This window comes from Desulfonauticus submarinus (assembly GCF_900104045.1).
Lineage (GTDB): Bacteria > Desulfobacterota > Desulfovibrionia > Desulfovibrionales > Desulfonatronovibrionaceae > Desulfonauticus > Desulfonauticus submarinus.
Window position 1 is genome coordinate 1 of sequence record NZ_FNIN01000002.1, and the last position, 113022, is coordinate 113022.

Annotated in this window: 133 protein-coding genes and 1 other RNA gene (1 of these 134 only partly in view); 70 read left to right on the forward strand and 64 right to left on the reverse strand. The window is 32.9% G+C overall.

The features are described from left to right. The 21 genes from BLP60_RS10680 to BLP60_RS02495 form a co-directional block, all read left to right on the forward strand. On the forward strand, positions 1-190 hold a 190-nt coding region (locus BLP60_RS10680), incomplete at its 5' end, for a hypothetical protein (RefSeq protein WP_234970932.1). A 96-nt stretch (positions 191-286) separates the two neighbouring features. Continuing rightward, complete coding sequence (locus BLP60_RS02405; protein WP_092062880.1) at positions 287-622, forward strand: cupin domain-containing protein; 336 nt, start codon at positions 287-289, stop codon at positions 620-622. Positions 623-734: 112 nt separating this feature from the next. Then, entirely contained in the window at positions 735-941 is a 207-nt protein-coding gene (locus BLP60_RS02410; protein WP_092062883.1) for a hypothetical protein, read from the forward strand. Next, complete coding sequence (locus BLP60_RS02415) at positions 923-1189, forward strand: type II toxin-antitoxin system RelE family toxin (protein WP_092062886.1); 267 nt, start codon at positions 923-925, stop codon at positions 1187-1189. The genes BLP60_RS02410 and BLP60_RS02415 overlap by 19 nt, the downstream gene beginning before the upstream one ends. Before the next feature lie 95 nt (positions 1190-1284). Beyond that, positions 1285-1485 carry a hypothetical protein gene (locus BLP60_RS02420; protein WP_092062889.1) on the forward strand — a complete coding sequence of 67 codons (201 nt, stop codon included), beginning with the start codon at positions 1285-1287 and terminating at the stop codon, positions 1483-1485. After that, entirely contained in the window at positions 1482-1751 is a 270-nt protein-coding gene (locus BLP60_RS02425) for a type II toxin-antitoxin system RelE family toxin (protein WP_092062892.1), read from the forward strand. The genes BLP60_RS02420 and BLP60_RS02425 overlap by 4 nt, the downstream gene beginning before the upstream one ends. Before the next feature lie 113 nt (positions 1752-1864). Then, entirely contained in the window at positions 1865-2092 is a 228-nt protein-coding gene (locus tag BLP60_RS02430) for a hypothetical protein (protein ID WP_092062895.1), read from the forward strand. After that, the gene (locus BLP60_RS02435; RefSeq protein ID WP_092062898.1) at positions 2089-2322 is read left to right on the forward strand and encodes a DUF2283 domain-containing protein; all 234 of its coding nucleotides are present in this window, start codon (positions 2089-2091) and stop codon (positions 2320-2322) included. Before BLP60_RS02430 ends, BLP60_RS02435 begins: the two co-directional genes overlap by 4 nt. A 97-nt stretch (positions 2323-2419) precedes the next feature. Further along, positions 2420-2794, forward strand: a complete 375-nt coding sequence (locus BLP60_RS02440) for a hypothetical protein (RefSeq protein ID WP_092062901.1) — start codon at positions 2420-2422, stop codon at positions 2792-2794. A 93-nt stretch (positions 2795-2887) separates the two neighbouring features. Next, positions 2888-3667, forward strand: coding sequence for a hypothetical protein (locus BLP60_RS02445; protein WP_092062904.1), 780 nt, complete (start codon positions 2888-2890; stop codon positions 3665-3667). Positions 3668-3813: 146 nt separating this feature from the next. Beyond that, positions 3814-4371, forward strand: a complete 558-nt coding sequence (locus BLP60_RS02450; RefSeq protein ID WP_092062907.1) for a DUF4760 domain-containing protein — start codon at positions 3814-3816, stop codon at positions 4369-4371. A gap of 58 nt (positions 4372-4429) precedes the next feature. Continuing rightward, entirely contained in the window at positions 4430-5263 is an 834-nt protein-coding gene (locus BLP60_RS02455; RefSeq protein ID WP_092062910.1) for a hypothetical protein, read from the forward strand. A gap of 35 nt (positions 5264-5298) precedes the next feature. Further along, complete coding sequence (locus BLP60_RS02460; RefSeq protein WP_092062912.1) at positions 5299-5508, forward strand: hypothetical protein; 210 nt, start codon at positions 5299-5301, stop codon at positions 5506-5508. Further along, positions 5490-5792, forward strand: coding sequence for a type II toxin-antitoxin system PemK/MazF family toxin (locus tag BLP60_RS02465; protein ID WP_092062915.1), 303 nt, complete (start codon positions 5490-5492; stop codon positions 5790-5792). The genes BLP60_RS02460 and BLP60_RS02465 overlap by 19 nt, the downstream gene beginning before the upstream one ends. A 106-nt stretch (positions 5793-5898) precedes the next feature. Beyond that, positions 5899-6045, forward strand: coding sequence for a hypothetical protein (locus tag BLP60_RS10750; RefSeq protein ID WP_353640738.1), 147 nt, complete (start codon positions 5899-5901; stop codon positions 6043-6045). A gap of 291 nt (positions 6046-6336) precedes the next feature. Further along, on the forward strand, positions 6337-7191 hold the full coding sequence (locus BLP60_RS02470; RefSeq protein WP_200779097.1) for a DUF6920 family protein: 855 nt from the start codon (positions 6337-6339) through the stop codon (positions 7189-7191). A 143-nt stretch (positions 7192-7334) separates the two neighbouring features. Continuing rightward, positions 7335-7835: a GNAT family N-acetyltransferase gene (locus tag BLP60_RS02475; RefSeq protein WP_092062920.1), complete on the forward strand. Its 501-nt coding sequence runs from the start codon at positions 7335-7337 to the stop codon at positions 7833-7835. Positions 7836-7901: 66 nt separating this feature from the next. Continuing rightward, positions 7902-8852 (forward strand): DMT family transporter, encoded by a 951-nt coding sequence (locus tag BLP60_RS02480; protein WP_092062923.1) that lies wholly within the window; start codon positions 7902-7904, stop codon positions 8850-8852. 141 nt (positions 8853-8993) lie between these two features. Beyond that, positions 8994-9824: a helix-turn-helix domain-containing protein gene (locus BLP60_RS02485; protein WP_092062926.1), complete on the forward strand. Its 831-nt coding sequence runs from the start codon at positions 8994-8996 to the stop codon at positions 9822-9824. 118 nt (positions 9825-9942) lie between these two features. Next, the gene (locus BLP60_RS02490; RefSeq protein WP_092062929.1) at positions 9943-11010 is read left to right on the forward strand and encodes a C45 family autoproteolytic acyltransferase/hydrolase; all 1068 of its coding nucleotides are present in this window, start codon (positions 9943-9945) and stop codon (positions 11008-11010) included. A 60-nt stretch (positions 11011-11070) separates the two neighbouring features. Then, positions 11071-11448, forward strand: a complete 378-nt coding sequence (locus BLP60_RS02495) for a cupin domain-containing protein (protein ID WP_092062931.1) — start codon at positions 11071-11073, stop codon at positions 11446-11448. 551 nt (positions 11449-11999) lie between these two features. On the opposite strand, the gene leuB is transcribed toward BLP60_RS02495, so the two are convergent. From leuB to cysK, 13 genes are all read right to left on the reverse strand, one after another. Then, entirely contained in the window at positions 12000-13073 is a 1074-nt protein-coding gene (gene leuB / locus BLP60_RS02500; RefSeq protein WP_092062934.1) for a 3-isopropylmalate dehydrogenase, read from the reverse strand. 3 nt (positions 13074-13076) lie between these two features. After that, complete coding sequence (locus tag BLP60_RS02505) at positions 13077-13574, reverse strand: 3-isopropylmalate dehydratase small subunit (protein ID WP_092062937.1); 498 nt, start codon at positions 13572-13574, stop codon at positions 13077-13079. Beyond that, positions 13564-14841 carry a 3-isopropylmalate dehydratase large subunit gene (gene leuC / locus BLP60_RS02510; protein ID WP_092062940.1) on the reverse strand — a complete coding sequence of 426 codons (1278 nt, stop codon included), beginning with the start codon at positions 14839-14841 and terminating at the stop codon, positions 13564-13566. Before leuC ends, BLP60_RS02505 begins: the two co-directional genes overlap by 11 nt. After that, positions 14834-16357 (reverse strand): 2-isopropylmalate synthase, encoded by a 1524-nt coding sequence (locus BLP60_RS02515; protein WP_092062943.1) that lies wholly within the window; start codon positions 16355-16357, stop codon positions 14834-14836. Before BLP60_RS02515 ends, leuC begins: the two co-directional genes overlap by 8 nt. A 65-nt stretch (positions 16358-16422) precedes the next feature. After that, entirely contained in the window at positions 16423-17181 is a 759-nt protein-coding gene (gene pssA, locus BLP60_RS02520) for a CDP-diacylglycerol--serine O-phosphatidyltransferase (RefSeq protein WP_092062946.1), read from the reverse strand. Beyond that, positions 17174-17821, reverse strand: a complete 648-nt coding sequence (locus BLP60_RS02525) for a phosphatidylserine decarboxylase family protein (RefSeq protein WP_092062949.1) — start codon at positions 17819-17821, stop codon at positions 17174-17176. The genes pssA and BLP60_RS02525 overlap by 8 nt, the downstream gene beginning before the upstream one ends. A gap of 52 nt (positions 17822-17873) precedes the next feature. Next, the gene (locus tag BLP60_RS02530; protein ID WP_092062952.1) at positions 17874-18080 is read right to left on the reverse strand and encodes a hypothetical protein; all 207 of its coding nucleotides are present in this window, start codon (positions 18078-18080) and stop codon (positions 17874-17876) included. Further along, entirely contained in the window at positions 18077-18523 is a 447-nt protein-coding gene (locus tag BLP60_RS02535) for a PIN domain protein (protein ID WP_234970933.1), read from the reverse strand. Before BLP60_RS02535 ends, BLP60_RS02530 begins: the two co-directional genes overlap by 4 nt. Before the next feature lie 44 nt (positions 18524-18567). Beyond that, entirely contained in the window at positions 18568-19845 is a 1278-nt protein-coding gene (locus BLP60_RS02540; protein ID WP_092062954.1) for a CgeB family protein, read from the reverse strand. A gap of 20 nt (positions 19846-19865) precedes the next feature. Further along, positions 19866-20315, reverse strand: coding sequence for an rRNA maturation RNase YbeY (gene ybeY, locus BLP60_RS02545; RefSeq protein ID WP_092062957.1), 450 nt, complete (start codon positions 20313-20315; stop codon positions 19866-19868). After that, entirely contained in the window at positions 20296-21270 is a 975-nt protein-coding gene (locus tag BLP60_RS02550; RefSeq protein WP_092062960.1) for a PhoH family protein, read from the reverse strand. Before BLP60_RS02550 ends, ybeY begins: the two co-directional genes overlap by 20 nt. A 35-nt stretch (positions 21271-21305) precedes the next feature. Then, a complete protein-coding gene (gene epsC / locus BLP60_RS02555) occupies positions 21306-22217 on the reverse strand; it encodes a serine O-acetyltransferase EpsC (RefSeq protein WP_092062962.1) in 912 nt (303 codons plus the stop codon). After that, on the reverse strand, positions 22210-23142 hold the full coding sequence (cysK, locus tag BLP60_RS02560) for a cysteine synthase A (RefSeq protein WP_092062965.1): 933 nt from the start codon (positions 23140-23142) through the stop codon (positions 22210-22212). Before cysK ends, epsC begins: the two co-directional genes overlap by 8 nt. A 189-nt stretch (positions 23143-23331) precedes the next feature. Here cysK and BLP60_RS02565 point away from each other — a divergent pair, with 189 nt between their 5' ends. From BLP60_RS02565 to BLP60_RS02585, 5 genes are all read left to right on the forward strand, one after another. After that, the gene (locus tag BLP60_RS02565; RefSeq protein WP_092062968.1) at positions 23332-25851 is read left to right on the forward strand and encodes a CHASE4 domain-containing protein; all 2520 of its coding nucleotides are present in this window, start codon (positions 23332-23334) and stop codon (positions 25849-25851) included. A 557-nt stretch (positions 25852-26408) separates the two neighbouring features. Beyond that, positions 26409-27152 (forward strand): HD-GYP domain-containing protein, encoded by a 744-nt coding sequence (locus tag BLP60_RS10570; protein ID WP_159427674.1) that lies wholly within the window; start codon positions 26409-26411, stop codon positions 27150-27152. Between the two features lie 17 nt (positions 27153-27169). After that, a complete protein-coding gene (hisH, locus tag BLP60_RS02575) occupies positions 27170-27808 on the forward strand; it encodes an imidazole glycerol phosphate synthase subunit HisH (protein ID WP_092062974.1) in 639 nt (212 codons plus the stop codon). Next, entirely contained in the window at positions 27801-28580 is a 780-nt protein-coding gene (gene hisF, locus BLP60_RS02580; RefSeq protein ID WP_092062977.1) for an imidazole glycerol phosphate synthase subunit HisF, read from the forward strand. Before hisH ends, hisF begins: the two co-directional genes overlap by 8 nt. Beyond that, positions 28570-28824, forward strand: coding sequence for a hypothetical protein (locus BLP60_RS02585; protein ID WP_092062981.1), 255 nt, complete (start codon positions 28570-28572; stop codon positions 28822-28824). Before hisF ends, BLP60_RS02585 begins: the two co-directional genes overlap by 11 nt. 45 nt (positions 28825-28869) lie before the next feature. Here the strand turns inward: BLP60_RS02585 and moaC are convergent, their stop codons facing one another. From moaC to BLP60_RS02620, 7 genes are read right to left on the reverse strand one after another with little or no spacing between them, the layout of a single operon-like run. Further along, entirely contained in the window at positions 28870-29346 is a 477-nt protein-coding gene (gene moaC, locus BLP60_RS02590; RefSeq protein ID WP_092062984.1) for a cyclic pyranopterin monophosphate synthase MoaC, read from the reverse strand. Position 29347: 1 nt separating this feature from the next. Further along, on the reverse strand, positions 29348-30448 hold the full coding sequence (gene dnaJ, locus BLP60_RS02595) for a molecular chaperone DnaJ (protein WP_092062987.1): 1101 nt from the start codon (positions 30446-30448) through the stop codon (positions 29348-29350). After that, the gene (gene rpoZ / locus BLP60_RS02600; protein WP_092062990.1) at positions 30449-30664 is read right to left on the reverse strand and encodes a DNA-directed RNA polymerase subunit omega; all 216 of its coding nucleotides are present in this window, start codon (positions 30662-30664) and stop codon (positions 30449-30451) included. 53 nt (positions 30665-30717) lie between these two features. Next, on the reverse strand, positions 30718-31983 hold the full coding sequence (locus BLP60_RS02605) for a DUF4340 domain-containing protein (protein WP_092062993.1): 1266 nt from the start codon (positions 31981-31983) through the stop codon (positions 30718-30720). Positions 31984-31997: 14 nt separating this feature from the next. Further along, on the reverse strand, positions 31998-33347 hold the full coding sequence (locus BLP60_RS02610; RefSeq protein WP_092062996.1) for a GldG family protein: 1350 nt from the start codon (positions 33345-33347) through the stop codon (positions 31998-32000). A gap of 1 nt (position 33348) precedes the next feature. Then, positions 33349-34113, reverse strand: a complete 765-nt coding sequence (locus tag BLP60_RS02615; RefSeq protein ID WP_092062999.1) for an ABC transporter permease subunit — start codon at positions 34111-34113, stop codon at positions 33349-33351. A 2-nt stretch (positions 34114-34115) separates the two neighbouring features. Continuing rightward, positions 34116-35045, reverse strand: a complete 930-nt coding sequence (locus BLP60_RS02620) for an ABC transporter ATP-binding protein (RefSeq protein WP_092063002.1) — start codon at positions 35043-35045, stop codon at positions 34116-34118. A gap of 116 nt (positions 35046-35161) precedes the next feature. Between BLP60_RS02620 and BLP60_RS02625 the strand changes: the two genes are divergently transcribed. The 17 genes from BLP60_RS02625 (at position 35162) to ispH (ending at position 48517) form a co-directional block, all read left to right on the forward strand. Beyond that, positions 35162-35893, forward strand: coding sequence for a tRNA lysidine(34) synthetase (locus BLP60_RS02625; protein WP_092063005.1), 732 nt, complete (start codon positions 35162-35164; stop codon positions 35891-35893). Positions 35894-36045: 152 nt separating this feature from the next. Next, on the forward strand, positions 36046-36870 hold the full coding sequence (locus BLP60_RS02630) for a M23 family metallopeptidase (RefSeq protein ID WP_234970934.1): 825 nt from the start codon (positions 36046-36048) through the stop codon (positions 36868-36870). 173 nt (positions 36871-37043) lie between these two features. Further along, complete coding sequence (fliR, locus tag BLP60_RS02635) at positions 37044-37823, forward strand: flagellar biosynthetic protein FliR (protein ID WP_092063010.1); 780 nt, start codon at positions 37044-37046, stop codon at positions 37821-37823. A 9-nt stretch (positions 37824-37832) separates the two neighbouring features. After that, positions 37833-38900 carry a flagellar biosynthesis protein FlhB gene (flhB, locus tag BLP60_RS02640; protein ID WP_092063013.1) on the forward strand — a complete coding sequence of 356 codons (1068 nt, stop codon included), beginning with the start codon at positions 37833-37835 and terminating at the stop codon, positions 38898-38900. Between the two features lie 15 nt (positions 38901-38915). Next, positions 38916-41018 (forward strand): flagellar biosynthesis protein FlhA, encoded by a 2103-nt coding sequence (flhA, locus tag BLP60_RS02645; protein ID WP_092063016.1) that lies wholly within the window; start codon positions 38916-38918, stop codon positions 41016-41018. Continuing rightward, a complete protein-coding gene (locus BLP60_RS02650) occupies positions 41008-42045 on the forward strand; it encodes a flagellar biosynthesis protein FlhF (RefSeq protein WP_092063019.1) in 1038 nt (345 codons plus the stop codon). The genes flhA and BLP60_RS02650 overlap by 11 nt, the downstream gene beginning before the upstream one ends. 11 nt (positions 42046-42056) lie before the next feature. Beyond that, positions 42057-42869, forward strand: coding sequence for a MinD/ParA family protein (locus BLP60_RS02655; protein WP_092063022.1), 813 nt, complete (start codon positions 42057-42059; stop codon positions 42867-42869). Then, on the forward strand, positions 42820-43608 hold the full coding sequence (locus BLP60_RS02660; RefSeq protein WP_092063025.1) for a FliA/WhiG family RNA polymerase sigma factor: 789 nt from the start codon (positions 42820-42822) through the stop codon (positions 43606-43608). Before BLP60_RS02655 ends, BLP60_RS02660 begins: the two co-directional genes overlap by 50 nt. A 9-nt stretch (positions 43609-43617) precedes the next feature. Then, positions 43618-44004, forward strand: coding sequence for a chemotaxis response regulator CheY (locus BLP60_RS02665; RefSeq protein WP_092063028.1), 387 nt, complete (start codon positions 43618-43620; stop codon positions 44002-44004). A gap of 8 nt (positions 44005-44012) precedes the next feature. After that, on the forward strand, positions 44013-44714 hold the full coding sequence (locus tag BLP60_RS02670) for a flagellar basal body-associated FliL family protein (RefSeq protein ID WP_092063031.1): 702 nt from the start codon (positions 44013-44015) through the stop codon (positions 44712-44714). Between the two features lie 4 nt (positions 44715-44718). Further along, the gene (locus tag BLP60_RS02675; RefSeq protein WP_092063033.1) at positions 44719-45030 is read left to right on the forward strand and encodes a hypothetical protein; all 312 of its coding nucleotides are present in this window, start codon (positions 44719-44721) and stop codon (positions 45028-45030) included. A 15-nt stretch (positions 45031-45045) separates the two neighbouring features. Then, positions 45046-45462, forward strand: a complete 417-nt coding sequence (locus BLP60_RS02680; RefSeq protein ID WP_092063036.1) for a hypothetical protein — start codon at positions 45046-45048, stop codon at positions 45460-45462. Then, positions 45446-46180 (forward strand): glycosyltransferase family 2 protein, encoded by a 735-nt coding sequence (locus BLP60_RS02685; protein WP_092063038.1) that lies wholly within the window; start codon positions 45446-45448, stop codon positions 46178-46180. Before BLP60_RS02680 ends, BLP60_RS02685 begins: the two co-directional genes overlap by 17 nt. After that, positions 46180-46470, forward strand: a complete 291-nt coding sequence (locus BLP60_RS02690; protein ID WP_092063041.1) for a lipid-A-disaccharide synthase N-terminal domain-containing protein — start codon at positions 46180-46182, stop codon at positions 46468-46470. The genes BLP60_RS02685 and BLP60_RS02690 overlap by 1 nt, the downstream gene beginning before the upstream one ends. After that, positions 46454-46693 carry a hypothetical protein gene (locus tag BLP60_RS02695; RefSeq protein ID WP_092063044.1) on the forward strand — a complete coding sequence of 80 codons (240 nt, stop codon included), beginning with the start codon at positions 46454-46456 and terminating at the stop codon, positions 46691-46693. The genes BLP60_RS02690 and BLP60_RS02695 overlap by 17 nt, the downstream gene beginning before the upstream one ends. Positions 46694-46717: 24 nt before the next feature. Further along, positions 46718-47671, forward strand: a complete 954-nt coding sequence (locus BLP60_RS02700; protein ID WP_092063046.1) for a tRNA dihydrouridine synthase — start codon at positions 46718-46720, stop codon at positions 47669-47671. A 3-nt stretch (positions 47672-47674) separates the two neighbouring features. Further along, entirely contained in the window at positions 47675-48517 is an 843-nt protein-coding gene (gene ispH, locus BLP60_RS02705; RefSeq protein ID WP_092063048.1) for a 4-hydroxy-3-methylbut-2-enyl diphosphate reductase, read from the forward strand. 2 nt (positions 48518-48519) lie between these two features. Here ispH and BLP60_RS02710 read toward each other — a convergent pair whose 3' ends face one another. Next, positions 48520-49764 carry an HD domain-containing protein gene (locus tag BLP60_RS02710; RefSeq protein WP_092063051.1) on the reverse strand — a complete coding sequence of 415 codons (1245 nt, stop codon included), beginning with the start codon at positions 49762-49764 and terminating at the stop codon, positions 48520-48522. A gap of 246 nt (positions 49765-50010) precedes the next feature. Between BLP60_RS02710 and rplM the strand changes: the two genes are divergently transcribed. The 3 genes from rplM to BLP60_RS02725 all read left to right on the forward strand — a co-directional run bounded on the left by rplM (position 50011) and on the right by BLP60_RS02725 (position 52179). Then, entirely contained in the window at positions 50011-50439 is a 429-nt protein-coding gene (gene rplM / locus BLP60_RS02715; RefSeq protein WP_092063054.1) for a 50S ribosomal protein L13, read from the forward strand. Between the two features lie 15 nt (positions 50440-50454). Further along, positions 50455-50847 (forward strand): 30S ribosomal protein S9, encoded by a 393-nt coding sequence (gene rpsI, locus BLP60_RS02720; RefSeq protein ID WP_092063057.1) that lies wholly within the window; start codon positions 50455-50457, stop codon positions 50845-50847. A gap of 81 nt (positions 50848-50928) precedes the next feature. Then, entirely contained in the window at positions 50929-52179 is a 1251-nt protein-coding gene (locus tag BLP60_RS02725; protein WP_092063060.1) for a radical SAM family protein, read from the forward strand. 39 nt (positions 52180-52218) lie between these two features. On the opposite strand, the gene purM is transcribed toward BLP60_RS02725, so the two are convergent. The 5 genes from purM to BLP60_RS02750 all read right to left on the reverse strand — a co-directional run bounded on the left by purM (position 52219) and on the right by BLP60_RS02750 (position 57943). Further along, the gene (gene purM, locus BLP60_RS02730) at positions 52219-53271 is read right to left on the reverse strand and encodes a phosphoribosylformylglycinamidine cyclo-ligase (protein WP_092063063.1); all 1053 of its coding nucleotides are present in this window, start codon (positions 53269-53271) and stop codon (positions 52219-52221) included. 304 nt (positions 53272-53575) lie between these two features. Beyond that, positions 53576-54883 (reverse strand): TRAP transporter large permease, encoded by a 1308-nt coding sequence (locus tag BLP60_RS02735; protein WP_092063066.1) that lies wholly within the window; start codon positions 54881-54883, stop codon positions 53576-53578. A 46-nt stretch (positions 54884-54929) separates the two neighbouring features. Beyond that, entirely contained in the window at positions 54930-55406 is a 477-nt protein-coding gene (locus BLP60_RS02740) for a TRAP transporter small permease (RefSeq protein WP_092063069.1), read from the reverse strand. A 39-nt stretch (positions 55407-55445) separates the two neighbouring features. Further along, positions 55446-56462, reverse strand: coding sequence for a TRAP transporter substrate-binding protein (locus BLP60_RS02745; protein WP_092063072.1), 1017 nt, complete (start codon positions 56460-56462; stop codon positions 55446-55448). A gap of 233 nt (positions 56463-56695) precedes the next feature. Continuing rightward, positions 56696-57943 (reverse strand): OmpP1/FadL family transporter, encoded by a 1248-nt coding sequence (locus BLP60_RS02750; RefSeq protein ID WP_092063075.1) that lies wholly within the window; start codon positions 57941-57943, stop codon positions 56696-56698. 156 nt (positions 57944-58099) lie between these two features. Here BLP60_RS02750 and BLP60_RS02755 point away from each other — a divergent pair, with 156 nt between their 5' ends. Then, a complete protein-coding gene (locus BLP60_RS02755; protein ID WP_159427675.1) occupies positions 58100-58870 on the forward strand; it encodes an ABC transporter ATP-binding protein in 771 nt (256 codons plus the stop codon). Continuing rightward, a complete protein-coding gene (locus tag BLP60_RS02760; protein ID WP_092063081.1) occupies positions 58806-59723 on the forward strand; it encodes an ABC transporter substrate-binding protein in 918 nt (305 codons plus the stop codon). Before BLP60_RS02755 ends, BLP60_RS02760 begins: the two co-directional genes overlap by 65 nt. Before the next feature lie 144 nt (positions 59724-59867). Here BLP60_RS02760 and BLP60_RS10575 read toward each other — a convergent pair whose 3' ends face one another. Genes BLP60_RS10575 through BLP60_RS02785 form a run of 6 tightly spaced genes read right to left on the reverse strand, consistent with a single transcriptional unit; the run spans position 59868 to position 64428 of the window. Beyond that, positions 59868-60041: a hypothetical protein gene (locus BLP60_RS10575; RefSeq protein ID WP_159427676.1), complete on the reverse strand. Its 174-nt coding sequence runs from the start codon at positions 60039-60041 to the stop codon at positions 59868-59870. Positions 60042-60091: 50 nt separating this feature from the next. Beyond that, a complete protein-coding gene (locus BLP60_RS02765; RefSeq protein ID WP_092063084.1) occupies positions 60092-60319 on the reverse strand; it encodes a DUF2905 domain-containing protein in 228 nt (75 codons plus the stop codon). Next, positions 60295-61449: a radical SAM family heme chaperone HemW gene (hemW, locus tag BLP60_RS02770; protein ID WP_092063087.1), complete on the reverse strand. Its 1155-nt coding sequence runs from the start codon at positions 61447-61449 to the stop codon at positions 60295-60297. Before hemW ends, BLP60_RS02765 begins: the two co-directional genes overlap by 25 nt. 2 nt (positions 61450-61451) lie before the next feature. Then, complete coding sequence (locus BLP60_RS02775; RefSeq protein WP_092063090.1) at positions 61452-62000, reverse strand: epoxyqueuosine reductase QueH; 549 nt, start codon at positions 61998-62000, stop codon at positions 61452-61454. Beyond that, the gene (locus tag BLP60_RS02780) at positions 61997-63469 is read right to left on the reverse strand and encodes an Rne/Rng family ribonuclease (protein ID WP_092063093.1); all 1473 of its coding nucleotides are present in this window, start codon (positions 63467-63469) and stop codon (positions 61997-61999) included. Before BLP60_RS02780 ends, BLP60_RS02775 begins: the two co-directional genes overlap by 4 nt. An 11-nt stretch (positions 63470-63480) precedes the next feature. Then, on the reverse strand, positions 63481-64428 hold the full coding sequence (locus BLP60_RS02785) for a radical SAM protein (RefSeq protein WP_092063096.1): 948 nt from the start codon (positions 64426-64428) through the stop codon (positions 63481-63483). 109 nt (positions 64429-64537) lie between these two features. Here BLP60_RS02785 and BLP60_RS02790 point away from each other — a divergent pair, with 109 nt between their 5' ends. From BLP60_RS02790 to BLP60_RS02810, 5 genes are all read left to right on the forward strand, one after another. Beyond that, a complete protein-coding gene (locus BLP60_RS02790; RefSeq protein WP_092063101.1) occupies positions 64538-65305 on the forward strand; it encodes a tRNA (adenine-N1)-methyltransferase in 768 nt (255 codons plus the stop codon). Between the two features lie 328 nt (positions 65306-65633). Next, a complete protein-coding gene (locus BLP60_RS02795) occupies positions 65634-66899 on the forward strand; it encodes a phenylacetate--CoA ligase family protein (protein ID WP_092063104.1) in 1266 nt (421 codons plus the stop codon). After that, positions 66890-67939: a ChaN family lipoprotein gene (locus tag BLP60_RS02800; protein ID WP_092063107.1), complete on the forward strand. Its 1050-nt coding sequence runs from the start codon at positions 66890-66892 to the stop codon at positions 67937-67939. Before BLP60_RS02795 ends, BLP60_RS02800 begins: the two co-directional genes overlap by 10 nt. Continuing rightward, positions 67939-68754, forward strand: a complete 816-nt coding sequence (gene mutM / locus BLP60_RS02805) for a bifunctional DNA-formamidopyrimidine glycosylase/DNA-(apurinic or apyrimidinic site) lyase (protein ID WP_092063110.1) — start codon at positions 67939-67941, stop codon at positions 68752-68754. Before BLP60_RS02800 ends, mutM begins: the two co-directional genes overlap by 1 nt. Continuing rightward, on the forward strand, positions 68747-69832 hold the full coding sequence (locus BLP60_RS02810) for a GGDEF domain-containing protein (protein WP_092063113.1): 1086 nt from the start codon (positions 68747-68749) through the stop codon (positions 69830-69832). Before mutM ends, BLP60_RS02810 begins: the two co-directional genes overlap by 8 nt. 7 nt (positions 69833-69839) lie before the next feature. On the opposite strand, the gene BLP60_RS02815 is transcribed toward BLP60_RS02810, so the two are convergent. The 23 genes from BLP60_RS02815 to BLP60_RS02925 all read right to left on the reverse strand — a co-directional run bounded on the left by BLP60_RS02815 (position 69840) and on the right by BLP60_RS02925 (position 89800). Beyond that, positions 69840-70112: a hypothetical protein gene (locus tag BLP60_RS02815; protein WP_234970935.1), complete on the reverse strand. Its 273-nt coding sequence runs from the start codon at positions 70110-70112 to the stop codon at positions 69840-69842. A 3-nt stretch (positions 70113-70115) separates the two neighbouring features. Then, a complete protein-coding gene (thrC, locus tag BLP60_RS02820; RefSeq protein ID WP_092063116.1) occupies positions 70116-71558 on the reverse strand; it encodes a threonine synthase in 1443 nt (480 codons plus the stop codon). A gap of 9 nt (positions 71559-71567) precedes the next feature. Next, positions 71568-72425 carry a UbiA-like polyprenyltransferase gene (locus BLP60_RS02825; protein WP_092063119.1) on the reverse strand — a complete coding sequence of 286 codons (858 nt, stop codon included), beginning with the start codon at positions 72423-72425 and terminating at the stop codon, positions 71568-71570. Positions 72426-72482: 57 nt separating this feature from the next. Beyond that, positions 72483-73676, reverse strand: a complete 1194-nt coding sequence (gene tyrS, locus BLP60_RS02830) for a tyrosine--tRNA ligase (RefSeq protein ID WP_092063122.1) — start codon at positions 73674-73676, stop codon at positions 72483-72485. Between the two features lie 28 nt (positions 73677-73704). Then, positions 73705-74481 (reverse strand): TIGR00282 family metallophosphoesterase, encoded by a 777-nt coding sequence (locus tag BLP60_RS02835; protein WP_092063125.1) that lies wholly within the window; start codon positions 74479-74481, stop codon positions 73705-73707. Positions 74482-74519: 38 nt separating this feature from the next. Beyond that, positions 74520-76079 (reverse strand): ribonuclease Y, encoded by a 1560-nt coding sequence (rny, locus tag BLP60_RS02840; RefSeq protein ID WP_092063128.1) that lies wholly within the window; start codon positions 76077-76079, stop codon positions 74520-74522. Positions 76080-76176: 97 nt separating this feature from the next. Next, positions 76177-76359: non-coding RNA, 6S RNA (gene ssrS, locus BLP60_RS02845), on the reverse strand. Beyond that, positions 76359-76631 carry a cell division protein ZapA gene (locus BLP60_RS02850; protein ID WP_353640736.1) on the reverse strand — a complete coding sequence of 91 codons (273 nt, stop codon included), beginning with the start codon at positions 76629-76631 and terminating at the stop codon, positions 76359-76361. Before BLP60_RS02850 ends, ssrS begins: the two co-directional genes overlap by 1 nt. Next, on the reverse strand, positions 76628-76816 hold the full coding sequence (locus tag BLP60_RS02855; protein ID WP_092063131.1) for a hypothetical protein: 189 nt from the start codon (positions 76814-76816) through the stop codon (positions 76628-76630). Before BLP60_RS02855 ends, BLP60_RS02850 begins: the two co-directional genes overlap by 4 nt. 1 nt (position 76817) lies before the next feature. Further along, positions 76818-78170 (reverse strand): bifunctional UDP-N-acetylglucosamine diphosphorylase/glucosamine-1-phosphate N-acetyltransferase GlmU, encoded by a 1353-nt coding sequence (gene glmU, locus BLP60_RS02860; protein WP_092063134.1) that lies wholly within the window; start codon positions 78168-78170, stop codon positions 76818-76820. An 80-nt stretch (positions 78171-78250) separates the two neighbouring features. Further along, the gene (locus tag BLP60_RS02865; protein ID WP_092063137.1) at positions 78251-78679 is read right to left on the reverse strand and encodes a F0F1 ATP synthase subunit epsilon; all 429 of its coding nucleotides are present in this window, start codon (positions 78677-78679) and stop codon (positions 78251-78253) included. 14 nt (positions 78680-78693) lie between these two features. After that, the gene (gene atpD / locus BLP60_RS02870; RefSeq protein WP_092063140.1) at positions 78694-80100 is read right to left on the reverse strand and encodes a F0F1 ATP synthase subunit beta; all 1407 of its coding nucleotides are present in this window, start codon (positions 80098-80100) and stop codon (positions 78694-78696) included. Between the two features lie 18 nt (positions 80101-80118). Next, entirely contained in the window at positions 80119-80997 is an 879-nt protein-coding gene (locus tag BLP60_RS02875) for a F0F1 ATP synthase subunit gamma (RefSeq protein ID WP_092063144.1), read from the reverse strand. A 14-nt stretch (positions 80998-81011) separates the two neighbouring features. Then, positions 81012-82520, reverse strand: coding sequence for a F0F1 ATP synthase subunit alpha (gene atpA, locus BLP60_RS02880; protein ID WP_092063932.1), 1509 nt, complete (start codon positions 82518-82520; stop codon positions 81012-81014). Positions 82521-82525: 5 nt separating this feature from the next. Then, the gene (gene atpH / locus BLP60_RS02885) at positions 82526-83077 is read right to left on the reverse strand and encodes an ATP synthase F1 subunit delta (RefSeq protein ID WP_092063147.1); all 552 of its coding nucleotides are present in this window, start codon (positions 83075-83077) and stop codon (positions 82526-82528) included. Beyond that, a complete protein-coding gene (locus tag BLP60_RS02890) occupies positions 83074-83649 on the reverse strand; it encodes a F0F1 ATP synthase subunit B (RefSeq protein WP_234970936.1) in 576 nt (191 codons plus the stop codon). Before BLP60_RS02890 ends, atpH begins: the two co-directional genes overlap by 4 nt. 25 nt (positions 83650-83674) lie before the next feature. Then, positions 83675-84097, reverse strand: coding sequence for a F0F1 ATP synthase subunit B (locus BLP60_RS02895; RefSeq protein WP_092063150.1), 423 nt, complete (start codon positions 84095-84097; stop codon positions 83675-83677). 143 nt (positions 84098-84240) lie between these two features. Beyond that, entirely contained in the window at positions 84241-84609 is a 369-nt protein-coding gene (locus BLP60_RS02900; RefSeq protein WP_092063153.1) for a bactofilin family protein, read from the reverse strand. Between the two features lie 10 nt (positions 84610-84619). Then, entirely contained in the window at positions 84620-85729 is a 1110-nt protein-coding gene (rodA, locus tag BLP60_RS02905) for a rod shape-determining protein RodA (protein WP_434963925.1), read from the reverse strand. A 2-nt stretch (positions 85730-85731) separates the two neighbouring features. Further along, positions 85732-87525: a penicillin-binding protein 2 gene (gene mrdA / locus BLP60_RS02910; RefSeq protein ID WP_092063159.1), complete on the reverse strand. Its 1794-nt coding sequence runs from the start codon at positions 87523-87525 to the stop codon at positions 85732-85734. Beyond that, on the reverse strand, positions 87500-87952 hold the full coding sequence (locus BLP60_RS02915; protein ID WP_092063162.1) for a hypothetical protein: 453 nt from the start codon (positions 87950-87952) through the stop codon (positions 87500-87502). Before BLP60_RS02915 ends, mrdA begins: the two co-directional genes overlap by 26 nt. Further along, positions 87949-88659: a rod shape-determining protein MreC gene (gene mreC, locus BLP60_RS02920; RefSeq protein ID WP_159427677.1), complete on the reverse strand. Its 711-nt coding sequence runs from the start codon at positions 88657-88659 to the stop codon at positions 87949-87951. Before mreC ends, BLP60_RS02915 begins: the two co-directional genes overlap by 4 nt. A 100-nt stretch (positions 88660-88759) precedes the next feature. Further along, positions 88760-89800 carry a rod shape-determining protein gene (locus BLP60_RS02925; protein WP_092063167.1) on the reverse strand — a complete coding sequence of 347 codons (1041 nt, stop codon included), beginning with the start codon at positions 89798-89800 and terminating at the stop codon, positions 88760-88762. A gap of 41 nt (positions 89801-89841) precedes the next feature. On the opposite strand from BLP60_RS02925, the gene mnmL reads away from it, so the two are divergent. The 6 genes from mnmL to BLP60_RS02955 are packed head-to-tail and all read left to right on the forward strand — an operon-like array spanning position 89842 to position 95944. After that, positions 89842-90753: a tRNA modification radical SAM protein MnmL/YtqA gene (gene mnmL / locus BLP60_RS02930; protein WP_092063170.1), complete on the forward strand. Its 912-nt coding sequence runs from the start codon at positions 89842-89844 to the stop codon at positions 90751-90753. Next, on the forward strand, positions 90753-91235 hold the full coding sequence (locus BLP60_RS02935) for a methylated-DNA--[protein]-cysteine S-methyltransferase (RefSeq protein WP_092063172.1): 483 nt from the start codon (positions 90753-90755) through the stop codon (positions 91233-91235). The genes mnmL and BLP60_RS02935 overlap by 1 nt, the downstream gene beginning before the upstream one ends. A 41-nt stretch (positions 91236-91276) precedes the next feature. Continuing rightward, positions 91277-91873 (forward strand): TetR/AcrR family transcriptional regulator, encoded by a 597-nt coding sequence (locus tag BLP60_RS02940; RefSeq protein WP_092063175.1) that lies wholly within the window; start codon positions 91277-91279, stop codon positions 91871-91873. Further along, on the forward strand, positions 91860-93071 hold the full coding sequence (locus tag BLP60_RS02945; RefSeq protein ID WP_092063178.1) for an HlyD family secretion protein: 1212 nt from the start codon (positions 91860-91862) through the stop codon (positions 93069-93071). Before BLP60_RS02940 ends, BLP60_RS02945 begins: the two co-directional genes overlap by 14 nt. Positions 93072-93093: 22 nt before the next feature. Next, complete coding sequence (locus tag BLP60_RS02950; RefSeq protein WP_200779099.1) at positions 93094-94644, forward strand: DHA2 family efflux MFS transporter permease subunit; 1551 nt, start codon at positions 93094-93096, stop codon at positions 94642-94644. Positions 94645-94648: 4 nt separating this feature from the next. Then, positions 94649-95944: a TolC family protein gene (locus BLP60_RS02955; RefSeq protein ID WP_092063184.1), complete on the forward strand. Its 1296-nt coding sequence runs from the start codon at positions 94649-94651 to the stop codon at positions 95942-95944. Between the two features lie 29 nt (positions 95945-95973). On the opposite strand, the gene BLP60_RS02960 is transcribed toward BLP60_RS02955, so the two are convergent. Then, complete coding sequence (locus tag BLP60_RS02960; protein WP_234970937.1) at positions 95974-98403, reverse strand: Lon protease family protein; 2430 nt, start codon at positions 98401-98403, stop codon at positions 95974-95976. 392 nt (positions 98404-98795) lie between these two features. Here BLP60_RS02960 and BLP60_RS02965 point away from each other — a divergent pair, with 392 nt between their 5' ends. The 10 genes from BLP60_RS02965 (at position 98796) to lpxC (ending at position 105517) form a co-directional block, all read left to right on the forward strand. Beyond that, positions 98796-99044 carry an AtpZ/AtpI family protein gene (locus BLP60_RS02965; RefSeq protein WP_092063187.1) on the forward strand — a complete coding sequence of 83 codons (249 nt, stop codon included), beginning with the start codon at positions 98796-98798 and terminating at the stop codon, positions 99042-99044. Next, on the forward strand, positions 99028-99447 hold the full coding sequence (locus BLP60_RS02970; RefSeq protein WP_092063190.1) for an ATP synthase subunit I: 420 nt from the start codon (positions 99028-99030) through the stop codon (positions 99445-99447). The genes BLP60_RS02965 and BLP60_RS02970 overlap by 17 nt, the downstream gene beginning before the upstream one ends. Positions 99448-99450: 3 nt before the next feature. Further along, positions 99451-100155, forward strand: a complete 705-nt coding sequence (gene atpB, locus BLP60_RS02975; protein ID WP_092063193.1) for a F0F1 ATP synthase subunit A — start codon at positions 99451-99453, stop codon at positions 100153-100155. Between the two features lie 56 nt (positions 100156-100211). Further along, positions 100212-100535 (forward strand): ATP synthase F0 subunit C, encoded by a 324-nt coding sequence (atpE, locus tag BLP60_RS02980; protein WP_092063196.1) that lies wholly within the window; start codon positions 100212-100214, stop codon positions 100533-100535. 82 nt (positions 100536-100617) lie between these two features. After that, a complete protein-coding gene (locus BLP60_RS02985) occupies positions 100618-101274 on the forward strand; it encodes a redox-sensing transcriptional repressor Rex (protein WP_092063199.1) in 657 nt (218 codons plus the stop codon). A 132-nt stretch (positions 101275-101406) separates the two neighbouring features. Further along, on the forward strand, positions 101407-101628 hold the full coding sequence (gene rpmE, locus BLP60_RS02990) for a 50S ribosomal protein L31 (protein WP_092063202.1): 222 nt from the start codon (positions 101407-101409) through the stop codon (positions 101626-101628). A gap of 10 nt (positions 101629-101638) precedes the next feature. Then, positions 101639-102559, forward strand: coding sequence for a DUF1385 domain-containing protein (locus tag BLP60_RS02995; protein WP_234970938.1), 921 nt, complete (start codon positions 101639-101641; stop codon positions 102557-102559). Further along, positions 102549-103619 carry a peptide chain release factor 1 gene (gene prfA / locus BLP60_RS03000; RefSeq protein WP_092063205.1) on the forward strand — a complete coding sequence of 357 codons (1071 nt, stop codon included), beginning with the start codon at positions 102549-102551 and terminating at the stop codon, positions 103617-103619. Before BLP60_RS02995 ends, prfA begins: the two co-directional genes overlap by 11 nt. A 9-nt stretch (positions 103620-103628) precedes the next feature. Beyond that, positions 103629-104459, forward strand: a complete 831-nt coding sequence (gene prmC, locus BLP60_RS03005) for a peptide chain release factor N(5)-glutamine methyltransferase (protein WP_092063208.1) — start codon at positions 103629-103631, stop codon at positions 104457-104459. A gap of 137 nt (positions 104460-104596) precedes the next feature. Next, positions 104597-105517 (forward strand): UDP-3-O-acyl-N-acetylglucosamine deacetylase, encoded by a 921-nt coding sequence (gene lpxC, locus BLP60_RS03010; RefSeq protein ID WP_092063211.1) that lies wholly within the window; start codon positions 104597-104599, stop codon positions 105515-105517. On the opposite strand, the gene BLP60_RS03015 is transcribed toward lpxC, so the two are convergent. From BLP60_RS03015 to BLP60_RS03050, 8 genes are all read right to left on the reverse strand, one after another. Then, positions 105514-105723, reverse strand: coding sequence for a hypothetical protein (locus BLP60_RS03015; RefSeq protein ID WP_092063214.1), 210 nt, complete (start codon positions 105721-105723; stop codon positions 105514-105516). The genes lpxC and BLP60_RS03015 overlap by 4 nt on opposite strands. Continuing rightward, positions 105701-106573: an NAD(P)H-hydrate dehydratase gene (locus BLP60_RS03020; RefSeq protein WP_092063217.1), complete on the reverse strand. Its 873-nt coding sequence runs from the start codon at positions 106571-106573 to the stop codon at positions 105701-105703. The genes BLP60_RS03015 and BLP60_RS03020 overlap by 23 nt, the downstream gene beginning before the upstream one ends. Next, positions 106561-107121 carry a putative Se/S carrier protein gene (locus BLP60_RS03025; protein ID WP_092063220.1) on the reverse strand — a complete coding sequence of 187 codons (561 nt, stop codon included), beginning with the start codon at positions 107119-107121 and terminating at the stop codon, positions 106561-106563. Before BLP60_RS03025 ends, BLP60_RS03020 begins: the two co-directional genes overlap by 13 nt. Before the next feature lie 4 nt (positions 107122-107125). Beyond that, positions 107126-107341 (reverse strand): sulfurtransferase TusA family protein, encoded by a 216-nt coding sequence (locus tag BLP60_RS03030; RefSeq protein WP_092063223.1) that lies wholly within the window; start codon positions 107339-107341, stop codon positions 107126-107128. Between the two features lie 12 nt (positions 107342-107353). Beyond that, positions 107354-108442 (reverse strand): YedE family putative selenium transporter, encoded by a 1089-nt coding sequence (gene yedE / locus BLP60_RS03035; RefSeq protein WP_092063226.1) that lies wholly within the window; start codon positions 108440-108442, stop codon positions 107354-107356. Positions 108443-108736: 294 nt separating this feature from the next. After that, a complete protein-coding gene (locus BLP60_RS03040) occupies positions 108737-109558 on the reverse strand; it encodes an ABC transporter permease (RefSeq protein ID WP_092063228.1) in 822 nt (273 codons plus the stop codon). Beyond that, a complete protein-coding gene (locus tag BLP60_RS03045) occupies positions 109551-110483 on the reverse strand; it encodes an ABC transporter permease (protein ID WP_092063231.1) in 933 nt (310 codons plus the stop codon). Before BLP60_RS03045 ends, BLP60_RS03040 begins: the two co-directional genes overlap by 8 nt. Positions 110484-110489: 6 nt before the next feature. After that, the gene (locus tag BLP60_RS03050) at positions 110490-112031 is read right to left on the reverse strand and encodes an ABC transporter substrate-binding protein (protein ID WP_092063234.1); all 1542 of its coding nucleotides are present in this window, start codon (positions 112029-112031) and stop codon (positions 110490-110492) included. Between the two features lie 116 nt (positions 112032-112147). On the opposite strand from BLP60_RS03050, the gene BLP60_RS03055 reads away from it, so the two are divergent. Next, positions 112148-113022 carry the 5' portion of an ABC transporter ATP-binding protein gene (locus BLP60_RS03055; RefSeq protein WP_200779100.1) on the forward strand. The gene runs 76 nt beyond the window's last position, so 875 of the gene's 951 nt are visible here — the first part of the coding sequence; the start codon lies at positions 112148-112150; its stop codon lies off the right edge, out of view.

The following is a 113022-nucleotide window of genomic DNA, read 5'->3' on the forward strand; positions in this document are numbered from 1 at the left end:
GCAGATCGGATTCCAAGAAAACTTGGGAATAAATCGGGTTAGACCTAAAAAAATAGCCAACAATCTAATGGCAAATTTTGATTTAACGAGCATTGGAAACAGGCCAAATTGTAATTCAAGACTTGAAGATGCGGAGCCTATGGAACAAGCAGATCGGAATCCAAGAAAGCTTGTGAATGAACTTGGTTAGACCTAAAAAATAACACAACGTTTCAGCGGACGGCTATCGCCGCCGCTGAACTCAGCGTTATCTGAGAAAGAAATTAAAGAATAGAGGAAATTCATCATGGAAAATAAATTGAAAAAGTTAAATGCATTTGATTTGACCAAGGATATTACTGATGATTGGAAGAATTTTGTTGTTAGCGAAATCAATGACCATGTTGTGCGATTGAGTGTTTTGCAAAGAGATTTTCATTGGCATTACCATGCTGAGAGTGATGAAATGTTTTACGTTATAGAAGGAAAATTGTTTGTAGACCTCGAAGATAGGACCGAGGAACTTAATCCTGGGGAAATGATTACAATACCCAAAAATGTTAAACACAGGACCCGCTCAAGTGAAAGAACTTTAATTCTCTGTTTTGAATCAAAAAATAATGATGTTAAAGGTGATAGGTAAAATGACAACAGATAACAAGCCAGTTCACCAGACCGCCAACCCGCTGCGCTTCGCTTGCGGATGGCGGCTGGTGACTTTTGACGTTAGATTAATAAAAAGGAGAAAATAAAAAATGGAAGTAAAAAATGTTTCCATACCAATAGATATAATAATTGAATTGTTGAAAAAATTAAGTGAAGAAGCAAAACAAGAAGTTTTTGAAAAGGTATTTTTAGAAGAAGATACATCACCTTTAATAATGGAAGAAAAATATGAAATAGAAAAAGCTGAAAAAGAATTAAAAAATGGAGAAACCATTTCATGGCCTTTTGGCAAATAGAATTTTCAAAACAAGCGTATAAATACTATAAAACTTTACAAAAAGGATATCAAAAAAAAATAAATAAAATTTTAAATCTTTTAATGGATAAAGAAAAAATAGACATAAAGCCTGTAGAAGGGGAAACAGATATTTATAGACTAAGAATTGGGAAATATAGAATGTTAATTAGAGTTTATAAAGAAAAGCAAATTCTTTTAATAGTAAAAATAGGGCCAAGAGGAGATATTTACAAAAAAATAATCTAACTAATCGCTTCACTGGACTGGCATTTCGCTGCGCTCCATGCCAGCCAGTGAGCTTAGTCGTTAGATGAAAAAAATGAAATTACATAGGAGATGAAATGGAAATAATTATAAAAGAAGATGAGATAAAATCTATGTTAGAAGACATTATTTTTAAATTATTTCAAGAAAAAAAAGAAATTTTTAGAGATATTGTTGAAGAAATAATGGAAGATATAGCCTTATGTAAAGCCATAGAAGATGGAAGAAAAAATGAATTTGTGTCGCAAGAAAAAATAATGGAAATACTAAACAGATGAAGCTAATATTTGAAAAAAGATTTGAGAAAGATTTAAAGAAAATAAAAGATAAACGTATTTTAGAAAAAGTAAAATCTATAATAGAAAAAATTTCATTGACAGGTTCTCTATTAGAGTTAGACGAAAATGTTAAACGAATGAGGAGTAATCCAAATTTTTGGCGTATAAAAATAGGAGATTATAGAATAGGATTGGAGAAAGAAAAAGATAAAATAATATTTGTAAGGATTTTGCATAGGAAGGATATTTATAAATATTTTCCATAAATTAAAATCATCTAACCAATCGCTTCACTGGACTGGCATTTCGCTGCGCTCCATGCCAGCCAGTGAGCTTAGTCGTTAGGCAAAATTAGTAAATAATAAAAAGATTATATCAGATGAAGATAACATTTTCTCGTCATGCAAAAAGAAGAGGAAAATTATATAAAATTTCAGAAGAGGCGGTTAAAAATATTTTAGAGAGGAAGAATTTATCCCAAGGTAATCATGAAATCATAGAAGATATTGAAGGTTTTAAATATCCCTTAAAGATTGTTATTTCTGTAGAAAAGGATATAATAACAGTGATTACAAATTATCCTTTAAAGAAAGGAAGGAAAAAATGAAGGTTTATTATGACGATGAAGTAGATGCATTATATTTAAAACTTAGTGATGATTCTCCAGATGGAGTTATAGAAATCTCTGAGGGTGTTAATATAGATACGACCTCTGAGGATAAAATAATAGGAATTGAAATTCTGAATGCTTCTAAAAAGCTAGATTTAACTTCATTGTTATCCTACTCCTTTGAATTTGAGAAAGAAATATTAAATCGACAACAAAAAATTGCCTAACAACGGGGTGCACTTGACCGCCATTCCGCTGCGGCCTTCGGCCTTGCTACATGTCGGCAAGTGACCCACGACGTTATGCAATAAAAAGGAGGAACAAATGCCGAATTATTGGGTAGTTGGTGCGGCATGGGGAGGTGTTGACCATCAAGATAAGAAATTTGTGAAAGAAGGATATTGGATGTTGGGTTGGAAAGAAGATTCTCAGCCCGCTCAGTATGCCTTAGCTGAACAAATGAAGCCTGGCGATAGAATAGCTATTAAAAGAATGAAAGGAAAAGGAAAAACTGGAATCAAAATATTTCATATTGGAATAATCAAGGGTGTAATCTTGGGGGTTAATAGAATTATCTGTACTGTTGATTGGGTGGCGACAGACTTGGAGAGGGACATTGAGGAAAGTCGAGGGTGCTTCAAATCTATTCATGGCCCATTTGAAAAAGACGAATGGGTAGAGAAAGTATTTTGTCTGTAAAAAATTTTGCATAACAAGCGCATCGTGTCGGGCTGGCAACCGCTACGCTTCGCTTCGCGGTTGCCAGCCGCACATGCATAACGTTATGGAGAAATGAAGAAAGATCCAACCAGACAAATTTTTAATCTAGTTCCAGCTAGTCTTAAGAGATTTAAAAAACTGTTAATTTGTCCTGATATTCCTACGTATGATATTGAAAAAACAGATTTATATTTTGTATATCATGATTTCATTTTTGCACTAAGCCTCATCAGTATAATAATAAAAGGAATAAAAGGACTATTGCCAAATTATTTTATCGTCAATCCTGCGTCTTTAATTAACTATCCAGTTTTTATTTTATTATTGTCTTTAAATGCTTTGATACCAAGTATCTTAATATTTAGTTTGCTGTTAATTCCGCTTTACTATAAGACAAAAAGGGTGCATGTGTGTATATTTTATCATTCGCTAAGGGCTTATTCGTTGGAAATTATTCTAGTATCAATATTATTTGTGATTGCTATTAACAGGATATTTATTAATAATACCCCATTTAAAGCTATAAACAACATTGAATTAATATTTTCAGTAATTATTTCGGCATTTACTTTATTTTTTCTATACTGGTTAATTGGTTATCCTGTGTCAAAATATCTTACAAATTTTTTTAGCAAAAAAATTGCTTATTCGTTAGGTATTGGATCGATATTGTTTTGTCTGTATATAAATCCTACGCTTTCTTTTAAGTATTTCAATAACATAATAGACTATAAGGAGTTTTGTATTCAATATGTTGATTACAAATTTCAGAAAGAAGTGACAGGCAATATTTATAATAAAGATTGCCTGATCGGGAAGTGTTTTGAATTGAAAGAAAAATTTTTACCATAACAAACGGGTGCACTTGACCGCCATTCCGCTGCGCTCCATGTCGGCAAGTGACTCTAGACGTTAGAAATAAAAAATAAAATTTCTGGTTATGTTAGCTTTTTGTTTTTTGATAGCGGAGTAAAAAATAAGTGGTTAGAAATTAAATTATGGTTATTAATTCAATAATAAATAACATTGAAGTTTACCTTCAGGTATTAACGGTATTGATATTGTTAGGTGGTTTTATTGTTGGAATTCAACAATTAAAAGTGTTGATAACGCAAATAAGAAATCAATATGAATGGAATATGAGAGAATTTGCCTTATCTTATTCTTTAACTAAAAATGAACGTCTAAGAGAAGCTAGAATAAATTTAGACAATGCTTTTGGGATATTAGCTAAAAGAAAAGAATCACTTACTTTGAAAGAGATCGAAGATGTAATACAAAAAAAACCTGCTATATATACAGATATAATTTATTTGCTTGCTCATTGGGAAAATATGGCTTTAGCTATTCATGCAAAAATAGCGGATGAAAATGTTGCTTTTGAAATGGTGGCTGGCATGGTGATCTCTTATGTTAGAGTTTTTAGAAACTTTATTGATTCTAGACGAGAAATAAATCCAAGAGCTTATGATTATTTGCTTAATTTAGCAAACAGATGGGAAAATAGATTGCATAGATTAAAGAAGCCAGCTTTTTTAGATCTAAGAAATGTCTAACAAACCTCTCCAGCGGACGGCGTTACACGCCGCCGTTGAGTTTAGGCGTTAGAAGACAATGGGAAACGACACTCACAAATTTTCAATAGGAATGGTTGCTGAGGGTATAACAATTGTCGTTGCTATAGGATTCGTTATTTCAGTTATATATGACTGGGGTTTCGTTTATGCGATAGATATTGATTTAATGAGTCTCCCGACAACAATATCAGATCATTTTCGTACAGGTGTGATTTGGTTTCCATACTTACTTGCTTTTGTTCTTATGTATTTTGCCGTAGAGTATCAATTTCAACGTGTGGAAAAGGGGTTAACAGAACAAGAAATTATTGAAAGCTCAAAGAACCCCGAAAAACTGAAAAAATTCAGGGAAGGTCCATGGAAACTTATAAAGTGGACTGCTCCTCTTGCGGTCTTTAATTACATATTAATTGGTGACATCATGTCATCTGCATTACCCTTAATGCTGTCAATATTGTGGATGGGTTTTGCCGAATGGTGCTATTCCGCCCCACTCATAAAACTTCGGCGAAGCTGGGAATCACAGGCTGCTTTTACCTTTCTTCCCATAATTTTCATTCTTGCATTTTTTTCAGGATACAATGCGGCAGTCGATGCTTCGATGCGTAAACCGAAACAGGTAATTATCACCTTTAGCCAAAAATCACCACACCTAAAAGGGAAGCTTCTTCGGGAGTTTGAACGAGGGGTATTTATCCTAAACCATAATGACCATGTGACTTTTATTCCTTGGGGACAAATTAAAAGCATTAAAACTGTAGAAAAATACAAGCCGTTTCGTGGAATACTTTGTGAGTGGTTTCAAATTTGTACCGAAACCGCTTCTAACAAGGCTAATTCAGCCGACGCAAAAAGCCGCGCGGGTGATTAGCAATGTTAGAAATAAAAATATAAAAGGAGAATTTTATGGTAGAAGATATTGCATATATTCCAATTTCTCAGGAATTGATAATAACAATTGAAAAATTAAAAGAAAAACACGAAAGTGTCCAAGATTTTATAAAAAGACTAATAGAAGAATTCGCTTTTCAACAAGATATAGAATTAGCACAATTAGAAAAGATGACAGAATTGTGGAAGAATGAGGAAGATAATATATGGGACAATATGAGTTAGCTTTTGGAGATATTATTTTAGTAGAAGTTCCTTTTACAGATAAACTAGAAATGAAATTAAGACCAGCATTAGTGTTATTTGAAGAAAAGAGTAATGTAATAATAGCAGGTATTACAAGTAATTTAAAGATGGGAGGTATCTTGCTTTCTAAAAGTGAGGGATTAATAGTAGATAGTGTGTTAAAGTTAAATTATATTTTTACAGTTTCTAAAAATAGAATAAAAAAGAAAGAAGTCTGTGAAAATTTATTGGAAAAATTTAAGATATGTATTGAAAATTTCTAACAAAACGCTTCACTGGACTAGCATTTCGCTGCGCTCCATGCCAGCCAGTGAGCTTCGCCGTTAGCCTGACTAAAAAGGAATAAAAATAATAAATAGAAAAGCAATAATTATATTTGGTTCTGTAGTAAGAAATGAATATAATCAAGAAAGTGATATAGCTGTAGTTGGAGAACAAAAATATCCAGATTTGTTTTTATTAGATAAAATAAAAATAGAACTTGAAGAAAAGTTTAACAAACTAGAAATGATATAAATCCATTGGAATCACTGAATAATAAAAACCAACACACAATATAAAAGATCTAGTTCCTCACTATACAAGATAAATAAAACATAGTGATTCTAATGATATTGGTACCAACAATTGAAAAAATAGGAAGCTATATAAAAAACTAATAAAAAATTTACTTCTCACCACAATATCTCTAATATCTCTAATAACAATAACAAAATTGTTAAACAATTTTAAAAAAATATTTTACTTCTTAAAAATATTTGATAGTAGATACTACTTTAAATCATTAAAAATTAAAATAGTATTATGTTGCGAAAGATAATTCTATTTACAATCTCTGGACTGGTTGCGCTAATTACCCTAGCCCTGGTATATGGTTCTCTTCGCTGGGCATTTGTTACAGAAAAGATGTATGCCTCTTTAGAGGCTAAACGTTTTAGCCCTAAAAACTTACGATATAACTCCAAAGAATTAATAGGCTTACCTCCACCAGTGCAACGTTATTTCCGTGCTGTACTTACAGAGGGACAGCCAATAATCTCAGCCGTCACTATTAAACATACTGGCACATTTAATATAAGTCCAACAGATGAACAGTGGAAACCATTTACTTCCATCCAAAAAGTAATAACAAGCCGAAAAGGTTTTGTCTGGGACGGCAGGATTAAAATAATGCCAGGTCTAACAGCATATGTACATGATGCTTACATTGCTGGAGAAGGAATCCTTTATGCCTCACTTTTCGGACTAATCCCGCTGGCTAAGTCGCAAGGAACCACTAAAATGGCTAAAGGAGAGTTAATGCGTTTCCTTGCAGAAGCAGCGTGGTATCCCACTGCTCTGTTACCAACACAGGGCGTTTGCTGGCACGCAGTAGATAATTATTCTGCTAAGGCAACATTAACAGACGGCCAAATTACAGTAAGTTTACTGTTCTACTTTAATCAAAAGGGGTTAATCAAATCAGTTCGTGCTGAGATACGAGGCCGCAATGTTGCTGGAGAGATGGTGCCAACACCATGGGAAGGACAATGGTGGAATTATAAGCTATGCAACGGAATACGCATCCCAACACAAGGAGAAGCAAAATGGATACTTTCCAAAAATTCAAAACCTTACTGGCGAGGCCACATAACAAAAATCAAATATGAATTTGCCCAATAACCAAATCCTAACTTCTAACAAGACCTCACCTAACTACAATTCTGCTGCTATTTGTTCTAATTCACTTGGCCGAGGTATTTGTATTAAGTAAACTAATTTTAAAACAAATTTAAATCCTAACAAACAGTAATGGGTATTTTTTTATGATAATAAGAAAAATTCGAGAACATGATGCAGAAAATTTTCTTTCTCTGTGTAAACAATTAGATGAAGAAACACAATTTATGATGCTCGAACCTGGAGAACGCTCAATAACAATAAAACAACAACGAGAAGATATTAAAAATATCCTCTCTACCTATAATCAGACCATTATTGTTATAGAAAGCAACAAACAACTAGGTGGATACATTGCTGGTATTGGCGGGAACTATCAGAGAAACAAGCATACTTGTCATATCGTGATAGGTATTCTTAAATCACTATGCGGAAAAGGTTTGGGAAGAAAGTTATTTATTGAATTAGAGAAATGGGCATATAGTAAAAACATCTACAGACTAGAGTTAACAGTAATGATGCATAATAAAAAAGCTATTGCCTTATATAAAAAAATGGGGTTTAAGATAGAAGGAATAAGAAGAAAGTCTTTATTGGTCAATAATGTTTATATTGATGAATATTATATGGCCAAATTATTATATTGATACTTGAGATATGGTTTTGAATAAAAATAAAAAATAAATTTTATCTAAAAATTAAAGGATAAAAGTATGTATAACAAAAACATAACAAAAGGAATTATTCTCTCATTTATATCATTAATACTACTTGGGATAATGCCTATTATCTCTAATAGCAGGCCAATGAAAATTGATGCGTTACATTTTGCTTTATACTTATCAATTTGGCAATTGATCTTTTCTGTACCTGTTCTTTTTTTTGAATTAAGGAATTATAATCAAGGGATATTTAGTGCCAATCTGCCTAATACATTAAAGAAAAAAACTATTTCTATTATTTTAGTTACTGGCATCATGTTTGGTATCTCAACTTTTGCTTATGTATTTTCCATGGAAAAAGCTGGTGCCACAAGTGCTGCTATTGCCATTCAAGCATATCCTTTATTCGCCATTTTATGGGAAACAATTTTTTTAAACAAAAGAAAAAGTATTGGAGAATTATTTTTTACAATATTACTAATTAGTGGTCTTTATTATTTAGGAACAGGAGGAACGTGGAAAATTAAAGGATTATCTTACTGGTTTCTCTCTGCTCTAAGTGTTCCATTTATCTGGAGTGTAGCTCATGTAATTGTAAAAGAAGTGCTTGATAAAACACCAATCACCCCTGCCCAAGTAACATTTTTTCGAGTATCAATTTCAGCAGTGTTTCTTTTTGTTATTGCAGTTTATATAAATGATCTGAGTTATATTTTAAATCTATTAAGTAGTTCAACTTTTCAAATATATGCTGCTATTATGGGATTTATATATTATCTTGAACTAATAAACTGGTTCTACGCAGTCAAACATGTAGATGTTTCTGTTGCAAGCTCAATAACTGCTCCATGGCCAGTAATAACAATAATATTAGCTATCTTATTTCTTCAAGAAACTGTAAAATATTATCAAATAATTACTATGATAACTACTTTAATCAGCGTATATGGACTAATTGTTACAGGAAGATTAAAGAATTCTAAATCAAAAATTACAGTTTAATTGTACAAAATAAGATCACTGTCAACTTTTGAATTATTCTCTTTTTAAAAAATATATGTAATATTTAAGTCATCCCCAAAAAATACTTTTTTGAAAATATTATTTGCCAATCTAGGCATGACGCTTTATTATTAATATAATATGGTTTATATAAAATATCCAAATAAAAAATTTTGTAGACATATAGAAAAATATTGGTTTGCAAAAAGTAAAACAAATAATAATTATTCTACTTTTGAATATTTTCCAGACGGCAATACAGAAATACTCTTTAAAATCTCTAAGTTTGATTGTAAGTTATATTTATTTGGTCCATCTAAAAAACGAGCTATTATTAAAATAAACAGTAATTATAGCTATATAGGAATTAGGTTTCGCCCTGGGAAAAGCCCACGCATTGAGGGCATAAGCCCATCAGAATTAGTTGACACTTATATAGAACTACCTAAAAAAATACAAAAAATTAACACTGCAATAATTGGTCAACAGCTTCTTAAAGCACCTACCTATTCTTCAAAACAAAACATTATTGAAAATTTTTTACAAACGTTGGGGATAAACAACACAAACATTACTCTAAACCAGAAGGTGATTGAATGTATAGAAGCTTCATATGGACTACAACCAGTAAAAAAAATTGCAGCCAACTTACATCTCAGTGTTCGCCAGATGGAACGAATAGTTTTAAAGGAAACTGGTCTAACTCCAAAAATGCTAGCCCGTAGAATAAGACTCCAAAAAGTATTGGGAAGCCTATTCAAAGGCTATTCAGATACTTTTGCAGATCTTGCCTATTTTACAGGTTATTCAGATCAATCTCACTTTATTAAGGACTTTAAAGAATTAACAGGAAAACTGCCAAGCTGGTTTAAATATATTCAAAAAAATATTCAAAAAAAAGAAAACCTAAGCCATTTTATCCCCTATTGTCTTAAATCAATAGAAGATAACTGTGTATTCCATCAACTTTAGTAACATATAATTTTTTTTTAATAATCTACTTCTTTATTTTTACATTTGTCGCATTTTTCCAATACAAAAGCTCAAGATAAGGCTTAAAAGCTTATCAAATAATCTAGAGGTACAATAAATGAAAAATAACAAATTAAATTTTATTGAATGTAAGGGAAGCCACTATGCAATTGGACGACAATATGGTGAAGCATGTGCAGATAATATACAAAACTCGGTCCAACTCTTTTACAATATCTTTCAAAACAAGCCCTGGCAAAGTAGCAAAAAAAATATCATAGATGCTGCCTTAACCTTTTTAGAAGATGTAAAAAAATTTGCTCCTAACGAAATCAAAATGATTAAGGGGCAAGCAGATGGGGCTAAGGTTGCGTTTGAGGAGGCTTTTGCACTGCGCTGTATGATTGAAATTATGTTTACCTATCAACTAATTATTCCTATGTGTACTTCCTTTGCTGTTACAGGAAATGCAACAAAAAATAATAAAACTATTTTAGGACAAAATATAGACTGGCATCCAAACGCTCCAGTTGATCTTCTCAAAATAAAATATACCAACGCTCCAGAAACTCTTTCTGTCTTCCTTTGTGGCGTTCCTTACTATCATCTAACAAAAGATGGCCTTGCTAATTGCACAAACATGACAATCAATAAACCACAAAATATTAGCCCTATTATACCCATTGGCTTTTATCTTCCAAAAATTATGCGTAACAAAACTATTAAAGATGCCGTACAAACTTTAAAAAAAACAGCCAAAGGGTATGCTTACTTTCATATAGCTGATACAAATGGTAATATAATCGGTTTGGAGAGTATTTCCAATCACTATACAGAAATCAGGCCTCAACAAAATATACTTATACACGCTAATCATTATGAAACAGAAATATATAAAAAAAATGATTGGAGTAAACAAATAATGCCTTGTTCCTATGCTCGGGCTAACCGTATGAAAAAATTAATCCTTAGCAACTATGGAACAATTACAGCAGGAGTGATGATGGATATATTAAGAGATCATAAAAACTATCCAGAATCTATTTGTAGACATGTTAACAAAACAAAACCAGACAGTATGATATCAAGTTCTAAAGCTTCAATTATTATGATTCCCAAAGAAAAAAAGATGTATATTGCGTTTGGCCCACCTTGCGAAAATGAATATAATGAATATGTGTTATAAAATTAATACATAAAATAGCAAGTGCACCCTAAAAAGTTTATTGTTTTCCAGGAGGAATCTATGAAATATGTACTTAATCTTCAAGATGGGCGAAATGAACCAATTAAAGACCTTAATAATGCTAAAAGAATTGTACTCGTAGATAAAGATACAGTAGGTGCTGAAGATATAACCTTTGCATATTGCAAATTTGCACCTAAAACTTCATCTCATAAAAAACATATTCATCCAAATGCTGAGGAAATAATTTACATACTTTCAGGAAAAGGAATAAGCGGGGTTAATGACACTGAAGTAGAAATGAAAGAAGGTGATACTATGTTTATTCCTAGAGGAGCTGTACACTGGTTTTACAATCCATTTTCAGAACCAGTTGAAATGTTATTTATCTATACAAAGCCCTCTCTAAAATCAGCAGGTTATAAAATAGTTGAATAAAAAACTAAAATATAAAAACAACTTTAAAAATTATAATGGGTGCACTTGTCTTTTCTATTTCACTAAATCAAATATTTTGAAGTTATTTACAAAAAACACTTAAAAATATAATAAGCATGAAGTATACATATCTTGACAAATAACCTTCAATATTATTAATTCTCATTCTATTATGTTCAATCCATTTATTATAATACTTGATATATTATCTTCTTTAATATTATGTTTTGGAGCATTTTGTTTAATATTGCCCTTAATAATATATTGTCTGGTACATGGGAATTATCAACGTTATCTTTGGATTATTAACGGACCTTATCCCTGCAACTTATTAGGAAGTAGTACCTTTCAACTTTGGCTAACTATAAGTCTATTTATCTTGGGGTTAAGTGCTATTGGTTTAGGACTTATATTACGAAAAAAATTCTATTCTCTATTCAAACTTCATTTAAAATCGCTAATTAACAACATTAATAAAGAAAACAAAAAGGCTCTTTAAGCAATTAAAATATTATTTTGCTCAAAGAGCCTTTTTAATAATTTTCTCTATCTTATACTTGCATAGCAATAAAATCACCCATTTGAGAACAAGTGACTTTTTTTTGCCCTTCTCTAAAAATATCTAAAGTACGATAACCAAATCCCAATGTTTTTTCCACAGCTTGTTCTATTGCGTTTGCTTCTTCTTTTAAACCAAAAGAGTATTCTAACAACATTGCTACAGATAAAATAGTCGCTATAGGGTTTGCAATATCTTTACCTGCAATATCAGGGGCTGAACCGTGAATAGGTTCATACAATCCTAATTTTTGCTCATTTAAGGATGCAGAAGGTAAAGTACCCAAAGATCCAGTAATAACTCCTGCCTCATCAGATAAAATATCTCCAAATAAATTTGAAGTCACGATAACATCAAAACTATAAGGTCTAGCTACAAGTTGCATAGCTGCATTGTCCACATACAAATGCTCTAATTCCACTTCTGGATATTCTTTTGCCACTTCACAAACCACATCTCTCCATAGCTGAGATACTTCTAACACATTAGCCTTATCCACAGAGGTAACCTTTTTTTTTCGTCTTAGTGCTGTCTCAAAGGCGAGTCTCGCTACTCTCTGAACTTCTTTCTCTGTATAACGCATGGTATTAAGACCAATTTTTTCTCCTTTTTCTTCAAAAATACCCTTTGGTTCTCCAAAATAAATCCCACTAGTTAATTCTCTTATAACAACTAAATCTATACCTTTTGCTACAATATCTTGACGCAACACACTTGCCTGCTGAAGAGCTGGCAAAAGTTTAACTGGTCTAATATTAGCAAATAAATCTAATTTTTTTCTAATACCCAAAAGTCCACTTTCAGGGCGAAGATTTCGGGGTAAATTATCCCATTTAGGCCCTCCAACAGCCCCAAGTAAAACTGCTTGCGAATCTTTGCATTTAAACACTGTATCTTCTGGCAAAGGATCAGCTTCTTTATCAAGGGCTGCCCCTCCGATAAGAGCTTCTTCCAGGATTAACTTATGGCCATATTTTTTACTAATAGCTTGTAAAACTTTTATCCCTTCTCTAACCACCTCTGGCCCAATTCCATCTCCTGGCAAAACACATATCTTTAACTCCATAGTTTACTCTCCCTGTAATCTTTTTTGGGCAAAAGGAATAAGTCCTCCAGCCTCCAATATTTTTTGCATAAATGGTGGTACAGGATTAATTTGAATATTTAAATTTTTAGTTAAATTCTTTATTATTCCTGTAGATGGAATAATTTCTAGTTCATCTTTTGATTGAATCTCACTTATTTTCTCTCCTATCTCTAGCAATAATAACCCCATATTAAAGCCATTGCGATAAAAAATTCTTGCAAAACTATGAGCAATAACTAATTTTATTCCTGCTCCTAAAATTGCTAAGGGAGCATGTTCGCGTGAAGACCCACAACCAAAATTTTTACCTGCAACTAAAATAGTATTGGACCCAATTTTTTCTCTAAAATTTTCTTCTAAACCACACAAACAATGCTTTCCCAATTCTTTAGGATCAGTAGTAACTAAAAAGCGGGCAGGAATAATAGCATCTGTATCTATATGATCTCCTATCTTTAAGGCAAAACCTTTATATTGCATCTGTTTCTCCTTTTATCTCTTGAGGGTTAGTTATACAACCAGTAACAGCTGAAGCTGCAGCAACATAAGGACTTGCAAGATAGACTTCACTCTCTAGACTTCCCATTCTGCCTTTAAAATTACGATTAGTTGTAGCCAAACAACGTTCTCCTCCAGCTAAAATACCCATATGTCCTCCAAGACAGGGGCCACAAGTAGGTGGGCCAATTACTGCACCAGCTTCTAAAAATATTTCCAAAAGACCTTCTTTTAAGGCTTGTTTATAAATAAGAGGTGTGGCAGGAAGTACAATAAATCTAACTCCCTTCGCCACTTTATGTCCTTTTATAATTTCAGCTGCTTGTCTTAAATCTGTAATTCTTCCATTAGTACAAGAACCTAAAACAACTTGATCTATTTTTACATTTTTCAATTCGTCCACATTACGGACATTTTCTGGCAAATGAGGACAAGCCACAACAGGTTGCAAATCTTCGGCTCTAAATTCAATTCGTTGAACATATTCAGCATCTTCATCCAAAGAAAGAACTCTATCTTTTCTTCCTGCTTTTTGGGTATAAGCCAAAGTTTTATCATCTGCAGCAAAAATCCCTGCTTTTCCGCCTGCTTCAATTGCCATATTAGCGATAGTCATTCTTTGTTCTATATCTAAATTTGCTATAGCATTGCCCGTAAACTCCAAAGCCTTATATAAAGCCCCATCAACTCCAATTTTACCAATTAAAAATAAAACTATATCCTTTCCCGTAACAAATAAAGGCAATTTACCTTCTACCTTTACTAAAATACTCTCAGGCACTTTAAACCATGTTTCCCCAAAAGCCATAGCATAAGCAATGTCTGTAGAACCAAGACCAGTGGCAAATGCACCTAAGGCTCCATAAGTACAGGTATGACTATCTGCTCCCACAATAATTTCCCAAGGTCCAACCAAGCCTAATTCTGGGAGCAAGGCATGTTCTACGCCAACATTTCCTCCTTCATAATAGTGAACAATACCCTGTCTCTTAGCAAATTCGCGCACCTTTTTTACTTGTTCTGCAGATTTAATATCCTTATTAGGCGTAAAATGATCACACACTAAAATTATTTTTTCTGTATCAAAAACTTCTTTGGCTCCCATCTTATTAAAAGACTCAATAGCTAAAGGCGCGGTAATATCATTGGCCAAAACTTTATCTACCTGAACTTGAACTATCTGGCCAAAAGATTTTATTTCCTCTTCTGTATGAGCCTGCAATATTTTTTGTGCAAGGGTTTTACCCATTATTTTTTTCCTCCTCTTTTTTAACCAGTCTATTCAAGGCATTAATATAAGCTTTTGCACTAGCAACAATAATATCAGGATCAGAAGCCCGTCCCACAGCAGTAATGCCTCTTTCTTCTAAACGAACTGTTACCTCCCCTTGAGCATCTGTACCACCTGTAATAGCGTTTACAGAATAACGCAACAATTTAGGTTTTCTCTTCACAATTCGACAGATGGTATTAAATACCGCATCAATAGGTCCTACACCAAACTCTGCAAGTTTTTTTTCTTCCCCATCTATTTCCATTTCTAATACTGCAGTGGGTATGGCCATATTTCCAGAAATAGCGCTAAGATATTTTAATTTATATTTATCAGGCAAACGAAATATTTCTTCTAAAACTACGGCTTCTACATCTTCTTCAAAAATTTGTTTTTTCTTATCTGCAAGCTGTTTTATTACTTGAAAAACTTTTTCTAACTGTTCCTCTGTAAGAGAATAACCCAATTCTTCTAATTTATTTTTTACTGCATGTCTTCCAGAATGCTTACCAAGAATAATATCAGAAGAAGTTTTGCCAACGCTTTGAGGTGTCATTATTTCATAGGTGGCTCTATGCTTTAAAACTCCATCTTGATGAATACCAGACTCATGAGCAAAAGCATTGGCTCCTACAATGGGCTTGTAAGGGTATATAGGCTGTCCAATAATTCTAGAAAGTAATCTACAAGAAGGATAAATTTGTTCTGTATTAATATTGGTCTCAAGCTGATAATAATCCTTACGTACTGTCAAATTCATTGCCACTTCTTCTAAAGCTGCATTGCCTGCTCTTTCTCCAATCCCACTAATAGTTACTTCTGCTTGTCTTGCACCTGCTCTTAAAGCTGCTAAAGTATTGGCAACAGCAAGGCCTAAATCATTATGACAATGCACGCTAAATACAACATCTTCGGTTCGTTTTACCTTTTTTAACAAAAATTGAATAAGTTCAAAAAACTCTCCAGGTTGAGTATAACCAACTGTATCAGGAACATTTAACACCTTTGCCCCAGCTTCTACTGCGACATTAAAAACCTCTACTAAATAATCCCAATCAGATCTTGAAGCATCTTCTGCTGAAAACTCTACATTTGAACATAAACTAGAAGCAAAACCCACAGCTTCTTTTACCAGATCTAAGACCTGTTCTCTATTCTTTCTAAGCTTATATTTTAAATGAATATCTGAAGTTGCTATAAAAGTATGAATACGAGGCAAAGGACTATCCTTCACTGCCTCGTATGCCAATTCAATATCCTTTTTTACAGCTCTGCAAAGACCAGCCACTTGAACATTTTTCACTGCCTTGGAGATTTCTTTTACTGCCTCAAAATCTCCGCTACTTGCAGCAGGAAAACCCGCTTCTATAATATCAACACCTAATTTTTCCAGTTGTTTTGCCATGCGCACCTTTTCTTGTAAATTCATGGTAGCACCAGGAGACTGTTCTCCATCACGCAAAGTTGTGTCAAAAATATATACTCTATCCATTAGGAGTACCTCCTTGTTTTAAGTTTTACTAAAAAAAGAATATGCTTATGTGGGGTTAAAATAGCTTACGAGAGTTCCTTGTGGAACTCTCGTAGGTTAGATTTTCTTAGAGGTAGGAAAATTAAGGTGTAGAAATATCCAGAAAATACATACAAAATAAAAAATACAAACCCCAGAAACTTAGGTTCTGAGGCTATCAAAGCAAAAAGAAAAATAACTAACACCGTACTTGTAAAAGGATGAGCTCGCGCCATTTCTACATCTTTAAAAGAGGCATATTTAATTTTACTAACCATAGTTAAAGCTAATAAAAAAGTCAAACCCAAGGTTAATCGAGCCATCCATATTGAAGGTATAAATCCAATATATGGGTGAAATAAAATAAAAGTTGCCAAGGTACACGCAGCTGCTGGAATTGGTAATCCAATAAAAAACTTTTTAGAACTAACTTTTGCTTGAAGGTTAAAGCGAGCAAGTCTTAAAGCACCACAAGCCAAAAACAAAAAACTTACCATTATTCCTATACGTCCAAACACATGAGTTTGCCATAAATAAACCAGCAAGGCAGGTCCTACTCCAAAGGCAACCAAATCTGCTAAAGAATCATACTGAATTCCAAAGTCAGAACTTGCTCTAGTAAGTCTTGCCACTTTCCCATCAATACCATCAAAAAAACAACTAATCAAAATTGCAAGAGCTGCTTGTTCAAAAGCCCCATTAATGGCCAATAACATACCCCAAAAACCAGCAAACAAACTGGCTGTGGTAAGCAAGTTTGGCAAGACATATAAAGACTTATGTTTAGGTCCAAGATTACTATTCATTACGTTTTTTGGCTAAAATGCTTGCACCAGCTAAAACTTTATCCCCTATCTCTACTCTAGGTTCATAAGAGGATGGCAAATAAACGTCAAGTCTAGAACCAAATTTAATTAGACCAAAACGTTCACCTCGCTTTGCCTTTTCCCCAATCTTCCAAAAACACACTATTCGTCTAGCCACGAGGCCAGCAATTTGAACAACTGTCCATAAATTACCTTCCTCATCTTCGATATGCAGTAAATTTCTTTCATTATCTTTTGAAGCTTTATCCAAAGAAGCATTAAAAAATTTACCTGGGATATATTTTAAATCTTTTAACTCACCTGAAACAGGACTTCTATTCACATGCACATTAAAAATATTCATAAATACTGAAATAACTTGCTTTTCTTCTCCAGTAAAAGGACATTTATCCTTCCAGATCTTTACCACCTTGCCATCAGCAGGAGAAACAGCAACTCCCTCTTCCTGAGGCACAACTCTATATGGATCTCTAAAAAAATTTAAAACCAAACTAAACAAAATAAATAATAAAAAACTTCCAAATTTAAAGCCCCATAGAGCTAAAAGAATTGTTAAAAAACCCAACCAAATAAGATAAATAGCACCTTCAGGGCATATACGAAATTTTGGCTTATACATTAAATCTCCTTATTTTATTTTTAAATTTTATTAATACTAATAAGATGCTTGATTATCCAACACTATCTTTTCTTAATTCCATTGCTTTTTGACTAATTTCTTCTATAGATAAATCTTCATCTAAGCTTTGCTTCCTCCATGCCGTATAATCAAATGGTTCTCGCTGAATCAACGCAATAAATCGCTCTGCTTCAACATCTCCAAGATATTTTACAAGAACTTGCAAACCTTTTAATTTAATCTCTGTATCAGTAATCATAAAACAGTCTCCCTTATAAAATTTATTGGATCATTAATTTTTATATCAGACAATAAATTTGCACGTTTAAGAATATAATCATCAGTCGTTAAAAAATATTCACAATTAGAAACTATTGCACACGCAATATGTAAGAAATCAATTTTATGAAATCCTTTTTTATTTATATCTTTTGCAAGTTTTATAACTGTATAATTTTCTTCTATATCCTCTATTGCATATTTCTTCCATTTGCTTATTCGTATTTTTCTTTCCTGAAAGGGATTTTTATAATTTTCATAATCTAAAATATATGACCAAACTAAATAAAGCCTTCCTGCTCTAATTTCTTCTTGAATTTTTAGTTTAGCTTCTGTCTCAAGTCTAATTCTAATTTGCGATTGATCGTCAAATGGTCGATTAAAGCAACAATTATCCAAATATAGTTTAATTATTTTCCCCATATTTTAATATATTTTTTAAATTCTTCTTTAAAAAATTTGTAAAATTATTTATTTTTTAAATACTGTTTTTTCCACTCATCTAAAAAAAGCAAAGCAGCTTCTATAGGAGAAAGCTCGCCATTCTCCTGACGTAAACGATGAATAACTTCTTCAAACTCACTATTTATGTTTAATCCTAAATGAGCTAAAAACTCTTCTAACTCGTCTCTTAAATCTTCTGGCAAGTCAACTTCGCTTAAAGAATCTCCCCGAACATAAGAAAGATTGGTCTTATTAGCAATAAAGTCAAGGAATCTTTCCATTCGATGAGAATAAGTATGTTCAGATATAGCTCTAGAATAAGCCGCTGCTGCTATTTCATTACGTTTGTCCTCGTGTTCTAAGAAAAAGTCTATTTTTTTCTTTAAATCTTCTATAGAGCTAAATGTTATAATCTCTTCTTCAGGCTTAAATAATTCTGAAAGCAAACTTCTCTCATCAACTAACTGAAAACCTCTACATCCAGCTATCTCAAAAGTTCTAGGATTTACAAAGTCTCCTTTGCTCACTAATTGAGATGATTTTATGCTTGAATGCAAATTTAAATTAATCTTAGTAGCATTAAAAATTTTTACTATTTCTTCAGGCTCTAATCTTCTCCCTTCTTCTTGAACTAATGGTTCTAAACTTGTTTCACCTTCCCACTCAGTTCCCCAAATTTTAAAATCATAATCTAAAAGCTCAATAAAGGCTTTTCTTCTATTAGGATAACCTGCTCCCATAAAGGAAATATCGCTTCCATATCGTTTTTTTTCAATAGAATTTAAAACAAGAGGTTTATGAATCTCAGGACAACAAGCCAAGGGTAAATAGCAAAAATTTTTTACTCCAATATTTCTTAATCCTTGAAAAAAAGGTTCTTTTTGTATTACCGCAAAAAAATCATACAAAGGAGCAAAAGCCCTCCAATAAGTAAAAAGTTTGAAATCTTCTACAAACCACATTGCTGTGGGAACACCTTGCTTTTTTAACTTCAAAAGTATTTGGCGAGTAAGGGGAGCTTGAGCTAAGGCTAACACTAAAGAAGGAGAAAATTCTTCTATTTTTGCGTAAATAGCCTGAGATACTACCTGGATAAAACTCTGCTCCAAATATTCTAGCCTATTAGAGCCTATTCTTAATTTTTTTAAACCTTGAAATGCAGAATAGAAAAGAGGAGACTCAAAAACCTCTACTAAATGACCGAGTTGCTTAAGACCATTGGCTGCAAAACGCCCTATTGGAAGAGAGCCGCCATAAAAAGGCAAAACAATTAAAATTTTATATTTGTTTTTTTTAGACATATAAAAAACCTATATTCAAATTATAAACTGTACTGACGATTATATTTCGAATCATTGCTGTTTTGCAACAAATATAATTTTTCTACCATATCATCAGTAAGAACAAACATTTCTGGACCATGTTCATATCCTAAAAGATGCAATATACCATGACATACCAATCTCCAAAAATGTTCTATCCTTTCTTGCTTATATAAAAAAGATTCCCTAATTACAGCAGGAATACTTACTACAATATCACCTAAATTAAATTCATCTCCCAGAGGAAAACTCAATACATTGGTAGGTCCTATACAGTTTAGGAATTTCTCATTCAAAGACTTAATAAAATTATCATTACACAAAATTAAATCTATTTGTACATCTTTATGTAAATTTAAAAAATCAAAAATAAATGTAAATCCCCTTTTGATTTCTGTCTTACAAATAATTAATCCTAATAAATTTGTTTTAACTATTACCTTTACCATTAACCTTTCCCGTAAATTTATCGTATGCCTCTACAATTCTCCCAACCAGTTTATGTCTTATCACGTCTTTTTGATCAAAATAAATAAATTCAACATCATTCAAATCAGAGAGAACATCTATAGCTTCTATTAAACCAGATTTTTTATCTGGTAAATCAACCTGGGTAATATCTCCAGTAACTACCATTTTAGAATTAAAGCCCATACGAGTTAAAAACATTTTCATTTGCTCAGATGTAGTGTTTTGGGCCTCATCTAAAATTATAAAGGCATTATTTAAAGTTCTTCCCCGCATAAATGCCAGTGGAGCTACTTCTATTTGACCACTATCCAACATTTCTTGGACTTTTTTAAAGTCAAGCATATCATTCAATGCATCATAAAGAGGTCGTAAATATGGATTGACTTTTTGAACCAAGTCTCCAGGTAAAAAACCAAGCCTTTCTCCAGCTTCCACAGCAGGACGAGTTAAAATGATTCTTTTTACCTTATGTTGCAAAAAATGAGACACTGCCACTGCTACTGCTAAATAAGTTTTTCCTGTACCTGCAGGTCCAATAGCAAATACCAAGTCCCTTTGCTTAATCGCTTTTAAATATCTTTTCTGACTAATAGTACGTGGGGATATAACCTTTTTCCCAGCAACTGTTAAAATCTCTTCTTTAAAAAAACTATGTAAATCTGCCTTTTTGTCCTTAGCTAAAACCTTTAAAGAAGATTCTACGTCTTCTGGATAAATCTTATAACCCCGTTTTAAGAGATTATAGAGTTCTAACAAACATTTTTTTGCCCAAAGCAAATTTTCTTTATTTTTACATTTAAGTAAGATAGTGTTTCCTCTATTTTCTAAAGTCACTCCAGTAGTTTTATGAATAATATCTAAATGACTTCCCAAAGGACCAAATAAATCTACCAACAGCCTAGTATCCTGAAATTCTAAGGTAAGTTCTTTCATTCTCCTCCTTATAACCCTTTAATTTTTTAATAAAATTATTTTTCTTCCCCATTTATTAATTTATAATTTTCTCTCTTAGCTTGTCTTACAACAGTTCCAGGAGCAACATCATGGGTAATCCAAACATTACCTCCTATAATTGAGCCTCTCCCAATGGTAACTCTGCCTAAAATAGTAGCTCCTGCATAAATAATAACTTCATCTTCTACAATAGGATGTCTAGGAAGACCTTTTACTAACATATTTTTTTCGTCTTTAGGGAAACTTTTTGCTCCTAAAGTAACTCCTTGATAAATTCTTACATTATTACCAATAATACATGTCTCTCCAATAACCGTTCCTGTTCCATGATCAATAAAAAAACTCTTGCCTATTTCTGCGCCAGGATGAATATCTATGCCTGTCTCAGAGTGGGCCATTTCTGTAATTATTCTTGGAATTATTTTTACTCCGAGTTTATGTAAAGCATGAGCTAAACGATAGTTAGTAAGAGCTCTGACCGAGGGATAACAAAAAATAGCTTCTCCTGGAGTTTTGGCTGCTGGATCACCTACATAGGCAGCCATCACATCACTTACTAACAATTCTCTTATAGTTGGTAAACTTTCTAAAAACTTCTGCGCTATTAATTCAGCATCTTGCTCACATTGTTCACAATTCTCTTTTTTTTCTGCACAAACAAAACAAGCTCCACATAATATCTGTTCTTTTAATGCCCTATATACCTTGTCCAAGCTTGCTCCAAGATAATAAGCTTTTGTTTTCTCATCTACATAACACGGCCCAAAATATCCAGGAAACAAAATTGACCTTAATTCTTCTACTATGCTTTTTAAAACAGGAACAGAAGGCAGTGGCCTATTTTTTTCTACTGCGATTCTACTTTTTGAAAAAAATTCTTTTTCAACCAAAGAAAAAACTATTTTTTGAAATTTTTCTTTATCCATTGTTCTTTTCCTCAAAAAGAATAGTGCTTAAATACCTCTCTGCAGTATCACACGCAAGAAAAATTATGTTTTTTCCTTTATTTTCTGCAATTTTAGCCAGTTCTACAGCTGCCCAGCAATTTGCTCCTGAAGAAATTCCTGCCATAATACCTTCTTTTGCTATCAACCAAGAAGCCATATCCAAAGCATCTTCATCTCTTACCTTAATAACACCATCAACTATACTCGCATCAAAAATTTTAGGCACAAAACCCGCCCCAATACCTTGAATTAAATGGGATCCAGCTTCACCTCCAGACAATACAGCAGAATTAGCTGGTTCCACCGCATATACTTGAATTGTAGGTTTATACTCTTTTAATCTTTTACCTACCCCTGTAATAGTACCTCCAGAGCCAACCCCTGCCACAAATATATCTATCTGACCATTAGTGTCTTCCCATATTTCTTTTGCTGTAAACAAATAATGGGCTTCAACATTATACAAATTTTCAAACTGAGAGACTAAAAACACATTCTTTTCCTCTTTACAAATGGTTTGAGCTTTATTTACTGCTCCTTGCATGCCTTGTTCTTTAGGCGTTAAAATAAGCTTAGCTCCTAGTTTTCTTAAAAGCCGTTGCCTTTCTGTACTCATATTTTCAGGCATCACAATAACTAAATTCAAACCCAACATACTACAAACTAAAGCAAGTCCTATTCCGGTATTCCCACTTGTTGCTTCTACAATTAAAGTATTTTGGTCTATTTTCCCTTCTTCTCTTGCTTTTATAAGAATATGTTTAGCAATACGATCTTTTACAGAACCTCCTGGGTTAAAATATTCTAATTTTGCAATTATCTTAGATTTACATTTATGAGATAAAGAATTTAAATATACCATAGGAGTACAACCAATTATATCTAATACAGACTTATATATCATCACGAACCTCCTTTTTAATTTTATTTTTGTAAATATTTAAAAAATATAAAAACATTCTCTCTTTTTTTAAAAGAAAATTTTTTTATATTTATATAAAAAAGAGTTCAAAAGCATAAAAAACAAAGCCTTAGCTTTAGGTAAAAATAATATTTACTTTGTGTTTAAAATAAGCTAGGCAGAACTTCCAGTATGTTATCGATCCGACGCAAAATTATAATTTTCTGGATAATTACCAGCATTCTTCTCTTTGTAGGAACTCTTCTTCTTATTCAAGGAACTTTTTTCTCTACTTTTCAAAGTCTGGAAAAAAATCAAGCCATCAAACAAATCAACGTGGCTAAAGAATGGCTTGAAGGGATCAAAGAACACCTTAAAGGATATGCAATTGATTGGGCAGCCTGGGATGAAACGTATGATTTTATCTATAATTTAAGTCCTGACTATGTTTCTCGCAATCTTATGCCAGACAGCTTCACCGCCCTTCAAACAAATGCAATAATGTACTATAACGCAAAAGGCAAACTTCTCTATTATAAGGCAATAGATATTTATCAAAAAACAGAGATTTCTCTCCCAATAGATTTTTTAGAATTTCTTTCTAAATTCATTAAAACCCAAAAAGTTGATTTTCCTCACACTAAAGCGTGGGGAGATTATTTCTATTCTTCTCAGGGGTTAATCATTTTTACAGGTTCTCCAATCGTTACTAGTGATTTTCAAGGTCCTATTAGAGGTACTGTAGTTCTAGCTAGAATTATAACTCCTCAAGATTTAAGTGTTTTCTTTAAAAAATATCATTTTCTTTTAAAAATATTACCAGCCAAAAACAAAAATTTTAAACAAGTAGAATTTATTTCAGATTTAAAGATGAAAGTTGCCACCCTTCTTTCAGCTCAGGGAGAAAAACAATATATACTGCTCCAAACAATCTTGCCTAGAAATCTTCACCTTCAATTTAAAAAATTACAGCTTTTTTTCACAGGTAGTATGGTGGTCCTAACTATAGTAATCTTTTTAGGCTTTGCTTTCTTTTTACAAAAAAATATACTTCAAGATTTGCACCTTCTAGTAAAAAGTCTGCCCACACTAGTATCACCATCTAAATTTGAAAAAATAACTCTACAACCTAAAAGTCGAGAAACCTTCACTTTAATCTCTTCTATCAACACCCTATTAGATAAAATAAAAAATCTTTTAGAAGAAGAAAATAAAAAGAAGAAAACCCTTAATACTATCTTAGAAAATTTACCACTAGGAATCGTTTTAATTAGAAAAAAAGATAACCAAATTCTATGGACAAACTCTAACTTTCTTAAAATGACTAATTATTCTCTAAAAGAATTACAGTCAAAAAAATGTTCGCATTACATTTGCCAACCAACTACAGAAATAGATCTCCAAGATTTTGATAAAGATTTAGATCTATTAGAGGTAGAACTACTCTCTAAACAAGGACAAAAAATATTTTGCCTAAAAAAAGCAATAGAAATTGACTACGAAGGGGAAAGCTGCATCCTTGAAATTTTAATTGATATTACTAAATATAAAGAATTAGAACATGAACTTCGCCAAGCAGAAAAATTAAAAACCACAGGGCTCTTAGCAGGTACAGTCGCTCACGAACTAAATAATTTATTCTCTTCTCTTGTTCTCTATCCTGAAATACTTCAAAGAAAACTACCGCGTAACAGTGATCTCAACAAACCTCTTACAACTATTAAAGATTCGGCTCTCCGCGCTGCAACCCTTGTAGAAGACCTTTTAACCTTAGCTAGACGCAACTTACCAACTCAAGAAACATTAAATTTAAGTGAGGTAATAAAAGAATGTCAAAATTCACCAGAAATACAAAAAATATTAACCCATTATCCTAAAATTAAACTAAAATGGCCACATTCTGATTTAAAAGCTCCAATTAAAGGGAATAAAACTCTCTTAATGAAGGCTATTTTCAACACTATAAAAAACAGTGTAGAAGCCATTGATAGTCAAGGTGAAGTTAAAATAACATTAAAAGTGATAAGGTTAAAAGAAACTCTTCAAGGGTATGAAACAATCCCTGCTGGCGAATATGTTTACCTATCTATCGAGGACACAGGAAAAGGTATTTCTCCCCAAGTACTATCACACATTTTTGAGCCTTTTTTTAGCCAAAAACCTTTAGGGCAAAGCGGTACGGGGCTAGGAACAACTGTCATCTGGAATGTTATAAAAGATATGAAGGGATACATTGATGTTAAAAGTAAATTGGGTAAAGGAACAATATTTTCCTTTTACTTACCTCTAAGCAAAGAAAAAATACCTACTATTCCCAAAAACTCTAATGTAAACTTACAATATTTGCCAGCCTATAACTTAAAAGTGCTTGTTGTTGATGATAAAAAAGAACAACGAGATTTGGCAAAAACTGTTTTAGAAGAATTTTCTTGTAAAGTAGAAACAGCTACAAATGGGCAAGAAACTTTCGATAAACTCCAAAATAAATCATTTGACCTTATCATGCTCGATGTATTACTTGAAAATGAGAATGGTATTGATATTGCTGAAAAAATATTAAAAATCGACTCTGAACAAAAAATTATCTTGGTAACAGGGTATGCTGAAACTGAAAAAATTGAACAAGCTCTAAAACTAGGAGTATTAACTTATATTAAAAAACCTTATACCTTAGAAAAAATATATCAAACCCTAAAAAAATACTTCTCTTAGTTTTTAAGCAAAAAAAGAAAAAATAACCTTTACCCTAAACTTATTTTAAGTTATACTCAAAATTTATGAAAACAAGTTTTTTTAGAAAAATTCTTTTTATTTATATTTTTGCTATTCTCTTTAGCTCACTTTTAATTTGGTATAGTCAAAGCCAATTAACTTCTTATATCTATTCCAATTTCCTAAAAAACCAACATAGCTCAATTGGCACACAAATCAATTCAATATTAAAGTTAAAATTCAATCTTTTTTCAAATTCCTCTTCTCAACTTGCATCTCAAATAAAAAATATTTTACAAGCTAAAGATGTAATTATCTTAGAACCTCCTTCCTTTAGCATTATCTCAAAAACTAATATCTCTCCCCTTAAATTATCCACTAATTTTTATGAGCAAGTGTTTTTTAAAGATAAAAAAATATTTTCTCTAAAAAAAGATGTTACCCTCTTTTATAATACAGTTGATATAAACAATAAAACACTATGTATAATATCTATCTTCAAAAACAATAAACTCAAAAATAAGTTTTTAACTATAATATTGCCTTACCAAGAATATATGGCTTTAGCATTAATAATTATATTTATTATTTTTGGAATTACTTTATTTATCTCTTATAAGATATATAAAAACAAACTAGAACAGACAACAAATGAAGATATAGCTTTAATAGAAGCACTTGCTTATCAAGCAGAAAACAAAGAGTCTGGCATAGAAAAACATTTGGAAAGAACAAAACATTACATATATCATCTAGCTCAACACCTAAAAAAATACACTAAATACCGAAAAATCCTAACTCAAGAATATATTGAGAATCTAGTAAAGGCATCTATTGTCCATGATATTGGTAAGGTCGCTGTACCTCAAAACATTTTATTTAAGAAAGGAAAATTAACTGAACAAGAGTTTGAAATTATTAAAGAACACTGTTTATATGGGGCAAAAATAATTAATATTGCTAAAACTAAATTCCCTAATTCTTTGTTTTTAAAACTTGCCATGGAAATTATTTTATACCATCATGAGAGATTCGACGGCACTGGTTATCCCAAAGGATTAAAAGCAGAAAACATTCCTCTTAGCGCTCGTATTATGGCAATTGTAGATGTATATGATACCATGCGAAGTAAAAAATGCTATAAAGAACCTCTTGAACATGAACAATGTGTTCAGTATATTCTTTCTGAACGGGGTAAACATTTTGACCCTGTCTTAGTTGACGCTTTTTATTCAGTAGAGAGAACATTTCTCAAAATCTCCTTAAAATTTGCAGAATCCAGAGACAGTTTGATAGATTAATATTCATGGAGAACTTTATGATTGCTATTATTAATTATGAAGCAGGTAACTTAACGAGTGTCAAAAGAGCCTTAGACTATTTAAATATTCCTAATATTATAACCAAAGATCCTACTACCATTTTAAACAGCCAAGCTATTATTTTTCCAGGGGTTGGAGCTGCTGGCTCTGCAATGTCTAATCTAATTGAAAACAATCTAGACAAAGTTTTACATCAAGCAAAAGACAACTCCATCCCAATATTAGGAATATGTCTTGGCTCTCAAATAGTTCTAGAAGTTAGTGAAGAAAATAATACCAAAACTTTGGGTTTAATTCCTGGTAAATGCAAAAGATTTTCTCCTGATTTAAAAGATCAAGATGGGAATTATATAAACATTCCACACATGGGATGGAATAGTGTTTCTTTAAAACAAGAATGTATTTTATTTGACAATATAGAATCTAAAGCTGAATTTTATTTTGTCCATTCATATTATCCTGCACCTGAAAAAAATTTTATTCTGGGTACTACTAAATATGGTCTGGAATTTTGCTCAGTGCTTGGCAAAGATAGGCTTTGGGCTGTTCAGTTTCATCCTGAAAAAAGTGGCCGTCCTGGACTAAAATTATTAGAAAATTTCTACAACTATGCACGGAGAATAAAAAATGCTTAGTAAAAGAGTAATCCCTTGTCTTGATGTAAGAGACGGCAAGCTTACTAAGGGTATAAAGTTTAAAGGGAACGTAGATATCGGCGATCCTGTAGAAACAGCTCGCATTTATTATGAACAAGGAGCTGATGAAATAGTATTTTATGATATTACTGCCTCTCATGAAGGCAGAGGCATTATGTTAAAAGTAGTAGAAAAGGTAGCTTCTCAAATTTTTATCCCCTTTTCAGTAGGAGGAGGTATTTCTTCTGTTAAAGATATGCGCAACGTTCTTTTAGCAGGAGCAGAAAAAATTTCTATTAACTCTGCAGCAGTAAAAAATCCTTCTCTTATCTCTGAAGGAGCAGAGGCATTTGGTTCCCAATGTATTGTAGTTGGCATGGATGTATTAAAAGTCCCTGTTTCTAAAAAAATACCATCTGGATATGAGGTCGTTATTCATGGAGGCCGCAAACCAATGGGAATAGATGCCCTTTGGTGGGCCAAAGAAGTAGAACGTTTAGGAGCAGGAGAAATTTGTTTAAACTCTATTGATGCAGACGGCACAAAAAATGGTTATGAATTAAATATAACCAGCCTTATTGCAGAAAATGTCAGAATCCCTGTTATTGCTTCTGGAGGGGCAGGTCATCCACAACATATGGTGGATGCTGTTACCAAAGGAAAAGCATCTGCAGCTCTAATTGCGTCTATTGTTCATTATGGAGAATGGACAATCCCAAATATAAAAAAATATATGCAAGATAAAGGAGTAAAAGTTAGAATTGTCTGGTAAAATTATTTTAGAAGTAATGACCCATTGTGAGGCAGAGGTAATTGTAAAAGAAATAGAGATTAAAGAAAACTTGGAACAAGAAATAAAAAAAATATTAGAAAAAATGAGAAAAAATAAATTTCAAAGCGTAGCTTGGTTAAAAGATAAATATATTGGGGGCACATGGTTTGACTTAAACACCTTTAAGTGGAGCGCAGAATATCTGGATAAAATATGGAATGAAGAAGAAAATGGACAAAACTGAAAAAATAATTTTTCTTATTCTTAAATATATTAATTACTAGGCTACCTAAGGAGCCCTAAAAGTCCCACTTTTCCCACCAGTTTTAAACAAAAGACGGACGTCCTTTAAAAGGATATCTTTTTGTACTGCTTTACACATATCATAGATAGTTGACATTGCTATTTGTACTGCAATAATAGCCTCCATTTCCACACCTGTTGTGCCTACAGTTTCAACTATTGATTCTACTCTAATAGCATTTTCTTTTTCTTGAAGTTCAAACTTTATGTCCACAAAAGACAAATTTAAGGGATGACAAAGAGGGATCAAATCTCCTGTTTTTTTTGCTGCCAAAATACCAGCTACTTTTGCAGTGGTTAAAACATCTCCCTTAGGTAAAGCCTGTTCTTTTAATAAAGCAAATGTCTTTGCTGAAAGTTTTACATAACCCTCTGCTCTTGCCACTCTTTTGGAAGACTGTTTTTCCCCTACATTCACCATTTTAATTTGCCCATCATCTGTAAGATGGGAGAAATTACTCATCTTACCCACCCATTACTTTTTTAAATATCTTTTTAAAGCCCTTATCTTTTTTTTCCTGCTCTATTTGCTCAAATTCCTTTAAAAGCTCTACTTGACGTTTGGTAAGATGTCTTGGCGTTTTTACTATAATCTCTACTAATAAATCGCCTCTATAAGAACTGTTAACTGAAGGAAGCCCTAAACCACGTAGCTTAAAAACTTCTCCCGATTGAGTACCTTTAGGAATTTCCATCTCTACTGGTTCATCTAAAGTAGGAACCTCTATTTTTGCTCCTAAAGTCGCCTGCACAAAACTCACTTCTACCTGAACAATGATGTCTTGCCCTTGTCGTTTAAAGACTTTATCTTCTTCTACGTAAATAACTACATACAAATCTCCAGGAGGACCTCCAAACTCTCCAGGTTCTCCTTCTCCTCTAATTCTAAGTCGTGTACCGTTATCAACTCCAGCAGGAACTCTTACTTTGATTTTTTTATTTACATTTACAATTCCTCTACCTCTACACTTGCGACAAGGATTTACTATTACCTCTCCTCTCCCATTACAAACAGGACAAGGCATAGAAACTCTAAAAAATCCTTGAGAACGATAAACTTGGCCCCTACCACCACAATGTCGACAAGTTTCCACAGAGCTTCCAGGTTCTGCTCCTGTTCCACCACATACTTCGCATAAATCTCTTTTAGGGATAGTAAGGTCTACTTCTGTCCCTTTGGCTGCGTCACGAAACGAAATTTTTAAGTTATAACGTAAATCAGCACCTGGACGAGCTCGCGAAGAACTAGAGCTTCCAAATCCAAAGAACTCAGCAAAAATATCACTAAAAGTACTGAATATGTCCTCTGTGCTCTCAAATCCCCCAAAGCCACCGCCATTGCCTAAACCAGCATGTCCAAAACGATCATATTGGGCTCTTTTCTGCGGATCTCTTAAAACTTCATACGCTTCTGCTGCTTCTTTGAACTTTGCTTCGGCCTCTGGATCATCAGGATTTCTATCTGGATGATATTTAAAGGCAAGTTTCCTGTAAGCCCTTTTTATCTCTTCTTCTGAAGCATCCCTAGATACTCCTAAAACTTCATAATAATCTCGCTTGGCCATTTAACTAGACCTACCTCCAACTTCCAAACTCTCGTCTGCTAATAATACCTTCCCAGCAGCTATCTCTCTTAAAGCAGTAACAACTTCTTTATTTTTACTTTTAACCAAAGGATTATATCCTTCTTTATACTGCTTTATTCGTTTTATAGTCATATGAATTAAGACAAACCTATTATTAACTTGTTTTAAGCAATCATCTACTGTAATGCGGGCCATTTTTCCTCCTCTAATCTTTAAAATTAAAACTTCTTCTCTATAATAAAAACAGCCTAAAACTTATCTTTTAACCTGTTTTGCACTTCTTGTACTAAATCAGTCTCTACTAAATAAATATCATCTCGTCCTCTAACTTTTACCCAAAACCTATCTTTAGCCTCCTTTGAAGGCCAGAAAGAAACTTGTAACAATTCTTTGTTTTTAGCATCTTTTAGAATTAGAACTAATTTTTTTGTACCTTTTACCACCTCTCTCTTATGAGAAATCTTAGTATATTCTAAATCTTTTAACTCCCATAAAATCAAATTAAGCCCATAAAATTCTTTATTTGAAGAGAGTTCATACCAAGACTTTTCTTTTCTATAAATAGAAATATCTTTGGTTGGGGTATAGATCTCTACTCTATTAACATTATCCTCGTCCAAGGAAAGAAAATGACGATCTCGTAACAAAAAAGCGTCTTTATTTAGACTATCTACCCGTGATTGGTCAAGTATATAATACCATGTTTTTTGAGGACATTTAGCTAAAAATGTTTGTCCTGACTTTAAAATATAAAGTTTTCCTTTAGAATAATCTTTTAAAGTATACTCTAAAGTAAAAAGCAGCTTGGGTTTATCTGGGTCTACCACAAAATCAGTCCCTTGCAAAGAAGCTAAATTAAAAAACAAAGAAGTAGCCTCACTTACACTGACTTTATATCTCTTTAAACTTGGTGGATTTGCAAAAACAAAGCTTGAGCTTCCTATGCGTTTAATCTCCCACTTTAAACTCTTATTTTCAAACTTTTTTAAACGAAGGATATCCTCATCTTGAAAAGAAAATAAGTGGAGTTGATAAAATTCTTTTGGTTGTCCCTTAAATTTTGTTTTATACTCCCATGGCAACAAAATCAATTTGTTAGGAAATAAAGAGGTTAAAGCATAAATTCCATCTTTGGTTGGATTTTCATCTCCATAAATTAAAGAAAAATTAAACTTATCCCCCTTTATAACTATTTTTTGGGTCTCTTTTAAACCAAAATTGGTCCATTCCTTAGTGCTAATTGTCCCAACTATCCTTTTTAGTCTATTCTGGGTTAAAAAACGAAAAAGTGCTTCTATCTCTGAACTATTTGCTGGAAACAACTTATCTGCTTTTTTAACCCACCACTTATTTTCTTTTTTAAGTAAAGAAAAATTAGGAAATACAATTTGATCTATTCTTTGCTTTGAAAAATTTGGCCATTGCAATTGCTCTTTCTTAGTAGCTTTATCTCCCCAATATACTCCTATCCAAACAAGTACAGCCACTATACATAAAATCCAAATGCGTTTCATAAAAAATCATCCCCCTATTTCTCCCATCTTCTTCGTACAACGACCAAAATAGCCATAAACAAACAGACTAAAGGCAAAATAACAAGCGGGACCCAGGTTAAAATCCATTTCTCTCCTGGTTTTAGAAATAAAAATGAATTTGCTATCTTAGGCTTAGAGATACTAATAAATGCATCTCGTTCTCTTATCCATCTCAAAGCATTCCTAAGCAAATCTTTATTACCACCAATGCCTATATATTTATCTGTAAAAAAATCATCATCTCCAAATACTAAAACTCTACTCTTTAGTTTTGTTTTACTCTCACTATTTAAAGACCTTTCTGCCCAAAATGCAAATACTATAGGACCTTGCATATCTTCCTTGGGATCAAATTCTGCCTTGCCCTGCTTTAAGGACTCAATATCTGTTTCTAGCCAAGCTCCTTGCCCTGTTTGAAGCAAGGGCCCTACCTTCCATTTATTGGAGCTAGTTTGTTTTTTTAACTCAAAACCTAAAGCTGTAGGAAATACTGTAAGAACATTAAAATTATCAGTAATTGCATGATATGGATAATCTTGAGCCAACGCTGCCATAAAGCTACCAACTACTAATTTACCCACAGGATCTAAAATAAACCCTTTTAGAACCTTAATTTTAAATTGGGAAGTCACAAAAGAAGTCAAATTGGTCTTCTCCTCAGGGGCTAAGGCGATAAAAAGTCTTCCGCCTTTAGATAAATATTTTTGTAAAAGCTTTAATTCTACTTCTAAAAAATCTTTTTTAGGACCTAAAATTAATACAGCCAGAGCATCTTTTGGAATTTCTTTTAAGCCAAGCAAACTTAGCTCTTCTACTTGAACCCCCTCTTCAGCCAATATTGAATCCAACTTAGCAATACTTCTCTCTCCTCCATTTAAACTTTCTTCTCCATGCCCTTTAACTATATAAACTTTTCCCTTCTCTTCATTACAAAGTCTAATGAGGGCATTAGTAAGTTTCTCCTCATTAGGAAACAAAAGTTTTTCCTTTTTTTTACCTTTTATCACCACTACTTGTCCTGACTGATAAATATCATACTCCTTAGCCAAGGCAGGAGCTCTATCTGGATCAATAAACTCATAAGAAAAATTTTTACTTTCCCTTGCATATAATTTTAAGAGTTCTTCTAAATGTTTTTTACCACTTTCTCCTGGCCTATAAAAACACAAAACTGTAACTTTATCTTTCAAATCTTGGACAATTTTTTTACTTTGATTAGAAAGCGAATAGCGTTTATTCTTTGTCAAATCTACCTGCCAATCTGCTTTTTGCACCAACACATTCACTCCTACTAAAATAACTAAACCCAAGAGAACAGTAAAAAATATCTGAATTCTTCTCATTTTAAACTCTCCAGCGTTGGTTTTCTAAACTAATTAAAGTGAGTCCAATAAAAGCAATTATAAAAGAGAGAAAATAAATTAAATCTACACCTGAAATCACTCCTTTGGCAAAAGATTCAAAATGAGTTAATAAGGAACAAGAATTAACTAATGCTTGATAAGATTTTGGAACTATATCCTTAATCCACGCTAGAAGCCACAAAATCAATAATGCTCCAAAACTAAGACAGGCTGAAATAATCTGGTTCTCAGTAAGAGAAGATAAAAACAATCCCAAAGAAACAAATCCAATGGCTAAAAGAAAAAGACCACTATATCCTGCTAAAGTAGATAAAAATTCAGGCTGAGAATAAACAAAAAGCAAAGCAGGACCTACACCATTTAAAACAAGAGCCACAAAAATAAATATACCTACAGCCATTAACTTTCCAAGCACTATTTGGTATTCTTTAACTGGATAACTAAGCAGCAATTCAAATGTACCTAATTTTTTCTCTTCACTAAAAGCTCTCATGGTAATAAGAGGGATAAAAAATAACAAAATAACTCCAGAATTTTGGAGATAAGGCCGAATAATCCACTCTTGGGGAGTAAAATTCTCTATACCTTGCATTTGCATGGCTTGAAGGCTAAAAAGTTGATACTGGGCAACTAAACTTAAGAAAAAATAACCAGAAATAAATAAAAAACATGCTAAAACTATATAAGCCAATGGAGAACTAAACAAAATCTTTAAATCTTTTTTTGCTAAGGTCCAAGTTTTCATTTTTACTGCTCCTCCCCGCTATAAACCAACTTTACAAATGCTTCTTCCAGACTAGAACGCTTTGGAAAAAGCTCTAACAGCACACCATTACTTTTTATAGCTGCGGCAAAAATTTTCTCCCTAAAATCACCTTCTCTCTTTTGACTTAATTCCAATTTATATCCATCTGTTACTTCTTTTAATTCTATTAAAGAAAAACAATCGCCAATTTCTTCCTTAAAGATATTCAAATCTGTTTTTCTTGAAAGCAATAAAATAAATCTCTTTTCACCCGCTTTCTTCACCAGTTCTTCTAAACTCTCATCAGCTAAAATGCGACCCCGATTAATAATTATTACCCTTTTACATAATAATTCTACCTCTGAAAGAATATGAGTACTTAGTAAAATAGTCTTCTCTTTCCCAAGCTCTTTAATAAGGTTCCTTATCTCTCTCACCTGGGTAGGATCTAAACCTACTGTTGGTTCATCTAAAATAATGAGTTTAGGATCTCCTAACAGTGCCTGAGCTAAACCAACTCTTTGTCTGTATCCTTTACTTAAATAACGAATAAGTTTTTTTTGTACTGTTTTTAACCCACACTCTCTTATTACCTTATCAACTTCTTTGTTTATATTTTCTACTGATTTTACTTCAGCTACCCACTTAAGATATTCTTCAACCTTTAACTCAGGATAGATAGGAGCAGTTTCAGGTAAATATCCTAAGTGTTCTCGCAAAAAAAGAGGATTTTTGCTTACATCTTTATCTAAAAAAAATACTTCTCCTTTTGAAGGCCGCAAATACCCAGTTAATATCCTCATAGTACTAGACTTTCCAGCTCCATTAGGTCCTAAAAAACCTAAAATCTCTCCCTGATGGAGATTAAAGTTAAGATTAAAAAGTACCTGCTGTGTTCCATAAGATAAATCAATCCCTTGCACCCTCAGCATAAAAAACTCCTTGTTTCAGACATGTAGAAAAAAATTGAATTAATCTAAACCTTAAATTATAAATCTAGATTTTAAAGTGTCAAGATACAGATAAGAAGTACTAAACTTATAAAGTCATGGGACGTTTTAAAAAATTACACTTTAGTCAAAAGCAAGTTATTGGCCTTTGTGGCAAACTTATGCAAAGCCAAAATATGCTTTACGAAGGTGCACGCGTAGGTGTAGCGCTCTCTGGAGGTGTAGATTCTTGGGTACTTATTAAGACCCTTATTATTAGAAGAAAAATCGTACCTTTTAATTTTGAACTAATGATACTTCACTTAAATCCAGGTTTTTCACCTACAAACCATAAACCCCTTTTAAATTGGCTAAATCATAATCAAGTTGCTGCTCATATAGAAATAACTGACATTGGGCCAAAAGCCCACTCTCAAGAAAACCTAAAAAAATCTCCTTGTTTTTTGTGTGCTTGGGAAAGAAGAAAAAAACTATTTGAATTATGCAATAAGTATAAACTATCACATTTAGCCTTTGGACATATTCTTGATGACTTGGTAACAAACTTCTTCATGAACCTAGTTCAAAATGGGAGAGTGGATGGTCTTCAAGCTAAGGAGTCATTTTTTAATGGAAAATTAACTGTTATTAGGCCTCTTCTTGCAATAGACAAAAAAACTATTGTTCAAGCTGCCAAAAAATGGAAACTTCCTATATGGGAAAATCCTTGTCCTTCAGCTAATACTACTAAACGCAGTTACTTTAAACATATTCTATCCACTATTGCACCTGAAAAGAGATTAGTAAAAAATATTTTTCGAGGAATACGGCGTTGGCAACTTGACTTTTAAAAAATATCCCCATAGATATAGAAAAATTATTATTCATATATAGTTAAAAAATAAATCAAGTTCTAAAAAAGGCCATGCTAACTCAAAAATACGAAATTCTAATTTTTAAAGACAAAAAAGGTTTAAGCAAAAAAATCACTCTTAAAGGATGGATGCTCTATTTATTTATTTTTCTTTTTGTAGGAATTACGGGAGTAAATATTTATTTTGGATATAGAGCAATTAATTATACTAATTTACAAAATCTTTACCATAAAACAGCTGCAAAATTAGAAAAACAAAATTCTCAACTTCTTTCTTTTGCAAAAAAGATAAAACAACTAGAGTCCAATGTTGCTAAAATGAGTGAATTAGACAGGAAATTAAGAGTTATGATGAATTTAGAAGGAAGTACAAATCTTTTAGAAGCAATTGGAGGAACACCAGAAAACTCCTTTACTTTTGACTTCATCCCATCTTATCGCCAAGAAGCTCTTGCTCGAAAAATGCATAACTTTTTAGAACAACTTACTACGCAAACTAAATTAGAGAAGGTTAGACAAGAACAATTAATTGAACTTCTAAAAAATAAACAAGCTATTCTAGCCTCTACTCCTTCTATTTGGCCAACCCAAGGATGGATTTCTTCAGGATTTGGCTATAGAATTTCTCCGTTTACAGGACAACGGGAATTCCACAAAGGATTAGATATATCTGGACCTGTGGGTACTCCCATTATTGCCCCTGCAGATGGCGTGGTAGTGTTTTATGGAGTAAACGGTGGATATGGACTTTCTTTATTAATCGACCATGGGAATGGTATAACCACAAGATATGCACATCTCCAGAAAGCAGTTGTAAAAAAAGGCGAAAGAGTGAAACGAGGCGAAATAATTGCTTATATGGGAAATAGTGGTAGATCAACAGGACCTCATTTACATTATGAAGTCCGAATAAACGGAGTTCCAGTAAATCCTCTGCATTATATTTTAAATTAATTTGCCATGTTGCCCTGCTCTTTAGTGAATTCTTTTTTAAAGTAAAATTATTCAAAAATCTGTTTTTTCCTTCAAAAAATTCATATCGTTAAATTTTATCTTTTTCTTATATTTATTAAGTCTCTAAAGATTCCTCTCTTCTATTGTGGCCTTATTTTTGCTTTTTCACCAGCATGAATCTTTTTAATTTTTCTCCTGATACAATTTTAAGTTTTTTTCTTACTCTTTTTAGAGTAAGTATAATTCTCTTTTTTCTTCCTTTTTTTGGAGCAGGCGCTATTCCAAATAAGATTAAGGTTATGATTTGTTTAACTTTAAGTTTTGCATTATGGCCCTATCTTAATTTCCCAGCTCACTATTTCCCTGCTCATCCTCTAAATATATGCTTAATGATATTTGGTGAAGCTCTGTTGGGCCTAACCCTTGGGCTTATTATTCATTTCCTTTTTGCTGCCATTCAAACAGGTGGACAGTTAGTAGGATTTCAAATGGGATTTGCTATGATTAACGTAATTGATCCAATTACTGGAGTATCAGAGGCTGTAACAGCTCATTTTCTCTATATGGTCTCAATCTTAGCCTTTCTCAGTCTAAATGGGCATCTATTTATACTTAGAGGTCTTGCTGAAAGCTTTAAATTTATTCCCCCAGGGCAAGTTTTTTTCTCTCCTTTTTTAGTAAAAAATATGCTTTATTTTTCTAGTCAAATTTTTGTCTTGGCGATCAAGATTGCTGCACCAGTTATGGCGGCTTTATTTTTAATTGACCTAGCCTTAGCCCTAATATCAAGAGCAGCCCCACAAATGAATGTCCTTTTTGTTGGATTTCCTTTAAAAATTATAGTTGGCTTTTTATTCTTAGGATTTTTATTTGAAATCATGGTTCTATATATGCAGGATTTTATTCTGCATCTTGATAAATATTTTTCAATTATTTTAAAAGGGATACATTAAGAGAATACAATGCCCCAACGAGATCCTTCCAGAACTGAAAAAGCTACTCCTAAAAGACGCAGAAAAGCAAGAAACGAAGGAAATGTTCCTAAAAGCGGAGAATTAAATAAAGCAATATCCATACTAGGGGGACTAATTGGACTGAAAATATTACTAGGTCTTATTAGTGAAAGGTTATCAGAAGTGTATTTATATTTTATAAAGCAAAGCTTTAATATCTCTCTAAATAGAGAAAATATATTTCACTTACTAATATACTCTAGCAAACAAATAGCTATAATGGTCTTACCTATTATGACTTTTATACTATTATTATCAGTAGTTAGCCTAAGATTACAAGTTGGTCCGTTGTGGACAACAAAGCCATTACAACCAAAATTTAAAAATTTTAACTTAATAAATGGTATAAAAAGATTATTCTTTGATGTGAAAACCCTTATCAATATGTTAAGAAGCGTCTTACAAGCTCTTTTTGTAGGAATAGCTCCTTATATAATTCTTAAAACAGAGTTATCCCATAATATTTTAAATTTATTTTATGCATCTATTCCTCAAATATCTAGTTATATTCTCCAAACTGGTTATAAAATGACCATTTATGCTCTTGTGCCTATGTTTATTATTGGATTAGCTGACCTCGCTTATACTAGATGGGATTATGAAGAAAACCTTAAAATGACCAAAGATGAAGTTAAAGACGAACGCAAACAGGCTGAGGGTGATCCTACTATAAAAAACAAACAAAAGAAAAAAATGCTTTCAGTTATGCAAAAAAGAATGCTCCAAGATGTACCAAAAGCAGATGTAGTTATCACTAACCCTACCCATATTGCTGTAGCTATTTTATACGATCCTACAAAAGCACCTGCCCCTATAGTCCTAGCCAAAGGAGCTAATAAGATAGCTGAAAAAATAAAGGAAATCGCTAGAGAAAACAATGTCCCTATCAAAGAAAATAAACCTCTGGCACGAGCCTTGTATAAAAGTGTAGAGATAGGAGAAACAATTCCAGAGGAGCTTTATCGAGCAGTAGCAGCAGTACTAGCTCAGCTTTATAAATACAAAAAACAAAGGTAAAATTAGGTCAAAAAAATGGCAGTAAAAGTCCCAACTATTAATATTGATTACTCTCGATTCTCTAAACAGGGCGATCTATTACTTGCGGCAGGCGTTGTAATTATACTTTTTGTAATGCTTATTCCCATGCCAACAATTATTTTAGACGTAATGTTGGCCTTTAATATTTCTTTTGCCCTTGTGATCCTTATTACCACAATGTTTATGCGCACTCCCTTAGAATTTTCTATTTTCCCCTCTCTTTTGCTTATAACCACTCTTTTAAGATTAGCCCTAAATGTAGCTTCTACCAGACTTATCCTTTTAAACGGCGATCAAGGGACTGTAGCTGCAGGTAAAGTAATTCAGGCCTTTGGGAACTTTGTGGTAGGTGGCAACTATGTTATTGGAATTGTTATCTTTCTAATTTTATTCGCTTTAAATAAAATGGTTATTACCACAGGTACAACCAGAATTGCAGAAGTAGCAGCTCGTTTCACCTTAGATGCCTTACCAGGTAAACAAATGGCCATTGAAGCAGATTTAAATGCAGGTATTATTGATGAAGACGAAGCTAGACGCCAAAGAGAAGCAATTAGAAGAGAAGCTGATTTTTATGGAGCAATGGATGGTGCAGGTAAGTTTGTTTCAGGAGATGTAAAAGCAGGTATGCTTATTACCTTAATAAATATTATAGGAGGTTTTTTTATTGGGGTTTTACAAAAGGGTATGCCCTGGCAAGAAGCTGCTCAAACATATACTTTACTCACTATAGGAGATGGTCTTGTTTCTACCATTCCTTCTCTTATTATCTCTACATCAGCAGGTATTATTGTAAGTAGAGCTGCAGCAGAAGCCCAAATGGGTGAAGAATTCTTAGGGCAACTTACCATGCATCCCAGAGCTTTAAAGTTAGTAGCTAGTGTTCTACTTTTATTTGCTCTGGTCCCAGGCATGCCTACTATTGCGTTCCTGATTCTTGCTAGCGTCCTATTTATGCTCTCTCTTATTGCAGCCAAAGAAAAAGCTAGAGTAACAAAACAAGAACAAACACAAGCAAGCAAATCTCAAAAAAGTCAAGATTCTCCAGAAGAAGTAACCGCACTTCTTCCTTTAGATACCCTTTCTCTAGAAGTGGGATATGGATTAATTCCATTGGTAGATGAAGAACAAAATGGTAACCTTTTAACTAGAATTAAATCTCTTAGAAGACAATTTGCTTTAGAAATGGGTGTTATTATCCCTGCTATTCACGTCAAAGACAACCTAGAATTAAAACCAGGCGAATATAGAGTGCTTATTAAAGGAAACGAAATAGCTAAAAGTGAAATTTTAATAGATCACTATTTGGCCATTGATCCAGGAGATATTAAACACAAAATAAAAGGGATTGAAACTTTAGAACCTGCTTTTAACATGCCTGCCCTTTGGATACCTAAAAACAGAAAAGAAGAAGCACTTTTAGCGGGCTATACTGTAGTAGACCCAGCTACAGTTATAACTACTCATCTAACCCAAATATTTAAACGTCATCTACATGAATTTCTAGGCAGACAAGAAGTACAAAACCTCTTAGATAACCTTTCCCAAAGAGCCCCAAAAGCTGTGGAAGACCTTGTTCCAAATATTTTATCTCTTGGCACAGTTCAAAAAGTTTTACAAAATCTTGTAAAAGAAGGCGTATCAATTAGAGATCTCTTAACTATTGTTGAAACTTTAGCAGATTATGGTCAAACTACAAAAGATCCTGTGCAACTTACAGAATATGTGCGTCAAAACATGGCTAGAACTATAGTCAAGCCTTATTTAAGCGCAGATAACACTTTACCCATTATACTTTTAGATCAAGAAATAGAAAATATGTTTCAAGAAAGCCTCCACCAAACAGATTCAGGCACTTTCTTAACAATGGATCCCAATCTTGCCCATAAAATAATCCAGCGCATCAACCAAACTTTAGAAAATATTGTAGTAAAAGATGGTCAACCCGTGCTTTTAGTACCACCAGTGTTAAGACCTCATTTGGCCCAAATTTTAATCCGCTTTATACCCACTTTACCTGTGATTTCTCAAACAGAAATTCCTCCAGATATTAAATTAGAAACAATAGCACAAGTGAGTCTAAACAATGCAAATTAGAACATTTGAAGGAAAATCTCTTTCCTCTCTAATGGCCCAAATAAAAAAAGAAATGGGACCAGAAGCAGTAATTTTAAATACAGAGACAATAGGGAAAAATGGGTCTACTACATATAAAGTAAGCGTTGCTATAGAATCCTCAGAGAATTACCCCTCTTCAAAAAAAAATAATCTCTCTCTTCCTGAAGCTAAATTGACTGTCCCTCAAGAAGAATGGTTTAAAACCATTATGCTAGAATGGGAAAACTTTAAGGAATCGATTTTTACTCTTTTAGAACCTCAATCCAAACTTAAATTACCAGCCAAATATGCTCAGGCCATACGTTATCTTGAAAAACAAGGGGTAAAAAAAGAAATTTTAATAAAAATAATATCTTCTCTAACCAATATAAAAGATAATTCCCTGTTAGGAGTATTAAAAGAAAAAATAAAAGTTAAACCCTGGCCTAAAAATTTTTTAAATAAAAAAATTCACTTTTTCCTAGGACCTCCAGGTTGTGGTCAAACATCAAACCTTTTAAAAATGCTTTTAAAACTAAAACAACTAAATCCTTCCAATATTTTACTTGCTTATCCCTTAAATGGAAATCTAGAAGGCAAGCTTATTTTAGAGCACTATGCCAACCTAATTGATATAGACTTTAAAAAAATTTCACCTGAAAACCTAGACACCCTGCAAAATGCTCCTTATGATTATATTTTTATAGATTTACCTCATCAACTACAAGAATTTAAAAAATTTTTAAGTTTGAAAAAAAATAACTCTTGTTTGCATGTAAGCTTAAGCCCTGTATATGAAGAAAATTATCTAAAATTATTTTTAAATAAAGTAGGAATTAATAAAATTTCAAGTTTAATATGGACAAGGCTTGATGAAGCTACAAAACTAGGAAGTATAATAAACTTTTGTGTTGACTATAATTTACCTATATCATTTTTAAGTTATGGAAGTCAGTTAAAAAACTCTTCTTTTATGGGTAATAAGGATAAAATATTACGATACATATTTAAAAGAGAAATAAATTAGAGGGAATTGAAATGGCATTTGCTCCAATAGTATTTTCTGTGACTTCTGGCAAAGGTGGTGTGGGGAAAACAAACATCTCTGTAAGTTTAGCTTATGCGCTTGCAAGCTTAAACCAAAGAGTTGTTCTTTTGGATGGAGATTTAGGATTAGGAAATATAGATGTACTTTTAGGATTAACCCCTCCATACAACCTTCTCCATCTACTTAGAGGAGAAAAAAAATTAAAAGAAATCCTTTATCCCACAGATTTTGGCTTTTCTATTTTACCTGCTGCTTCTGGTATGTTAGAAATGACTACTTTATCTAATGGGCAAAAACTTGAATTATTAGAAGCTATGGATCCTTTAGAAAATGAAGTTGATTACCTCATAGTAGATACAGGAGCAGGTATCCACGATCATGTAATTTATTTTAATCTTGCAGTGGAAAGAAGAATAATCGTAATGACTACTGAACCTACATCTTTAACAGATGCTTACGCTCTGATTAAAATTCTTAAAAACAAACATAAAGTTAATAACTTTGAAATAATCATTAATATGGCTCCAGATTTAGCTCAAGGCAAAGAAACATTTAAAAAATTATATCTAGCCTGTGATAAATTCTTGGATAGTGTATCTTTAAACCTTCTAGGAATTGTGCCTTTAGAAAAAAAGATTAGAAAATATGTTCAAAAACAAAAACCTTTTATGCAAGATAAAAGTCTAAAATCTACTAAAGTTATCAATCAAATAGCAAAAACCATCTTAAATTGGCCTAAAAAAAGAGAATTAGATGGAAACATTAAATTTTTCTGGAAGAAACTCCTTTTTCAGAATGAATAACCCTTGGAAAATACTAGAACAATCAGGAAATAAGTTTTCCTCTCTTTCTCCCAGAGAGCAGGAAGAAATTGTAAAGTGTTATTCTCCAAAAATAAAAATTATTGCTTTAAGATTAAAAAGCAAATTACCTAACCATATTACTTTAGAAGAATTAATAAGTGCCGGGACCTTAGGCTTATTAGAAGCCTTGCATAACTTTGATGCCAACCAAAATATTAAATTTGAGACCTTTGCAGAAAATAGAATTAGAGGCGCGATGCTAGACGAGTTAAGGAAAATGGATTGGTTTTCTAGGGGAATGCGCCATAAAATGAAACAAGTAGAAGAAGTATTACAAAAAGTTGAATCTCTTCCTCAAAATGACATCCGCAAATATATTCAAAATAAAACAGGTTTTGAATCCCAAGAGATAGAAAACATCCTGCTTGCCCTACAAAACCAGATCTGGCTAAGTTTAGAAGAAATTCAAAATGCTATCTCAATAGAACATAACACCACTTATCAACCTCAAGAAAAAATTATCAAACAAGACTTGATTGACAAAGTTGCTAAATTAATAAAGGAATTAACAAATAAAGAGCAAATGGTACTCTCTCTTTATTATGTGGATGAACTTACAATGAAAGAAATCGCTCAAGTTTTAAATATTACAGAAGGAAGAGTATCTCAACTGCGTTCTCAGGCTTTACAAAAGCTAAAGAAAAAATTTAAAAGGAAATATAAAGAAGAAGCAATATAGGAGGCAGAGATGGCTGTTGACAAAAATATGCGTATTTTAGTTGTTGACGACTTTTCTACAATGCGAAGGATTATCAAAAATATTCTTCGCCAATTAGGCTTCAATAATATAGTTGAAGCAGACGATGGAACTACTGCATGGGATATTTTAAATAAAGATAAAATTGATTTTATTATTAGTGACTGGAATATGCCCAAGATGACAGGAATAGAACTTTTAAGAAAAGTACGAGCAAGTGAAGAATTTGCAGATCTTCCCTTCTTAATGGTTACAGCAGAGGCTCAACAAGAAAATATTATTGAAGCTGTTCAAGCAAAGGTATCAAATTATATTGTAAAGCCATTTACAGCAGAAACCCTTCAACAAAAAATAGATAAAATATTTGAAGCTAACTAATAAAAAATATGTCTAAAGATAAAGATTCTAATAACATTCAACAAGAATCTCAAAAAGAAACTGATAAAGTAAATTTAGATAAAGATGATTTAGAATATATAGAGGAGGAAAATAAAAAGAAAAAAAAAGTAGAATTAGATCTAGATGACGCCCCTTTCCTGCAAGAAGAAGAACCTAAAGAAAAACAAGAAGAACCAGCTACATCTCCTTCTCAAGAAAAAGAAAGCGAAGAAGAACCTACTCCTCCCCCAAAGAAAAAAAAGTGGCTTTTAATAGGTATAATTGCTTTATTTTTGATCCTTATAGGGGGGGGATATTTTTTATTCTTTAATAAAACAGCTCCTCCCCCTCCTACTCCTGTGGAACAAAAACCCAAAGAGACAAAACAGACTCCACCTCCTCCTGAGGAAAAAGTAATTCCTCTAAAGCAATTTTTGGTGGAATTAAAAAATAAAAAAAAACAACCTCTTTTTCTAGAAATTAAACTTTCTTTTGCTACCACAAATAACCGTCTAGAATGGGAAATAAAAAGAAAAAAAATTGTCTTAAGAGATGCAATTTATTATTATCTAACAAATAAAGAATATAATTTTCTAGCAAATACCAAAAATATCCCTAAACTTAAGCAGGATATTTTAAATGTTGTTAACCAATATTTAAACAATGGGCAGTTAAAAAAAATTTTAATTGAACATTATGTAATAAGTTAAAAAAATGGTTACCCCTATTGATTTGCCAGTTTTATTTTCCCAAATTCCTCAACTTCAAAAATTACAACACAGTTCCCAGGCATATCCTGAAGGGGCTCAAAATGTTTTAGCAGATGTAGTAATACAAAAGCAAAAAGAAGATAACAAAAGAATTTTAAAACCAGAAAAAACAGAGAAACAGGAGAAAATTTCTCCAGACAAAGAAAAAGATGCTCCTGCAAATTATTATATGTCTAAAAAACATAAAGAAAAGAAAAAAAATCAACAAGAAATTATAGAAGTTGAGAAAAAACACATTATTGATATAAAAATATAAAGCTAAAACAAACATATGACAAATATAGAAATTATTCTTCTTATTCTTTCAGTAATTGAAATTATTCTTTTAATTTTAGTCTTATTATTTTTCTTTCGTTTAAAAAAATCAGAGAAATTTGTGGCCAATTTACAGAAAAAACAAGAAGACTTTATCCAAAAACTCTCTTTTAGCTCTGAGATGGAAAAAGAATTCCTAAATACTTTTACCACTCGGCAAGAAGAACTTATAGAATTAGAAAAAATTCTAAGTAAAAAAACCAAAGAACTAAAAAAGTTGATTTTAAAAGCAGAACAGTTTACCAATTCTCCGCTTTTTGTAAAACAAATAATTTTAATGGGCCATAAAGCAGGAGAAAGTATAGAAAGCTTGGCTAAAACATTTAATCTCACCCAAGAGGAGGTAGAATTAATCCTTGAACACTCAAAATGATATTTACCTAAGTGTCATAATCCCTGTTAAAAATGAAGAAGAAAATATTCCAATTCTAGGCAAAGAAGTAAGCGAGGCCCTATTGCATTTTCCTCATAAATGGGAATGCTTGTGGATAAACGATGGATCAACAGATAATAGTGAGCAAGCCTTGGAAAGCCTCTGTGCCCAAGATAATCATCATAAACTTATTAACTTAGCTCAAAATTATGGGCAATCTGCTGCCATGTATGTTGGTTTTCAGCTGGCAAAAGGCAAAATATTAGTTACCCTAGATGGCGATGGCCAAAACGATCCTAAAGACATTCCCAAGTTGGTAAATTTTTTAGAGAAACACAACGCTGATGTAGTAAATGGATATAGAGCAAAAAGACAAGATAACTTTATTCGCAAAATAGCTTCTAAAATAGGAAATGGGTTTCGCAATTTTATTACTAAAGACAAAATTAGGGATGTAGGGTGTTCTATTAGAGCTATTCGAAAAGAATGTGTGCAAAACATTTTTCTTTTTAAGGGAATGCATCGTTTTTTGCCTACGTTAATCAAAATTCAAGGATATAAAAAAATTTTAGAAACTCCTGTAAATCATAGACCAAGAGTAAGAGGAAAAACTAAATACAATATCAACAATCGTCTTTGGGTAGGTCTATTTGACACCTTTGGAGTATTGTGGATGAGAAAACGAAAAGTTTTACCAAAATTGAGAGAAAAAAAATAATGGCAGAAAAAATTTGGTTAATTATTGGCTTTTTAGCTCAAGGACTCTTTTCAGCAAGATTTCTAGTTCAGTGGATTGCAAGTGAAAAGGCTAAAAAAAGTGTTATCCCCATTTACTTCTGGTATTTCAGTTTAGGAGGTGGACTTTTACTTTTGGCCTACTCTATTTATAGAAAAGACCCTGTTTTTATCTTAGGACAATCCACAGGAGTTTTAATCTACTCCAGAAACCTATATCTTATTTATAAAGAAAAAAAACGACTTCAATTTTCAAGTGAGTCCAAATCGTAAAATCTTAACGTTTAAGTCCCGTCACCAAGTAGGTGAAATTATTGAAGGGAAAATACTTGAGTATAAAGAGCCTAATCTTGCCTTAGTAGAAATAGAAGATATAGAAATACTGGCTCGAATTTATATCAATTGTCCTAAAAATAAAAAATTAAAATTTAAAATAATGTCTTTAAAACCTCAAATAATTTTAAAAGAAATTAATCATTTGGAAATAATTATCTAAAATTTTTGAAAATAAGGATATTTAATGTCTCTTCCTCTTGGCCCCAACTATCCTTGGTTAGCGCCTTTAGCTGGATTTTCAGACTTGCCATTTCGTTTAGTATGTAGAAAATATGGCTGCGACTTAGCTTTTACAGAAATGGTCAGTGCCTCAGGATTAATCTATAATAGTAAAGGAACATTTTCTATTTTAAAAACTTGTGCTCAAGATTCACCTCTTATAGTTCAGCTCTTTGGTGCAGACCCCAAAATAATTTTTAAGGCTGTTAACATATTAAAAAAACTAGGTTTCAAATACTTTGATCTAAACTGTGGCTGTTCAGTGAAAAAAGTTATAAAAACAGGTTCTGGAGCATATCTTTTAACTCAAATAAAAAAAATCGAAGAAATTGTAAAAACAATGCAATCTCTAGTGCCAGCCAAACAAGTAGGAATCAAAGCCAGATTGGGCTATTCTTTAAAAGAAGATATTTATCTAAAGTTAGGTGAAAAAATGGCCAAACTAGGTATTGGTTGGTTCACTCTCCATCCTAGATATGCCAAGCAGAAATTTTCTGGCACAGCTGATTGGACTGCTCTAAAAAAATTAAAACATACCTTCCCTGAATTAAAAGTGATTGGCAGCGGTGATATATTTACTGCTGAAGATGGGATAAATTGTCTTTCTTCTACTCAAATTGATGGAATCATGTTTGCTAGGGGAGCATTAAGCAACCCTTTTATTTTCCAAGAATATAAAGCGTTATTACAACAAAAATCTATAACCATACCTAAAAGCAAAATCATAGCCCAACTACTTTTAGATTTTGCCAAATACTATCCCAAATTTGCTCCACAAAAAGCTGTTTTAAAAATGAGAACACTACTTCCTAAAATGATAAAAAATATCCCTGAGGCTAAAAAAATTCGTCATAAATTAACTTCTATTTCTTCTTGGGAACAAGTAATCCAAATAGCAAATCAATTAAAAGAGGAATAAATTATGACCCAAAATATTCTCTTAGCCCCAAAAGCAGGTTTTTGCATGGGAGTAAGTCTTGCTCTTAAAAAGCTGGATAAAGCTATTCTAGATAACCCAAACTGCAAAATATATACTCTTGGCCCAATTATCCATAATCCCCAAGTATTAAAACAATATGAACAAAAAGGTGTAAAGATAGGAGATGATAAAACTCATTTTCAACCAGGAGATATAGTCTTAATTCGGGCTCATGGAATACCTTTTGGATTAGAACAAAATCTAAAACAAAAACAGATAAAAATTATTGATGCCACCTGTCCTAAAGTTAAAAAGGCCCAACTCTTAATCCAAGAACAATCTAAAAAACGCGTGCTTCTTTTATATGGAGAAAAAAATCATCCAGAAGTAAAAGGATTACTTAGTTATGCTCAAAATCAAATAATTTTGTTTGAAAGCCTGCAAGAATTATTAAATCTACAACTCAACTCTAATTTAGAATATGTTTTAGCCGCCCAAACTACTCAAGACCAAAATGAATTTTATCAAATTCAAGATTATTTAAAAAGACAAAATATTTCTTTTATAGCTTTAAATACCATTTGTAATGCAACAGAAGAAAGACAAAAAGAAGCAATAGAACTAGCCAAAAAAGTAGATTTTATGATTGTAGTAGGTGGAAAAATAAGTGGAAATACAAGAAGATTAGCCAAAGTTGTCTCTAAATATGCACCATATCTTCATATTGAAACTTCTCTAGAATTGGACTTAAATGAACTATCCAAGTATTCTACAATAGGAATTACAGCAGGAGCATCTACACCACAAGAAATAATTGATGAAGTAATTTTAAAATTAAAAAAATAAAGTTAATCAAAATCAGCTAGTATTGCTCCAATATGAACTCTATCAGCTAAAATATAGTTTTGATATTTATTCTTAATACGAAGCTGAGCAAGTTGAAGATGCTCATTAATTATTCCATTTCTTGTAGCAGTATAAGCTTCTATAAACGCCGCTATATTATCGCATACTTTTAATAACTCCCCATCCTTGGGCTCAAAAGTATTTTTATTATACTCTGTCTGTAATTGTCTTAAAGTAACCTCTTTAACCTCATTATCTTTAATAATAGTAGAAATAAATTCCGATCCAACCTCAATTCCCAAAAAATATTTTAACTTTCTTAATAATTCTTTATATTGTGATTCAACAAAAAGAGAAAATATTTTTTTATTTAGCTCCTGCTCTTCATATTCTCGAATAAGACTTCCAATTCTGGAAACCGATTTTTTAACAGGAGAAATAATATCCCTAGTTAAAAGTTCTGGTATATCATGGAATAATCCTGCAAAAAAATTATTTTCTCTTCTCCTTTTACATGCTCCTACTGCTAAACTAAAAAAATAAGCATAACAAGCAACTATAAAAAGATGTCCTAAAACAGAAGTTTCTGGTATTCTAGGCGTCTGAGACCATCTTTTTTGGAATCGCAACTGACCACACAAATTCATAAATTGCGTCAAAGCTGACTGTTGGTTCTCTGTCAAATCTTTTACTCCTTTTAAATCATAAAAACCTCTAAGACGTTGAATAAATGAATGCTCTATTTCCTCCATCTCTGGATCCAAAAAATTTAACTTTTTCAAAACTGAAAACTCCCATCTACTAGCCAAAAGATGAGACGCCCCTAAAATTTTAGAACTTAAATCCTCTATAGGATGATAAAAATAATTTTTTAATTGTTGCCAAAAATCTTTCCCTAAGCCTTCTACTCTAGGATTTAATTGTTCTAACACCCAATTAGTTAGTTCAGCAAAGTGAGCAGGATTAGATTTAATTTTGTAAAATACAGGAGGTTTTATATCCGTAATAATTAAACGATAAAAATAGTCAAAGATTCCCCCCAAAATAACCTTTTCCCCTAACTCTACTTGTTCCTCTAATTTCATATCTTTGGTATTTAAAACCAACAAAATAAAGGCTATTATCATCTTGTGAGCTTGTTTCTCCACCTCTACTAATTCCATGGGTCTTAGTTTATCATTCCATCGTTTCATAAAAGACCCAGAAAAAACAAATTGTAACAAACCTTTGCGCAAATTAACCTTCATAATAATTCCTCATTTTTTTTCTTCTCAAATCTTAATGATTCTACTTCTTTTTTAATATTTTTTTTAAATAAAATCCTTTTGTCTTTCTTATTTTTTTAATATACTTTTCAAAATCAAGCAAATAAACTCCGCAGCGATTAATGGCTCATAAGTACGAGAAACATCTTTTGGTTCATATAAAAAGGTTGACAGGATTTTCAAAAACACATAAACAGACTTTCTTCAGTTCAACGAGGGGTAAGAAAAATGAAGACCTATAGTCCAAAGCCAGAAGAGATTTCTCGCAATTGGTTTATTGTGGATGCCGAGGGTAAGACATTGGGACGTCTGGCCACAGAAATAGCCAAAAGGCTAAGAGGAAAACATAAACCAGAATTTGCTCCCCATCTCGACTGTGGGGATTTTATTGTTGTTATAAATGCTGAAAAAGTTAGTTTTACTGGTCGTAAAAGAGACCAAAAAATGTATTATTGGCATACAGGATACCCTGGTGGAATTAAAAGCAGAACTTTGGGCCAGATGTTAGAAAGTAAGCCAGAACAAGTCATTTTAAAAGCAGTAAAAGGGATGTTACCTAAAAATCGTCTAGGCAGAAAATTGCTTAAAAAGTTAAAGGTTTACCGTGGAACAGATCATCCACATCAAGCCCAACAACCTAAACCTTTAGAAATTTAAAGTACGGAGACAGTTATGAGTACTGATTTCTTCTATGGAACAGGAAGAAGAAAAACTTCGGTAGCTAGAACAAGGCTCTACAAAGGAAGTGGCCAAATTATTGTCAATGGTCGTCCTTTAGAAGAATATTTTCCTCGTCCAACTTTACAAATGATTATCAAGCAACCACTAAAACTTGTAAAGCTGGAAGATAAGTTTGATATTAAAATCAATGTAAAAGGTGGTGGAATAAGTGGTCAAGCTGAAGCAGTAAGACATGGAATTAGTAGAGCTCTCTTAGACTATGATCCAGAATTAAGGCCAGCACTTAAAAAAGCAGGATTTCTAACCCGTGATCCTCGGGCAAAGGAAAGAAAAAAATATGGACAAAAAGGTGCCCGAGCCAGGTTCCAATATTCAAAACGTTAATTCATCTTCGCCTCCCCTTTTGGAAAAGACAGTTTTCTGGTTTTCCCAGAGAGCTGTCTTTTCTTTTTTCAGGACAATATTATGAAAAAAATAAAACCCCATTTGGTTTTTGCAGACAAACAAGGCAATATCTATGATCATCCTCATCTCCTAATGTTAGTGAGGCGTGGAAAGGAATGGGGGCTACCATATCCAGGAGAACTTATAGAGTTGCCTTCAGAAAGCACCTTTTATCTTCTCCCAGAACGCCAAGCTGTAGGTCTAGATCCAGATACAGGTAAAATTGAAGTATTAGAAGAAGCTCCAGTAGCTGCTTTTATTGCTCCAGGTTATACTCTATCCGGACATGTAGTTTATACAGAAAACCACCACGCACCTAAATTACCTCTTTTTGCCTACGGTGCTTTAGGATATTATAAAGGAAAATTTTATGTAGCTGCCCAACAAGTAGATACTGATAAACGTCAAGTTTTTTTAGGTATCTCTAAACAAAAAATAATATACGGAGCTCAAAATTTAAGAAAAAAGTTACCTAACAATAGGCTAATCGCCCATCTCACTCGATGCGCTCTTACTTATGGCTGTCCTGCTGCAAAAAATTTAGCTTTGGGTAGATTTGAAGCACCTTTGCCTACTGCAAAAACTTGTAATGCTAGATGTATTGGCTGTATTTCTCTTCAATCTAAAGATTCTGGATTTCCTGCTACCCAAAAAAGAATTAATTTTACACCTTCTCCCAAAGAAATTGCTGAGATTATTCTTATCCATGCAAAACGAGTTAAAAAGCCTATTTTCTCTTTTGGCCAAGGATGTGAAGGTGAGCCTCTTACTGGGTGGAAAAATATATTAAAAGCTATTAAGTTGGCTAAAAAAAATCTCTCTAAAGGCACAATTAATATAAACACTAATGGAAGTTTTCCAGAAGCTATGGAGCCCTTAGCCAAGGCTGGTCTTAAATCTATTCGGATAAGTTTAAATTCCCTACGACCGCATATTTATAAAGCTTATTATAGACCTACTTATGACTTTAATAAAGTAATTGAATGTATTAAAGAGGCAAAAAAAAATGATCTTTTTGTTTCCCTAAATTATTTATTTTTCCCTGGATTTAGTGATACAGAAGAAGAGTTAGATAGCCTTATATCTACAATACAAGACACAAAACTCGACTTTATTCAAATGAGAAACCTCAATATAGATCCACTTCTTTATCTTAATTTATATTCTAATGAAAAAGAAAAACCAAGCTTTGGACTTAAAAATTTTATGTTAAGAATAAAAAAAGAATGCCCTTGGATAAAATTTGGCTATTTTAATCCTTATTTAGGATAAGTCTGTTATTCTCTAAAAAATTTTTGCTAAATAACAAACCTAAAATTTAATTTGTACTACTTCTTCATTGGAAGAACATATCTCTACTCTCCCAATTTCCCAAGCATCTATCTGTTGAGCTTTTAATCTAAGAAGCACATCTTCTTTTAAGTCTGGTTTAATAATCAAAATAAACCCAATTCCACAATTAAAAATATTTGCCATTTCTTCCCAAGAAAGATTACCTTCTTCTTTAATCCAATGGAAAACTGCTGGTTTAACAAATGAATTAAAATCTATGACAACCTTAACCCCTGTTGGTAATATTCTAGGGATATTATCGTAAAACCCTCCTCCTGTAATATGAACCATTCCTCTTATCTCTAAATCCCTCAGCACATTCAGAACAGGTTTTACATAAATTTTAGTAGGTTCAAGTAAAACTTCCCATACATTTTTGTCTGTTCCTGGGAACTTGTCATCTCTTTGTAATTTTGAAGAGGAAAAAAGTTTACGTACCAAAGAAAATCCATTTGAATGTAGACCAGAAGATGCCAAGCCAATTAAAATATCTCCCTTTCGTATCTGAGATCCATCTACAATTTTATCAAAATCTACCATCCCAACACAAAAACCAGAAAGATCATATTCTCCAGATCCATAAAAATCTGGCATTTCAGCTGTTTCTCCACCTAAAAGCGCACATCCTGCTTGTTTACAACCCTCTACTACACCAGCAATAACTTTTTCAGCCTTTTCCACTTCTAATTTTCCTGTTGCAAAATAATCTAAAAAAAATAGTGGCTTAGCTCCTTGTACCAAAATATCGTTAACACTCATTGCTACTAAATCTATTCCAACCGTATGATGTACATCAAACAAAAAAGCCAGTTTTAGTTTTGTGCCAACTCCATCTGTGGCTCCTACTAATACAGGCTGTTTTAGACCTTCCATATCTATCTTAAATAATCCCCCAAATCCTCCCAGATCTGTAATCACTCCTCTAGTAAAAGTAGTCCCAACCATTTTTTTTATTCTAGAAATCAATAAATTACCTGCTTCTATGTCCACCCCAGCATCTTTATAAGCAGCCGTTCTATTAGAAGAGCTCATTTATTCCTCCTGGTCTAATTTTTGCTGAAATTTAATTAGAACTTTTTAGGTCAGATTTTTACTAAAGACAAGAAAATTAATATACGAATAAAACGCAAAGACAAAGCCAACAAGGAGATAAAAAAATGAAAAAATATTTATGTTTTATAATAATTCTTATATTCGTCTTTTATTTAAATCAAAAAGTTTATTCCCAAATAAAAATTCAAACTACCCAGGACAATCTAATTATTGAGGTCAATTCAACATTGCCCCCCGATATACTAACGAACTCTACTTTTACTCCTGAAATATATCTTCAAATCTATTTAGACAATAATACACTTCCTAAAGTTCCCAACTCAGGCCAAAATAAAAGGCAAAAAAGTAAAACCAAATAACAAGGCATAAACAACAAGATACCTTTAAAAATTGTCTTCATAGAAACATCTTTGGCCATAGAAGCCACAATAAAGGTATTAATCCCTACAGGAGGAGTTACTGCCCCTAAGGTAGTTACAATAGTAATAAACACAGCAAACCAAATGGGACTATAGCCAAGAGAAGTTGCTAAGGGAAAAAAAATAGGGATAGTAATAATAAGAAGCGCCAGTGCATCCATAACTGCTCCACCAATAATATAGATTAGAGCAACCCCTAACATAATTAAATAAGAAGGCATATGCCAACTGCTAACACTCACTGCAAGTTCATAAGGAAGTCTTGTAACAGCTAAGAATCTACCAAAAATAATAGCACCTAAAATGATTACCATAATCATGGAAGTAACTTTTAAGGTATCTTCTAAAGCCAAAATAAAATTACGAAAGCTTAGTTGTTTACGCAGCACTGCGATTATTAAAGCCAAAAACGCTCCAACTCCTCCTGCCTGAGAAGGGGTAAAAAAACCAGCCAATAATCCTGTCATAACTAAACCAAACAAAACAAGCATTTCTATTGAACCTTTTAAAGAAATAAATCTTTCTTTCCACGAAGATTTAGCAGCTGCAGGAGCAAAATCTGGTCTAAAATGACAAAATAGTCCCACTGCAAGCATAAAAAAAATTGTAAGTAAAACTCCAGGAATAAAAGAAGCCCAAAATAACACTGCAATAGATTGTCCAGTTTGCAAGCCAATTATAATTAAAACCACACTAGGAGGGATAACAACGCCCAAAGTAGCACCAACAGCTACGCTTGCAGTAGAAAGCAATGGATGGTATTTAAATTTTTGCATTTCAGGAAGAGCAACAGTACTCATTGTAGCTGCCGTAGCTGTATTAGAGCCACATATAGCAGCAAACCCAGCGCATGCCAAAATAGTAGCATGTACTAGCCCACCTTTAATATGACCAAACCAATGATAGGCAGTTTCATAGAGTCTTTTATTCACTCCAGCATAAAAACAAATCTGACCCATTAAAATAAAAAGCGGTATAACAGTAAGACCATAAGAAGAAAATACTTTCCAACACTCATCAGCCAACATACTAGAAGCAGCTTTAAAATTAATCACATAACCAAAGCCCAAGTAGCCAATAATGGCCATTGCAAAACCTACAGGCAAGCGTAAAATAAAAAGCGAAAATAATAAAACTATTATTCCTAATACACCAATTGTAATCAAATCCACTGCTATCTCCTATCTACTTTTAAAAACAAATTTCAGAAGGTTCAACTTAACTTTCTAAAGAATTATTTTTACAATTGATAAGTTGAGAAAATAAGGTAATACAACACAAAGCTATTCCCAATCCCAACACAAAAACAACTGGATAAAATGCTATATTTAAAGTTTGAGAAAGTTCTTCCCATTCTCGTAATTCCAATGCCAATCTAAATATTTGCCAATCTAAAATAACAAAAAAAGCTAAACTAAGAGTCAAAGAAATTACATCTAAAATATATTTAGTTTTTTTTGACCAAAAATTATCTAATAAGTTTACTCGAATATGCCCTTTTTGGGCCTGGGTGGGAGAAATAGCCATCCCACCCAGTAAAGCCCCTAAAAAACCAAGAAGTTCAAAAGCTCCTTTTATAGGGTACCCTATAAAAGTTAAAAACATATTTAAAACTGTAAGCAACAACATCAACACTAACACTATACTACCAATTCTACAGGCTAGAAGATTTAACTTTCTAATAAAGGTTAGCATAATTGCTCCTGACTTTAACTCTAAAAATTTCTTTTTATTCTAATATCCCATTTGTTCATATTTTGCTTTAAATTTATATACATCCTGTAATATCTTTTCTGCTGGAAGCCCTTTTGTTTCAGCTCTTTTTTTCCAATTATCTATTAAAATTTTAAGCTTTTCTCTAGCTAGATCCATATCCTGTTGAGGTAAAGTAAATAATTTAAAACCATACTTTTTCTTTGCATAACCTAAAGCCTCCTGAATATGATTATCCATATAACGTCCTGTCCACAAAGCCTGCTCTTTGCCCAATTCATTGAACACCTTTTTTATCCTTTCTGGCAAACTATTCCACTTATCTTTATTCATAACCACAGCAAAAGGATACACTTGAAAATTAGTGATTGTGCCATAAGGCAAATAAGCAGCAAAATTTAAATCTTTTAAAACTTCAAAAGAAGTTAAAAGACCCTTGGCAACACCTTTTTGAATAGCTTCTGGGGTTTCTGACATTGGGAGGGCAATAGGAGCTCCTCCTAAAATTTCAACAATTTTACCTGCTGCCCCAGCTGCTCTAATAGGAACGCCTTTTAGATCTTTTAAAGATTTAATAGGTTTTTTGGACATAAGATTTGAAGGTGCTGAAGTAAACACAGTCAAAACCTTTACTCGGGCAAATTCTTTGGGATGATATTTTTGAAATATCTCCCATAAAACCATGCTGGCAACTTTTGCAGACTTAAACCCTAAAGGCAATTCACAGACTGTAGTTAAAGGAAACACTCCTGGCTGATAAGACATTACCAAACACCCAATATCAGCTTGTCCTGCTATCACTCCTCTAAACATATTTTTCGCCCCAAGCAAGGTACCCCCGGGATATGTCTGAATAATCACTTGTCCATTTGTTCTTTTTTCAACTTCTTGTTTAAATCGCTCCATTTGAACACAAGGAAAGGTAGATGCTGGGGGAAAATTAGCATAGCTTAGCTTAATTACCTTTGCTTCTGCTCGTAAACACAAACTACATAAAAAAAACATAACAAGACCAAGGACCAAAATTCTTTTTACCATCTTCTCCTCCTCATTTTTTGCTAAAAAAAAAGCCGCAAGGTTATTTAACCTTGCGGCCTGAAAAGCACCTTTATTTTTAAAAATTGTCTACAAGGCCCCCTCCAGACCGCAAAAATCTACCCAAAGCCACCAGCAATTTTGCCACTTAAAGTTTGCGGTCTGAAAGTATCTTGTAAACATATTTCTTTTTTAACCTCTTAAGCTGTAAAAAGTCAAGTTTTAAACTTAATAAACTAAAACTTATAACTAACACTTAGTCCAACTAAGTGAGCTTTACCATCAGTAAACTTACCATCCTTAACTCCATCATTTCTACCATCTACGTCTCTATCTTCATACATTAAATAGTTATATGAAAAATCAACACTCCAGTTATTAGCTTTATAACCTATACCAGCACCAAATAGATGTCTATTATTAGCAGGCAAAAGATAGTCCACATGCTCATCAGGTATAGGGCTTTGATCATAAACATAACTTGCCCTCAAGCTTAAATTAGTAGTAGCCTTATATTCTATACCAAACTGAAATCGCCAAACATCTTTCCAGTCCTTCTTAGAACTTGTTTGAGTATTTCCTAGGGGAGGGGTTAAATCATCGCCATATTCAATCACTAATTTATCATAGCAACTCCATCTTGTGTAAACCACATCTCCTTCTATGCTTAATTTATCAAATGGATAAAAAGTAATCCCTAAAGCATAAGAGTCTGGCAAAGTAATATCTCCTTGAACATCTGTATCTCTAAACCAAGTGGAATGAATAAGAACCAACGCTGCAGGTCTATCAAATGTTGCCCTCCCTGAGAGTCTATGCTGAATCTGACTTCTATAAATAAAACCTATTTTTAACCACTTAACAGGTACATAGTGAAAAGAAACATTAAAACCATAGTTAAAACTTTTGCCATGAACCTGAGAGTCCATATCCTCTACAATTCCCAGGGTCGTTAGATCCTTCATTTTCTTTTTTGTAAAATCAAAATACATTCCCTCTAAACCAAAGGCAAAAGATAAGTTATCTGTTAATTTAATGGCCAAACAGGGAACAATTGAATAGGATTTAATTTCTGCATAATAAGAGTTATATCTTCCAGGCCAATTAGAAGGGAAATCTGTAGCCAATCCAAACCTTGTAAATTCTCCTACGCCAAGCCAATATCTATCATTTAATTGTTGAACAGCATAAACATGGGGAACTAAAAACACATTGTTTTTTTCACTCGTGCTATCCTCCCCTTTAACTTTCACTGTCACATCTGGAGCAATAGCAGTAACACCACCTAAAACATGTGTACCTTTAAGTTGAGTAATTCCAGCAGGATTATAAGCTATTGCAGAAGGATCATCAGCCCTACCTATCAAAGTACCACCCAAAGCATTTCCTCTGGCACTCCATTCGTAAAGAGCAAACCCAGCTCCAGAACAAACCTGAGCCATTACTAAACACCATAACACTGCAAATAACCAGCTCTTTTTCATATCAACTCCTTAGGTAAAAGTTTAAGATATAAAACTTATTTTGGCTAAGCAAAAATAAAAAAAAGGTGCAAGAAATTTATGTTTTTTTTAATAAAGACTAAAAAAATAATCTATTTAAGATTGTCAAAAGACGCCTTTTTTTTTACATCCAGCTATATGAACAATCTTTTACAGGTAAAAAACCTTTATTTTAAATATGGAGAAACCACTGTCTTAGAAAATATTTCTTTTTCCTTAAATCCAGGACAAATTATTGGAATTCTCGGTCCCAATGGAAGTGGAAAAACTACCCTTCTTTTATGTCTAAGTGGCTTTTTAAAAAATTATCAAGGCAAAATTTTAATCCAAAATAAAAATTTAAAACAAATGCCTTTTAAATTACGCGCTAAAACAATAAATCTAGTCCAACAAAATCCTTATTTTCCCAATATTGAAACTTTTACCTATCTTTTATGGGCTAGATTTCCCTATCTAAAATTTCTTAGCTCATATGGGAAGGTAGAAAAAAATATAGTTCTAAAAAAAGCAAAACAAACTAAGGTTGAACAATTTCTAACTAAATCTCTTAAATCCCTTTCAGGAGGCGAACAAAAACGCATACTTCTTACTAAAAGCCTTATCCAAGATACAGCTATTCTTCTCTTTGATGAAATTACGTCTAATTTAGACCCACAAATAAATATGCAATTTTTACAAATTATAAAACATATATCTAAAAAAGGAAAAGGACTTATCCTTAGCCTACATGACTTAAATTTAGCTGCTATTCTTTGTCCTTATCTCATTTTTCTAAAACAAGGAAAGATTGTGGCCAAAGGACCAACAAAAGAAGTTTTTAACAGTCAAATACTGGAGCAAGTTTATGAAACATCATTTACTGTATTTCAACATCCTAAAAAAAATATACCTCAAGCTGTGTTGTGTTAGTTTTATTATCTTCTTACCATTAAATGCCTTTTCTATTACTATTCAGGATGATTTAGGACAAAAAATTTTTCTAGCAAAGCCTGCCAAAAAAATTGTTAGTTTATATGGAGGAATAACTGATATCCTTCTCTCTTTAAATTTAAAAGAACATATTGTGGGTTGGACAAAACCAGATGCTCTAGAGTGGGGAGGGAATATTGTAAGTATAGGAACTCATATGCGTCCCAACTTGGAAATTATTCTAAGTCTTCATCCTGATTTGGTACTTCAAATGGGTACAGCAAAACATAGTATTTTGCCTATCAAACATTTAAAAAAATATAACATTCCTGTAGCTGTATTTAATCCCCATAATTTTAAAGAATTATTCCACACCATTCTAAGAATAGGAAAACTGGTAGGCAAAAAACAATTAGCTCATCAATTAGTCAAACAATATCAACAAAAACTTAAAAATTTAAACACAGATAAAATACCTTTTACTAAAAGACCTACTATATTCTTTGAAGTCCGATATCCTAATCTTTTAAGTGTCGGTCAAGGCTCAATTGTCTCAGAAATAATTTATTGGGCAGGTGGAAGAAATATACTAAAATCATCTAAAAAACTTCTTAGGATAAGTGAAGAAAAGCTATTATCCTTAAATCCCCAGGTATATATAATTCAAAAAGGACCTATGAATAAAAAACCTATCTCTCTCCACAAAAGACCTCTCTTTAAAAAAATAAAGGCCGTTCTCACTAATCACATTCTTATAGTAAAAGAAAAGAATTTTTCCCGACCAGGACCTAGAAGTATAGAAGCAGTATTATTTCTACACCACTATTTAAAACAACAACACCTAATTCCTTAAAATACAGCTAACCCAAATTCTAACCATCTTAAAAAGTGTGTCCTATTACTTTAGGACACACTTTTCCTCCTATTTCAGTAAAAAACGCTATTTTATATCATTCTTACCATTATTTATTTTTTAAATTCTATAAACTCATAAAAATTATTCATGCTCGTGTTCATGTTTAGGTATTACTTCTCCTGTTACAGGATCATGCTCATGATCATGCTCGTGAGGATGAGAATGAACCATATCACCATGCCTATGTTCATGTTCATGAACAAATTTTTCATACTTAGAATCACTGCCTTGGCCACAACCACAAGTTTTACACATTTTTGCCTCCTTTATAAAATTGAGTTACAATATAAAAAATAGTCACAAACTTAACGCCTAAAAATAGATAAAATAAGTGTTAAAACTATACTAATAATTAAACACGTAACCCAAGGGAAGTAAAAAGTAAAGTTTCCTTTCTTATAAACAATATCCCCAGGTAATCCCCCGAAACGAAGACCTAATTTATCTCCTAAAAGAAAAATAACTCCTATGCCAATTAATAAAAAGCCCAATAAAATTAAAAATTTTCCTATTTCACTTCCCCAACCAAACATCTTTTCTCCTCCATAAAAAATTGAGGTATAATACTATCACTTAAAAGCATTCCTGTTCTTGTCAAACGCAAATATCCATCTCTAATACTAATAAGTTTATTTTTATGTAAAAGACAAATCACTGACTCAAATTTTTTAAAAAAGTTTATACCAGTAAGCTTATAAAATTCTCTAACATTTAGACCTTTAGTAGTACGCAAAGATAACATAATAAATTCATTGATCTTTTTCACTCTATTAATTTTTTCTCGTTCTCTTAAAAGACAGCCATTTTCTACCATTAAAACATATTCTTTTATATTAGCTGGATTCTGCCATCTTTTACTATTTATAGTAGAAACAGCCGAAGGACCTAGTCCCAAAAAATCCTGTCCTTCCCAATATCCCAAGTTGTGTAAACACCTATATCCCATCCGGGAAAAATTGGAGATTTCATATTGAATATAGCCATTTGCCTCTAAATACTCTCCACCATAAATATACATTCGACTAACTTCTTCTTCATCTGGCCACTTATAGTTTTTTTTATTCTCGCAAAGATAAGTGCCTTGTTCAAAAGTAAATCCATAGCACGAAAGATGCTCTGGTTTTAATCTAATTGCTTGTTTTAACTCTTCTAACCATCTCTTTACTGTCTGTTTAGGCAGTCCAAACATCAAATCTAAATTTATATTTTTAAAACCAATCCCTCGTAACAAAAAATAAGATTCTCGAACTTGCTTTAAATTATGAATTCGCCCAAGTAAGAATAAACTTTCTGGGTCGAAACTTTGAACTCCTAAACTAACTCTATTTACTCCTATATTTTTCCAAACAACCAACTTATCCTTTGGTTTACAAGACTCTGGATTAACTTCCAAAGAAAATTCTATCTGTCTCTCCACAGCAAAGTTTTTATAAATTAAAGAAACAATCCTATCTAATTCTTGCTCTTTTAGTAAAGAGGGAGTGCCACCACCTATATAAATACTATGAACTCTTGGAGATTGAAAATATCTAGACCAAAAATAAATTTCTTGTTCTAAACCTTTTAGATACAGTTCAACCATCTCGGGAACATATTCTAAAGAAAAAAATGCACAATAATTACATTTCTTCAAACAAAAAGGAAAATGAATATAAAGTAACATTTTTATTCAAACATTAATTCTTTTTTAAATCTATCAAATTCGCTATATATACAACCACAATATTCCTGACGATAGATGCCTAATTGTTTACTTTTATCCTGGCCAATTTTCCACCCCTCTCTAAAATCATAATACCAAAAATCAATTTTACTTCCTGAACATAAATCACGTCCTATTTCAAAAATCATATTATGCTTTTGAAATTTACTATATAGTAATGTTGTGGTAAAAAGATCAAATTTTCCCCTTCTGGCAATAAAAAATGTCTTTTCAAGGCGCATGTAATAACAATAAAAACATCTATTATTTTCTCTAAAATTAATTAATTGAAAATATTTCTGAGGATTATAATCTTTATCAAAACATAAATACCTAACATTAAAATATTTACATACCTCAATAAAAGCTTCCCTTCGCCTTAAATACTCTTTTAAAGGATGGATATTCGGATTAAAATAAATAGCAAATATATTAAAACCTTTTTGCTGTAAAACTTCAAAAGGATAAATAGAACAAGGCCCACAACAACAATGTATTAAAATATTTTTCACACTTTTTTCTCCTCAATAATAATTTGCGTTTTAAATTTATCTTCCAATTTTAGGATATTTCTCTTCTTATTATTTAATAAATATAACGCCAAGGTAGAGGGGAAATCAAAAACATATTGAGATTTTTTTTCTTCACTATGACGCAAAGTAGCATAAATTTTCTTCAAACTTAACTGAGCTTGCCACTCTAAACTAGGAAGAATACCTCGTCCTTGACAACAAGGACACATTTCCAAAGAAGAAGCAAAGGCAGATGTGCCCAAACGTTGACGAATAATTTGGGCCAAACCAAACCTTGAAATAGGGATAAAATCTGTCCTTGCTCTATCTTGTTTTAAACCATTTTTTAGTGTTTTTTCCACTTCTCGAATATATTTTTTGTCTTTCATTTCAATAAAATCAACAACTACCTGCCCACCAATATCTCTCAACCTAAGTTGTAAAGGAATAATTTGAGCTGCCTCTAAATTGGCCTTATAAGCCATCTCTTTAAAATTCTTTTCGCCAGATATTTTTCCAGAATTTATATCAATAGCAGTCAAGGCCTCTGTATAGTCAAAAACTATTCTAGCTCCTGAAGGCAAATGGATTTCTCGGGAGTAAATTTGCTCAATTTGTTCGTCTAGATCAAAACGTTCAAATAACCCTAGCCCTCCTTTAGATATGTGCAAGCGAACTAAATTTTTCTTTCTAGGAAACATCAAGGCAATGTATTCTTCTAAGCGCACTGCTACAAGTTCATGATCAACCCACACTTCTTCTATATCTTGAGTTAAATAATCTCTAACAGCTCTAAAAATTAAATCCTTTTCCTCATAAACTAAACATGGTGCTTTTTGGGTTCTTGCCTTATGTTTAATATCTTTCCATAATCTCTTTAAAAAATTTAAATCCCTCACTAAACTGGCTTTTGTCTGGCCTTCACTCACTGTTCTCACAATAATACCCAAACCATCTTCTAACTCCATACTTTCTACTATTTTCTTAAGCCTTGTTCTTTCTTTAGGATCATCTATTTTTCGAGAAATACCAATATCCTCACTACCAGGAGTTAAAACAAGATATCTTCCAGGCAAAGATAAATAAGTAGTTAAATAAGCGCCTTTAGAGCCTGTAGGCTCTTTTACAACTTGAACCAATATTTCTTGTCCAGGACGCAAAACTCTATGTAGTGGAGGATATTTTTGTCTTGGCAATGGCTTTATATCTTTTTGGTAATACTCAGGATGAACTTCATCTACTTGTAAAAAGCCATTTTTTTCTGCTCCATAATTTACAAATGCAGCCTGTAAGGATGCATCAATATTATGAATTTTACCTTTATAAATATTTCCTTTGGTTTTAGCTTGAGAAATAACTTCTACATAATATTCTTCTAAAATCCCATTTTTAGTAATTGCTACCTCAACTTCTTCTTCAGGAAGATAACTAATAAACATTTTTCTTTTTGAATCTACTTTTTTCTTCATTTTCATCTCCACTATAGAATAATTTTATAGTATTGCTCACTCGTTTCAAAATCTTTTATTAATTTAACCTTTTGTTTTAAAATAAGTTTTTCAATCTCTTTTTTGACTTCATCTTCTTGAATACTAAGCGCAACACTAATATCTTTTATTGTTTGTGGCCGTCTCTTTAAAGAGTTTAAAATAAGGAAACTTATATCCTTAATATAACGAGAACTTATATTGTCTTCATTAGTGTTAGTTGATCTTTGTCTAGTAAAAGAAAAATTTGCAAATTTTTGCCTCCATGCTTCTAATTCTAGCTTATTTAAAGGATTTTTTACATAGGTACCAGGTCTTGTTAAAGTGGTAATGTCTACTCTATCAGGTTGAAGCTTTCGCACAAATTCATAAAGTTTTTGTTTATTCCTTTCACTTGCATTAATATTTGGTAAAAGAAGAATCTCTAAGAATATTTTCCCTTTAAACATCTGTTTTAAATTTAAAAGACCACCTTCAATATTTTTTACCCCTATTTCTTTAACAGGACGATTTATTTTTACAAATTCTTCCTCTATCGCACTATCAAAAGAAGGCAAAATAATGTCAAAAAGACTTAATTCTCTTAAAACAACTTCATTTTCTAACAGGCTACTATTAGTCAAAATAGCTAAAGGATAATCATAACGTTTTTTTATCTCTCGAGCTAAAAAACCCATGGTTATATTTAAACAAGGTTCCCCACTTCCTCCAAATGTTATTACCTCTGGTTTAATAGGCAATAATTTAAACCACTTTTCTAACTCATTTAAAATTAAGTCTGGATCAACATATACATCTCTTGCCAAAGTTTTATTTTTCGTCCTGCCAACTTCACAATACAAACAATCAAAAGAACAGATCTTTTCCCCTAACAAATCAATACCTAACGACCTCCCTAATCTAGATGATTTTACTGGACCAAAAATATATTTAAATTTCATTTTCTCTCCCTTTCAAAAATTAATACTTAAATTCTATCCAATATAATTACTTGACAACAAGACAAACTCCTGTTTAGCGCCACCTTAAACAAAAATAAAGGAAGAAAATATGCTTAAACCTGGAACATTGGTAATGCTCGTAAGTCAAAAGGGCAAGACCTACTTTAGAGTTTTAAAAGAAGAAGGCAATTTTAACACAAATGAAGGTGTTTTATATTTTAAAGATATTCTTTGCAAAAATTTTGGCGAGGAAGTTCTTACCCATCTAGGAAAAAAGTTCTATATTCTCTGCCCCACTCTTTATGATCTTATAAAATCTGTTAAAAGAAAAACCCAAATTATTTATCCTAAAGAAATTGGTTATATTCTTCTCAAATTAAATATTGGACCAGGAGCTAAAATTATTGAGGCAGGCACAGGCTCTGGATCATTAACCACAGCACTAGCTTTTATGGTTGGAAAAGAAGGAAAAGTGTTTACTTATGAACAAAGAGAAGAATTTAGTCGTCTTGCTCAAGAGAACCTAAAAAGGACTGATCTAGAATCCAGAGTAGAATTTTTTATCCACGATATAGCAAACGGTTTTCACCAACAAAACGTAGATGCTCTCTTCTTAGACGTAAGAACTCCTTGGGACTACCTTCCACAAGCATACAAAGCCTTAAAGCCAGGAGCAAGCATTGGTTTTTTATTACCAACCACAAATCAAGTAAGTTCTCTTCTTAGTCATTTAGAAAAAATGTCTTTTTTCCAAATAGAAGTAATCGAAATCTTACTACGTCGGTATAAACCAATACCAGAAAGGCTTAGACCAGTAGATCAAATGGTAGCACATACTGGTTTTTTAATCTTTGCCAAAAAAATAAAAAAGACTTAAATATCAATATATTAAAACAAAAAACTTGATTTTTCTTTCAAATTTACTATTAAAATAGATTGTTTTGGCTATTTTATAATAAAATTTTTTATGTATATAAACCACAGGCATTAAACCTAAATATATCACGTTTAATGATTATAATTTTATACCGTAAAATTGTTGAAACATCTTAACTTTGAACTCAAAAAATAAAAATTAGCAATTTAAGGCATTTTAGTTAGCAAATATTTAACTTTATAATTTTTTATTAATTTTATTTTTTAAAAGTCAAACCCAGAACAAATTTTCACAATATATTAAAACTTTTTTTGGAGGGTAAAAACAAATGACTCGTAAGGATAGGACAGAAGGAATCTTAAGTAGAAAAGAAGTGTTAACTTCCCAAGAAAGAGAAAAATACTATCTATTAAAATTAAAGGATCTCTTAAATTATGCGTATCGTTATTCTGAAGATGTGAAAAAAAGATTTGATAGGGCTCAATTTTCAGTAGAAAAATTTAAAACTCTTTCAGACCTAAAACATATTCCTATATTAAAAAAGAAAGAACTGATATTCTTACAATCCATGGGGCCTAGGTTAGGAGGTTTATTAACAAAAGATATTGGGGAATTAAAAAGGGTTTTTATGTCGCCAGGTCCCATTTTTGATCCAGAAGACAGGGAACCTGATTATTGGGGCTGGACAGAAGCATTTTATGCTGCAGGATTCAGAAGAGGAGATATTGCTCAAATTACTTTAAATTACCATCTAACCCCTGCTGGTCTTATGTTTGAGGAACCTTTAAATAACCTTGGGTGCGCAGTAGTGCCTGCAGGACCAGGAAACACCAATATTCAATTAGAAATTATGCAAAAACTACGAGTTACTGGTTATGTAGGAACCCCAAGTTATCTCTTACATTTAGCTCAAAAAGGTGAAGAAAAAGGTCTTAACTTAAGAAAAGATTTATTTTTAGAAGTAGCTTTTGTTACAGGAGAAAAATTCTCTGAAAAAATGCGTTCTGCCATTGAGAAAAAATTTAACCTAGTAATGCGCCAAGGTTATGGTACGGCTGATGTTGGTTGTATTGGATATGAGTGTTTCCATAAAACAGGTCTTCATATTTCAAGTAGAGCCTATGTAGAAATATGCCACCCAGACACAGGAATTCCTTTAAAAGAAGGAGAAGTTGGAGAAGTAGTAGTCACTGTATTTAATAAAACATATCCACTCATTAGACTTGCAACAGGCGACTTGGCCTATATAGATAATAGTCCTTGTGCTTGTGGCAGAACATCACCTAGATTAGGAAATATTGTTGGCAGAGTAGATACCACTGCGAGAATCAAAGGAATGTTTGTATATCCACATCAAGTAGAACAGGTCATGGCCTCTTTTGAAGAAGTCAAACGCTGGCAAATAGAAGTTACCAATCCAGGTGGAATTGACGAGATGACCCTTTATATAGAAGCTAGTCAATTTACAAGAGAAGCAGATTTACTCCATGCATTTAGAGAAAAAATAAAAATAAGACCAATTTTAAAAATAGTACCTCCAGGGACTCTACCTCCTCAGATAAAGCCAATCGAGGACAAAAGAAAGTGGGATTAAGACTACTACTTTTAATTTGTTCTATCTATTTATCTGCATGTACTCTTAGTCCCCATCTAAAACTAGATGGGGGCTATTTAAATCAACACTTAAAAAAAGCTGATTATATTTTAGTGGGAGAACGTCATACCAATAAATGCGACCACATAGTTGAAAAACTTATACTCCAACATCTCTTAAAAATAGGCCTAAAACCAACTATTGGCCTAGAAATGATCCCAGAGCCATATCAAAAAGTACTTGATAAATTTTACGAACAAAAAATTCCTCTTAGCAAATTAGAAAAAGAACTGCATTGGAAGAAAAATTGGGGATACAATTTTTCTTATTATCTACCCATATTTAAAATAGCAAAAAAACATCGTTTACCTATAATAGCTTTAAATATTCCATCTCCTCTTGTAGTAAAGTGGTCCAAGGGAAAATCTCTATCTCCTCAAGAGCAAAACTATCTTCCTTATCGCATAATTTCAGCAAACAAAAAACAAATTGTCTATTTAAAAAAACAATTAAAACAACACCTATTTTTTGCTCCCCAAATAAAACTGAACTCCTTTCTCAAAGGCCAAGCTCTTTGGGAAAGCAAAATGGCAGAAAGAGCTTTCTGGGCATATAAAAAGTTTCATAACCCTGTTCTCATTTATATAGGATCTGGACATATAAAAAATCAATATGGTTTAATATATCGCCTAAAAATACTACATCCAACAGCTACCATCTTTTCTTTTCTACCAGGTAAGCAAAGACAAGTTACAGAAAACATCTATATTTACAAATGTCCTTCAACTACAAAAAGTTACTTAGGCTTAAAATTAACTAAAAATTCATCTGGTCTTAAAGTAAAACAGGTACTTTTTAACAGCAAAGCTTATAAAACAGGCTTTAAAAAAGGAGATATCATCTTAAAAATAAATAATATACCAGTTAAAAATCTTTTAGATGCTCACAAAGCATGCATGAAAAGTATTGCAAACAAATCTCCTGTTAGTTTTATTATAAAACGCAATAACAAAATAATAATTTTACAATTGGATTTGTAATGCCTGAATTACCAGAAGTAGAAACAATAAAAAATGGTTTAAGTATTTTAAAAGGACAGTCTATTACTAAATTAAATATCCTAAGCACACATTGTTTACGTCCTAATCATAATCGCTTTCACTCTCTTAGGGGACAAGTAGTTACCAATATTAGTAGGCGAGGAAAACTTCTGATTATCCATCTTTCTTCAGGAAATTTTCTAATTTTTCATTTAAAAATGACAGGCAAACTCATTCTAGCAGACTTTCAGGATATTTTAGACAAACATACTCATCTTGAATTTTTCTTTAAATCCAATCGTCTCTTTTTTAATGATGTAAGAAAATTTGGTTTTGTGTGTTTATTTTCTAAGCAAGAATTGCTCGAATGGAATTTTTGGAGAACTCTTGGGCCCGAACCTTTTAAAATATCATCTATAGATTTTGCTCAACAAATAAGTAAATCTAAAGCTAATATAAAGTCTCTTTTATTAAACCAAAAAATAATTGCAGGAATTGGAAATATCTATGCAGATGAAAGTTTATTTATATCCAAAATTCACCCATTAAGCAAAGCTAACAAGATTCCATTTAACATACTACAAAATTTACACAAAAATTTAATCTTTGTATTAAAAAAAGCCATCTCGTTAGGTGGAAGTTCTTTTAAAGATTACGTAAATAGTCTTGGAAAACGGGGAAATTTTCAAGATCACTTCTTTGTTTATTCCAGGGCAGGAAAATCTTGCTATAAATGCAAAAATACTTTAAAGAAGATTAAAGTAGCAGGTCGTACTACTATAGTATGTCTTAAATGTCAGAAAAGATATGAGTAAACAAGAATTAAACCCAATAAAATCAAAAGATCTATTTTCACTATTAAAACGTTTAGACATTCAAGATAATCCTAACTGGATAGGTCTACTTCTCTTTATTCGCAACTTGATTTATTATTTCTCATCTATTCCAGATGAACAAAAAGCAGAATTACAAAAGAAATTACTATTATTTTTTAAAGAAAAAAAATTTTCTCAAGGAGATTTTTATACAGCTCTTTTAATTTTAGAAAAAGGTATTTTAGAAAATTGTAGAGATAAACTAAGTTATTTTAAAATAAAATTAGAAGAAGAGAAAAAGGTTAACAGTCAAATTTTATGTGAAATGGAAGATATTATAAAATCTCTTCTATCTGGAATTAATAATCATACTAAAAGATTAAAGAATTTTGAAACAAAAACAATTGAACAAATTGAATCCAATAACAATGCTCAACAATTAATATCATTTATTAAGCAGCAAATTAAAAATCTTATAGAACAAAATCAGCAAGACTCAAAAGAATGGAAACAACGAGCTAAGCTTTTAGAAGAAAAAGCTCGTTATGATTATTTGTTGCAAAACATTTTTAATAGAAGTGTATTTGATAATTATATGAAACACAAAGCCAAATTGATTGTTGAAGAAGGACGTAAATTGTCTCTTTTGATGCTTGATATTGATAAATTTAAAGTGATAAATGACAAATGGGGACATCTTGTAGGAGATGACGTTTTAAAAGCTCTAGCTAAAATAATAAAATCTCATGCTGAAGTTTCTGGAGGAATTCCTTGTCGCTACGGAGGTGAAGAACTTGTGATTATATTTGAAGATTTAAGTGAAGAGGAAACCTATCTGAGGGCAGAAGCTTTGCGTATTGATGTAGAAAAATATATTTTTATCCCACGTACTGAAGAGGGTAAATTAGAAGACCCTCTGCACTTTACTGTAAGTATCGGTGTTGCAGAAATGAGTAAAAATGATTCTCCCAGTGACTTAATAGGAAAAGCAGATAAAGCTCTTTATGCTGCCAAAACAACTGGCAGAAATCAGGTCAAACGATATTCTGAGGTAGCTTGCGATTACAATCCTTCTTAACACATGATTATTCTTCTTTCTTCCAATCTTTCAAAACTGCTTTTGCCACAACAATATCATAAAGCTTTAAAGGATTATCCTTTCCTTTATAAAGCTTTACTGCATTTTTTATAATTTCTAAATCTAACCAACCATGTTCTTCCCACACATGTGGATAATCTCTATGCCATAGTCTAAATTCTATTTGACCATCCTCATTTTCTCGCACATACATTCTTTCTCGTTTATCCAAAGGATTAGGATAATAAAATGGTCCCTGGGGCACCTTATTTGTTGCCACTTTTTATGCCTCCTTTCTAGGAATAATACCTAAAATCTCAACAATCTTTTCTCCTGCTTTTTGAACAAATTCCTCCCACGAGAGCTGTTTTTTTGTCTCCATATCTAATACTTGTAAAGGATAATTTTGAAATTCTGGTTTAGGTTTTATCTTATATTCAGGTGGGAAGTTATTTTCAAAATACATTTTTTGAAAGCCAATAAATTTTAACATATGTGCGGTTGCATCTAATATTGCTTCTTCTTTACTCTCAAGTAAATTTAACTCCTTAGCCCTAATTAAACCTGCTAAACATTCACCCCCTTGCGTACAAGCAATATGTCCATGTTTATTAGCAATCAGCATTCCTTCGATAATTTCCTGTTCTTCTACTTGAACTACATAAAAATCTCCACCTTTTCGCTCATATTCTTCTACTATGCTTTGAACCCTTGGAAATGAAACAGGATTTCCAATCATGGCAGCCTGAGCCACACTAGGAGAAACTTTTACAGGAGTATAAACCCTTTTTTCTTTAGGCAAAGAATAATACCTAAACACAGGATCAGCATGTTCTGATTGAACTCCTATAACTTTAGGTAACTTTTTAATAATACCTAAAGCATATAATTTTAAAAAACCATTTACTACTGCAGTAATATTACCAGCATTACCTATTGGCACAAAAACTACTTTATTCTCTAATTCCCAATCAAACCACTGAGCAATTTCATAGGCATAACTCTCCTGCCCTAAAATACGCCAGGCATTTTTTGAATTTAATAAAGCCACTCTATAATTATCTGCTAAAAATTCTACAACCTTCATACAGTCATCAAACACCCCAGGAAGCTCTATCACCAAAGCCCCACTACCCAATGGTTGGGCAAGCTGTTGAGGCGTAACCTTGCCTTGAGGAAGCAAAACAACAGATTTAATAGCACCATTCACATAAGCCGCATACATCGCAGCAGAAGCAGACGTATCTCCTGTAGAAGCACATATAGTTAAAATCTCAGACCAATTAAACTTTCGAATTAAATACTTTAAAAAACTAAAAGCACACGCCATGCCTCTATCTTTAAAAGAAGCACTAGGATTTTGACCATCATTTTTATAAAAAAAGTTTTGCCCTATATATTTACGCAATTTTGAGTTAACTTCAATAATAGGGGTATTTCCTTCTCCAAGATACACAATATCTTCTCTTTCAAATACTGGAGCAATAAGTTCATAATATCGAAAAATACCTCGTAAAGCATTATCTTTTACCTTTAATCTAGCATCGAAGATTTCTCTCCACTTTTTTCCAGGAATTTCTTCAAGCTGAGTAAAATTTTTATCTTTTAATAAAAATACTCCCTTGCATTTAGGGCATGTATAATAAAGTCGGTCTCCATCATAATGAGCACCACATTCTTGACACTCATAAAACAAATCTCCGCGATAATTAGGAAAATCATTCATTTTTAACTCCTAATATTTTAAAAATAAGTCCAATAAAACTCCAACAAATAACAATATGGAAATAAATCCATTTAAAGTAAAAAAAGCTAAATTAATCTTACTTAAATCTTGTGGAGAAACAACTCTATGTTCTAATAATAAAATTATAGCTATTATTAATAAAAATATGTAATAAAATACTCCTGCATTAAAAGCAAATCCAGCTAAAACAAAAAACAATATACACAAAAAATGACTTAACTTAGAAAAGGCAAAACCAGCTTCTAATCCAAACACCGCTGGAATAGAAAAAAGACCTTCTTTTTTATCAAATTCCACATCTTGAGAAGCATATAAAATATCAAATCCAGCGACCCAAAACATAACTCCACAGCCAATTAATATACTAGGTAAAGAAAAAAAAGGAGAATAAGCTATCCAACCAGCAACAGGAGCCAACCCCAACACAGAACCTAAAATAAAATGACATCCCCAGGTAAATCTTTTAGTATAACTATAGAAAACTGACCAAACCAAGGCCAAAGGAGATAAAAATAAACATAATTTATTTAAACCAGCACAAGCTAGACAAAAAATAACAACACTGCCACATAAAAAATAATAACACTCCCGTAAGGATAAATCTCCTCTTACCAAAGGTCTATCTTGAGTCCTAGGATTTTTAGCATCTATTTTAAAATCCACTACTCTATTTACAGTCATTGCAAAAGAACGCACAGCCACCATAGCAATAGTAAGAAATAAAAATTTAGTCCATCCTGGCCATCCCTTAGCTGCCCAAAAAAGTCCTATATAAGCAAAAGGTAAAGCAAATACAGAATGCTCTATTTTGATCATTCTAAAAAAGATCTTTAGCTTATTCATCATAATCAGTAACCTTACTTTAACTAAATAATAGTAGTAAATTTATAATTTGTATCTTACTTAGTTTACCTTTAACTTTAAAAATCTTTTTTTCCCTACTTTAAGGATATATTCTCCTGTTTCAAAAGTATAAAAAGGATCTGTTAATTTGTGTTGACCATAAATAGAAACTGCATTTTGTTTACACAGCCTCTTAGCTTCTCCTTTGGATTTACAAAGGCCACTTTTAAACAAAATATCTGCAAGAGAAACATTGTTATCCACTTGAAAGCTTGGCATATCGTCAGGCAAACCTTTATTTGCAAAAACTTTATTAAAGGCCTCTAATTCTCTTTTAGCTGCCTCTTCTCCATGATAACGAGCTGTTATTTCAAAAGCTAATAATTCTTTACATTTTTTAGGATGAAGCTCTCCACTTAACACCTTTTGTTTCATATCTTCAATTTCTTGCATAGTTCTAGTAGACAACAGTTCATAATAACGCCACATAAGATCATCAGAAATAGACATTAACTTCCCAAACATATCCTTAGGAGGCTCTTCAATACCAATATAATTGCCTAAAGACTTGCTCATTTTCTGAACACCATCCAATCCTTCCAAAATAGGCATTGTTAAAATCACTTGGGGTTCTACTCCATATTCTCTTTGAATTGTCCTACCCATAAGTAAATTAAACTTTTGATCTGTCCCTCCCAGTTCTACATCTGCCTTAAGAGCAACAGAATCATATCCTTGAACCAAGGGATATAAAAATTCATGGATTGAAATCGGCCTATTTTCTTTCCACCTTTTAGTAAAGTCATCTCTTTCCATCATTCTGGCAACAGTATATTTTGAACATAACTCCACAAAGTCACTCGCGCTAAATTTATCCATCCAAGTAGAGTTAAAGGCAATCTCTGTCTTTTCAGGATCTAAGATCTTAAAAATTTGCCTTTTATATGTTTCTGCGTTGGCCAGCACCTCTTCTCGAGATAATTTTTTTCTTGTCTCTGACTTCCCTGTAGGATCGCCTATCATACCTGTAAAATCGCCGATTAAAAAAATAACTTGATGCCCTAATTCTTGAAAATGGCGCAACTTATGAATAAGAACAGTATGACCTAAATGTAAGTCTGGAGCTGTGGGGTCAAAACCTGCTTTTACCCTTAATACTTTCTTCCTTTCTATTTTCTCTTTTAACTCCTTTTCTTCTATAATTTCTACACTTCCTCTTTTAATAAGTTTTAATTGTTCATCTACAGAAATCATTATCTCCTCCAAAAAAACAATGAAATATTTATTTAGAAAAAATTCTTTGAACAGTTGAGATATCTACACATCTATTAGAACTCAAATCTATTTTTACCCTAACTCCATTTATTTGAAGCGGTCCGTCAGCTAGTTTAAATTTAACCGGTCTTTTAAATAAAAACCTTTCCAAAACAATTTCTTTATTCATACCTAACACAGAGTCTTTAGGACCACACATACCTGCATCCGCAATATAACCAGTAAAATCATCTAGAATCTGAGCATCATTGGTTTGAATATGAGTATGAGTCCCTAAAACAGCACTTGCTCTTTTAGTTAAGAAAACTCCCATTGCTCTTTTTTCAGAAGATGCTTCTGCATGAAAATCCACCAAAATAGGCCCATTAAAGTCTAAATTCTTTAACAAGTTATCAACACATTGAAAAGGACAATCAATGGGTTCCATATAAGTTCTTCCTTGAAGACTAATAATCAAAGCCCTAGATTTGGGAGTATTTACAATTGTATAGCCTTGGCCAGGAGCATTGGGATAATTTAAAGGTCTTATTAACCATGTATGGGTGTCTAAAAAATCATATATTTCTCTATATTTCCAAATATGATTTCCAGAAGTAAGTACATCTATTCCTAAATTTTTTAACTGTCTGGCATTCTTAGGAGTAAGTCCAAGTCCTCCTGAAGCGTTTTCAGCATTGGCAATAATTAAATCAAAATCTTCTCTATTTTGTTCCAAAAATAAGGCGACCGCTCTTCTTCCCGGTCGCCCTACAATATCTCCTAAAAATAAAACATTTAAAGTCATATCTAAGACCTTTTTATTATATAACTAGATCAAAAAATCTACTTTGCAAAATCCACAGCGCGCCGTTCACGAATAACTGTAATCTTAATCTGTCCAGGATAGGTCATTTCTTCTTCGATTTTTTTGGCTATTTCTTTACATAATAAATAAGTATTATCATCTCCTATCTTTTCGCAATCTACCATCACTCTAAGTTCTCTACCAGCCTGAATAGCATAAGCCTTTTCTACTCCTTCAAAACTTGTAGCAATATTTTCTAACTCTTCTAACCTCTTAACATAATTTTCCAAAAGTTCTTTTCTTGCTCCTGGTCTAGCTCCAGATAAACTATCAGCAGCTTGAACCAAAACTGCTAACACAGAAGAAGGAGAGACATCTTCATGATGAGCTGCAATAGCATGTATTACTTCTTCACTTTCTCCATATTTTTTTGCCAAGTCAGCTCCAATTAAAGCATGAGGTCCTTCAACTTCATGGTCTACAGCCTTTCCAATATCATGTAAAAGCCCTGCTCTTTTGGCCAATTTTTCATCTAAACCAAGTTCTGCAGCCATAATACCGCAAAGAAATGCAACTTCTAAAGAATGTTGTAAGACATTTTGGGAAAAAGATGTGCGATAATAAAGACGACCCAATAATCTGATTAGTTCAGGATGAATACCATGCACTCCAACGTCAAAAGTAGCTTGTTCTCCAATCTCCTTTAGCTTGTCATCCATTTCCCTCTGAACTTTTTCCACCACCTCCTCTATACGAGCAGGATGAATTCTGCCATCGCTAATAAGTCTTTCCAAGGCTTGACGAGCTATCTCTCTTCTAAGAGGGTTAAAAGCTGAAAGGACTACTGTTTCTGGAGTATCATCTATAATGAGGTCTACTCCTGTAGCTGCTTCTAACGCTCTAATATTTCTACCTTCTCTACCTATAATCCGTCCTTTCATCTCTTCATTAGGAAGTTCTACTACTGTAACCGTGTTATCTACAACATATTCGCCAGCATATCGCTGTACTGCCGTTGCCAATATTTCTTTGGCCTTTTTAGCAGCTTGCTCCTGGGCTTCCATTTCTATTTGTCTCATTCTCTTAGCAGCTTCGTGTTTTACTTTATTTTCCATCTCCTCTAAAAGAAGTCTTCTGGCTTCTTCTCTAGTGAGACCTGAAACTTCTTCCAGTTTCTTGGTCTGTTCTAAAATTAGAGACTCTAGTTGACTATTTTTTTCTTCTAATTTCCTTTCTTCTCTAGAAAGTTTGCTCTCCCATGCTAAAAGTTCTCTTTCTTTTTGAGAAACGTCTTCAAGTCTTTTTTCTATTCTCTCTTCTTTTTCCTGTAGACGCTGTTCTTGACGTTTTAATTCTTTTTCCTTTTCTCTACATTCTTTTTCCCATTCTTTTTTTTGTCTAAAAATCTCATCCTTAGCTTGCAATAGGGCTTCTTTTTTTTGAGCTGAAGCCTCTTTTCTAGCTTCTTCTAAAATTTTGTCTGCTAATTTTTTACTCTCAGAAAGTTCTTTAGCCAAAAAATACTTATAAACAATAACTCCAATAACAGCTCCAACTCCAAATGTAATAAATGCAGTAATAATTATACTACTTAACATAACCAACTCCTTACATCTATAAATTAAACGTCCCTTAAGACGTAATAAAAATGTCCTGAAGAGTTAGGGAAGGCTAAAAGAAAGGGTTATATGAAATTAAAACCCCGGAAGGCCGTGTAGCGAGGCATTTTGAACCTCTTTTGTATAGGTGGGCGCCAAAGTATTTCCTTTAGGCTTCCTCTTTTAACAGAGGCATGCACACCAGAAATACACAATGGCTCCCAAGAGGTGGGTGTTGGCTCAAAATATACTCTCACTATCACGTACCTTCCAGGACATTTAGATTTCTTCGTTATCTAATCTATCTAAAAGCTTAGCTAATTGTATTTCCATTTGTTTCTGCTTATCTTTCAATACTAAATACTCATCAGCTAAGCTTAGACTTAAATATATTAACAATTTCTCCTTACTTAACTTCCTTCCTCGCTCTTCAAGGACTCTAAACCTATCTTCCAACAAAGCCTTGGCTTTATTTACTCTTTCAGGAGGAGCATCCGTTTTAAAAGACACCTCCAGTCCTAAAATATTTAAAGTATAGCCAGGCATCTTCATTTATCTATATTGAGTTCCTCAATTTTTTGCAACAATTTCTCTACTTTTATCCTAACATGCTGATTTTTTTGTTTTTCTTTTTCTAATTCTCTTTTTAAAAGTATATTTTCTTGTTTTAGTTGATAAAACTTAGTTAGAATTTCATTAATTTTTTTTTCCACTAACTCAATATAATTCACTTGCAATTCATTTGCCTCTCTTCTTTAAAACTACTTGTTTTGATCGAGCAATTGCCAGTGTATTATCTGGAACATCTTTAGTAATAGTAGAACCTGCTCCTATCAAAGCATACTTACCTATTTGTACAGGTGCAACCAAGGCTGAATTGCTTCCAATAAATGCACCTTCTTTAATTATTGTTTGATGTTTATTTTTACCATCATAATTACAAGTAATAGTACCAGCACCTATATTAACATTAGGACCAATATTAGCATCTCCAAGATAAGTAAGGTGGCAGGCCTTGCTTTCTTTTCCTAACACACTCTTTTTCATTTCTACAAAATTACCCACTCTCGCCTTAGACTCTACTATTGCTCCCGGCCTTAACCTAGCATAAGGTCCAACTTGAGCTCCCCTTTTAATTATACTCCCAACAATATGAGAAAATTCATAAACAATTCCATCAATATCACAATCTTTTATAAAAGTATAACTTTTAATCACAGATCCTTTTCTTAATTTTGTTTTTCCTAAAATCGTACAAGGTCCCTCTATTTCAACACCTTTTTCTATATCCACCTCAGGTCCAATTATCACCATCCTAGAAAAATGGATACTTACACCTTTTTCTAAAAAAGAATATACTATTCTTTTTCTTAAAACTTCCTCCTGTTGTTCCAACTCTACAGGAGTATTTATTCCCATCAGTTCTGGGCAGTATCCCATATTTAAAGCACACACTTTTAGGTTATTTTTTATAGCTATTTCAATCAAGTCAGTAATATAATACTCTTGTTGAGCATTTTTATTCTGCAATTTAAATAAATATTCCTCTAAAAATTCCCTTTTAAAACAATATATACCTGCGTTTACTTCTCTAGAAGTTAAGTCTTGAGATGAATCTTTAGCCTCTACTATTTTCAAAATATTTCCCTTTTTATCTCGTAAAACTCTACCATAAGAACCAGGATCATCTAGTTCCAAGCTTAAAAAAACAACACTTGCCCCTTGTTCTTCTATTGTTTTTTCAAGCCTGTGAAAATGAAGAGGCAAAGCCAAAGGAGTATCTCCATTAGTAACTAAGACATACTTGGGATTAAGACGTTTTATAATATCCCAAGCAGACTGCAAAGCATGTCCAGTTCCCAACTGTTCTTTTTGGTAAATAAAATATTCCTGATATAAGGGAAAATATTGTTCTATTTCTCCTTTTTTATAACCTATTATGGGATAAATGTGTCCCTTAAAATTTTTTTCTAATGTCCTTAAAACATACCATAACATAGGTCTATCTAAAATCTTTTGCATAACCTTAGGACAACTGGCGGCCATTCTAGTGCCTTTTCCTGCCGCTAATACCAATACAATACTCTTCATATCATTCCCTCTTTGAAAAAAAATGCCCCACCATTTTATGGGTGGGGCATTATAAAGGTCAAGAAAAGATTTTAAATTATCTACATATTACAAGTTCCAGCTTGCACAGCACACTCTCTACAACGCATTCTGTGCAATGCTTTTGCTAAAGAGGCCTTAGCCCTAGCATAGGCTTCTCTATCTACCTGTTCTTGCAGTCTTTGTTTTGCTCTTTCCATGGCTTTTTTTGCTCTTTCCAAATCTATTTCTTCGGCTCTTTCTGCTACCTCTGCAAGTACAGAAACCTTATTCTGCCCTACTTCAGCAAAACCACCTGCAACAAAAACATAATATCGTCTTCCATCTTTTTTATAGTAGAGACTACCAACCCCTAAAGCTGATAAAAAGGCTATATGATTTGGTAAAACACCAAATTCACCTTCTATTCCTGGGGCTGCTACATACTCTACTTCTTCAGATAAAAGCTTTCTATCCGGAGTAACTATTTCTAATTTTAATGTACGTGCCATAATGCCACCTTTTTTTATGCTTCTTTAGCTCTTTCCAAAGCCTCCTCAATTGTACCTACCATATAGAAAGCCTGCTCAGGGATGTCGTCATGTTTACCTTCAATAATTTCTTTAAATCCTCTAATTGTATCTTCTAATTTAACATAACGACCTGGCTTACCAGTAAATTGTTCAGCAACATGGAATGGTTGAGATAAGAATCTCTGAATTTTTCTGGCCCTGGATACAATAAGTTTATCTTCATCAGAAAGCTCATCCATACCCAAAATTGCAATAATATCTTGAAGATCTTTATATTTTTGCAAAATCTGCTGAACCTGACGAGCTACACTATAATGTTCTATACCTAAAACATTTGGATCCAAAATTCGAGAAGTAGAATCAAGAGGATCCACCGCAGGATAAATACCAAGTTCTGCAATCTGACGAGAAAGAACTATGGTTCCATCTAAGTGAGCAAAAGTAGTTGCTGGAGCAGGGTCTGTAAGGTCGTCAGCAGGAACATAAACAGCCTGAACAGAAGTAATAGAACCTTTTTTAGTAGAGGTGATTCTCTCTTGAAGAGCACCCAAGTCTGTAGCCAAAGTAGGTTGATAACCTACTGCAGAAGGCATACGTCCAAGAAGAGCAGATACCTCAGAGTTTGCCTGAGTAAAACGGAAAATGTTGTCAATAAATAAAAGCACGTCTTGATTTTCTTCATCACGAAAATATTCTGCCATAGCCAAAGCAGTAAGAGCAACTCTTGCTCTAGCTCCTGGAGGCTCATTCATCTGACCATAAATCAAACCCGCTTTTTCCAAAACACCTGCTTCTTTCATTTCCAAATAAAGGTCAGTCCCTTCCCTTGTTCTTTCTCCAACACCAGCAAATACAGAAATACCACCATGCTGCTTAGCAATGTTATTAATAAGCTCCATCAAAATAACAGTCTTACCAACTCCAGCACCACCAAACATTCCTAACTTACCACCCTTTGGGAAGGGGATTAATAGGTCAATAACTTTAACACCTGTTTCCAACAACTCAATGGTAGTACTTTGTTCAACAAAAGCTGGAGCCTCTTTGTGGATGGGGTACATTTTTTCGCCTTTAACAGGCCCCATATCATCCACAGGACGACCCACAACATTTAAAACACGACCCAAAGCAGAAGGACCTACAGGCACCTGAATTGGTGCACCTGTATCTTTTACTTCCATACCCCTCACTAAGCCGTCTGTTGTATCCATAGCAACGCAACGTACTACGTTATTACCTAAATGCTGAGCCACTTCTACCACTAAGTTATCTGGCTCATCACTAATAGTTGGGTTGGATAAAGTAAGAGCATTTAAGATATTGGGCAGCTTCCCTTCAGGGAACTCTACGTCAATAACGTTACCAATAACCTGAACAATTTTGCCTATATTTTCACTCATTTTAAAAGCCCCCTTATTCTAAGCATTTTTTAAGGCTTCTGCACCACCAACAATATCCATAAGTTCAGCTGTGATGCTAGCCTGTCTGGCCTTGTTAAAAACAAGAGTTAAAGAATTAACCAATTCATCGCAGTTTTTGGTTGCATTGTCCATTGCTGTCATTCTAGCAGCGTGCTCACTCGCAGAAGTATCTAAAAGTGACCTATATATCTGCACCTTAACATACCTAGGCAACAATTCTGCCAACAGTCCTTCCACTGAAGGTTCAAAAATATATTCACTGCCACTTCCACCTTCAGCATCTGATTCTACGGATTCAACAGGCAAAATCTTTGTAGTAGTAGGGTCTTGTTTTACCACTGTAACAAATTTCCCAAAAACAGCATATACTTCATCTAACTCTTTCAATAGAAATTTATCTATCACCATTTCCCCTACTTCATTTGCCAGCTGAAAATCAAAGTGGTTTAACACCTCAACCTTAGCATCCAAAATTTCAAACTCTGTCTTGCGGATAAAATCTCTTCCTTTCTTCCCTACACAGATAAATTTTACTTCCTTGCCTTCAGCCTTTTTGGACTGTGCTAATTTATTGGCAGCATTACACAAGTTGGTATTAAAAGCACCACACAATCCTTTATCCGAAGTCACTAAAATAATACCAACTCTTTTTATATCTTCTCTTTTTTCGAGCAAAGGATGAACACTTGCATCAGCCCTGGCTGCCAAATCAGCTATAATTTCAAAATATTTATCAGCATAGGGACGAAAGCGCTCAATTCTAAGCTGGGCATTACGCAGCTTAGCCGAGGCCACCATATTCATGGCCTTGGTTATTTGTTTGGTCTTTTTAACCGCATCTATTTTGCGCTTAATATCCCTTAATGATGCACCCATTATTATTTCTCCCTTTAAGCCTTAAAGGTCTTCTTAAATTCATTAATTGCCTCTGCAAGTTTTTTATCAAGCTCTTCGCTCAAATCTTGACTTTCTTTAATCTCATTTAAAATATCTGAACGTTGATTTCTCATATAATCTAACAATCCATCTTCAAATTTACGAACTGCATCTACAGGTAAATCATCCATAAAACCACGAGTACCAGCATAAAGGGAAACTACTTGCTCTTGAACTGGCATTGGTTGGTATTGAGGCTGTTTCAACAACTCAACCAACCTTTCACCTCTAATAAGTTTTTGTTTAGTAGCTTTATCTAAATCAGAACCAAATTGGGCAAACGCAGCCAATTCACGATACTGAGCCAAATCAAGACGAAGAGTACCTGCGACTTTCTTCATTGCCTTAATCTGAGCAGCACCACCAACACGAGAAACCGACAAACCTACGTTAATTGCAGGACGAACACCAGCATAAAACAAGCTTGGTTCCAAATATACCTGACCATCTGTAATAGAAATAACATTTGTTGGAATATATGCAGAAACGTCACCAGCCTGGGTTTCAATAATTGGCAACGCTGTAAGAGAGCCTGCTCCCAATTTATCATGCATTTTAGCTGCACGTTCAAGTAAACGAGAATGTAAATAGAAAACATCACCAGGAAAAGCTTCACGTCCTGGAGGACGTCTCAAAAGCAAAGACATCTCACGATAAGCCACAGCTTGTTTAGAAAGATCATCATAAATAATAAGAGCATGCTTTCCATTATCCCTATAATATTCGCCCATTGTACACCCAGAATAAGCGGCGATAAACTGTAAAGCAGCGGGTTCAGAAGCTGTAGCAGCAATAACAGTTGTATACTCCATGGCCCCATATTTTTCCAAAGTATCAACTACTTGAGCAACTGTAGATTTTTTCTGACCTATAGCTACATAAAAACAATATACATCTGTCTCTTTTTGGGCCAAAATAGCATCTATACAAATAGCTGTTTTACCAACTTGACGGTCACCAATAATAAGCTCACGTTGCCCTCTTCCAATAGGAGTCATAGCATCAATGGCTTTAAGACCTGTATACATAGGTTCATGCACAGGCTTTCTTGCCATAATGCCAGGAGCCTTAATTTCTACAAACCTAAAATCTTTAGCCTGAATTGGTCCTTTACCATCAATTGGATTTCCCAAAGGATCAATAACACGACCAATAACTGCATCACCTACAGGAACTTGAACAATTTTACCTGTCCTTTTGACCAAATCACCTTCTTTAATGTGAGTATCCTCACCCAAAAGGGCAACACCAACACTATCTTCCTCTAAGTTCAAAACCATTCCCATAACACCACCAGGGAACTCTAAAAGCTCCATTGCCATGGCGTTTTCTACGCCATAAACACGGGCAATACCATCACCTACTGACAGGACAACACCTGTCTCGCTCATTTCTACCCGTTGTTCATAATTTTTAATCTGATCTTCAATAATTTGACTGATTTCTTCTGCTCTGATTTGCATGGCCACTACTCACCCCTTTTTATGTTTTCTTTCAAAATTTGTAACTGAGCCTTAATACTGGCATCCAAAACCTTATCCCCCACCTTCAAAACCAGTCCACCCAAGATGTTTGGATCTACCTTATAATCCAACACCACCTTGGACTTAGACTGTTCTTCAAGTTTTTTGGCAATTTCTGTTTTTAATTCCTCTTCTAGTTCAATGGCTGTAAAAAGCTCGCCCCTAACTATACCCTGAGCTAAATCTAACAAATGACCATAATAAGCTTTTATTTCTGGCAAAAAAGCCAATCTATTTTTATCTGCTAAAAGAAAACAAAAATTTCTTACCATTGGCTCTGGATCTACCTTTTCCAGAACCTTGGCTAAAATAGCCTTTTTTTCCTCTACAGTAAAAATAGGATTAGAAAATATTCTAAGAAGCTCAGGGGCTACTTCTAAAACCGCACATACAGCCTCAAGACTCTCTCCATACTTTAAAAGGACATCTTGTCCTTCCTTCTGCCCTAATGCAAAAAGGGCTCGTGCATACCGTCTAGCTACTATGTTCCCTCTCAATTTATCACCACCTTTGTTAGATATTCATTAATAAGTTTCTTATGAATATCCCCACTCAACCTCTCTTGAATCATCTTTTCAGCAGCCTCTACGATTTTATCTGCTAATTCTGCTTTAACCTGATCAAAGGCTGCTTTTGCTTCTTGTTCGGCCGTGATTTTAGCCTGCTCTTTTATCTGCTCTGCAGACTTTTTGGCCTTTTCAATAATTTGGGCCTTCACAGCTTCACCCTGCTCTTTGGCAGCTTGCAAAATTTCTTCTCTTTCCTTTTCTAAATTAGCTATTTTAGCTTCTACTTCCTTCAACTTAGACTCTGCTTGGGCTCTTCTCTCTTCTAAGTCTTTTAACTCCGTTTCTATCTGATGCGTCCTTCCAGAAAAGAACTCTGCCATTCTCTTGCCTACCAACTTGTAAATAATTCCCACTACCAAAATGAAATTAATTACTCGATAGACAAGATTCATGATCTTATCACCATGACCTCCACCGCCATGTTCCGAGGCCCAAGCCACTCCTGCCACCAAAAGCAGCGTCAAGCCGAGCCCTGCGACCGTTTTCCACCTCTTACTCAACTTCCCTACCTCCTTAGCCCTATTTTTAGGCCTCTCCTAAAATCTTGGAGGCCACTTTTGCCGCATAATCATTAACCTTAGCCTCTAAAGACTTTAAGGCAGCACTTTTTTCTTGCTCAAATTTAGCTCGAGCAGCCTTAATAACTTCTGCAGCTTCGGACATGGCAGCACTCAACAAAGCTTTCTCTTCTACATACCCTTCTTCTTTGAGTTGCCCACGTACTTCTTGGGCCTTTTTTCTTGCTTCATCTAAAGCTGACTCATATGAACCCAATTTTTCTTCTGCTGCACTAGTAAACTTCTCTATCTCCTCCATTCTAGAACTCATAAGCTCCGCACGCTTGCGCATAATTCCACGAATGGGTCGGTACAAAATGAGGTTCAAAACTAGGAGAGCAATTAGAAAATTAACTAATTGAATAAAAAAGGTAAAATTTAACTCTATCATAGTGCCCCCTTCAAAGTATGTGAATTTTTGTTCAAAGTCATTCGGGCTTTAGCTAATTTAACGCCTTGTGTCAAAGAGTTTTTCATAAAAACTCTTTAAAGCAAGCCCATTTTTCTGTTGTAAACGCTTGGTTGTTAAAGATTTCACATATTTTCTTGTACTTCTTCTATTGTCTCGCTATTACCAAGGTTACTCATACTTACCTTGCCGTGAATTTTTGCTCCTTCTTCCACAACCAAAATATTGGTATCTAAATTGCCTAAGAATTCAGCTCCTTTATAAAATACAGCCTTACTCTGAACCTTAACTTCCCCCTCTATTCTCCCACTAACCACTAGTTGATCGACTTTGACCACTCCTTTTACTTTTGCTTCTTGACCAACTACCAAAGTTCCAACAGAATCAATCTCGCCTGTAAAACTCCCATCTAGTCTTACAGTACCCTCAAATACTAGTTTCCCTTCATAATGCGTACCTTTCCCTAAAAAGGCATTGAACTCATCTTTTGCCATCTCTTCACTCCTAGACATTTTTGAAAATAAACCTGCGCATACCAACATTTATCACCAACCCCACTAAAATAAAATTTATAACTAAAGAAGTTCCACCATAACTAATAAAAGGTAATGGAACCCCTACCACGGGCATAAGCCCTAAAACCATTCCCATATTAATCACAATTTGAATCAAAAAATAAAAAAATATGCCTATTACCAAATAGCGACCAAATCTGTCTTTTGCTTGAAAAGCAATCTGCAACATCTGATATAGGAAAAAACAAAATAAAAAAAGTAAAAATATTGCTCCTACAAATCCCCATTCTTCTGCAAAAACTGCAAAAGCAAAGTCTGTATGTTTCTCAGGTAAAAATCTAAGCTGACTTTGACTGCCAGCAAGAAACCCCTTGCCCCAAAATCTACCAGAACCAATAGCAATTTGAGATTGAATAATATGATAACCAGCACCTAATGGATCTCTCGATGGGTCAAGAAAATTTAAAATCCTCTCTTTTTGATAGTCATGCAAACAAAACCACGAAACTGGTAACACTACCGGGATAAAAAAAATTAGAATTTTAGCTATTGATCTCTGAATCCCCTTATAAAATACCATTCCTCCTATAGAAGCTAATAATAATATCGCTGTTCCTAAATCCGGTTGTTTTATGATTAAAAAAAACGGAATAAATACCAAAAAAGATATTTTATATAATACTTTTTTATTAATAACATCTTCATATTTACTTAATAAATACGCAACTAAAATAATAGTACTAATCTTTGCAAGTTCACTTGGTTGAAAATTAAAAAATCCTAAATCTATCCAACGACGAGCACCATAAACAACTTTTCCTATCCAAAATACAAGTAATAGAGAACATATCGATGCAAAATATAAATACCATGCAAAATATTTTAAATGCCTATAATCAAACAAAATAATAAATAAAAATCCCAAAAAACCAATGCAACCCCAAATAATTTGTTTAATAAAGAAAGGAGTAACATTTATCCCCTGTTCAAATCTATAGGCACTAGCAGAGTATAAATTTATAACTCCAACTAAAAATAAAGCACAAACTACCAAAATAAGTTTAAAATCTATATTCTCTACTAATCGTCTATCAAACATATTTATTCGCTACTTTTTCTTAACAAATACTCATAAATTGATTTTACAATTGGTCCACTTCCCGAGGCTCCGTGTCCTCCATGCTCCATTAAGCAAACTACTACATACTTTTTTCCTTTAATTATTCCAAAACTAGCCATCCAAGCATGATCTCTATACTTATAGGGAACGTCTTTATTTTTTTTCTTATCATCTTTTAATTTTACTACTTGAGCAGTACCTGTTTTAGCTCCAAGGACAACTCCCTTTATTTTTAAACATCTAGCTGTCCCCTGTTCACTTTCTACTGTTTCTATCATAGCAGAAAGGATCTTTTCTCTATTTCTTTTATTAATTGGTAAAATTTGGGGAGTTAATCTCTTTTCATTTAAAAATAAAGAGGGAGTATAGGAAATCCCATTATTAACTAATCCCGATATAAACCTAGCAACTTGAAGCGGAGTTACTAAAACATATCCTTGACCAATAGCTACATTTAAATTTTCTCCTCCTTGCCATGGCTCTTTAAATCTCTTTAGTTTCCAAGCTCTAGAAGGAATAAGTCCTGATTTCTCAAAAGGTAAAGCAATGCCTGTGGTTTTACCAAACCCACATTCCAATGCAAAATCATGAAGCAAATCAATATCTATATCTTCTCCTCTACTATAAAAATAAACATCACAGGATTCCACTAAGGCCCTTCTTAAATCTACCCATCCATGTCCAACTCGCTTCCAGCATCTAAATATTCTTCTTCCTAATTTTAAATATCCAGGACAAAAAATCTTTTCTTGATCAAAAAATTGAGGAACCTTTTCCAGTAAAAAAGCAGCTACCACCAATTTAAAGACAGATCCAGGAGGATAAAGGCCCTGAATTACCTTATTTCTTAAAGGATGTAATGGATTCTTAACTAAGCTCTCCCAGTCCTTACTACTAATTCCTAAAACAAATTTGTTACTATCATACCCAGGTGAACTTACCAAAGCCAAAACCTGACCTGTTTCTGGCCGCATTACAACAACAGCTCCTGCTTTTTCCTCTAAAATATTATAAATATAGCGCTGAAGATCTAAATCTAGGCTCAAGGATAAATCAATTCCTGGGATAGGAGGCTTTACTATTTCTTCCTTAAATACTCTTCCCAACGCATTAACTTCTAATTTTTTTATTCCCTTTTTACCTCTAAGCCTTTTCTCTAAAACTTTTTCAATCCCCCCTTTACCTATATAATCCCCTGAATCCAACTCAGGATCCTCACTTAGCTCTTTTTCATCTACAATCCCCACATATCCCAACACATGAGAAAAAGGTTTGCTAAACTTATAATGCCTTCTGGGTCTTACAATAATTCTAAAACCTGGCCACTCTGAAATACGGGCCTCAAGCCGAGCTAGGTCCCTAAATGATAAATTAGAAACTAATACCAACGGTTCAAAAGGTTTAACCCGCTTTACTCTTTTTTTAAACTTTTTAACAATGGTTTCTAAATTTATTTTTAGTATGTTAGAAGCAAACCTTAAGTAAAATTTACATGAATGTTGCCTACAATCCTCCCTAACTATAGCCAAATCATAAGCAGGTTCATTATATGCCAGGAGTCTACCATTTCGATCAAAAATAAGCCCTCTTGGAGCATATATCTTTGTCAATCTAGTTCTATTATCTAATGACTTTTTAGCAAAAAAATCTCCTTTTAAAATTTGTAAAAACCAAAGCCGTAAACCAAAAACAATAAAAACAACAACAATTGCTCCTATTAGAATTTTTGAAGAATAATCTTCTTCCCAATTAATTTTTGGTTTTAGTAAATTCATAGTTAAAGCAACAAAATTCTAGTATAAAATATAAAAAAATATTTAGTGTAAAATACAAAAATACATTAAATCCTTGAATATAAATATTTTGAAGATAAGACAAAATATACACAATAAAGTGTAAACTACACGATAGTATGAAAAAATAGATAAAATCAAATATTATATTGTCTGAAGAAATATATACTTTTAAAGACCAAAAAATAAAAAACTGTACAAAAAGGAAAGGGAAAAATATACCAAAATGTAAAAGAGAAGCACCTTCCTCAAGAACAACAACAAACAATCCATATATCCAAAACAAACTATATTCATCTTTTTTTAAAAGAAATAACAAAATAGGACTAAATAGCTCAGGAACATCTATATATTTCATCAAATTAATTGTTAAAAAAGTATATATAAAAAAAAAACCTATTTTTTTCATTTTAACATCACAAGAACAACATTTTGCAAGTAAGGATCAACTTCAAAAGAAACTTTTATCTTTAAAAACAAGGAAAGGTCGGTATTTCTAATGCTCTCGACTCTTGCTACAGGTAAACCTGGAGGAAAAATTTCATCTGTACCAGAAGTAAGTAACAATTCTCCTCTTTTTAATTTAGAACTTTGAGGAACATAGAGCAATGTACCTAATTTGCCATATCCTTCTCCTTTTATAATTCCAGGAACTCTACTTTGTTCTGAAATAACAGCTACTTTACTATTTGGATCTATGGCTAACAAAATAAGTGCAGAGTGGGGAGAAAGTTTTTGAATTTTTCCTATTAGCCCTTTTGGAGAAAAAACTGCTAGATCCTCTTTAAGTCCATCTCTATATCCTTTATTAATAATAACAGACTCCAGTAACCCTGATAGACCGAGTTTTTTCCCTATTATTCTCGCTCCAGTATATTTATACTGAGGAAACGGACGTAATTTAAAAATAGTAAAGAATTGATGTAAATACGTTAATTGATTTTTTAAAGCTAAATTTTCAACCTGAAGTTGTTCTAGATTCTTTTTTAAAAAATCATTTTCCTGTTTTACTCCAACTAAATAAATATAAGAAGTCCAAAAATCTTCTACTTGTTCAAAAATATAATCTATAGGACGCAAACCAACACCTACTATTTCTAACCCTGTTGAGCCCAAAAACTTATCTAATATTTTGGTTTTGGCATTAAGGGTGTAAATTAGAAGATAAAACAGCAAAAAATATAAAATAGCCCTAAAGGGCTTTACCTTCCAAGTGCTAATCTATGGTTACCTCCTTTAAAACATCTAAATTCTCTAACACTTTTCCAGCACCTAAAACTACAGTAGATAAAGGTTCATCTACTACCGTAATAGGTAAATCTGTAGCCTCTCTAAGTAAAGCATCTAAACCTCTTAATAAGGCTCCTCCTCCTGTAAGCACTATACCTCTATCTACGATATCTGCTGCAAGCTCTGGAGGAGTTTGCTCTAAGGCTAATTTTACAGCTTGCACAATGCTATCAACTTGCTCTGAAAGAGATTTTCTAATCTCTTCAGAAGTAATAGTAATATGCTGCGGAATCCCTGAAACTAAATTCCTCCCTTTAATCTCCATTTCAATTTCTTCTGTTAACGGATAGGCAGAACCTATTTTCATTTTTATCATTTCAGCAGTACTTTCACCTATTAACATATTATATTTACGCTTTACATGGTGAATTATTGCTTCATCCATTTTATCTCCACCAACTTTCACAGACCTACTATAAACAATTCCTGAAAGAGAAATCACCGCAACTTCTGTTGTACCTCCACCAATATCAACTACCATATTGGAAGTTGGTTCAGTAATAGGTAAATTTGCTCCAATAGCAGCAGCCATAGGCTCTTCTATTAAATAGACTTCTCTTGCTCCTGCACTTTGGGCAGATTCCCTAACAGCTCTTTTTTCCACTTGAGTAATCCCAGATGGTACTGCTACAATAATTCTTGGTCTTACTAACTTTCTACTGTTATGCACTCGACAAATAAAATGTCTAAGCATTGCCTCTGCAACTTCAAAATCTGCAATAACTCCATCTTTCATTGGACGAACAGCCACAATATTTCCTGGTGTTCTACCAAGCATTCTTTTGGCATCACTCCCCACAGCTAAAACTTTTTTACCATCTCTCACATCCCGCCGCACAGCTACTACTGAAGGCTCACTTAACACTATACCTTTCCCTTTTACATAAACACATGTATTAGCTGTTCCCAAATCAATAGCCAAATCTGTAGAAAATGTCCCTAAAATACTATTTACTATTTTAAACATTTAATTTACTCCATTATTCACAAAAAATAAAAAAATTCACCATGCAAAGATATTTAAGTCTAAATACCTACCTCCGCCAACAATTTGGACAACGAGTCCAAAAAATACCCCTAGATGCAAACTTTTCATGCCCTAACCGAGATGGCACTCTTTCTACACAAGGCTGTATTTTTTGCAACCCCAAAGGTTCTGGCACCAATCTAAGTAAACATGGTCTTAGTCTAACAGAGCAATACTTACTTTTTCAAGAAAAATTCAAACGTAAATATAAAGCAAAACTATTTCTTGCCTATCTCCAATCATATTCTAACACCTACGGACCTCTTGAAAAAATCAAATCAGTACTTGAGGAAATAAGAAACTTTCCTAATTTAGCAGGTATTTGCTTAGGGACTAGACCTGACTGTTTAAACCTAGAAAAAATCCAACTCATCAACTCTTTTAACTTTAAAGAAGTTTGGTTAGAAATTGGGCTCCAAAGCTCCAATGATAATACTCTAAAAATAATCAATCGAGGACATACAGCCAAAGACTTTGTCAACTCTGTGAATCTAGCTGCTAAATATAATATTAAAGTATGCGCTCATATAATAGCAGGTCTTCCTTTGGAAAACAAAAAGGACTTCATTCAGACTATCCATTTTCTCAATAAACTGCCAATCCACGGGATTAAATTTCATAATATATATGTGTGTAAAAACACTGTATTAGCCAAATGGTGGAAGCAAAAAAAATTTATTCCTTTCAGTCTTGAAGAGTATATAACCTGGTTAGGAGAAGCAATTGCTCATTTAAGACCAGACATTGTAGTACACCGCCTAAATGGAGATCCAGCTCCAGGAGAATTATTAGCCCCTTCTTGGGCTGGAAATAAAGCTTTAATATTACAAGCTATTAAAAATTATTTAGAAAAAAATAATATTATTCAAGGTCAAAAACTTTCTTCAAAATAATGCAAACCAAAATTATAACAGAAATTTTTAGCAACAATCTATTTAGCTTAGAAGTAAGTTGGCAAAATAATCTTATCATTCAAACTAAGATTAGCTTACCCCAAAAAGAAAAAATTTTATTCTACTCTTCTTACTCTTATCTCATTAAAAATAATCTCCAAAAATATATTACCCAAACTCCTATTAATTGGCTCGATCCTCCTCTTGCTTGGCATATTCTATCTCAGTTTAGCCAAACGGTTTTAAAAGTGCTCTTTAAAAAAGTTCAATTTGGCCAAACTGTTACCTACTCTAAACTGGCCTTGTGGATAAATAAGCCCAAAGCAGCAAGAGCCATTGGGCAAGTAATGGCCAGAAATCCATTCCCGCTCATCATTCCCTGTCATCGCGTGTTAGGAAAAAACAATCTCGGAGGATTCTCCAATGGACTTAAACTGAAAAAAATTCTACTCCAATTAGAAAATATAAAACTTTGTAAATAAAAAAATCTTGACTTTCATTGGTAAGTGAATATTTACTCACCATGCGCTTAAAGGGAAGTCAAAGACGAGAAAAAATATTAAAAGCAGCTAAAAAATTATTTGCCCAAAAAGGATTCAAGGGCACTACAACTAAAATGCTCGCCCAAGAAGCTGGAATTAGCGAAGCTTCTTTGTATAAATATTTTTCAAGCAAAGAGGAAATTTATTTAAATCTGTTAGAACAGAAAATTAAGGATATTGGTTTTTATTTTCCTTTAAAACCCAAAAACTCATTAAAAGAAACTTTAAAAAGCATTGTAGTCCAATTCTTAAAACGCAATACCAAGGATCCGTCGTTTGTAAAAATCTTTTTATATGCCTCTTTAGAAGAACACGAGATATCAAAAAATATTTTGAGCAAGCTCAGAAATATATTTTTCTCTCGTTTAGAGAGCTTATTTCAAATTTGGATCCAAGAGAAAAAAATAAAAAAAATGGATAAACACTTGCTTTCAAAATTCTTTTTTGCTCTTCTATATTATTCTTTACTTTTAAAAACAATTTTTCCTGACGATGAATTTAACGGTTATACAATAGAAGAGATCGCGAACAATCTAACAGAGATTTTTTTAGAAGGAGTTTTATATGAGCAAAAATAACAAAAAATTAAAATTAGCTACAATTGCCTTTCTCTCTTTAGGGCTTCTTTATTTCATATATTGGTACATATTCCTATATGGGACTGAATATACAGATGATGCCTATGTAGAAGCAGATATTGCCAGAGTATCCTCTAGAATTCCAGGCAATATTCAAAAAATTTATATAGATAATGACGACTACGTACAAAAAGGGGATCCTCTAATAGAGCTTGATCCCAAAGATATTTTAGCCCAAAAAAAAGTATTACTTTGTATCAAAAAAAGAATTTTAGCTCAAATAGAAGGAGAAAAAATACGTCTTCAGACCACAGATTCTAAAACCCTAGCTGCAGTAGAAGCAGCAGAGGCCAATCTTAAGGCAGCCAAATTGTTAAAGTCCCAAACAGAAAATCAAATTGCTACGCTGAGAAATCAACGCCAAGAAATTATTATTGCCCTTTCTCAAGCCCGCAAAGATCTTCAGCGGTTTATAAAGCTTTGGGAAAAACATCTTATTGCTAAACAAACACTTGAACAAAATCAAAATCTAGTAAAAACCTTGGAAGAAAAATTAAAGGCAGTAGAAAATCAAATCAAAGCAGCTCAAAAAGTCTCTGGTCAAGCCAAGGCAAAAATCAAAGCAGCCTTAGCAGTTCTCAAAAAAAATCAAGCCTTGAGAAAAGAATTAGCCTTAGTAAAGGCTAACTTAAAAGCTCTTAAAGCAAGTTTGGAGGAGATTAACGCCAAAATATCGCAGATAGATTTAAACTTATCTTATACAAAAATTAAAGCACCTATTTCTGGTTATATTGCGCAGAAAAAAATTCAGATCGGAGATCGAGTAATGCCAGGAGAACCTTTACTGGCAATTGTTCCTCTAGACAAAATCTATGTTGAAGCAAATTTTAAAGAAACCCAATTAACTCATATGTATATAGGCCAAAAGGCCATTATTAAACCAGATATTTATCCTAATTTAAAATTAGAAGGAAAGGTAATCGGTATTAGAGCAGGTACAGGGACTGTTTTTTCTCTCTTACCACCAGAAAATGCTGTAGGAAATTGGATAAAAGTAGTTCAAAGAGTTCCAGTAAAAATTATCTTCACCTCTCCTATACCCAAAGAATATCCCTTACGTGTAGGCTTATCTTTAGAAGTAACTGTTGACACAAGTAAAAAAACAGGACCTAGGCTCCGACAAGCTCTTAAAAACTAACTACTTTTTCAAGTATTGAATTATGCAAAAACAAGTAAAAGTAAATAAGTGGATTATAGCTCTTACAGTTATCTTACCTACTTTTATAGAAGTAATGGATACCAGTGTAGTTAATGTATCTTTACCACATATTCAAGGCAGTTTAAATGCAAGTGTAGATGAATCTACATGGGTTTTAACCAGCTATCTTGTATCAAACGCTATTATTATTCCTATAACTGGTTGGTTAGCTAATATGTTTGGCAGAAAACGCTATCTTTTATTTTCTATTATTCTATTTACCTTTAGTTCCCTTTTATGTGGAGCAGCTCCTAGCTTAGAAATACTAATAATTGCTCGCATTTTACAAGGAATTGGTGGCGGTGGATTACAACCTCTATCTCAAGCAATCTTACTTGAAACATTTCCTCCTAAAGAACATGGAGTTGCTATGGCTATATTTGGAATGGGAGTAGTTCTTGCGCCAACAGTAGGTCCAGTTTTAGGAGGATGGATCACAGACAATTTATCGTGGAGATGGATATTTTATATAAATTTACCAGCAGGTATTTTAGCAGTTTTATTTACCATAATGTTTATTTTTGACCCTGAATATATCAAAACAAAAACTAAACAATATATCGACTATATAGGGCTTAGCCTGCTCACCATAGGATTAGGAAGTTTACAAATTGTTTTAGATAAAGGGGAAATGGAAGACTGGTTTAACTCCAACTTTATTTTCACTTTAAGTATAATTGCGGCCATTACCCTAACTCTATTTGTAATCTGGGAGCTTAAAAGTAAACATCCTGTGGTTAACTTAAAAATATTTAAAGACAGAACCTTTACTTTAGGCAATATAATCATGTTTTTAGGATTCTTTGCTTTTTTTGGAGGAATTGTTCTTCTTCCTCTATATTTACAACAATTAATGGGATATACAGCCCTTTGGGCTGGTCTTATTTTAGGTCCAGGTGGTATTGCCACTCTCCTTATTATGCCTGTTGTTGGTGAAATGATGAGAAAAGGAGTACATCCAAAATATTTATTAGCAATAGGTATTGCTATTCTAGGTTATTCTCTTATCTTGATGAGTGACTTTAATTTACAAGCAGATTTTATATCCATAGCCTTCCCTCGAATCATCCAGGGAATAGGGCTGGGTTTATTCTTTGTCCCTTTAGCTGCAGCCACCTATGTCCATATTCCCAAACAAGAAATGGGAAACGCTACAGGTATATTTAACTTGCTTAGAAATTTAGGGGGAAGTTTTGGAACCGCAGCATCAACAACTCTCTTATCTCAACGTTCTCAATTTCATCAGCATCATCTAGTAGAACATATAACACCTTATAATCCATGGCTAAAACAAAAAGTACTTATGTTAAATTCTTTTATCGAACATAAATTAAATTTAATGCCCACAGGAAAAACACTGGCTCTTATATATAGAGAAGTAATAGCCCAGGCAAAAATGCTAGCATTTAATGATGCCTTTTTCATCTTCGGCATTATGATCTTTTTTTTAGTTCCATTGGCATTTTTTATGAGCTCTGCAAAACCAAGCCAAGATCACCTTATAGTGGAGTAAAGCTATGAAAAAAATCAATATTATCTTCTGGATGCTACTAAGTATTGCTTTCTTAAAACCAAGTTATGCAAGAACTTATACTCTCGAGCAACTTCTAAACTTAGGACTAAAAAACAATCCTCTTATTACAGCTTCTAAACATGCCTTACAAGCAGGAAAATATGGTGAAAAAGCTGCCCACAGTCAGATGGGACCGAAACTAACTTCTAAATATATATTTCTTCAAAAAGACAAAGCTCCAACTTTAAATGGCGTACAAATAGGAGATAAACATCTTTGGATTTTTGAATTAAACCTTCACCAACCTCTATTTACTGGAACATATCTTTTAAATTCCTATCAAAAAGCAAAAATACAAAAAGAACAACTATCTCAACAAATAAAAAAAGTAAGGTTAGAAATAGCGTTTCAGATAAAACAAACTTATTTTAACCTCCTCAAAGGAAAGGCACTAGTTAAAAGTATTTCTAAAAGTATTGAGCGTCTTCAAAATCATCTAAAGGTAATTGAAAATTTTTATAAACTTGGGTTAAAACCTAAAATAGAAGTACTGCAAGCAAAAACAGAATTAGCAAAAACAGAACAACAAATTATTGAAGCAAAAAATTTTGTTTCTACTCAAAAAGCTCTTTTAGCTACTCTTGCTAATTTATCTGAAGAACCTGAAGTTAAAGATACAACAAACCTAGAGTATATCCCGTTCTTATTGAGCTTAGCTAAATGTCAACAAGAGGCCTTAAAAAATAGACCTGAAATTTTTATTGCCCAAAAAAGTATAGAAGTAGCTGAAAAAGAAGAAAAAATGGCTAAAAGTGCTTTTTTCCCTCAAATTGGAGCAGATGCAACTTATTATAGATATGGAACTGATCCAGATGTAAAAGGAACACCTTATGAGCCACCTAGTAAATGGGAAGTAAGCATTGGAGCAAAATGGGTTTTATTTGAATCAGGAAGCACTATGTTTAAAGTAAAACAAGCAAAACAAAATATTTATCGACTAAAGTCAATTTACCACGACTTAAAAAACAAAATTAAACTAGAAGTAAAAACAGCTTATCTCAATCTTCAAAGTGCTAAACAAAGTATTTTGGCTACTAAAAAAGCCCTTGCAGAGGCCAAAGAAACCTTTCTTTTAGCTACAGCAAGATATGAAGCCAATTTGGGTTCAAATACAGATGTATTAGATGCGCAAGCCAAATTAACTGAGGCTGAAAGTAAGTACATTAGCGCTTTGGCAAATTATAATATTGCTCTTGCCAATCTACAAAAAAGTATGGGACAAGAAGAAATTATACAATAAGTTTTCTCATATTTTAAATTGTCACTTAGTTAATTCCTTACTTTTCTTACCTTTTTTTCTGCCAAATAAGCAAGCTCACGCAAACGTCTATCCACTGCAGCGTAAATAGAATTAGGACTAAAGCCTCCTTTACGTAATCTTTGTCCTGCTCTTTTGCCAGTTAAAATCTCTAATGCCTCTTCAATAGTTTTTACAGCATAAATATGAAACCATCCCTGTCTTACCGCGTCTATAACATCATCTTTTAACATAAGATGCTCTACATTATCATAAGGAATAATAACCCCTTGATTACCTGTAAAACCTCTTCTTTTACACACATCAAAAAAGCCTTCTATTTTTCTAGATACAGCTCCTACCGCCATAATTTGTCCAGATTGGCTAACAGCACCTGTAAAAGCCAAACCCAAATTAATAGGCACGCCAGATAAAGCAGAAAGTAATGCAGCAAGTTCTGCTCCTGAAGCAGAGTCCCCATCTATATGGGCATAACTTTGCTCAAAACAAAGGCTACCAGCCAAAACCAGAGGTTTATCTTGAGCAAATAAATTTTGTAAATAACTTTTTAAAATCATCATCCCTTTTGTATGGATTGGACCTCCAAGCTCTGCTTCCCTTTCCAAATCAATAATTCCTCCATGTCCAACACCAACAGTACAAGAAATCTGATGAGGTAAAGCCATAATATAATCACCTATCTCCACAACAGATAGTCCATTGGCTTTACCTATTACAAAGCCACTTGTTTTTACTTTAATAAGCTCTCTATCATAATCTTCCATAAATTCTTGTTCATATAGATTTAATCTAAACTGTCTATTATAAAGAGCTTTTTTAATACTATCTATATCAACCTTTTTCTTATTTTTAATTTCTGCTAATGCAGATGCCTCTATCATAATATCACTTATAGTAGAAAAGTTGAGAGACATCTTTTTTTGATCTTCGCAAATAGTACTAGCAAAATCTACTAATTCAGCTAATGCCTTTCTAGAAAAAGGAAGTAATTTTTTTTCTCTTGCAATATCTCCAAGGGTACATAAATAATTATAAATATTTTTATCTGTTCTAGAGACACTACTTTGCATGTGGGCTTTTAATTTAAATAACTTTGGGAAGCGATCATCCTGAACATATAACGCTTCATATATTTCATCTGTACCAATCAAGATAACTTTAATATCTAACGGAATAGGCTCGGGTTCAATAGTTTTAGTTCTAATTAAATCATACTGATCTCCTGGGTCTTCTAAGGTTAAAAAACCTTTTTTTAAAGCTCTTAATAATCCTTCCCAAGCAGTAGGATGACTTAAAATATCCTCTATTTTTAAAATTAAAAAACCCCCATTTGCCCTATGTAAACTTCCACTTTTTAAAAGCGTAAAATCAGTATAATAAGTGCCAAGTTCTGTTTCTCTTTCTATGCATCCTAACAGGTTAAAATAATTGGGATTGTCTTCCACAATAATAGGTACACTTTTCTGTTCGGAATTATCCACAAACAAATTAACTTCATATCTTTCAAAAAAGTCTTCTCCACTACCACCTAAAAGATCCTGAGCCAATGAGCTTGGACCTTCTTTGTGCCTAAAATGATCTAAGTTATCCAAAATATCATCTTTTAATTTTTGTAAAAAATCCACTACAGAGGGAAATTGCTCAAATTCTTTTACCACTCTATCAAGAGCCCTTTCTATTTTTTTTAGAGCAACCTCTTGCTCTAATTTCCGTTCATTTTTTCTAAAATCCTCTTCCTGCTTGCCCATTTTCCGAGTGTAATTAATAAGGACTTCCATTACCTTATTACTTTTAGTGCGTAATTTCTTTCTTAAAGATGGATCCAACTTTTCAAATTCTTCTGGGGTTAAAACTTTTCCCTCCCAAAGCGGATATAAAGTAAGGCTATCTTCTTCCATGTTGAGGCTAAATCCATCTTTTTGGGCCTCTTGCTCCATTTTATCAATTATCTTGTCTCGTAAATCTTGATAATTTTGTACAAGGTGGTCATGCTTTTTTATAAAGCTCTCTTGCTCAAAGGCCATAGGAATAGACTCTTTTAGTTCCTCTATTGCTTGATGAAGCTGTTTTTTAAAAATCTTACCCAATCCAGCAGGCAAACTTATAGCTTTTGGTTTATCAGGATTTTCAAAATTATAAACATATAACCAATCGTTAGGTGGAGATGTGTCTTTAAGTTTTTGTTTTAAAAACCTAGTTACAAAATAGGTTCTTCCTATCCCTTGCTCACCAGCTACATATACATTATATCCTTTATGTCTGATTCTTAAGGCCATTTCTAAAGTTTCATAGGCCCTCTTTTGGAAAATACCAAGCTTAGAGGCAGGAGCCTTTGAACTATCTACAAAAGGAACTCTTGTAGTATAAAGCTTTACTTTCAACTTAGAAACAGGAAGGGCACAACGATGTCTCTTCCCATTTATTAATTTTACTTCTCCCAACTATTCACCTCCTCAACAAAATATCTAAAAAAATCCTAAACCTAGGTATAATCAAAGGCAAGCAATAAATTAACGCTTCCTAAAGAAAAAATATTTTTTATAGATAGTCTTACTACTTGCCTAAAAATCAAAATAACACAATTTTTTATAGATTTTTAACAAATTATTATATCTGAAAAAACACAACTTCTTTAACAAAGTAACTATTTCCAAATATTAGGCTAACTATTTTTAATTTTAAATTAATACACCCCACTTTAAATTTTCTAAATTCCTTGTGAAGAAAAAAACAAAAGATTGACTACTTGACTTACCTTATGCTAGGAAGCAGGCATTGTGAATGTTTGAACGCAAAGAATCAGTATTCAAACTTGAAGGAGAAAGGCTATTTTATGCTCTTTAAAAAAAGAGATAGCGTAGTGTGGCAGACTTTAAGCAAAGCCAGTTTAATTGGAATTCACTTGGTTTCTTGTACTTTTGTTGGGCTATTAATAGGTTATTATCTTGATAAGTGGTTAGGAACAAAACCTTGGCTTTTAATTGCTTTTTTAATCTTTGGAATAGCTGCTGGATTTAAAAACATGTATCTAGAAACCAAAAAAATCCAAGAGGCTGATAAAAAAGGTGAAGACCATTCATAAAAAAATAGAAAAATTTCTTTACTCGCGAGGATTCCAAATAGAAGGAACTCGCATTTTGATGAGGAATCAAATTTATTTTAGCATACTGGGTTGTTTTATAGCAATTATCTTAGGGTATTCCACTTGGGCATTGGATTTTATTATCGGAGTATTGCTAGGTAGTTTTAATTTCTATTTTTTAGCTAAATTTGTTCAAGAAATAATTCATATTAAAAAGGGAGCTTTGGCTGCCTTACTTTTTCATTTTTATTTGCGTTTAGCAGTAACAGGCTTAATTTTATTTTATGTGATTGTATATTTTAAAGTCAATATAGTTGCCCTATTGGGTGGCTTAAGTATAGTTATTGTAAATGTATTGTTCTATGGATTAAATTTAGTGGGGGAAAAATTTAAGGAGGCATAGTCAATGGCAGAAGGATTACATCCAATTTTCTTGTTGGAAGAAGCTGTAAAAATGATAGGGTTAGTTGATGCCCATGGACACAGTTTAATACCTAACAATGTACTTTATTCATGGGCAGTAATGGGTCTCTTAATCTTTTTTGGTTGGTTAGCCACAAAAAATATTTCCATGGTTCCGAGAGGGGTACAAAACTTCTTCGAATTTTTAATAGGTTCGTTAGAAGACTTTGTGGTAACCAATATGGGAGAAGATGGAAGAAAAGTATTCCCTGTACTCGCAACTTTATTCATTTATATTTTTTGTTGTAATGTAAGTGGTCTTATTCCTGGAGGTGATTCTCCAACTGCTAATATAAATACAAATGCCTCGATGGCTGTATTTGTGTTCCTTTACTACAATTACTGGGGAATAAGAAGGCATGGAATAAAGTATATAAAACACTTTATGGGACCTTATTGGTGGCTAGCACCTATTATGTTTCCTATAGAAATTGTGAGTCATCTTGCTAGACCTTTATCTCTTACTTTACGTCTCTTTGGAAACATCATGGGTGAGGATATCGTTTTAGCTTTGCTTTTTATCCTCGCACCTGTAGTGTCCACTTTACCCATGTACTTTTTATTTCTATTAGCTGATTTTATTCAAGCTTTTGTATTTTTTATGTTATCTATGCTGTATCTCAAAGGAGCCTTTGAAGAAGCTCATTAGAATGGGGGGAATTGGTCTTTTGACCAAATTTAAATATTATTTTTTAGGAGGTTGTTATGCGTAAGGTTTTATTGGTTGCTTTAAACACTGTTGCTTTTATTGTAATGGCTAGTGTAGCTTTTGCTGCTGAAGCTGCTCCAGAAGTTATTTCCTTAACTTCTATTGCTACTGCTCTTGGTATGGCTCTTGCTGCTGCTGGTTGTGGAATCGGACAGGGCTTAGGTCTTAAAGCTGCTTGTGAAGGCACTGCTAGAAACCCAGAAGCTAGTGGTAAAATTACAGTAACCATGCTCATCGGCTTGGCCATGATTGAGTCCTTGGCTATTTATGCTTTGGTTGTTAATTTGATTCTCTTGTTTGCTAATCCTTTCTTGGGTTAAGTTAAAAAGTACAAATGGGGAAAGTTTAAAATAAACTTTCCCCTCTTTTTTTAAAGAAAATACTTGTTAAAAAATTCACACAATGCTTAACCTAAAAAACGAAAAAATCCCAAGAGCTACAATCACAAGACTTGCCCTCTATGTCCAACAGCTAGAAGTTTTAGAACAAGAGGGGGAAAAAGTTGTATCTTCTGAAAAATTAGCAAGAGCCTGTGGAGTAAATCCCTCTCAAATTAGAAAAGATTTAGCTTATTTTGGAGAGTTTGGAGTAAGAGGGGTTGGGTATTATGTATATGAACTAAAAGAAGCTATAAAAAAGAGCTTGGGATTAGATCGTGTTTGGAACGTGGTTTTAGTAGGTGTAGGTAACTTAGGTAGGGCTCTACTTCGACATCACGTACTTAGAAAAAGAGGGTTTGTCATTGTTGGAGCCTTTGATTGTGATCCTTTTAAAATAGGAGAGGAAATAGCAGGACTAGAAGTAATGTGTTCTAGCAACTTACCTACAAAAATCAAAGAATTAAATGCTGAAATTGGAATTATAACAACTCCTCCAGAACGAGCCCAAAGGGCAGCTAATTACTTAATTAGAGGTGGGATTAAAGGAATTGTAAACTTTGCTCCTGCCAGAATTGCAGCACCTGAAAAGGTAGTAGTAGAATATGTAGATTTCATCAATCATCTCTTTTCAGCTGCCTTCCAAATTTCTCTCAACCAATCAAAAGGATTTTATTCATAAAAAACTTCCAAAACGCAAACTTCAGTAACACTATCTACTATTTTTCCAGGATATTAAAAAAATCTTGCCATTTGAAAATCTCTACGGTAACTAGATTCCTCTTGAGCTTATTTTAGTTAGAGGAGGATTAAAATGAAAAAAGAAATTCATCCTAAAATGTATAACACAACAGTAGTGTGTTCTTGTGGTTATTCTTTTGAAACCAAGTCTACTGCTGGAGAAAAAATTATGGTGGAAATTTGCTCTAATTGCCATCCATTTTTTACTGGCCAACAAAAATTTGTAGATACTGCAGGAAGGATAGATCGTTTCCGTCGTAAATACGCTAAATTCCAAAAGAAAGAAGATAAATAATATTTAGTTTATGGCTAAAGAATTTGTAGGTGGTCAGGCAGTCATGGAAGGCGTAATGATGCGCTTTCGTGACTGGCTTTCAATTGCAGTTAGAACACCAAAAGGTAATATTGTAGTAAAAACGCACAAATGGTGGACACTTGGAAAGAGGTGGCAAAAGCTAAAGTTTATTAGAGGTTTTTTTGTATTATTAGAAACATTAGTAAATGGTATAAAAGCCCTTAATTATTCTGCTAAAGTAGCATTTGAGGAAGAGTCCGGAGAGGAGCTAAGTGCAGGAGCTATTTTGCTAAGTATGTCTTTAGCCATTGGATTTGCAGTGCTACTCTTTGTTATTTTGCCACATTTGTTATCTTTTCTTTTAAATAAAATTGGCATGGCTGGGAATCTACACTCTCTATCTTTTCATCTCTGGGACGGATTATTTAAGTTAATACTTTTTTTAGGATATATTTTAGCTATTTCCCTTATTCCAGATATAAAACGAGTATTTGAATATCATGGAGCAGAACACAAAACCATTTATGCCTTTGAAAATTCTCTTGAGTTAACGTATGATAATATAAAGCAATTTAGTAGACTACATCCTAGGTGTGGAACTTCTTTTTTATTATTTGTATTAGCAATTTCTGTATTTATTTTTGCCCTTATCATCCCTATTTTCCTAAATTTATTTAATTTTCAAAATACATGGTTAAGGCACTTATTTACTCTAATCTTAAAAATAATTTTAATGATTCCTATAAGTGGAATTGCCTATGAAGTTATAAAGTTAGCAGGACAAAAAGAACACACCTGGTGGTGTAAAGTGTTGTGCTTACCTGGACTTTTTTTTCAATTCATTACCACTAAAGAACCAGATGCTAAACAAATAGAAGTTGCTGTTGCAGCCTTAAAAGGAGCATTGGAGAAAGGAAATTATGCTAGCTAAGTTAGAAAGTCTAGAGCAAAAATTTTTAGAATTAGAAAAAGAATTAAGCTCCCCTGATATTTTTCAAGATCAAGAAAAATATAAAAAAATATCTAAAGCCCATTCTGAACTTCAAGAAATAGTTTCTACCTATCGAGAATACAAAAAAATTCTAAATCAAATAAAAGAAAATCAGGAACTTCTAAAAGACAAAGACCCTGAAATTAGAGAGCTGGCAGAGGAAGAAATTAAAGAATTAAAGCCCCAACAAAAAAAATTAGAAGATAAATTAAAAATTTTACTCATACCAAAAGATCCGCTAGATGAAAAAAATATTATTTTAGAAATAAGAGCAGGCACAGGTGGAGAGGAAGCTGCTCTGTTTGCTGCAGATCTATTTAGAATGTACTCACGCTATGCAGAAAACAAAGGCTGGAAGGTAGAAATTATGGATGCCCATGAAACAGGAACTGGTGGCTTTAAAGAAGTAATTGCTAATATATCAGGAAAACAAGTTTATAGTCGCTTAAAATTTGAATCAGGAGTTCATAGAGTACAAAGAGTACCTGCCACAGAATCCCAAGGCCGTATCCATACTTCCGCAGTCACTGTGGCTATTCTGCCAGAAGCTGAAGAAATAGATATTCATATTGATCCTAATGAGCTCAGAATAGATGTTTTTCGCTCTTCTGGGCCTGGAGGACAAAGTGTAAATACCACAGATTCAGCAGTAAGAATTACTCATATCCCCACAGGGTTAGTTGTAACATGTCAAGATGAAAAGTCCCAGCACAAAAACAAAGCAAAAGCTTTAAAAGTGTTAAGAGCTCGTCTATTACAAATCAAACAAGAAGAACAAAAAAAAGAATTAGATGAAAATAGAAGATCTCAAGTAGGAAGTGGAGACAGATCTGAACGCATTAGGACATATAATTTTCCTCAAGGAAGAGTTACTGACCACCGTATAAATTTAACTATTTATAATCTTGACGCTATTTTAGAAGGAGAGTTAGATCAAGTAATAGATCCTCTTATTCAACATTTTCAAACCGAGGCTCTTAAACAAGAAGCATCTATCTAACGTGCTAACGTGACTTATAGAGAAGCTTTAATAAAGGCTAATAAACTTCTACAAAACAATATTGATTCGCCCAATCTAGACGCAGTTTTACTTTTAGCCTTTACCTTAAAAAAAAATAAAGAATATATTTATACTTGGCCTGATAAAAATCTTAATTTAAAAGAAGAAAATATTTTTTTTTCTTTTATAAATCAACGTATTCAAGGAAAACCTCTAGCTTATATCATACAAGAGAAAGAATTTTACGGTCTAAAATTTTATGTAAATCCTTATGTACTTATTCCACGTCCAGAAACAGAACTAATTATAGATCAAGTAAAAAAACTTTTTTCTTTTGAGCAAAAGTTTACCTTCTGTGATTTAGGCACAGGGAGTGGATGTTTGGGCATTAGCCTAGTCAATAATTTTCCTCTCTCAAAAGGCATTTTAGTAGATTGTTCTTATCCTGCTCTAAAAATAGCAAAAAAAAACGCAAACCGACATAAAGCGTTAAATCATCTTGCTCTTGTACAAACCAATATGACAAAACTCCACTTTTCTAAAAAAATTGACTTATTGATAAGCAATCCTCCCTATATATCCTATAAAGAGGCTCAAGATCTCCCCCCAGAAGTTAAATCAGAGCCCCAAATAGCTTTAATAGGAGGTAAGACTGGCCTTTTATTTTACCCTTTTTTAGCTAAATTAGCAAAATATTGCCTTAAACCAAAAGGAAAATTAATAGCCGAATTTGGAGCAACTCAGACTGAATATATAAAAAAAATTTTTGCCAAATTTTCTAAAATAACCATCCATAAAGATTTGGCAGGACTAGATAGAATTATAGTTGTAGAAAAATAACATTATTTTGTGGTAAAAAAACCACAATTTTTCCAAAAACAACACTCTACATTCAAATTTCTCAATAAAAATACAATAAAATAAGGATGTTAAGTTTGGAACAGTTTTTGTAGAGAAGGATTTTAAGGAGTGAAAACATGAGACAAAAAACCTTAAAAAAAACTATAAGCTGTGCAGGTATAGGACTTCATGAAGGTAAAAAAGTAAAGCTTACTCTAAAACCTGCAGCTGAAAATACAGGCATAGTGTTTTGGTTAAGAAAAAATCATAATGTCCATGCCTTTAATTTAAATCCCTATCTTGTTACTGAAACCACTTTAGCTACCACCATTGGCTACAAAGATAAACAAATAGCTACAGTAGAGCATTTGCTTGCAGCTATTCAAGGTTTAGAAATAGATAACTTAATTATAGAAGTAGAAGGAGATGAAATCCCTATAATGGACGGCAGTGCTACTTCTTTTGTTTTTTTAATGCGTTCTGTTGGGATAAGAAAACAACATGCACCTAAAAAAGTTCTGGCTATAAAAAATAAAATAGAATTTAAAGATGGAGATAAAAAAATAATAGCTAGGCCTTATCCTGGGTTAAAAGTAAAGTATCATATAAATTTTCCCCATCCTCTTATTGGAAAACAGACCTTTTGTTATTCTAATTCTTCAGAAAACTTTATAAAACATTTAGCAAAAGCAAGAACTTTTGGTTTTTTACAACAAGTAGAACTTCTAAAAAAAATGGGAAAGGCAAAAGGTGGTTCTCTAGAAAATGCAATTGTTTTAGATGAATATAATGTAATAAACCCAGATGGCTTGAGATTTAAAGATGAATTTGTACGCCATAAGACGTTGGATTTCTTAGGAGATATGATGTTATTGGGCCTTCCAATGTGGGGATACTTTGAAGTCTATTTTTCTGGACATGCTTTTAATAACCAATTTGTCCGATTCTTAGACAAAAATAAAAACTTTTATCTTCAAGAATTAACTTTAAATCAAGAAATGGATCAGCTAAAATTAGATCCAAATCCATCAGGTCTTAAAGAACCTGTTATGGCCTAATTAGAACTGATTTTTCGTATTGTCTCAATTATATAAGAACAATCTAATTTATATTTTTTACAAATCATCTCCAAAGGTGTAAAAAGTTCTTTACAAAGTAAACATACTCCAAGCTCTTCTCCTAATTGTCTAAAATATTGTTCAATGCTTTTATTCTCACTTACAATATCTAATAAAGTAAGGTTAAGAATATCTTTTATTTCCACTTAATACTGTCCTTAAAGCCTCAGGAATTTTCTTTATAATGTCTATTATTTGTGTTGCTGGAGTAGGTTTGGCTAAGCTACCAGCTAATCTATTTACTTTTGCTCCCAAAAATAAAGATTCTTCCCATGAGAATCCGGCCCTAACTAAAGCAGAGACAATTCCTGTTAAAGTATCTCCTGTTCCTCCTATTGCTTCTAATGCAGGTTCGCAAGGAGAGTCTACTGCTTTTAAAATTTCACCTTTCTTTACAATATAATCTTTTGCTCCCTTTACCAAAAGGTACTTGGCAGCATTTTTATGCTGCACTGAACGCCTAATAAGCTCCTCTGTGTTTTCTTCTTGATGCAAAATAAATCCTCTAGTATAAAAAGGATGTGGGGCACATTCATCTGCCAAAAATGCTAATTCTCCAATATCTGGGGTAAAAAGATCATACTTAGAAGCTTGTCCACTCATTTTAGCAGCATACATATGACCAGCATCTGCAATTAACTTCGGCTGACAAGATAACTCTTCAATCGCAAGAAGCATCTTTATCTCCCAATCTATATTGGGGAGAAGATAGTGAAAAACTATTAGAGTAGGCTTTAAGCTTCCTAAGTTATTAATTAAATAATTATAAACTTTTTGACTGCCATTGCCTTTGCCAATATCTCCTCCTAAAACCAAGAAAGGGAACTCTAGATTTAAGACCTCACAACAAACACATACTGCTCCGGCCAATGCAGGAGTCCCTCTAGTTATAGGGATAATCTTGTTCTCTATCTTGAGCTCAAAATTATCAAACAAAACTTTACCAGCTAAAAGACCAAAATCCTCCTGGGGAAATGTTCCAACTAGGATAAACACTTCTTCTTAAGCTCCTCAAATGCCATACCTAAAGCATAACCGCACAAAGTATGACTCAATTTCTTAGGATTTGAAATCTCAGTAATCTTTTTCCCTACAAGAGCAAAAGCAAGGTAAGGTACATCCGGACAACCTCCTCCTGACACATTAACAATTACAAGTGTATGTTTATCTATAGTTAGCTTCATATTAGCTGCTCTAACCATTAAAAAATTCCCAAAATCTTTCACTTGAAACACATTAACAGGCCTTAAAGACGTAGAAAATGGGAAAAAATCAAGAGGTTCTAATCCTCTTTTTTTTAAATGTGTTATGCATCTAGGAACTTCTATTAATTCTATCTCTAACCCTAAATCACATCCTGTTCTTATTTCTGCTGGAGGACCAATTACCCGAACGTTTACACCTTCTTCTTTTAATATTCTTTCGCCAGCTATAACTTCACTTGTATTAGAAAAAACAAGAATTCCCTTATCCTTAGCTTGAAAGTTTTTATTCTTCCAAAACCTCTCAATGTTTTTTATCCATACTTTTAAAAAGTTGAACATTATCTTATTTTTTAATTTTTAAGACAATTATTTCTTCACTCTCTTCTTTAATTTCTACTTCCCAACCTTTTGAACCAGCAGCCCTACTTACATTTTCTAAGGCAGTCCTAGTATCTAAAATTATTTCAAACTCTCCTTTTCCCAATTCTTTCATTTTATCTAAAGCCAAAATAACAGGTTGAGGACAAGAAAGCCCTCGTGCATCTACTGTATCTGCCATTGCCTTCCTCCTTTAATTTATCTTCCTTCTCATGGTGAAACCTACTAAAAGACAAAAAACTAATCCCACAATTACAGCTACCATAGCATGAGGACCAATGCCTTTTGGAGAGCTAGCCAAACCAAAATTATGAGCAAAAGCAGCTCCTACAATCATACCCAAAACAAACACTCCTGCGTCACTATCACCCTCACCAGCCAAAAAAAGTTGTCTTCCAGGACAACCTCCTGCCAAAGCAAAGGCAAGACCTGCTAAAACCATTCCTGTAAAATTCCAAAACCAATTGGAATGAGCTACTGGTTGATGATAGAAACCTGGATGAAATTGACTCAATACTAAGTTAGTAAGAAAAGCAGCAATAACAAGAGCAATAACACCTAAAAGCAAATGAGATTGTCTAAACAAAATAAAATCTCTAAAAGCTCCCATAGTACAAAAACGACTTCTTTGGGCTAAAAAGCCAATAAGTAAACCAATTGCGAGAGAAATTAATAATGGAGCATGCATAGCTCCTGGTCCTTTAATACTATAAAATAATACTCCACTTTTATTAACTCCTACAATTTGAGGCGAAACAATCATTAAAATAAAAAAACCCAACATTATTAGAGGAAAAATCAAACCTACAGAAGAATAAGTATTATAGCTCCGTCCTAAACTATAACCTTTTTTAAAAAATAAAGTACCAATCCATATTCCTACCACTAATCCAGCTAATCCAAAAAGAGCATTGCCATCGCCCCCAGCTAAGCGTAATAAAGCTCGCCAAGGGCATCCTAAAAAGACTAGTGCGCCAATCATGGCAAAAACACCTAAAACAAACCTAACTAAAGGCGCAGAACCTGACCTAGGTTTAAATTCTCTAAACAAAAAAGCTGCTAGAAGAGAACCTAAAACAAATCCTATAATCTCTGGCCTCATGTATTGAACAACTGCAGCTCGATGCAAACCTAAGGCGCCAGCAATGTCTCGCTCAAAACAAGCCACACAAATCCCCATATTAGGAGGGTTACCTAGTTTTTGCAAAATAGGCGCTAACACTCCTATGATCGCACCTACAACTACAATACCTAAACTGGAACTAAAAAAATTTTTCCTCATTACTGATATGCCTCCTCTAATTAAGTTAAAAAATCACTCCTCTTAGTAAATGACAAAAACTACAGCCTTAACACCCATCCTATCTTTTTAATATATCTCTCAAAGCAATAATTATTTCAAATAGAAATATTTGATGAAAAGGATAATAGACTATAAAAAAAAACTATACGTTGGTATTAAAAAAAGAACAATTAAGCTCTTATATTAATCTTTTAATAACACTCTGTACTGGAGAAATTAAATTATAAGAAATTAAAATTATAGATAGGAATTAAAAGTTAAATGGATATAAAATTATATTTCAGCAAGGTTCAAGTTTCTATTTAAAGATTCTTGAATCCCCTCTCCTAATAAATTTGAAGATATTAAAGTAATCACAGTCATACCCCCAGGAGCTAAAATTAAATGAGGAGCTGTAAAGATATAAGAAAATCCCTCTCTTATCATCATACCCCATTCTGGAGTAGGTGGTTGAATTCCTACTCCTAAAAAACCTAAACCAGCAATTGAAACAACCTTACGTCCAAAATCAAAAGAAGCAAGCGTTAAGGTAGGAATTATAGCATGTGGCAATATATGTCTGGATATAATATAAAAAGGCTTTGCTCCCATTAGGTTTGTTAAGAAAACAAAATCTTCATTTTTAATTTCTATAACAGAAGCTCTAACTAACCGAGCATATTTAGGCCACGACATAATAGCCAAAATATAAATAATATTTAAAAGGGAAGTGCCTAAAAAACTAACTAAGGCCAAAATTACAATTAAACTAGGCAAAGATAATATTATATCACTAATCATCATTAAAATCTCTTCAACAAATCCACCAAAATACCCCGATATAATACCTACAATAGTACCGAGTAAGAATGATCCTAGCATTGTCATAAACGCTATGGAAAATGATATTCTTCCTCCATACATAATTCTAGTAAATATGTCTCGCCCAAATTGGTCTGTTCCGAAAGGATGTTTTAAACTAGGGGGTTTTAATCTATTATAAATATTTTGAGATTCGTAAGTATAAGGACTAAATAATGGACCAACTATAAAAATAGTAAACATAGCCAATAATATCATTATTCCAATAAAAATTTTTTTATTTTCTCTAAACATTTTTATATTTTGCTTCAGGATTAATAACAAAATAAGAAATATCTGTAAGCAAATTAATTAAGGCAAAAACAAATCCAACTACAATAATACAAGCTTGTATTACAGGAAGATCTTTAGACAAAAGAGCATTTTCTAACAACATCCCCAAACCAGGCCAACCAAAAATAGTTTCTACAATTACACTTCCTTCTAAAAGCCATCCTAATTCTAATCCTATACAAGTAATCACTGGGATTAAAGCATTACGAAATATATAACGTTTAAAAATCAACCATCTTCCTAACCCTTTAGATTGAGCAAAAAGAATATATTCTTTTGTTAAAACATTAATTACACTCACCCGAGTTACTCTAGAAATTACAGCTATATATCCAACTGCTAATGTGAATGCGGGTAAAATTAAGCATTTTGGCATCTCTGCTCCTGCTGCTGGTAATATTCCAAGCTGAATGGAAAAAATTATCATCAAAACTATACCTAAAAAAAAATTAGGCAATGCATCACATAAAGACAAAATAACTAATAAAACTGTATCTATAAGTTTATTTCTATATATTCCACATATAAAACCAGTACTAATAGAAATTGGCAATGAAATTAAAAAAGCAAAGAACGCTAAAATACATGTCATAAAAAAACGTTCTTTTACTAATTTACTCACCTCTTCACCAGAAACAAACGATCTTCCCCAATTGCCATGAAGATAGTTTTTTAACCACCTAGTATAAAGTACAAAAGGGGAGGCATTTAAGTTGAGTTCTTCCCTAACTTTCTCAACAACTTCAGGAGGGGGGAATTCTCCCCCCATTCTCTGCCAAGCTATTAAATCTGCAGGATCTCCTGGAGTTAAAAGAAAAAGAGAGAATGAAACTATTGATAATAATATAAGTGTTAAAATAAATAAAAATAATCTTCTAAAACACATTATTGATTATTTTTTTATCCTATTCAATTCATAACTAAATTCAGTTATATGACCATTATAATCAGATATATTACTTCTTATGGCATCAATATTTACGTAATAATCTATAAATATCACAGGAGATTCGTTGTAAATAATATTTTGAACTTTACGATACATATTTAATCTATTTTTAAAATTAAAATCAGTTCTTGCTTGCTCTAATAAACAATCTACTTCTTGGCTCTTCCAACCATATGCTCCCCATCCCCACTTTTTACGTCCTGAATAATAATCTTGCATCATAATAAAATCAGGATCAGGAATAAAAAATAATCCCCTACTAAGTAAAATTATATCAAAATCACCTTTTTTACGAATAGATTTTATTGCTGCTACTTTTACTACCTCTAACTCGACTTTTACACCTATTTTTCTAAATTGATCCTGCAAAACTTCTGCAATAAGAGGCAATTCTGCTCTTTCTGGATAAGTAACTAATTTTATAATAAATTTTTCTTTTGTTTTTGTATTTTCAAGAATACCATCCCCATCTATGTCTTTCCAGCCAGCCTTTTCTAATAAAACTTTAGCCTGATGAATATTATAAGAATAGGGTTTAATTTTAGCAGACCATACCAGCAGAGGAGGAAATAAAGCTCCGGCAGACATACCAGCTCCATCTAATATCTCTTTATCTATCGCTTCTCTGTTAATTGCATATTGGAGGGCACGTCTAATTCTTTTATCTCTAAAAATATTTTTTAAACAATTAAGTTGTAACATTCGAACTCTTGTTATTGGATATTTCACAATCTTAATATTGGAAAACTTAGTTAATTCTAATACACTTTGAGGAGGAATAAGTTGAGCAATATCTACTTCCCCAGACAAAATCATGGGTACTCTGCTCCTTGGATCTGGAATACTTTTTAAAACAACTTTATCAACTTTAGCTTGATTTCCCCAATAAGAAGAAAATCTATCCAATAGAACCTCTCTCATAGAAGTAAATTTTACAACTTTAAAAGGACCTGTGGCTATAGGAGAAGTAAAATTATTCTTAGAATCAAAAGAATTGGTAGAAAGTATAGCTGTTTTTGCACAAGCTAAATAAGCAGGAAGAGGAGCAAAGGGTTTCTCTGTAACTATTAATAGAGTATATTTATCAGAGGCCTTTATTTCTTTAATTGGTACAAGCTTATCTAAGCCTGTTTTATGGAAAATAAAGCGCAAATATTTAGCCACATTAAAAGCATCCATAGGGCTATTATCATGAAATTTAACTCTTTTTCTAAGTTTAAATTCCCAGGTGATTTTATCCTGGTGAACACTCCAAGAAGTAGCTAAACTGGATTTTAACCTACCTTCTTTATCTACTCCAACAAGGGTTTCTGCTATATTATATCTTAATAATGGATATCCACCTTTACTAGGATCAAGACTTTTCACAGGCCAACTTGGAATTATAACAAGTCTACTCATTCCTTTTCCTAGTTCTTTACCTATTCCATTCCCTACAGCGAAAAATAAAAGACAAAGGCACAATAAAAACTTGATAAATCTCATTGACACCCTCCTTATTTAATAACACCATTCCCATATAAGAACTTGACAAGTAATATTTTTTAGAAAAAAATCAACCATAAATATAACCTATATTTTTTTAATTAATAAAAATTAAAATGTCTCAAAAAAACATATTATCTATTAAAAACCTAGCTGTTCAGTTTCTTTTAGATAAAAAAAGGATAAGGGCACTAAGTTCAATCAATCTAAGTATATATAAGCGAGAAATATTAGGAATTATCGGTGAGAGTGGCAGTGGTAAATCTATATTAGCCCTAAGTATATTAAAATTATTGCCTTCTAATACTGAAATCAAAGGAGAAATTCTTTTTGACCAAAAAAATTTAATTAACCTTTCAGAAAAAAAATTAAGTAAAATTAGAGGAAAAAAAATAGCTTGGATACCTCAAAATCCAGACAATTCTTTAAATCCTTTGCTGCAAATAGGGAAACAGATATCCGAGTCAATAAAATTACACCATAAAATAAGCTATAAACAAGCTCGCAATACAACTCTTGCTTTACTTGAACTACTCCAAATAACTCCAGCTAGACAAAGAATAAATCAATACCCTTTTCAATATAGCGGAGGGATGAAACAAAGGGCTCTTGTTGCCATAGGAGCCGCAACTTTCCCACAATTATTAATTGCTGATGAACCCACAAAAGGTTTAGATATAGTCAGAAAAAGAGAAACTTTATATTTTCTTAAAAAAATAAAATCTGCAACTAATGCCTCTATCTTATTAATAACTCATGATTTAAAGTTTGCAGAAAAAATATGCAATAGAGTTGCTATTATGTATTGTGGAGAGATAATTGAAATAAGCCCCGCTTCTTTATTTTTCAATAAACCTTTACACCCCTATTCGATTGCTCTTCTCCAGGCTCTTCCTGCTCAAGGTTTACAGAATATTCCAGGCCCTCTACCACACCCTTTATCCCTGCCCAAGGGATGCAATTTCTCCCCCCGATGTAAATTTTTTACAGA

What these genes read in the sequence shown, in the direction of transcription:
- BLP60_RS02505 (WP_092062937.1), bottom strand. Translation starts at nt 13,574, where the DNA reads ATGCAATATAAAGGTTTTGCCTTAAAGATAGGAGATCATATAGATACA.
- BLP60_RS02740 (WP_092063069.1), bottom strand. Translation starts at nt 55,406, where the DNA reads ATGCTAACCTTTATTAGAAAGTTAAATCTTCTAGCCTGTAGAATTGGT.
- BLP60_RS10570 (WP_159427674.1), top strand. Translation starts at nt 26,409, where the DNA reads ATGGCTTTAGCATTAATAATTATATTTATTATTTTTGGAATTACTTTA.
- BLP60_RS02490 (WP_092062929.1), top strand. Translation starts at nt 9,943, where the DNA reads ATGAAAAATAACAAATTAAATTTTATTGAATGTAAGGGAAGCCACTAT.
- rodA (WP_434963925.1), bottom strand. Translation starts at nt 85,729, where the DNA reads ATGTTTGATAGACGATTAGTAGAGAATATAGATTTTAAACTTATTTTG.
- BLP60_RS02420 (WP_092062889.1), top strand. Translation starts at nt 1,285, where the DNA reads ATGGAAATAATTATAAAAGAAGATGAGATAAAATCTATGTTAGAAGAC.
- glmU (WP_092063134.1), bottom strand. Translation starts at nt 78,170, where the DNA reads ATGAAGAGTATTGTATTGGTATTAGCGGCAGGAAAAGGCACTAGAATG.
- atpB (WP_092063193.1), top strand. Translation starts at nt 99,451, where the DNA reads ATGGCAGAAGGATTACATCCAATTTTCTTGTTGGAAGAAGCTGTAAAA.
- BLP60_RS02755 (WP_159427675.1), top strand. Translation starts at nt 58,100, where the DNA reads ATGAACAATCTTTTACAGGTAAAAAACCTTTATTTTAAATATGGAGAA.
- mnmL (WP_092063170.1), top strand. Translation starts at nt 89,842, where the DNA reads ATGCAAAGATATTTAAGTCTAAATACCTACCTCCGCCAACAATTTGGA.
- rpmE (WP_092063202.1), top strand. Translation starts at nt 101,407, where the DNA reads ATGAAAAAAGAAATTCATCCTAAAATGTATAACACAACAGTAGTGTGT.
- BLP60_RS02525 (WP_092062949.1), bottom strand. Translation starts at nt 17,821, where the DNA reads ATGTATAAGCCAAAATTTCGTATATGCCCTGAAGGTGCTATTTATCTT.
- leuB (WP_092062934.1), bottom strand. Translation starts at nt 13,073, where the DNA reads ATGGAGTTAAAGATATGTGTTTTGCCAGGAGATGGAATTGGGCCAGAG.
- BLP60_RS02540 (WP_092062954.1), bottom strand. Translation starts at nt 19,845, where the DNA reads ATGTCTAAAAAAAACAAATATAAAATTTTAATTGTTTTGCCTTTTTAT.
- BLP60_RS02480 (WP_092062923.1), top strand. Translation starts at nt 7,902, where the DNA reads ATGTATAACAAAAACATAACAAAAGGAATTATTCTCTCATTTATATCA.
- BLP60_RS02475 (WP_092062920.1), top strand. Translation starts at nt 7,335, where the DNA reads ATGATAATAAGAAAAATTCGAGAACATGATGCAGAAAATTTTCTTTCT.
- BLP60_RS02415 (WP_092062886.1), top strand. Translation starts at nt 923, where the DNA reads ATGGCCTTTTGGCAAATAGAATTTTCAAAACAAGCGTATAAATACTAT.
- BLP60_RS02625 (WP_092063005.1), top strand. Translation starts at nt 35,162, where the DNA reads ATGGGACGTTTTAAAAAATTACACTTTAGTCAAAAGCAAGTTATTGGC.
- atpA (WP_092063932.1), bottom strand. Translation starts at nt 82,520, where the DNA reads ATGCAAATCAGAGCAGAAGAAATCAGTCAAATTATTGAAGATCAGATT.
- BLP60_RS02660 (WP_092063025.1), top strand. Translation starts at nt 42,820, where the DNA reads ATGGAAACATTAAATTTTTCTGGAAGAAACTCCTTTTTCAGAATGAAT.
- BLP60_RS02530 (WP_092062952.1), bottom strand. Translation starts at nt 18,080, where the DNA reads ATGATTACTGATACAGAGATTAAATTAAAAGGTTTGCAAGTTCTTGTA.
- BLP60_RS02610 (WP_092062996.1), bottom strand. Translation starts at nt 33,347, where the DNA reads ATGAGAAGAATTCAGATATTTTTTACTGTTCTCTTGGGTTTAGTTATT.
- BLP60_RS02955 (WP_092063184.1), top strand. Translation starts at nt 94,649, where the DNA reads ATGAAAAAAATCAATATTATCTTCTGGATGCTACTAAGTATTGCTTTC.
- BLP60_RS02440 (WP_092062901.1), top strand. Translation starts at nt 2,420, where the DNA reads ATGCCGAATTATTGGGTAGTTGGTGCGGCATGGGGAGGTGTTGACCAT.
- BLP60_RS02950 (WP_200779099.1), top strand. Translation starts at nt 93,094, where the DNA reads ATGCAAAAACAAGTAAAAGTAAATAAGTGGATTATAGCTCTTACAGTT.
- BLP60_RS02680 (WP_092063036.1), top strand. Translation starts at nt 45,046, where the DNA reads ATGACAAATATAGAAATTATTCTTCTTATTCTTTCAGTAATTGAAATT.
- tyrS (WP_092063122.1), bottom strand. Translation starts at nt 73,676, where the DNA reads ATGATTTCTGTAGATGAACAATTAAAACTTATTAAAAGAGGAAGTGTA.
- BLP60_RS02750 (WP_092063075.1), bottom strand. Translation starts at nt 57,943, where the DNA reads ATGAAAAAGAGCTGGTTATTTGCAGTGTTATGGTGTTTAGTAATGGCT.
- BLP60_RS02725 (WP_092063060.1), top strand. Translation starts at nt 50,929, where the DNA reads ATGAAAAAAATAAAACCCCATTTGGTTTTTGCAGACAAACAAGGCAAT.
- hisH (WP_092062974.1), top strand. Translation starts at nt 27,170, where the DNA reads ATGATTGCTATTATTAATTATGAAGCAGGTAACTTAACGAGTGTCAAA.
- thrC (WP_092063116.1), bottom strand. Translation starts at nt 71,558, where the DNA reads ATGAATGATTTTCCTAATTATCGCGGAGATTTGTTTTATGAGTGTCAA.
- ispH (WP_092063048.1), top strand. Translation starts at nt 47,675, where the DNA reads ATGACCCAAAATATTCTCTTAGCCCCAAAAGCAGGTTTTTGCATGGGA.
- atpD (WP_092063140.1), bottom strand. Translation starts at nt 80,100, where the DNA reads ATGAGTGAAAATATAGGCAAAATTGTTCAGGTTATTGGTAACGTTATT.
- BLP60_RS02810 (WP_092063113.1), top strand. Translation starts at nt 68,747, where the DNA reads ATGAGTAAACAAGAATTAAACCCAATAAAATCAAAAGATCTATTTTCA.
- BLP60_RS02675 (WP_092063033.1), top strand. Translation starts at nt 44,719, where the DNA reads ATGGTTACCCCTATTGATTTGCCAGTTTTATTTTCCCAAATTCCTCAA.
- BLP60_RS02875 (WP_092063144.1), bottom strand. Translation starts at nt 80,997, where the DNA reads ATGGGTGCATCATTAAGGGATATTAAGCGCAAAATAGATGCGGTTAAA.
- BLP60_RS02835 (WP_092063125.1), bottom strand. Translation starts at nt 74,481, where the DNA reads ATGACTTTAAATGTTTTATTTTTAGGAGATATTGTAGGGCGACCGGGA.
- BLP60_RS02995 (WP_234970938.1), top strand. Translation starts at nt 101,639, where the DNA reads ATGGCTAAAGAATTTGTAGGTGGTCAGGCAGTCATGGAAGGCGTAATG.
- BLP60_RS02605 (WP_092062993.1), bottom strand. Translation starts at nt 31,983, where the DNA reads ATGAAACGCATTTGGATTTTATGTATAGTGGCTGTACTTGTTTGGATA.
- BLP60_RS03025 (WP_092063220.1), bottom strand. Translation starts at nt 107,121, where the DNA reads ATGTTCAACTTTTTAAAAGTATGGATAAAAAACATTGAGAGGTTTTGG.
- epsC (WP_092062962.1), bottom strand. Translation starts at nt 22,217, where the DNA reads ATGGATAAAGAAAAATTTCAAAAAATAGTTTTTTCTTTGGTTGAAAAA.
- cysK (WP_092062965.1), bottom strand. Translation starts at nt 23,142, where the DNA reads ATGATATATAAGTCTGTATTAGATATAATTGGTTGTACTCCTATGGTA.
- BLP60_RS02895 (WP_092063150.1), bottom strand. Translation starts at nt 84,097, where the DNA reads ATGATAGAGTTAAATTTTACCTTTTTTATTCAATTAGTTAATTTTCTA.
- purM (WP_092063063.1), bottom strand. Translation starts at nt 53,271, where the DNA reads ATGAGCTCTTCTAATAGAACGGCTGCTTATAAAGATGCTGGGGTGGAC.
- BLP60_RS02985 (WP_092063199.1), top strand. Translation starts at nt 100,618, where the DNA reads ATGCTTAACCTAAAAAACGAAAAAATCCCAAGAGCTACAATCACAAGA.
- leuC (WP_092062940.1), bottom strand. Translation starts at nt 14,841, where the DNA reads ATGGGTAAAACCCTTGCACAAAAAATATTGCAGGCTCATACAGAAGAG.
- yedE (WP_092063226.1), bottom strand. Translation starts at nt 108,442, where the DNA reads ATGAGGAAAAATTTTTTTAGTTCCAGTTTAGGTATTGTAGTTGTAGGT.
- moaC (WP_092062984.1), bottom strand. Translation starts at nt 29,346, where the DNA reads ATGAGTAATTTCTCCCATCTTACAGATGATGGGCAAATTAAAATGGTG.
- rny (WP_092063128.1), bottom strand. Translation starts at nt 76,079, where the DNA reads ATGTTAAGTAGTATAATTATTACTGCATTTATTACATTTGGAGTTGGA.
- BLP60_RS02795 (WP_092063104.1), top strand. Translation starts at nt 65,634, where the DNA reads ATGACTCGTAAGGATAGGACAGAAGGAATCTTAAGTAGAAAAGAAGTG.
- lpxC (WP_092063211.1), top strand. Translation starts at nt 104,597, where the DNA reads ATGAGACAAAAAACCTTAAAAAAAACTATAAGCTGTGCAGGTATAGGA.
- BLP60_RS02430 (WP_092062895.1), top strand. Translation starts at nt 1,865, where the DNA reads ATGAAGATAACATTTTCTCGTCATGCAAAAAGAAGAGGAAAATTATAT.
- BLP60_RS02670 (WP_092063031.1), top strand. Translation starts at nt 44,013, where the DNA reads ATGTCTAAAGATAAAGATTCTAATAACATTCAACAAGAATCTCAAAAA.
- BLP60_RS02865 (WP_092063137.1), bottom strand. Translation starts at nt 78,679, where the DNA reads ATGGCACGTACATTAAAATTAGAAATAGTTACTCCGGATAGAAAGCTT.
- BLP60_RS02410 (WP_092062883.1), top strand. Translation starts at nt 735, where the DNA reads ATGGAAGTAAAAAATGTTTCCATACCAATAGATATAATAATTGAATTG.
- BLP60_RS02850 (WP_353640736.1), bottom strand. Translation starts at nt 76,631, where the DNA reads ATGAAGATGCCTGGCTATACTTTAAATATTTTAGGACTGGAGGTGTCT.
- BLP60_RS02465 (WP_092062915.1), top strand. Translation starts at nt 5,490, where the DNA reads ATGGGACAATATGAGTTAGCTTTTGGAGATATTATTTTAGTAGAAGTT.
- BLP60_RS02935 (WP_092063172.1), top strand. Translation starts at nt 90,753, where the DNA reads ATGCAAACCAAAATTATAACAGAAATTTTTAGCAACAATCTATTTAGC.
- BLP60_RS10575 (WP_159427676.1), bottom strand. Translation starts at nt 60,041, where the DNA reads ATGTGTAAAACTTGTGGTTGTGGCCAAGGCAGTGATTCTAAGTATGAA.
- BLP60_RS02665 (WP_092063028.1), top strand. Translation starts at nt 43,618, where the DNA reads ATGGCTGTTGACAAAAATATGCGTATTTTAGTTGTTGACGACTTTTCT.
- BLP60_RS02485 (WP_092062926.1), top strand. Translation starts at nt 8,994, where the DNA reads ATGGTTTATATAAAATATCCAAATAAAAAATTTTGTAGACATATAGAA.
- ybeY (WP_092062957.1), bottom strand. Translation starts at nt 20,315, where the DNA reads ATGGTAAAGGTAATAGTTAAAACAAATTTATTAGGATTAATTATTTGT.
- BLP60_RS02535 (WP_234970933.1), bottom strand. Translation starts at nt 18,523, where the DNA reads ATGGGGAAAATAATTAAACTATATTTGGATAATTGTTGCTTTAATCGA.
- BLP60_RS02785 (WP_092063096.1), bottom strand. Translation starts at nt 64,428, where the DNA reads ATGAAATTTAAATATATTTTTGGTCCAGTAAAATCATCTAGATTAGGG.
- BLP60_RS02445 (WP_092062904.1), top strand. Translation starts at nt 2,888, where the DNA reads ATGAAGAAAGATCCAACCAGACAAATTTTTAATCTAGTTCCAGCTAGT.
- flhA (WP_092063016.1), top strand. Translation starts at nt 38,916, where the DNA reads ATGGCAGTAAAAGTCCCAACTATTAATATTGATTACTCTCGATTCTCT.
- BLP60_RS02460 (WP_092062912.1), top strand. Translation starts at nt 5,299, where the DNA reads ATGGTAGAAGATATTGCATATATTCCAATTTCTCAGGAATTGATAATA.
- BLP60_RS02615 (WP_092062999.1), bottom strand. Translation starts at nt 34,113, where the DNA reads ATGAAAACTTGGACCTTAGCAAAAAAAGATTTAAAGATTTTGTTTAGT.
- BLP60_RS02700 (WP_092063046.1), top strand. Translation starts at nt 46,718, where the DNA reads ATGTCTCTTCCTCTTGGCCCCAACTATCCTTGGTTAGCGCCTTTAGCT.
- BLP60_RS02515 (WP_092062943.1), bottom strand. Translation starts at nt 16,357, where the DNA reads ATGGATAGAGTATATATTTTTGACACAACTTTGCGTGATGGAGAACAG.
- fliR (WP_092063010.1), top strand. Translation starts at nt 37,044, where the DNA reads ATGAATCTTTTTAATTTTTCTCCTGATACAATTTTAAGTTTTTTTCTT.
- BLP60_RS02620 (WP_092063002.1), bottom strand. Translation starts at nt 35,045, where the DNA reads ATGCTGAGGGTGCAAGGGATTGATTTATCTTATGGAACACAGCAGGTA.
- BLP60_RS02690 (WP_092063041.1), top strand. Translation starts at nt 46,180, where the DNA reads ATGGCAGAAAAAATTTGGTTAATTATTGGCTTTTTAGCTCAAGGACTC.
- BLP60_RS02435 (WP_092062898.1), top strand. Translation starts at nt 2,089, where the DNA reads ATGAAGGTTTATTATGACGATGAAGTAGATGCATTATATTTAAAACTT.
- BLP60_RS02765 (WP_092063084.1), bottom strand. Translation starts at nt 60,319, where the DNA reads ATGTTTGGTTGGGGAAGTGAAATAGGAAAATTTTTAATTTTATTGGGC.
- atpE (WP_092063196.1), top strand. Translation starts at nt 100,212, where the DNA reads ATGCGTAAGGTTTTATTGGTTGCTTTAAACACTGTTGCTTTTATTGTA.
- BLP60_RS03045 (WP_092063231.1), bottom strand. Translation starts at nt 110,483, where the DNA reads ATGTGTTTTAGAAGATTATTTTTATTTATTTTAACACTTATATTATTA.
- hisF (WP_092062977.1), top strand. Translation starts at nt 27,801, where the DNA reads ATGCTTAGTAAAAGAGTAATCCCTTGTCTTGATGTAAGAGACGGCAAG.
- BLP60_RS02450 (WP_092062907.1), top strand. Translation starts at nt 3,814, where the DNA reads ATGGTTATTAATTCAATAATAAATAACATTGAAGTTTACCTTCAGGTA.
- dnaJ (WP_092062987.1), bottom strand. Translation starts at nt 30,448, where the DNA reads ATGGCCAAGCGAGATTATTATGAAGTTTTAGGAGTATCTAGGGATGCT.
- BLP60_RS02940 (WP_092063175.1), top strand. Translation starts at nt 91,277, where the DNA reads ATGCGCTTAAAGGGAAGTCAAAGACGAGAAAAAATATTAAAAGCAGCT.
- BLP60_RS02925 (WP_092063167.1), bottom strand. Translation starts at nt 89,800, where the DNA reads ATGTTTAAAATAGTAAATAGTATTTTAGGGACATTTTCTACAGATTTG.
- BLP60_RS02965 (WP_092063187.1), top strand. Translation starts at nt 98,796, where the DNA reads ATGCTCTTTAAAAAAAGAGATAGCGTAGTGTGGCAGACTTTAAGCAAA.
- BLP60_RS02760 (WP_092063081.1), top strand. Translation starts at nt 58,806, where the DNA reads ATGAAACATCATTTACTGTATTTCAACATCCTAAAAAAAATATACCTC.
- pssA (WP_092062946.1), bottom strand. Translation starts at nt 17,181, where the DNA reads ATGAATAGTAATCTTGGACCTAAACATAAGTCTTTATATGTCTTGCCA.
- BLP60_RS03050 (WP_092063234.1), bottom strand. Translation starts at nt 112,031, where the DNA reads ATGAGATTTATCAAGTTTTTATTGTGCCTTTGTCTTTTATTTTTCGCT.
- BLP60_RS02710 (WP_092063051.1), bottom strand. Translation starts at nt 49,764, where the DNA reads ATGAAGGTTAATTTGCGCAAAGGTTTGTTACAATTTGTTTTTTCTGGG.
- BLP60_RS03040 (WP_092063228.1), bottom strand. Translation starts at nt 109,558, where the DNA reads ATGTTTAGAGAAAATAAAAAAATTTTTATTGGAATAATGATATTATTG.
- mutM (WP_092063110.1), top strand. Translation starts at nt 67,939, where the DNA reads ATGCCTGAATTACCAGAAGTAGAAACAATAAAAAATGGTTTAAGTATT.
- BLP60_RS02655 (WP_092063022.1), top strand. Translation starts at nt 42,057, where the DNA reads ATGGCATTTGCTCCAATAGTATTTTCTGTGACTTCTGGCAAAGGTGGT.
- rpoZ (WP_092062990.1), bottom strand. Translation starts at nt 30,664, where the DNA reads ATGGCCCGCATTACAGTAGATGATTGCTTAAAACAAGTTAATAATAGG.
- BLP60_RS02825 (WP_092063119.1), bottom strand. Translation starts at nt 72,425, where the DNA reads ATGATGAATAAGCTAAAGATCTTTTTTAGAATGATCAAAATAGAGCAT.
- BLP60_RS02405 (WP_092062880.1), top strand. Translation starts at nt 287, where the DNA reads ATGGAAAATAAATTGAAAAAGTTAAATGCATTTGATTTGACCAAGGAT.
- prfA (WP_092063205.1), top strand. Translation starts at nt 102,549, where the DNA reads ATGCTAGCTAAGTTAGAAAGTCTAGAGCAAAAATTTTTAGAATTAGAA.
- BLP60_RS02495 (WP_092062931.1), top strand. Translation starts at nt 11,071, where the DNA reads ATGAAATATGTACTTAATCTTCAAGATGGGCGAAATGAACCAATTAAA.
- BLP60_RS02425 (WP_092062892.1), top strand. Translation starts at nt 1,482, where the DNA reads ATGAAGCTAATATTTGAAAAAAGATTTGAGAAAGATTTAAAGAAAATA.
- BLP60_RS02550 (WP_092062960.1), bottom strand. Translation starts at nt 21,270, where the DNA reads ATGAAAGAACTTACCTTAGAATTTCAGGATACTAGGCTGTTGGTAGAT.
- BLP60_RS02790 (WP_092063101.1), top strand. Translation starts at nt 64,538, where the DNA reads ATGCTTAAACCTGGAACATTGGTAATGCTCGTAAGTCAAAAGGGCAAG.
- hemW (WP_092063087.1), bottom strand. Translation starts at nt 61,449, where the DNA reads ATGTTACTTTATATTCATTTTCCTTTTTGTTTGAAGAAATGTAATTAT.
- rpsI (WP_092063057.1), top strand. Translation starts at nt 50,455, where the DNA reads ATGAGTACTGATTTCTTCTATGGAACAGGAAGAAGAAAAACTTCGGTA.
- flhB (WP_092063013.1), top strand. Translation starts at nt 37,833, where the DNA reads ATGCCCCAACGAGATCCTTCCAGAACTGAAAAAGCTACTCCTAAAAGA.
- BLP60_RS03030 (WP_092063223.1), bottom strand. Translation starts at nt 107,341, where the DNA reads ATGGCAGATACAGTAGATGCACGAGGGCTTTCTTGTCCTCAACCTGTT.
- BLP60_RS02900 (WP_092063153.1), bottom strand. Translation starts at nt 84,609, where the DNA reads ATGGCAAAAGATGAGTTCAATGCCTTTTTAGGGAAAGGTACGCATTAT.
- BLP60_RS02915 (WP_092063162.1), bottom strand. Translation starts at nt 87,952, where the DNA reads ATGAAAAAAATAGGTTTTTTTTTTATATATACTTTTTTAACAATTAAT.
- BLP60_RS02565 (WP_092062968.1), top strand. Translation starts at nt 23,332, where the DNA reads ATGTTATCGATCCGACGCAAAATTATAATTTTCTGGATAATTACCAGC.
- BLP60_RS02745 (WP_092063072.1), bottom strand. Translation starts at nt 56,462, where the DNA reads ATGGTAAAAAGAATTTTGGTCCTTGGTCTTGTTATGTTTTTTTTATGT.
- BLP60_RS02945 (WP_092063178.1), top strand. Translation starts at nt 91,860, where the DNA reads ATGAGCAAAAATAACAAAAAATTAAAATTAGCTACAATTGCCTTTCTC.
- BLP60_RS02630 (WP_234970934.1), top strand. Translation starts at nt 36,046, where the DNA reads ATGCTCTATTTATTTATTTTTCTTTTTGTAGGAATTACGGGAGTAAAT.
- mrdA (WP_092063159.1), bottom strand. Translation starts at nt 87,525, where the DNA reads ATGAATTTACTAAAACCAAAAATTAATTGGGAAGAAGATTATTCTTCA.
- BLP60_RS02650 (WP_092063019.1), top strand. Translation starts at nt 41,008, where the DNA reads ATGCAAATTAGAACATTTGAAGGAAAATCTCTTTCCTCTCTAATGGCC.
- rplM (WP_092063054.1), top strand. Translation starts at nt 50,011, where the DNA reads ATGAAGACCTATAGTCCAAAGCCAGAAGAGATTTCTCGCAATTGGTTT.
- BLP60_RS02780 (WP_092063093.1), bottom strand. Translation starts at nt 63,469, where the DNA reads ATGAAGAAAAAAGTAGATTCAAAAAGAAAAATGTTTATTAGTTATCTT.
- BLP60_RS02455 (WP_092062910.1), top strand. Translation starts at nt 4,430, where the DNA reads ATGGGAAACGACACTCACAAATTTTCAATAGGAATGGTTGCTGAGGGT.